Genomic DNA, 114,089 nt, shown 5'->3' with positions numbered 1-114,089 from the left:
TATGTCGACCGGGACCTGCGGGGGCTGCTGACGGGGCAGCCCGAGGTGACCCCGGACGGGGACGCCTACCGCTGCGGGGGCTGGACGGCCTCCGTCCGCGGGGACACGCTGGCCCTGGAAGGGGCAGGCGACGCACTCGACGGGCTGCGGGCGCTCTGCGCGGCTGCCTGGGCGTCCGCCGGTGCGGGTGTGTGCGGGCTGGACGCGGGGAAGGCCCTCGCGGCCCTCCAGCTCTGAACCGGCCTCCAGCTCTGAACCGGACGCCCCTTGTCCGTCAGGGCGTTGAGGGTGTGGGGCGACCGCCGGGACCCGTGGCGCGAAGAGGAAGATAGGTTAACCTAACCTGGTGCAGCTCGGTGGTCCGCCCGTGCCCCGCGCCGTACCGCTTCACCTCACCGACTCCGGGAGTACGACCATGCAGCGCCTCACCGCAGAATCGGTGACCCTCGGCTACGACCAGCGGGTCATCACCGAGAACCTCTCGGTCGCGATCCCCGACAACTCCTTCACCGTGATCGTCGGGCCCAACGCCTGCGGCAAGTCGACCCTGCTGCGGGCCCTCGCCCGGATGCTGAAGCCGAGCCGGGGGCAGGTGCTGCTGGACGGGCAGACCATCCACCAGCTGCCCGCGAAGAAGGTCGCCCGGACGCTGGGGCTGCTGCCGCAGTCCTCCATAGCCCCCGACGGGATCACCGTCGCCGACCTCGTCGCCCGCGGCCGCTACCCCCACCAGGGGCTGCTGCGGCAGTGGTCGCCGGAGGACGAGCGGGTGGTCAACGAGTCCATGGAGTCCACCGGCGTCGCCGAGCTGGCCGAGCGCTATGTCGACGAGCTGTCCGGCGGCCAGCGCCAGCGGGTCTGGATCGCCATGGCGCTGGCCCAGCAGACGCCGCTGCTGCTGCTCGACGAGCCGACGACGTATCTCGACATCCAGCACCAGATCGACGTACTCGACCTCTGCGCCGAGCTGCACGAGACCCAGGGGCGCACCCTGGTCGCCGTGCTCCACGACCTGAACCACGCCGCCCGGTACGCCACGCATCTCATCGCGATGCGGGACGGCGCGATCGTCGCGGAGGGGGCGCCTTCGGACGTCGTCGACGCGGAGCTGGTGGAGCGGGTGTTCGGCATGCGGTGCCAGGTGATCGACGATCCGGAGACGGGGACGCCGCTGGTCGTGCCGGCCGCGCGCAAGGCGCGGAAGGTTGCCGCCTGAGGGCTCGGTGAGCGCGGGGTCGGGCGCGCCCCGGTGGGCGCTTTGTCCTCAATCGCCGGACGGGCTGGATTTGGCGCCCGGACGGGCTCGAATGGCCCGCCCGGACGGGCTTGATCTTCTTACAGCAGCGATCTCAGTTTCAGCAGGTCCCTGAAGCCCGCCTCCAGGCGTACGCGGCCCGCTGCCCACGCCTTCGCGAAGTTCAGGTCGCCGTCCACCAGGGCCACCAGGTCGTCGCCCGTCATCGCGAGTCTGATCTCGGCCTTCTCCCGGGGCGGTCCCTCGACCGTGTCCGTCACCCGGATCCGGCCATCGGCCAACCGGCCGGTGAACGTGATGTCGAGATCCCTGATGTGACAGCTCAGCGAGCGGTCGAGGGCAGCCGCGCTGCGCACGTCGCCCTCGGCGGCTGCGAGGTTGTCCGAAAGTCTGTCGAGTGCGCTGCGGCACTCCGCCATGGTCGCCATCGGGCTCGACGGTACACCGGCCGGTCGCGGTAGCGTTTCGGCATGAGCGACTGGACGCCGGAGGCGGGGACACCGCCCGTGAGCACGCCCGACGAGCCGGTGGACGGCGAGCCGGCCCCCGAGGCGCCCTCCCACGAGCCCGCCGGGCCCGCGCCCCTCGGGGTCGTGCGCGCCCCCACCGGCCATGCGGCCGTGGACGCCCGGCTGGAGCGTCTCGCCGACGCCGACCACCTCCCGGCGGACGGGCACATCGAGGTGTACGAGGATGTACACCGTGGGCTGCGGGCCGAGCTGACCTCGCTGGACGCCCGTCCGGCCGCCGTACCCGGGCCGCCCGGGACCGCGGCCGCACCCGGAACCCCATCCGCGTACGACAACACGCACGACCACAGGAGCTGAACCGAACGTGGCAGGAGTGGCACGTCGCCGCCTCGACGCCGAGCTGGTACGCCGCAAGCTCGCCCGCTCGCGCGAGCACGCGAGCCAGCTGATCGCCGCGGGGCGCGTCACCGTCGGCCGGACCACCGCGACCAAACCCGCCACCCAGGTCGAGACGGCCGCCGCGATCGTCGTCACCCAGGACGACGACGATCCGGACTACGTCTCGCGCGGCGGGCACAAGCTGGCCGGGGCGCTCGCCGCCTTCGTGCCGCTCGGGCTGTCCGTGGAAGGGCGGCGGGCGCTGGACGCCGGGGCGTCGACCGGTGGGTTCACCGACGTGCTGCTGCGGGCCGGGGCCCGGCAGGTCGTCGCCGTGGACGTCGGCTACGGGCAGCTCGCCTGGTCGCTGCGGTCCGATGAACGGGTCGTCGTCAAGGACCGTACCAACGTACGGGAGTTGACCCTGGAGGACATCGACGGGGAGGCGGTCGACCTGGTCGTGGGGGATCTGTCCTTCATTCCGCTGGGCCTCGTGCTGCCCGCCCTCGCGCGCTGCGCCGCGCCCGACGCGGACCTGGTCCTCATGGTCAAGCCGCAGTTCGAGGTGGGCAAGGAACGGCTCGGCAGCGGCGGTGTGGTGCGGAGCCCAGAGCTGCGCGCCGAAGCGGTACGGGAGGTGGCGCGGCGGGCCGGGGAGCTCGGGCTCGGCGTGCGCGGGGTGACGGCCAGTCCGCTGCCCGGGCCCTCGGGCAACGTCGAGTACTTTCTGTGGCTGCGGGCCGGCGCACCCGAGCTGGATCCCGCTGATGTCGACCGTGCAGTGGCGGAGGGGCCCCGTTGACGACGAATGTGACGACGCAGGTGACGACCGACACGGCACGAACCGTCTTCCTTCTGGCGCACACCGGCCGCCCGGCCGCGATCCGCAGCGCGGAACTCGTCGTACAGGGGTTGCTGCGCAACGGGCTCGGCGTACGGGTCTCGGCGGCCGAGGCGGCCGATCTGCCGCTGCCGGACGCCGTGGAGACGGTCACCGACACCAGCCCCTCCGCAGTCGACGGCTGCGAACTGCTCGTCGTCCTCGGCGGCGACGGCACGCTGCTGCGCGGCGCGGAGTTCTCCCGCGCCTCCGGGGTGCCGATGCTCGGCGTCAACCTCGGACGCGTCGGCTTCCTCGCCGAGGCCGAGCGCGACGACCTCGACAAGGTGGTCTCCCGGGTCGTCACCCGCGACTACGAGGTCGAGGAGCGCATGACGATCGACGTTCTCGTGCACAGCAACGGCGACGTCGTGCACAGCGACTGGGCGCTCAACGAGGCGGCCGTGCAGAAGGTGTCGCCCGAGCGGATGCTCGAAGTCGTCCTGGAGATCGACGGCCGTCCCGTCACCGGGTTCGGCTGCGACGGGATCGTCTGCGCGACCCCGACCGGTTCGACGGCGTACGCCTTCTCGGCGGGCGGGCCCGTCGTCTGGCCCGAGGTCGAGGCGCTGCTGATGGTCCCGATCAGCGCCCACGCGCTGTTCGCCAAGCCCCTGGTGACCTCGCCCACCTCCGTGCTCGCCGTGGAGGTGCAGCCGCACACCCCGCACGGGGTGCTGTGGTGCGACGGCCGGCGGACCGTGGAACTGCCCGCCGGCGCCCGGGTCGAGGTGCGGCGCGGCGCGGTGCCCGTACGGCTGGCGCGGCTGCACCAGGCCTCGTTCACCGACCGGCTCGTGGCGAAGTTCGCCCTGCCCGTCTCGGGGTGGCGGGGCGCGCCCCACTGACGGTCGCCGGGAGCGCCCGTGGCCCCCGTCCTACCCGGGAGAGTGAATCCGGGAGCGGGGGCCGTCGCGCGTCCGGCCCGGGACCTCGTAAGGTCATGTCCGTGTTGGAGGAGATGCGGATACGGTCGCTCGGAGTCATCGACGACGCGGTGGTGGAGCTGTCACCCGGTTTCACCGCGGTCACGGGTGAGACCGGCGCGGGCAAGACCATGGTCGTCACGAGCCTCGGGCTGCTGCTCGGCGGGCGCGCGGACCCCGCTCTCGTACGGGTCGGGGCCAAGGCCGCGGTCGTCGAGGGCCGGATCACCGTGTCCGAGGGCGACGCGGCGGCGCTGCGGGCCGAGGAGGCCGGGGCGGAACTCGACGACGGTGCGCTGCTCATCAGCCGTACCGTTTCGGCCGAAGGGCGCTCACGGGCCCACCTCGGCGGCAGATCCGTGCCGGTGGGGGTCCTGACCGAGCTGGCGGACGAACTCGTCGCCGTGCACGGCCAGACCGACCAGCAGGGCCTGCTCAAGCCCGCCCGGCAGCGGGGCGCCCTGGACCGGTACGCCGGGGACGGGGTGGAGGTCCCGCACGCCAAGTACGCGGCGGCCTACCGGCGGCTGCGCGCCGTTGCCACGGAGCTCGACGAGCTGACCACCCGGGCCCGGGAGCGGGCTCAGGAGGCGGATCTGCTGCGCTTCGGGCTGAACGAGGTCGCCGCGGTCGAGCCGTTGCCGGGGGAGGACGTCGAGCTGGCCGCCGAGGCGGAACGGCTCGGGCACGCCGAGGCCCTCGCCTCCGCCGCCTCCCTCGCGCACACCGCGCTGGCGGGGAACCCGGAGGACCCGGAGAGCGTCGACGCCACCACCGTGGTGGCCGCGGCCGGGCAGGCGCTGGACGGGGTCCGGGCCCACGACCCGGCGCTGGCCGCGCTGGCGGACCGGGTGGGGGAGATCTCCATCCTGCTCGCCGACGTCTCCGGAGAGCTGGCGGGGTACGCGGACCAGCTCGACGCCGATCCGCTGCGGCTGGCCGCCGTGGAGGAGCGCCGGGCGGCCCTGACCGCCCTGACCCGTAAGTACGGCGAGGACATCGCGGCCGTGCTGGCCTGGGCCCAGGAGGGCGCCGGCCGGCTCACCGAGCTGGAGGGCGACGACGAGCGGATCGGCGAGCTGACCGCCGAGCGCGACGCTCTGCGGGCCGAACTCTCCGTGCTCGGGCAGGCCTTGACCGACGCGCGTACGGAGGCCGCCGCGCGGTTCGCCGATGCGGTGACCGAGGAGCTCGCCTCGCTCGCCATGCCGCACGCCCGGGTCTCCTTCGCCATCCGGCAGACCGAGGCGGCGGACGAGGCGTCCGGCATCGACATCGGCGGGCGGAGCGTCGTCTACGGCCCTTCCGGCGCCGACGAGGTGGAGCTGCTCCTCGCCCCGCACCCGGGCGCCCAGCCCCGGCCGATCGCCAAGGGCGCGTCGGGCGGTGAGCTGTCCCGGGTGATGCTCGCGGTCGAGGTCGTCTTCGCGGGCTCCGACCCCGTACCGACGTATCTCTTCGACGAGGTCGACGCGGGCGTCGGCGGCAAGGCGGCGGTCGAGGTCGGCCGCCGGCTCGCCAAGCTCGCCAGGTCCGCGCAGGTGGTCGTCGTGACCCACCTGCCGCAGGTCGCGGCCTTCGCCGACCGGCAGTTGCTGGTCGAGAAGACCGTGGACGGCTCGGTGACCCGCAGCGGGGTCACCGTCCTGGAGGGTGAGGACCGGGTCCGGGAGCTGTCCCGGATGCTGGCGGGCCAGGAAGACTCCGAGACGGCCCGCGCCCATGCCGAGGAACTGCTCGCCACGGCGCGCGCCGACGGGTGAGGGGCGGGGGCGCGGCGCGGTCCGGCGCGGCGCGCCCCCGTGTGGCGTGCTCCGGTGATTCACCCGTGAGGGTGATGCGGTGTGGTCGGTTGTCGCCGTGGGTGCGGCAGCAACGTTACGGCGGTGCCGGAACGTGCGTACGGGCTGGCATCCTTGGCGCTGTCCTTGTTCCGCCGACTCCGGACCCCCGGGGAGCCATTCAACGTGTCACAGCTGCGTACGGTCCAAGTCCTGGGCGGCGGCAGTGCGGGCAGCAGCGCGCACGTCGGTTCGCTGGCCGCCGGGCTGGTGGCGCGCGGGGTGCAGGTGACCGTCTGCGCGCCGGCCGCCGTGGACCGCGCCTACGACTTCACGGCGACCGGAGCCCGCTTCCTGCCGGTGCCCCGGCGCAGCGACCCGGCCGCCGTCGCCGCGTTGCGGGCCGCCTGCACGGGGGCGGACGTCGTCCACGCCCACGGGCTCCACGCGGCCGCCCGCACCGCCCTCGCGCTGAGCGGACGGACCGTGCCGCTCGTGACGACCTGGCACACCCGGCGGTACGCGGAAGGCGCCCGCCGCCAGATCCTGCACCTGCTGGAACGGCGCGCCGCACGGGCGGCGGCCGTGGTCCTCGCCCCCTCCTCCGACCTGGTGGACCGGGCCCGGGAGCGGGGCGCCCGCGATGCCCGGCTCGCCCCCACAGCCGCCCCGCCCGCGCACCCGGACGGAGCGGTCGACGCGGGCAAGGTGCGGGCCGAACTGGGGGCGGTCGAAAGGCCGTTGCTGATGGCCGTCGGCAGTCTCGTACCGCATCACGGTTTCGGCACCCTGCTGGACGCGGCCCGCGCCTGGCGGCGGCTGGACCCCGTGCCGCTGCTCGTCATCGCGGGGGAGGGGCGCGACCGGGAGGCCCTGCAACGACGGATCAGGGACGAGGAGTTGCCCGTCTCGCTCATCGGATCCCGCGAGGGTGTGGGGGAGTTGGTCGCCGCCGCTGATCTCGTCCTGCTGCCGAGCCGGTGGGAGGGCCGCTCCCTGCTGGCGCAGGAGGCGCTGCGGTCCGGGGTGCCGCTGGTGGCCACGGCGGTCGGTGGTGTGCCCGAACTGGTCGGCGAAGCAGCTGAGCTGGTGCCGTACGGCAACGCCGTGGCCCTCGCCCGTGCGGTCGTGGGGCTGCTGGGGGACCCGGCGGCGCGGACCCGGCTCGCCGAGGCCGGGCGGGTGCAGGCGGCGGGCTGGCCCACCGAGGACGACACGATCGCCCATGTGCTGAGCGTCTACGACGAGTTGGCGCAGCCGCTGGCGACGGGGCGCGGTCGCTGACCGGACCGGCGAGGGGGCCGGGGCGGGCGCGCTGAGCCGTTGCGTGACCCGGCCGGTCAGGTCGTGTGGCGGCGGGCCCGCAGCGCCAGGCTCAGTGCCAGCACCGTCTGCGGGTCGTCCAGGTCCGTGCCCAGCAGTTCGCCGATCCGGGCCAGCCGGTTGTAGAGGGTCTGGCGGTTGAGGTGCAGCTCGCGGGCGGTCTCCGCCTTGCGGCCCGCGTGCGCCAGATAGGCCTGGAGCGTCGGCAGCAACGGCGGGCGCGAGGTGCGGTCGTGCTCGCGCAGCGGACCGATCGCCCGGTTCACGAACGCCGCCAGGTCCGGATGGTCCCGCAGCCGCCACAGCAGCAGATCGATGTCGAGCCGCCGGGCGTCGTACCAGGGCCGGTCGTCCAGGCCCTGCGCGGCCGTCGCCGTCTCCGCCGCGTGCCGCAGCCCGGCACCCGCCGCCGCCCAGCCGCCCGCGACGCCGACCACGACCACCGGCTGCTGCGATCCGGCCCGGTCGAGTCCGGCCCGCTCCACGCCCGCCCGCAGCGCCGCCGCCACCCGGTCCGCGACCGCCGTGCGCTCGCCCTCCGAACGCAGCCCCAGCAGCAGCGGAACCCGCCCCTCCACGGGCCGTACGCCGAGCAGCACCGGCACCCCGACCGAGGCCAGCTCCTCCAGGACCGCACGGGCCAGCAGCGCCCAGTTGCCCGAGGGGGACAGCTCGGGGGCCAGCCGCATCACCACCGGCAGGAGGGGTGTCTCGCCGGGCCGGAAGCCGAGCACCCGGGCCTGGGCCGGGGCGTCCTCCGGGGCGATCCGGCCCTCCGCCAGATCGGTCAGGAAGTCGCCCCGGCCCCGGGCGGCCAGCTCCTCCTCCTGCCGGGCCTGCATCAGCACGACCGCCAGCAGGCCCGCCGCACGCTCCGCCGCCATCCGGTGCACGGTCGCCAGCGGCCCGGCCACCGCGAGGAGCACCAGCCGTGCCCGTACCGAACCGGTCTCGGGCCCGCCGCCGGGCACGTCCACCAGCAGCGCACCGGTCGGCGGGGACTCCCGGGCCGCCCGGTCGCCGCGCATGCCCTCCCAGACCTGGAGCGGGTCCGCGCCGACCGGTCCTGTCCCGGTGGACGCCGCGTACAGGAGCTGGCCGTCGGGCGTCTCCAGGAAGACCGGGTTGGCGGTGAAGTCGGCGAGGATCCCGAGGACCTGCGGCACCCCGCCCCCGTCGAGCAGCGCCCGGGTGGCGCGCCGGTGCACCTCCTCCGCCTGCTGGAGCAGCGCGTAGTGCCCGTTGACGATCTCGGTGTGCACCTCCTCGGTCACCGCGACGAACGGCACCTCGCGGTGCAGCTGGACCAGCGGCAGACCGGCAGCGCGGGCGGCGTCCACGATGGAGGCGGGCAGCCGGCCGAAGCGCGGGCCCAGCTCCACCACCAGGGCCGCGATGCCCCGGTCGGCGAGACGGCGGACGAAGGCGCGCTGTTCGGCCGGGCGGGCGCCCAGTCCGAGCCCCGTCGTCAGGAGCAGCTCGCCGCCCTTGAGGAGCGAGGCGATGTTCGGGACCTCGCCCGCGTGCACCCAGCGCACCGTACGGTTCAGCCGGTCGGCGCCGGCCACCACCTCCGGGAGCCCGGCGCGCAGCCCCGGCAGCTCCAGCGCCCGCTGCACGGTGATTCCGCTGTGGCTCTCCACGTACCCGGCCCGCTTTCCCCTGGTGCCCTGCCCGCTTCCCGGGCGGTCGTCCTGATCCGGACTGTCCTGTTCAGGACGCTACCGCCCGGGAGGCCGGGTGCGCATGGCTGGGGAGGGGTGGCGACCGCGATCAGGCCGCCGCAGACGCTCCGGAGGCGATGCCGAACGCCGGGTCCGGCACCTCCTCGGGCGAGATCAGCGTGGAGGAGCGGCCGTCGACGCCGACGGGCACGTCCCCGTCGATGGTGACGCGGCGGAGCTTGCGCTCATGGGCGTCGGAGTCGTCGACGCCGTAGTGCTGGGTGGCGCGGTTGTCCCAGATCGCCACGTCGCCGACCTGCCACTGCCAGCGCACGGTGTTCTCCGGGCGCTCGATGTGCGACTGGAACAGATCCAGGAGCGTACGGGAGTCCCTGCCGGTCAGTCCGGCGATCCGCTGCACGAAGTTGCCCAGCAGCAGGACGCGTTCGCCGGTCTCCGGGTGCACCCGCACCACCGGGTGCTCGGTGAGGAACTTCGTCGAGGTGAACACCTCCTTGTACTGCTTCAGCGCCTCGGGCAGGGCCTGCGGGCGCAGCGCCGCGTAGTCGTAGTCGTTGGAGTGGACGGCCCGCAGGGAGTCGGCCAGCACGCGCAGCGGCTCGGGAAGACCGTCGTAGGCCGTGGCGGTGTTGGCCCACAGGGTGTTGCCGCCGTAGGGCGGGACGATCACGGCGCGCAGGATGGAGAACGCCGGGTAGGCGGGGACGAAGGTGACGTCGGTGTGCCACTGGTTGGCCCGGCCGCCGTGGTCGGAGTCGATGCCGAGGGAGTAACGGCCGTCGGCGGACGGGACGGTGGGGTGTGCGACCGGGGTGCCGAGCAGCCGGCCGAACGCCTCATGGCTCTCCTCGTCCAGGTGGTCCTGGCCACGGAAGAAGACGACCTTGTCGGCCAGCAGGGCGGACCGGATCTCCGCGACGGTCGGGGCGTCGAGATCGCCGCCGAGCCGCACTCCTGAGATGACGGCGCCGAGACGGCCGCCGAGTTTCTGAACGGTGACGGTGGAAGGGGCGGTGGTGGCGGTGGTTGCCGAGGACATGGCGGATTCCTTTCGGGAGCCAAGACCATCCGTGGATTAATCTTGGAGCGGAATTAATTGAGACAGGGAGCGTGCAGAGGGCGGCAGGGAGTGGTCCGGTGGGACGGACGAAGGAGAGGGGGCGGCGTGGCGTGACGCCGGCGAAGGTGCGGCAGTGCGGCAGGTCAGCCGGCGGTACAACCGCGCGGACACGCCACCGCTGCTGCGGTGCGGCCGGCGGGAGCGGGCCGCGCGTCGGGAACGGCCGTCGCGAACATGCCCCGGAGAATTCCAGCGCCCCGCGGCGGGCGTCAAGCACGGACCCGCGCCCCGGGCTCCGTCCGGCGGTGGTTGAATCGGCGCTTGCGCGGGGCCCGGGATCCGTCCGGCCACGCACTGCCGGAGCGCCTCTGACCAGCGGTTATCTCCATGATTTCGGACAGGGCTCCGGACGGGGCAGCCGCTCCGCCCGGTGACCGGGCGCGGCCCCCGCGCGAATTCACGCCGCCGTAACGTTGCGAGCGCCCCCGTGGCGCAGGACCGAAGGAAGGCCTCATGACCGCCGCCCCCCAGCTCATCCGCACCGCCGGCGACGGCCGCCGCGAGGCCAACGCCGCGACCGTCCTGCGCACGGTGCTCGACCACGGGCCCGTCGCCCGCAGGTCCATCGCCGCCCTCTCCGGCCTCAGCCCGGCCGCCGTCTCGCGTCAGTGCACCGACCTCGTCCGCCTCGGCCTGGTCCGTGAACTGCCCGAGCTGGTGGAGAGCAGCGGCGTCGGCAGACCGCAGATCCCGGTCGACCTCAACACCGGGGAGAGCGAAGGGCCGGTGGCGGGCGGCGTCCACATCGGGGTGCCGGGATCGTCGTTCGGCCTGCTGGACCTGCGCGGCCGGCTGCTCGCCCGGCGCACCTTCCCGCACGAGGACATCGACCCCGGTGAACTGCCGGGCCGCGTCCTCGCCGGGCTGCGGACCTTCCTCGACGACACGGTCCGGGGCCGCCGGCTGCTGGGGGTCGGCGCGGCGCTCGGCGGCTGGGTCGACCCCGCGCTCGGCACGGCCGTACGGCACGACGCGCTGGGCTGGCACCAACGGCCGCTCGCCGCCGAACTCTCCCGCGGCCTGGGGGGAATCGACGTCCGCATCGACAACCACGCCCGCGCCATCGCCCAGTCCGAGATCCTCTTCGGGCACCCCGCCGCGCGCCGCAGCCTGGTCCACCTCTTCATCGGCAACGTCGTCGACGCGGCCCTGGGCATCGCCGGGGTGGTCCACCAGGGGCCGGGCTCCGGAGCCGGGGACGTCGCCCATCTGCCGGTGCCGGACTCCACGGTCGCCTGCCCCTGCGGACGCACCGGCTGCCTGGAGACGACGGCCTCCAACGTGGCGGTCGGGCGGACCGCCGTGCGGCGCGGGATCGTGCCCGAAGCCGATGTGTTCCTGCTGGTGGACGCGGCGGCGGCCGGTGACCGGCGGGCCGACCGGCTGCTGCGCGAGCGGGCCCGCGCGGTGGGCCGGGCCGCCGCGCTGCTGCTCGACGTCCTCAACCCCGACCTGGTCGTGGTCACCGAGCACTCCAGCCTGCTCAACCCCGAGTACCTGGAGGAGATCCGGGGCGCCGCGGTCGACCTGTCCCATGTCTGCCGGGACCCCGAGCGGATCGTGAGTCCGCATGCCGGGATGGCCGCCCTGCCCGTCGCCGGGGGCACGATTGCGCTGAACCCGCTGTTCAGGAGCCCGTTGGCGGCCTTCGAGCGGTAGGCGTGCGTAACGGATCAGGAGGGGGTTTCGTACCAGGATCCGGACAGACCGGGTTGACCGCTCGCCGAAGCCACTGTCATATTGCTCCCGTGAACCCGGACATGCGCCTCATCTCCCGCAGGCACGTCGACCTCTGTCGACAGGCCAGCGCGGTCTGTGCCGTCCGCATCTGACACCGGATCTCCCGCACACCACCCGCGCCTCCGGGGCCCCGTGTACCCGTGACCTCGCGCACCCGTGACCATGCGCTTCGGCGTCCGCTGAGATCCGAGAGCTTCCCGTACGTCCGTCGCTGATCCGCAGGCGATCGGCCTGTCACTCGTCGGTCGTCCGATCCCGTGCCGCCCCCGTGCTGCTCCACGCCGTCCCCGTACCCCTGCGCATCGCCGGGCATCAATTGCTCCCGCAGCGGAATTAATTACTCACAGGCAGGCTTCCCATGACCGAGCTGTTCCCCGCCTCGCCCCCGCTCTCGCCCCTGCCCGCCGGGGGCCCCTCCCGTCGCACCGCTCTGCGTGCCGCGGGTGGCGGCTCCCTGCTGCTCGGACTGGGCCTGGCGGGCTGCCGCTCGGCGGTCTCCGAGGCCTCGTCCGACCCGAAGAAGGCTGCGGCAGGCGCCGCTCCGAAGCGCGGAGGTGTCCTCAGCGTCGCCATCAACGCCGACTTCACCCCCGCCCTGCTCTTCGCCCAGAGCGGCCAGTCCCTCCAGCAGCGGCTGATCTACAACACCCTCACCCGCTACGACGGCGACCTCACCCCGAAGCCGGAGCTCGCCACCTCCTGGACGTACGCGAAGGACGGGCGCAGCATCACGCTGAACCTCCGCGACGACGTGACCTTCCACGACGGCCGGGCCTTCACCGCCGACGACGTGATCTTCGCCGTGAAGAACCTCCAGAACCCCGTCCGGGCAGCCCAGTTGCGCAGCACGGCCGCCGCGGTCACCGGGTTCGAAAAGCGCGGCGACCACGAACTGGTCCTCAAGCTCGCCCACCCCGTGAACAACCTCTTCGACCTCTTCGAATTCATGATCATCACGGATGAGAAGACCGTCGAGGACGCCGTCACCGGAAAGAAGCTCATCGGCACCGGACCGTTCCGGCTGAAGAAGTGGAGCCCCGGCTCCGGCCTGACCCTGACCCGTAACGACCGCTACTGGCAGCCGGACCGCCCCTACCTCGACGGCGTCGAACTGCGCGTCATACCCCAGGCCGACGCGCTGATCTCGTCCCTGCGCTCCGGCCAGTCCCAGCTCTCCTTCCACGTACCCGGCAAGAGCCTCGGCACCGTCAAGAGCGACCCCCGGCTGAAGATCACCGACTACGACACCGGGGCCGGCGCCGTCTACCTCGGCGTCAACACCACCGTCGCCCCGCTGAACGACCGGGCCGTCCGCCAGGCCCTCGCCTGGGCCATCGACCGGGAGCGGCTCCTCGCCCAGACCCTCGGCGGCTACGGCATCGCCTCGGCCGCACCGTGGCCCAAGTCCTCGCCCGCCTTCAGCGAGGCGCACCGCACCCACTACACCCACAACCCCGGCAAGGCCCGGGAGCTGCTGAGGTCCGCAGGACACCGGAAGCTCGAACTGCCGCTGCTCCACATCGCGTTGCCCGGCGACACCGCCATCGCCGAGTCCATCCAGTACGACCTCAAGCAGATCGGCGTCCACGTCACGCTGGAGCCGACCGACGGGGCCGCCGCGCAGAAGAAGCTGATCGCGCAGCAGATGCCCGCGCTCTGGTCCATGGGCCACGGCTTCGCCCAGGTCCAGCCGTCCACCCTCGCGGTGAGCGCGTACCCGTTCAACGAGGCCAAGAACACCTCCGAGTACCGCTCCGCGGCGTACACGAAGGTCGTCCGGGAGGCATGGACGAAGCCGGAGTCGGGCGTCGCCGGGGCCAACACCCTGCACGAGAAGATCTCCGGCATCCTGCTGGAGGAGGCGTTCATCATCGACCTCGTCGTCCGCGGCCAGGTCCAGGTCAACGCCGACCGGCTGCACGGCGTCACCCAGAACAAGTTCTCCTATCTCAACCTCGACGACGCCTACCTGGTGTGACATGCGCAGCTACTTGCTGAGGCGGCTGCCGTCCGCCCTCCTCGTCCTGTTCGCCGCCTCCTTCCTCATCTTCGCGATCCTGCGGCTCGTCCCCGGCGACCCCGCGACCTCCCTCGCCGGGCCCGACGCCTCCCCGGCCACCGTCGCCGCGATCCGCGACCGGCTCGGCCTCGACGCACCTCTCCTCTCCCAGTACGCCCACTGGATCGGGTCCCTGCTCACCGGCGACCTCGGACCCTCGTACGCGATCGGCGGCGATGTCTCCGACCTGATCGGCGACGGGCTCGGCGCCACCACCGAACTGACCCTGGCCGCGCTGCTGTTCGTCATCCTGCTCGGTACGGCCTTCGGTATCCTCGGGGCCACCTCCCGCAGCCGCTGGATCCGCAGCGCGATCCGGGTCACCACGACCGCCGCGCTCGCCGCGCCGCCGTTCGTCAGCGGAGTGCTCCTCGTGGTGCTGTTCGCCGTGGTCCTCGGCGTCCTGCCGCCGGGCGGCCGGGTGGCCTTTTTCGACGCCCCCGACCTCGCGGCGCAGTACCTGCTGCTGCCCGCGCTCTGCCTCGCCCTGCCCAGTGCCGCCGTCCTCGGCCGCTACCTCAAGGACGGGATCGAACGCGCGCTCGCCGAGGACTGCATCCGCACTGCCACGGCCGCCGGTATCGCCCCGCGCCGGCTGCTGTGGCGGCACGCGCTGCCGGGCGCCCTCCCGCCCGTCGTCACCCTGCTCGGCATGCAGACCGGGCACCTGCTCGGCGGAGCCGTCCTGGTCGAGGCGATCTTCGCCTGGCCGGGCCTCGGCCAGCTCGCCGAACAGGGCCTCCAGCGCCGCGACTACCCCGTCGTCCAGGACCTGCTGCTCCTCCTGGTCGCCGCCTTCGTCGTCGTCCAACTGCTCACCGACCTCGTCCACGCCTGGCTCGACCCCCGGATCAGGTGGGAGTGACCGCCATGACCCCGACCCCCGACCTCGCCCCGGCGTCCCCGGAGGCCCTGCCCGACAGCCTGCGGAAACCCGTGGGCGCGCGCAAGGCCGTACGCCCCCGCCACCCCTACCGCGCCGCCCTCTCCACCGCCCGCGCCCGCACCGGCCTCGTCCTCGTCGGCGTGGTGGTCCTCGCCGGGCTGCTCGCCCCGGTCCTGGCCGGGCACGGGCCCACCGACCAGAGCGGCCAGAGCCTCGCCGCCCTCGGTACGCCCGGCCACCCGCTCGGCACCGACGACCTCGGCCGCGACCTGCTCAGCCGGGTGCTGTACGGCATCCGCGCCGACCTCGGGATCATCGCGATCGCCGTTCCCCTCGGCGCGGCCCTCGGCTGCCTGTTCGCCCTGGCAGCGGCGGCCCACCCGGTCGCCGACACCCTCGTGCAGCGGGTCTTCGACCTCATCCTGGCCTTCCCGGGCCTGATCCTCGCGCTCGCCGTCACCGCGATCCTCGGCCCCGGCCGGCTGCCCGTCGTCCTGGTCATCGCGCTCGCCGAGATCCCGGCGTTCGGACGGCTGCTGCGCGGCGGGATCCTCGTGCAGCGGGAGCGGGAGTACGTCACCGCCGCCCGGGTCGGCGGCAGTTCGGGCCCCCGGGTGCTCGTCCGGCACATCCTGCCCAACGCCGCCGACCCGCTGATCGTCCAGATCGCCGTGTCGCTGACCGTCGCCGTCTTCATCGAGGGCGCCATGAGCTTCCTCGGCGTCGGCGTCCGGCCGCCCGAGCCGACGCTCGGCTCCGTCCTGAGCCAGTCGATGCCCTACCTCGACCAGGCCCCGCACTTCGCCGCCGGGCCGCTGATCACCGTGACCGCGCTCGTCCTCGGACTCTCGCTCATCGCCGAGGCGCTCAACCGGGAGACACGCCGATGACCGCACCGGACCCCGCCTCCCCGCGGCCGCCCCGCCCCCTCCTCGAAGTCCGCGGCCTCGGCGTCGACTTCACCGGTCCCGACGGCTCGCCCCTGCACGCCGTGCGCGGCCTCTCCTTCACCCTGCGCCGGGGCGAGACGCTCGCCGTCGTCGGCGAGTCCGGCTCGGGCAAGTCCACCACCGCGCTCGCCCTGACCCGGATGCTCCCGGGCACCGGCCGCATCACCACCGGCTCCGTCCTCCTGGACGGCCAGGACCTCGCCGCCGCCACCGACGAGGAGCTGCGTGCGGTGCGCGGCGCGCGCATCGGCATGATCTTCCAGGACCCGATGACGGCGCTGAACCCGGTGCTCAGCGTCGGCCGCCACCTGGACGAGGTGCTGCGAGCCCATGGGGAACGCGACCGAGCCGCCCGCCGGGCCCGCGCCGTCGACCTCCTCGACCGGGTCGGCATCCCCGAACCCCACCGGCGTATCGACGACCACCCGCACCAGTTCTCCGGCGGCCAGCGCCAGCGCATCCTCATCGCCATGGCCCTCGCCGGCGAACCCGACATCCTGCTCGCCGACGAACCCACCACCGCACTCGACGCCACCGTCCAGGAGCAGATCCTCACCCTCCTCGCCGACCTCAACCGCGAGACCGGCACCGCACTCGTCCTCATCACCCACAACATGGGCGTCGTCGCCCGCTCCTGCGCACGCGTCCTCGTCATGTACGGCGGCACCGTCGTGGAGGACGGGCCCACCGCCGAAGTGCTCACCCGACCCCGCCACCCGTACACCGCAGGCCTCCTCGCCGCCGTGCCCCGGCTCTCCGCCCCCTCCGGCACCCGGCTCACCGGCATCCCCGGCAGCCCGCCCGACCTCGCGCTGCTCGGCGACGGCTGCGCGTTCGCGGCGCGCTGCACGCTCGCCGAGGACCGCTGCCGTACGGGGACGCCGCCGCTCGTCGAGCTGACCGACGGGGTGCGGGCCGCCTGCCTGCCCGCCGCCGGGCGCACCGAACCACTGCCCGCGCCCCCGCCGCCCGCCCGGATCGACCGGCCCGCGCCCGGGGCCGTGGTCCTGGAGGCGGAGGGGCTCGTCAAGACGTACCGGCGGCGCGGCGTCCGTGGGGCCGGGTTCACCGCGCTGGACCGGGTGTCGCTGACCCTGGCCGAGGGGGAGACCCTGGGCATCGTCGGGGAGTCGGGCTCCGGCAAGTCGACCCTCGCCCGGGTCCTCGCCCACGCCCACCCCTCGGACGGCGGCACGCTGCGGCTGCGCGGCGAGGACGTCACCCGGCCCTCGCGGCGGGCGCTGCACGCGGTGCGCCGGCAGGTCCAGATGGTGTTCCAGGACCCCTACGCCTCCCTCAACCCCCGCATGACCGTCGGGCAGATCGTCGCCGAGCCGCTCATCGCCTTCGGCCTCGGCGACCGGGACGAGCGGGCGGCCCGGGTCGCCGAGCTGCTCACCCTCGCCGGTCTCGACCCGGCCGTGGCCGACCGGCACCCGCGCGCGTTCTCCGGCGGCCAGCGCCAGCGGATCGGGATCGCCCGGGCGCTCGCCCCCGGCCCGTCCGTCCTCATCTGCGACGAACCGGTCTCCGCGCTCGACGTCTCGGTCCAGGCGCAGATCGTCGGCCTGCTCACCGACCTCCAGCGGGACCTGGGCCTCGCCCTCGTCTTCATCGCCCACGACCTCGCCGTCGTCCGCCAGGTCAGCCACCGCATCGCGGTCATGCACCGGGGCCGGATCGTGGAGAGCGGCAGCGCCGACGAGGTCTGCGAACACCCCCAGGACCCGTACACCCGGGCCCTGCTGGCGGCGGCACCCGAGCCCGTACCCGTACAGCACACACCCCGGAAGGCCGAGGCACTCGCATGAGCGCGTGCTGCGCGCCCGGACGCGCCTGCACGGGAGGGGCGTCCGCGACGGCCGTCCTGCCGATCCCGGCGGTACGCCGACCGGCCGCCACCACCACGAGAGGCGTGATGGCCGAACTCCCGGGCGGCACCTTCCGGATGGGCGACGCCTTCGGCGAGGGCTGCCACGCCGACCGGGAAGGGCCCGTACGGGACGTCATCGTCGCCCCCTTCGCCATCGACACCACCGCCGTCACCAACACCGACTGGGCTGCCTTCGCCGCCGCCACCGGCTACCGCACCGACGCCGAACGCCACGGCAGCAGTTACGTCTTCCACCTGCTGGTCCACCCGAAGGCCGCCGAGCGCCACATCCTCGGGCGGGTGCCCGGCGCGCCCTGGTGGCTCGGTGTCGCGGGCGCGACCTGGGACGCGCCGGAGGGGCCCGGCTCCGACCTCGCGGACCGGGCCGACCACCCCGTCGTGCACATCTCGTACGACGACGCCCTCGCCTACTGCGACTGGACCGGGACCCGGCTGCCCACCGAGGCGGAATGGGAGTACGCGGCGCGCGGCGGCCTGGCCGGGGCGCGCTATCCGTGGGGCGACGACTTCACGCCCGGCGGCCGCGAGATGTGCAACACCTGGCTCGGCCGCTTCCCGCACCGCTCGGCCCGGCCCGGCGGCCGCACCGGCACCGTGCCCGTCACCGCGTACGAACCCAACGGCTACGGGCTCCACAACACCTCCGGCAACGTCTGGGAGTGGTGCGCGGACGCCTTCGGGCCCGGCGAACGCGTCATCCGGGGCGGCTCCTACCTCTGCCACGCCTCCTACTGCAACCGCTACCGGGTCGCAGCCCGCTCCCACAACTCTCCCGACTCCTCGACCGGACACGGCGGCTTCCGCCGCGCCCGCGAGCTGCTACCGGGCCACACGACAGCTGAAGGGGCCACCGCGTGAAGGCCGTCATGGTGATGTTCGACAGCCTCAACCGGCAGCGGCCGACGCCGTCCGCCGGATCGTCCCCGGCCTTCTCGACACCGAGCTGCCCACGATCCGGGGCGACTCCACCCTCCTCCAGATCGCCGCCTTCACCGGCCACCCCGGGGCGCGCACAGCTCACCGCCGTCGCCGACGAACTCGCCCGCCTCTTCCCCGTACCGGATGACCACCCCAGCAACGACGGAGAGCCCAGCCGATGACCGCCACCCCGACCCGCCGCGACCCCTACGACGGCTTCCCCGGCCGGATCGGCCGCACCTTCGCCGAGTCCGAACCCTCCTGGCCGCAGCGCCCCACCCCGGACGCCAAAGCCCCCAACATCGTCGTCGTCCTCGTCGACGACATGGGCTACAGCGACATCGGCCCCTTCGGCTCCGAGATCGCCACCCCCACCCTCGACGCGCTCGCCGAGGCCGGCGTACGGCTCAGCAACTACCACACCATGCCGCTCTGCTCCCCGGCCCGCGCCGCCCTGCTCACCGGCCTCAACCCGCACCGCGTCGGCTACTCCATGGTCGCCAACTCCGACCCGGGCTTCCCCGGTTACGGCATGGAGATCGCCGACGACATCCCCACCCTCGCCGAACTGCTCCACGACAACGGCTACGCCACCTACGCCGTCGGCAAATGGCACCTGGTCCGCGACTCCGCCTCCAACGCCGCCGACGACCGGGCCAACTGGCCCCTGAACAAGGGCTTCGACCAGTACTACGGCGTCCTCGAAGGCCTCACCAGCCTCTTCCACCCGCACCAACTGGTCCGCGACAACAGCCCGCTGGACATCGACGACTTCGCCGACGACTACTACTACACCGACGACATCACCGACCAGGCGATCTCCATGGTGAAGTCGCTCCGCGCCCACGACCCCGACAAGCCGTTCCTCCTCTACCTCGCCCACAACGCCGTCCACGGCCCGCTCCAGGCCAAGCCCGAGGACATCGCCCGCCACCGGGGCCGCTACGACGAGGGCTGGGACGTCCTGCGGGAACGCCGCTTCGCCGCCCAGCTCGCCGCCGGACTCCTCCCGCCCGGCACCGAACTGCCCGACCGCAACAGCGAGGCCGGACTCGACGTCCCCGCCTGGGACAGCCTCACCCCGGAGCAACAGAAGCTCTACGCCCGCTACATGGAGGTGTACGCGGCGCTCGTCGACAACATCGACCAGAACCTCGCCCGGCTCACCGACACCCTCGAAGCGCTCGGCGAACTCGACAACACCATCATCGTCTTCACCTCCGACAACGGCGGCACCGGCGAAGGCGGCCCGGAAGGCACCCGCTCCTACTTCAGCCGCTTCGTCCACCACCCCGCCCTCCCCGGCGACTGGACCCCCGACGTCGACCGCGACCCCGAACTCATCGGCGGCCCGCGCAGCCTCGTCCACTACCCGCGCGGCTGGGGCATGGCCTCCAACACCCCCTTCCGGCTCTACAAGGGCCACACCTACGCCGGCGGGGTCCGCGTCCCGTTCGTCCTGTCCTGGCCCCGGGGGGCCCGCGAGGGCCTGCTCGACCCGGGGGTCCGGCCCCAGTACCAGTACGTCACCGACATCATGCCCACCCTGCTGCGGCTCGCCGGCCTCGACCGCCCGGCCCAGCGGCGCGGCGTCACCCTCCAGGAACCGGACGGCGTCAGCTTCGCCCCCGTACTCGCCGACACCGGCCACGCCTCCACCCACCCCGAGCAGTACTGCGAGATGACCGGCAACCGCAGCTACTACCGGGGCGGCCACAAACTCGTCACCCTCCACCGCCCCGGCGCGCCCTACGACGACTCCGAGTGGGCGCTGTACGACATCCGCACCGACCCCACCGAGATCCACGACCTCGCCGCCGAACGCCCCGACCTGGTCAAGGAGTTGTCCGAGGCCTGGGAGGCGGCCGCCTGGCGCAACGGCGTCTTCCCGCTCCCCGACGGCAGCGGAGCCCTCGACCGCCGCAACCCCACCGAACAACGCCTCGCCCGCCCACTGACCCTGCTGTCCGGCACCCCGGAGCTGGAGCGCTACCGCTCCTCCCGGCTCATCGCGCTGCGCTCCTTCGAGATCACCGTCGTCATCGACGAGACGGGGGAGGGGGTCCTCGTCTCGCACGGCGACCAGGGCGGCGGCTACAGCCTGTACGTCGAGGGCGGACGGCTCCACCTCGCGTACAACGAATACGGCGTCCTGCACGAGACCGACGCCGGACCCCTCACACCGGGCGCACATGTCATCGCCCTTACCGCCACGGCCGAGAAGGGCCTGCGCTGGTCGTTCACGGTCGGCGTCGACGGCGAGGTGAGGGCCACGCCCCCCAGCGTCCACCAGCTCATCGGCATGGCCCCGTTCCAGGGCATCAGCATCGGGGCCGACCGCAAGTCCCCGGTCTCCTGGCCCCTGTTCGAGCGCCACCGGACCTTCCGCTACGGGGGCGTCCTGCGCTCGGTCACCTACACCCCCGGCGAGCCCGGCCCCGACGCACCGGAGGCGGTGGCCGCCGCGCTCAAGGAGGCGGCAGCGGCCTTCGAGTGAGCGCGACCACCCGGCCCCGGACGCCCCGGGGCCGGGACGGGGCTCACCGCTCGGCCAGCAGCCCCACCAGCGCGCCCCGGCTCCGCCGCAACGCCTCGATCTGCTCGTCCAGGTCCGCCAGCTCGCCGTCCAGGATCGCCCGCAGCTCCGCACACCAGTCGAAGCCCGCCTGCTCGCCCCGGGCACACGGCAGCACCTGACGGATCACCCCGGTGGAGAGCCCGGCCCGCAGCAGCGCCCGGATCTTCCGCACGGAGGCGACCGCGTCCTCGTCGTACGCGCGATAGCCGTTCGTCCCCCGCCGCGCCTCCAGCAGCCCCTGCGCCTCGTAGTACCGCAACGACCGCGCGCTGACGCCCGTCCGCCGGGACAACTCCCCGATCAGCATGGATCCCCACCCTCGACGCTTGACCTTGACACCGGTGTCAGGCTCTAACGTCCCGGCCATGAACGAAGATTCCCCGCACATCCCGTACACCGCGCACCTCGATGGCCGGCCGGCGACCACCGACGACTTGGCGCCGCTCGCCTTCTCGGGCCATGCCCACTTCACCGCCGCGCAGATCCGCGACGGGCGGATCCGGGGCCTGGACCTCCATCTGGAGCGGCTGCGGTCCGCGTCGGTGGAACTGTTCGGCCGGGCCCTGCCCGAGGACGTGGTGCGCGGCCACCTCCGTGCAGCACTTCAGGACGGACCGGCCGACATGTCGCTGACGGCCACGGTGTTCTCCACGGCGGGCGAGTTCGCCGCGCCCGACGGCGACCCGACCCTCCTGGTGCGGACCGGACCGCCGTCGTCCGGCCCCGACGGCCCGCTCGCCCTGGCGGCCGTGGAACACGAACGGTTCCTGCCGCACATCAAGCACGTCGGCGAGGTGGCCAAGACACACCTGCTCCGGCAGGCCGTCGCCGACGGATTCGACGACGCCGCCTTCCTGGACCGGGAGGGCCGCTTCAGCGAGGCGACCATCTGGAACCTGGTGTTCTGGGACGGCGAAGCGGTGGTGTGGCCCGCGGCCCGGATCCTGACCGGTACGACGCTGGGTATCGTCCGCAGGCAACTGGAGGCGCTCGGCATCGGCCAGCGGGTCGCCCCGGTCACCCCGGCCGACCTGCCCGCACTCGCCGGCGCGGCCGTCATGAACTCCTGGACCCCGGGCATCCCCGTCCACCGCATCGGCTCCACCGAGCTGCCCGCCGCGCCGCACTTCCTCCGGACGCTCCACCGGGCCTACACAGCCGAACCGCCCACCGCACCGTGAGGGGCGCGACGGGCGGTTCGGTCACGCCGCAGCCTCAGCCCACGTACGCGCCGCTGGCCGTCAGCCGCAGGGCCGTGTCGATCAGCGGGACGTGGCTGAACGCCTGCGGGAAGTTCCCCACCTGGCGCTGGAGGTTCGAGTCCCACTCCTCGGCCAGCAGACCCAGGTCGTTGCGGAGCGACAGCAGCTTCTCGAACAGCTGGCGCGCCTCGTCGACCCGGCCGATCATCGCCAGGTCGTCCGCCATCCAGAACGAGCAGGCCAGGAACGCGCCCTCGTCGCCCTCCAGACCGTCGACGCCCGCGTCCTCGCCCTCGGTGGGATAGCGCAGGATGAAGCCGTCCTCCGTGGACAGCTCCCGCTGGATCGCCTCGATCGTGCCGATGACCCGCTTGTCGTCCGGCGGCAGGAAGCCCATCTGCGGGATGAGCAGCAGGGAGGCGTCCAGCTCCTTCGACCCGTAGGACTGGGTGAAGGTGTTGCGCTCCCTGTCGTAGCCGCGCTCGCAGACGTCCCGGTGGATGTCGTCGCGGAGCTCGTACCACCGCTCCAGCGGGCCCTCCACGTCACCGGACTCGACCAGCTTGATCGTCCGGTCGACCGCGACCCACGCCATCACCTTGGAGTGCACGAAGTGGCGGCGCGGCCCGCGCACCTCCCAGATGCCCTCGTCGGGCTCCTCCCAGTGCTTCTCCAGATACTCGATCAGCTTCAGCTGGAGGCCCATGGCGTAGTCGTTGCGGGTCAGGCCCGTCATGTGCGCCAGGTGCAGCGCCTCGGTGACCTCGCCGTACACATCCAGCTGGAGCTGGTTGGCGGCGCCGTTGCCGACCCGGACCGGGGTGGAGTTCTCGTAACCGGGCAGCCAGTCCAGCTCCGCCTCGCCCAGCTCGCGCTCACCGGCGATGCCGTACATGATCTGGAGGTTCTCCGGGTCGCCCGCCACCGCCCGCAGCAGCCACTCGCGCCACGCCCTGGCCTCTTCCCGGTAGCCGGTGCGCAGCAGCGAGGAGAGGGTGATCGCGGCGTCCCGCAGCCAGGTGTAGCGGTAGTCCCAGTTCCGTACGCCCCCGATCTCCTCGGGCAGCGACGTCGTCGGCGCGGCGACGATGCCGCCGGTCGGCGCGTACGTGAGGGCCTTGAGCGTGATCAGGGAGCGGACGACCGCCTCCCGGTAGGGCCCGTGGTACGTGCACTGCTCGACCCATTCGCGCCAGAAGTTCTCCGTCGCCTCAAGCGAGTTCTCCGGCTCGGGGAGGGCGGGCGGCTCGTGGTGCGAGGGCTGCCAGCTGATCGTGAACGCCACCCGGTCGCCGGGGCCCACCGTGAAGTCGGAGTACGTCGTCAGATTCTGGCCATACGTTTCCGCTTCGGTGTCCAGCCAGACCGAATCCGGGCCGGCGACCGCGACCGTACGGTTGTCGACCTTGTGCACCCACGGCGTCACCCGGCCGTAGCTGAACCGCATCCGCAGCTCCGAGCGCATCGGCACCCGGCCGCTGACACCCTCCACGATCCGGATGAGCTGGGGCGCGCCGTCACGCGGGGGCATGAAATCGGTCACCCGTACGGTGCCGCGCGGTGTGTCCCACTCCGATTCAAGGATGAGGGAGTCGCCGCGGTATCGCCGCCGGTCGGCGGAGGCTGGTTCTGTTCCCTCCGCTCTCGCGGGGCCCAGGCGCCAGAAGCCGTGCTCCTCGGTGCCCAGCAGCCCCGCGAAGGCGGCGTGCGAGTCGAAGCGGGGGAGGCACAGCCAGTCCGCTGTGCCGTCCCGGCAGACCAGGGCGGCGGTCTGCATGTCTCCGATGAGTGCGTAATCCTCGATGCGCCCGGCCACGTGCGTCTCCAGTCGAACGGCCATGTCGCCCCGTCAAAGGGCGCTTACTGCGGGTCAAGGGGGTCGTAGGGTCTTTCACCCGGGAAGATCCGACGAGTTCCTGTACCGGTGGGCGGCCTGGGTGGTGCCGCCGCCCCGGCCGTCTCGGCAGCGAGTGTTTGAGCAGGATACGACGCACGATGAAGATCCGCGCGACGGTGTCCGCAAGATCTCTGAGCTGATCGGGTGGGACGTGAAATGCCTGAGGTGATGGTGTGACGCCCTTGTGCAGGGTGTGGCCGGAAGCAGCCTCCCGCCGTCGCTGTTACCCTGGTAGCCCGTGGACGGTGGTCGTCTCTGACAGCGGACGAGGCCCCCGAACCGCAGCGTCGGCACCCCCGGAATCCCCGGTTCGGCTGCCGTACGCACCTCAGAATCGCGACCACGGGAGCCCCCTTTGGCTATGCAGCCCACATCCACGACGACCAAGCACATCTTCGTCACCGGGGGTGTCGCCTCCTCCCTCGGCAAGGGTCTGACTGCCTCCAGCCTGGGTGCCCTGCTCAAGGCACGGGGCCTGCGGGTCACCATGCAGAAGCTCGACCCCTACCTCAACGTCGACCCCGGCACGATGAACCCGTTCCAGCACGGTGAGGTGTTCGTCACCAACGACGGCGCCGAGACCGACCTGGACATCGGCCACTACGAGCGCTTCCTCGACGTCGACCTCGACGGCTCCGCCAACGTGACGACCGGCCAGGTCTACTCCCAGGTCATCGCCAAGGAGCGGCGCGGCGAGTACCTCGGCGACACCGTCCAGGTCATCCCGCACATCACCAACGAGATCAAGCACCGCATCCGCCGCATGGCCACCGACGACGTGGACGTCGTCATCACCGAGGTCGGCGGCACGGTCGGCGACATCGAGTCGCTGCCGTTCCTGGAGACCGTCCGCCAGGTCCGCCACGAGGTCGGCCGCGACAACGTCTTCGTCGTGCACATCTCGCTGCTGCCCTACATCGGCCCCTCCGGCGAGCTGAAGACCAAGCCCACCCAGCACTCGGTCGCCGCCCTCCGCAACATCGGTATCCAGCCGGACGCCATCGTGCTGCGCGCCGACCGCGAGGTCCCCACCGCCATCAAGCGCAAGATCTCGCTGATGTGCGACGTCGACGAGGCCGCCGTGGTCGCCGCCATCGACGCCAAGTCGATCTACGACATCCCCAAGGTGCTGCACACCGAGGGCCTGGACGCCTACGTCGTGCGCAAGCTCGACCTGCCGTTCCGCGACGTCGACTGGACCACCTGGGACGACCTGCTGGACCGGGTCCACAACCCCGACCACGAGGTCACCGTCGCTCTGGTCGGCAAGTACATCGACCTGCCCGACGCGTATCTGTCGGTCACCGAGGCGATCCGCGCCGGCGGCTTCGCCAACAAGGCCCGCGTCAAGGTCAAGTGGGTCACCTCCGACGACTGCCGCACCGCAGCCGGAGCGGCCGAGCACCTCGGCGACGTGGACGCGATCTGCATCCCGGGCGGCTTCGGCGAGCGCGGTGTCGACGGCAAGGTCGGCGCCATCCGCTTCGCCCGCGAGAACAAGGTCCCGCTGCTCGGCCTCTGCCTCGGCCTCCAGTGCATCGTGATCGAGGCGGCGCGCAACCTCGCCGAGATCCCCGACGCCAACTCCACCGAGTTCGACGCCGCCACCTCCCACCCCGTCATCTCGACGATGGAGGAGCAGCTCGCGTACGTCGAGGGCGCGGGCGACCTCGGCGGCACCATGCGGCTCGGCCTCTACCCGGCCAAGCTCGCCGAGGGCTCCGTCGTGCGGGAGGCCTACGCGGGCGAGCCGTACGTCGAGGAGCGCCACCGTCACCGCTACGAGGTCAACAACGGCTACCGCGCCGAGCTGGAGAAGAAGGCCGGACTGGTCTTCTCCGGCACCTCCCCGGACAACAAGCTCGTCGAGTACGTCGAGTACCCGCGCGAGGTCCACCCCTACCTGGTCGCCACCCAGGCGCACCCGGAGCTGCGCTCGCGCCCGACCCGCCCGCACCCGCTCTTCGCGGGTCTGGTGAAGGCCGCCGTCGCGCGCCAGGTCGCCGCCGCGGAGGGCGCGGACGCGTAACACCGAGGCATTACGGTTGACCGGGGTACGGATCCGAATCGGATCGGTGCCCCGGTTTCCTTTTGGTTCGTGGGAGGACGTAGGTACATGGGTATCCAGGACACGCCCGAGGAGTGGCAGGTCACCGCGACGGTGACGCCCTTCACCGGCAACAAGACCAGCGTCCGCACCGACCAGGTGGTGATGCCCGACGGCTCCGTCCACGGCCGTGACTACCAGGTCCACCCGGGCTCCGTCGCCGTGCTCGCGATCGACGACGAGGACCGGGTCCTCGTACTGCGCCAGTACCGCCACCCGGTACGCCACCGGCTCTGGGAGATCCCGGCCGGACTGCTCGACATCCCCGGCGAGAACCCCCTGCACGCCGCCCAGCGCGAGCTGTACGAGGAGGCGCACGTCAAGGCCGAGGACTGGCGGGTGCTGACCGACGTCTACACCACGCCCGGCGGCTGCGACGAGGCCGTGCGGATCTTCCTGGCCCGGGATCTCTCCGAGGCGGAGGGCGAGCGGTACGCGGTCGCGGAGGAGGAGGCCGACATGGAGCAGGCCCGGGTGCCGCTGGACGAGCTGGTCCGCTCGGTCGTCGCGGGGGACCTGCACAACAACTGCCTCGTCGTCGGGGTGCTCGCGCTCACCGCCGTCCGCGCGGGCGACGGCGTCGGCTCGCTGCGCCCGGCCGAAGCACCGTGGCCGGCCCGGCCCTTCGAGGCCTGACGGTCCGTCCGCCGCCCCGGCCCTCCCGGTCGTACGAAATGAAGAAAAGCTGATCCGATCGAGGGATATCGGGGTCGGCCCCGCCTCGCTCCGCAGTGATCGTCCCCGCTGCTGAACTACGCTCGAACCGCGCCCGACCGGAGTTCCGGCGGGCATCGCGCGCAGCGAAGTGGAGCGTGGCTCGTGACCGATCAGGCGGTGGACACCAGCGGCCCGGCGAAGGCCCCGGGGGCCCCGGGGGCCGAGGAGCCGTCCGGCGCCGCCCCACCCCGATTCTTCGGACGCGAACGGGAGTTGAAGGATCTCCGGGCGGACATCGAGCGCGCCGGCCTGGACACCCTGGCCGGCCGCAAGGCCCCCCGCGCCCGGGTCCTGCTCATCGCGGGCCGCCCCGGCTCCGGCCGCAGCGCACTCGCCGAGGAGCTGGCCGGGGCGCTCGCCGGCACCGACACCGCCCAGGCCGCCCGGGCCGCCACGGGCGCCCTGCCCTGGGCCGTCGCGGGCACGGGCTCCGGCGACTACCCCGACGGGGTGCTGCGGGTCGGTCTCACCGACCCCGACGGCGAGCGGGTCCCCACCGAACGCACCGCCGGCGAGATCCTCGGCCTCCTCGGGATCGCGGTCCCGCCCGGCGCCGACCAGGACGAGCTGTCCGAGCTGGTCCGCGAGGCCCTGGCCGGGCGCCGCCTCGTCCTGGTCCTCGACGACGCGGCCGACGCCGAACAGGTCGACCCGCTGCTCCCGGAGAACCCCGACTGCCTGGTCCTCGCCACCGCGACCGGGCCGCTGACCGGCATCCCCGACGTCCGGCCCTGCACCCTCGGAGGGCTGGAGAAGGGCGCGGCGGTGCGGCTGCTGGCCCGCGCCATCGGCCAGGTCCGCATCACCGTCGACCCCCGCACCGCGGAGCGGCTGGCCGAGGAGTGCGGGGGACAGCCCGCGGCGCTCGCCCTGGTGGGCGGCCTGCTCGCCGCCCACCCCATGACCTCCGTCGCCGATGTCACGGGGCAGTTGCGCGAGCTGCCCGACCCCGACGAACAGCAGCCCGTCGGCGCCCGCCCGCTTGCGCGCGCCTTCCGGCTCGTCCACGACTCCCTGCCGCAGACCGCCGCCCGGATACTGCGCCTGCTGGCCCTCGCCCCCGCCGGACTCGCCGACGCCCACACCGCCTCCGCGCTGGCCGGCTGCTCGGTCTCCGCCGCCCGCGCCACCCTCGACGACTTCGTGAAGCTCGGGCTGCTGCGGACGGACGGCGCGGCCCACCCCCAGTACGCGGTGCCCGGCTGCCTCTCCCCGATGCTGCGGGCCCTCCTGGAGGACCGGGACCGCCCGGCCGAGATCCAGCTCGCCCGCGCCCGGATGCTGGAGCGGACCGTGCGCCGCCTCCAGGCCTGCCGCGCGATCGCCGAGCCCGAGGGGTCGACCGCCCGCGGCAAGGTCGCCGGACTGCCCCGCTCGCTGCGCTTCCCGAACGCCGAGGAGGCGGGCGCCTGGCTGCGGGTCCGGCAGCCCGCCCTGCTCGCCTCGGCCCGGCTCGCCGTGGCCGACGGCGAGCTGGACACCCTGGCGCGCCGCCTGGTCGCGGCCCTGGTGCGGGCGCTGGCCGCGCACCGGGGCACCGAGGAGGCCGCCCCCGAGCTGTACGGGCTGCACGGTCTCGTGCTGGACGTGGCGCGCCGCCGCGAGCTGCCCCGTGAACAGGCCGCCGCCCTGCTGAACCTGGCCGACCTGGACGCCCGCACCGGCCGCACCCGGGAGGCGCTGACCCGCTACCGGGCCGCGCTGGACGCCGGAAAGGCCGCGAAGGACCTGTACGCCACCGGCCGCGCGATGGAATCCGTAGGCGGCGCGTACGAGGAGCTGGGGGACTACCACCGGGCCGCCGACTGGTACGGCCGGGCGCTCGCCCAGCGCCTCACCCAGGGGGAGCGGGCCGACGAGGCCCGGCTCTACGGACGGCTCGGGGCGGTCCACACGTACGCCGGGCGCTACGGCGAGGCCCTGCGGAACTGGCGCGCCGCCGCCTCCGGCCACCGCAGGCTCGGCGACCCGGCGGCCCAGGCGCGCTCGCTCAGTGAAGCCGCCCGGGTCCAGGAGTACGCGGGCCGGCCGCACGACTCGCTCCAGACCTGCCGGGAGGCCGTCGAGCTGGCCCGGAGCGCCGGTGACGTGCGGCTTCAGGCCGCGCTCCAGCTGCGGCTGGCGGACACGCTGGACCGGCTCGGGGATCCCGCGGCGGCCCGGTTGCACCGGAGCGCAGCCGATAGATTGCTGGGCGAGGAGGCCTCAGCCTACGAAATCCGTAGTGCTTCGACAGAAAATTAATGCTTTGTAAGGCTAGACAGCGCGAAGTCCTTCATTAGACTGGCTCTGCCGCGTTCCTCCGTGGCGTCTCCATTTATGCTGTATATGTCCGGGTGTGCACCGTTGTGCCCGGGTGACCCTCCGAGCCAAGGACCGTGATCGACGTGAAGGTCGGCATCCCCCGCGAAGTCAAGAACAACGAGTTCCGGGTGGCGATCACCCCCGCCGGAGTGCATGAGCTCGTCCGCCACGGCCACCAGGTCGTCATCGAGCACGACGCCGGCGTCGGCTCGTCCATCCCCGACGCCGAGTACGTCGCCGCCGGCGCCCAGATCCTGGCCACCGCCGACGAGGTCTGGGCCGCCGCCGACCTGCTGCTGAAGGTCAAGGAGCCGGTCGCCGAGGAGTACCACCGCCTCCGCAAGGACCAGACGCTCTTCACCTACCTGCACCTCGCGGCCTCCCGCGAGTGCACCGACGCGCTGCTGGCCTCCGGCACCACCGCCATCGCCTACGAGACGGTCGAGACCGCGAACCGCGCGCTCCCGCTGCTCGCCCCGATGTCCGAGGTCGCGGGCCGCCTCGCCCCGCAGGTCGGCGCGTACCACCTGATGCGCTCGGTCGGCGGCCGGGGCGTGCTGCCCGGCGGCGTCCCCGGCACCCACGCCGGTGAGGCCGTCGTCATCGGCGGCGGCGTCTCCGGCTGGAACGCCACGCAGATCGCCGTGGGCCTCGGCTTCCACGTCACGCTGCTCGACCGCGACATCAACAAGCTCCGCGAGGCCGACAAGATCTTCGGCACCAAGGTGAAGACCGTCGTCTCCAACGCCTTCGAGCTGGAGAAGGCCGTCGTCGAGGCCGACCTCGTCATCGGCGCCGTGCTGATCCCCGGAGCCAAGGCCCCGAAGCTGGTGACCAACGAGCTCGTCGCCAAGATGAAGCCCGGAAGTGTACTTGTCGACATTGCAATCGATCAGGGCGGTTGCTTCGAGGACTCGCGTCCGACGACCCACGCGGAGCCGACCTTCCCGGTCCACGACTCGGTCTTCTACTGCGTCGCCAACATGCCCGGCGCGGTCCCGAACACCTCCACCTACGCGCTCACCAACGCGACGCTTCCCTACATCGTGGAGCTCGCCAACCGTGGCTGGGCGGACGCCCTGCGCCGCGACGCCGCGCTGGCCAAGGGCCTCAACACCCATGAGGGACAGGTGGTTTACCGCGAGGTGGCCGAGGCGCACGGTCTCCCGCACGTCGAGCTGAGCACGCTCCTCGGCTGACGGGTCAACCGACTTCGTCAACATCGGGACTCCGGCCGGACCTTGCCGCGCAAGGTCCGGCCGCAGGCGTATCGGGCCCCGTGAGGCCCTTGCGCAACTCGCGCCGAACATAACCCTTTACCCGTTTCGTACGGCGGCGAAATGTGCGGCTTGGTCGCTGTGCACCCTTGACAGCGAGGCGTTCGATTGCCGACACATCGGGCCGGGTCCGGCGGATTGTGTTGCTGCGGACCGGTGACACGCCATAGAGTCGCCAATCGTCGGCATGGTGCCACGCTGACCTATCGATAAGTTGCCTGGTCACGTCCAAGGAGGTAAGACGACTTGTGAATGAGTCGACAATTACTCCTGGGGGTGGTCAACCAGGGATGCCTGTACGGGGTCTGAGCCCGATCGGGCTCGAAGCTGTCGGCTCCGTCGCGGTCCGCACCTTCGCCACCCAACAGCACATGACGACAGCCCCCCAGATGATGGACGGCCCACACGTGAACGCCACGGCCGGCAACGAGAGCAGCCGGGACACCGACCGCTTCGCCGACTTCGCCGAGGTGCCCGAGGGGCACTTCTACGACCCCGACGCCGAGTACGAACCCGATCCGGAGTACGCGGCCACCCTCGCGCCCGACGCCGCGCGTCAGCGCCGCGAGCGCATCGGCCCGACCGGACGGCCCCTGCCGTACTTCCCGATCCCGGGTCCCCTGACCGACCACGGCCCCGCGAAGATCATCGCGATGTGCAACCAGAAGGGCGGCGTCGGCAAGACCACGTCGACCATCAACCTGGGCGCCGCGCTCGCGGAGTACGGACGCCGGGTCCTGCTCGTCGACTTCGACCCGCAGGGCGCGCTCTCCGTCGGCCTCGGGGTCAACCCGATGGAGCTGGACCTCACCGTCTACAACCTGCTCATGGAGCGGGGCATGGCGGCCGACGACGTCCTGCTCAAGACCGCGGTCCCCAACATGGACCTGCTGCCCAGCAACATCGACCTCTCCGCGGCCGAGGTGCAGCTCGTCAGCGAGGTGGCCCGCGAGTCCACGCTCCAGCGCGCCCTGAAGCCGCTGATGGCCGACTACGACTACATCGTGATCGACTGTCAGCCCTCGCTCGGTCTGCTCACCGTGAACGCCCTGACGGCCGCTCACAAGGTCATAGTGCCGCTGGAGTGCGAGTTCTTCGCGCTGCGCGGGGTGGCGCTGCTCACCGAGACCATCGAGAAGGTCCAGGAGCGGCTCAACCCGGAGCTGGAGCTCGACGGCATCCTCGCCACCATGTACGACTCCCGTACGGTGCACAGCCGCGAGGTCCTGGCGCGCGTCGTCGAGGCCTTCGACGAGCACGTCTACCACACGGTCATCGGGCGCACGGTCCGCTTCCCGGAGACCACGGTCGCCGGTGAGCCCATCACCACCTACGCCTCCAACTCGGTCGGCGCCGCCGCCTATCGCCAGCTCGCCAGGGAGGTGCTCGCCCGGTGTCACGCCGAGTGAGTCTGCCGGGGGCCGACGAACTGTTCCGTACCACCGGAGGCGGGATGGGCCTCCAGCCGTCCTCCCCCGCGGAGCGGCGGCGCAAGGCGAACGGCGAGCCACGGGTGCCCGCGCCCGCCGGGGAGAGCGATCCCTCCGGCCAGGCCCCGTCGTCCGCCGACCGTGAGGAGCACGCCGCGGCCGACGCCGACGGCGGCGACGCACGCGGCCGTGGCGGCGAGGGCGAGCGAGCCCCCTCCGCCAAGGCCGGTGAGCGTCCCGCCCCCTCCGCCGCCCCGGCCGAGCAGCAACCGGCGGTCCAGCCCCAGCGCAGGCGCGGCGCACGCGGCGCGAACCGCCGCCCCAGCGGCCGGGAACGCCACGACGAGAAGATCACGGTCTACGTCTCCGCCGAGGAGCTGATGGACCTCGAACACGCCCGGCTCGTCCTGCGCGGCGAACACGGCCTCGCCGTCGACCGGGGCCGTATCGTCCGCGAGGCGGTGGCGGTGGTCCTCGCCGACCTGGAGTCCCGGGGCGACGCGAGCATCCTCGTACGGCGGCTGCGCGGCCGCTGACCGGCACGGCGCGGGTAGCCTGCCCCGCAGGGCCCCCGACCGCGGGGACCCGCCACCGCCGCCGCCCCACCCCTGGACCCCCATGCCCACGCCCGACGATCCCGCCGCCCCGCGCCGCCGCGCCCTGGGCCGGGGACCGGGCGTGGCGGCGTTTCCGGAGCCGGAGCCCGTACCGGTAGCCGAGCCGGAATCCGTACCGGAGCCCGTCAGGGAGTCCGCGGCCGGGCCGGAGGCCGTACCGGAGCCGGAAGCCGTTCCCGTACCGGCAGGGCCGGAGCGCGCGCCCGAGCCCGAGCCCGACGACAAGCGGTTCACCGTCCGCCTCGTGAACTTCGAGGGCCCCTTCGACCTCCTTCTCCAGCTGATCTCCAAGCACAAGCTGGACGTGACCGAGGTCGCGCTCTCCAAGGTCACCGACGAGTTCATGGCGTACATCCGCGCCATGGGCCCCGACTGGGACCTCGACCAGACCACCGAGTTCCTTGTCGTCGCCGCCACCCTCCTCGACCTGAAGGCCGCCCGGCTGCTGCCCGCTGCCGAGGTCGAGGACGAGGCGGACCTGGCGCTGCTGGAGGCGCGGGACCTGCTCTTCGCGCGGCTGCTCCAGTACCGCGCGTACAAGCAGATCGCCGAGATCTTCCAGGGCCGCCTGGAGTCGGAGGCCCGCCGCCACCCGCGTACGGTCGGCCTGGAGGACCAGCACGCCGAGCTGCTGCCCGAGGTGGTCATCAGCATCGGGCCCGAGGGCTTCGCGAAGCTCGCGGTGAAGGCGATGCAGCCGAAGCCGAAGCCCCAGGTGTACGTGGACCACATCCACGCCCCCCTGGTCAGCGTCCGGGAACAGGCGGGCCTGGTGGTGGAGCGGCTGCGCGCGGCCGGGGAGGCGGTCAGCTTCCGGACGCTGACCGAGGACGCCCCGGACACCCTGACCGTGGTGGCCCGGTTCCTGGCCCTGCTGGAGCTGTACCGCGAGAAGGCCGTCACGCTGGACCAGGACGAGGCGCTGGGCGACCTGCTGGTGGCCTGGTGCGGCGGGGAGGGCGCGGAGCCGGTGGTGACGGACGAGTTCGACCAGGAGCTGAACGGCGGCACGGACGAGGAGGGCGTACGGGAATGAGCGAGCAGCCGGATCAGGAGCGGGACGAGGGCGCGGTCGCCTCGCTCGACCTCAAGCCCGCCCTGGAGGCGGTCCTCATGGTCGTCGACGAGCCCGCGACCGTCGACCACCTCGCCAAGGTGCTCCAGCGGCCCCGCAGAGCCGTGGCGGACGCGCTGCGGGAGCTGGCCGACGAGTACACCGTGCAGCGCCGGGGCTTCGACCTGCGGCTCGTCGCGGGCGGCTGGCGGTTCTACACCCGGCCCGAGTACGCGGCGGCCGTGGAGGGCTTCGTCCTGGACGGCCAGCACGCCCGGCTCACCCAGGCCGCGCTGGAGACCCTGGCGGTCGTCGCGTACCGGCAGCCGGTGAGCCGCTCGCGGGTCTCGGCGGTCCGCGGAGTCAACTGCGACGGGGTCATGCGGACCCTCCTCCAGAGGGGCCTGGTGGCCGAGGCGGGCGCGGAACCCGAAACAGGTGCGATCCTGTACAGGACGACGAACTACTTTCTGGAGCGAATGGGCCTGCGCGGCCTGGACGAGCTCCCGGAGCTCGCGCCCTTCCTCCCGGAGGCGGACGCGATCGAGGCTGAGACGCTAGAGGGTGTGCCGTCGTTCGATCCGGACGCACCGGACACCCCGGATACTCACGCAGACGACAAGACGGAATTTTGATGCGAAGCAGTGGCAGGAACAGCGGAAGCGGCGGCGGCAGCGGCCGGAGCGGCGGCCAGGGCGGTCGTCCCGGCGGTCAGGGCGGCGGCGGGCGCGGTCAGGGTGGCCGCGGCGGCGGGTCCTTCCGCCAGGGCCAGGGCGGCGGCCAGGGCGGACGCTCCGGTGGCCAGGGCGGCGGCGGACGCGGCGGCAGCGGCCAGGGCGGTCGTTCCGGCGGCCAGGGCGGCCGCCAGGGCTTCCAGGGCGGGCGCGACGAGCAGGACCAGCGCCCCCGCCGTCCCCGCCCCGAGGAGCGCCGCTACGACGTCGGCAACGACGCCCCCGGCGCCCGCGGCGGCCAGGACGGCCCCCGCAAGGGCCGTGGCACGGCGGCCCGTGGCGGCGCCAAGGGCGGCCCGAAGTCCGCGCAGGGCGGCAGCGGCGGCGGCTTCCGGCGCGGCGGCTCCCCCTCGCGCCCCCGGGAGCTGGACGCCAAGATCGAGCAGCGCAACCGCGACCGGTACGCGAACAAGCCCGACATCAAGCTGCCCAAGACCCACCCGGGCGCCGAGCAGGAGGGCGAGCGGCTGCAGAAGGTCCTCGCCCGGGCCGGCATGGGCTCGCGCCGCGCGTGCGAGGAGCTGATCGAGCAGGCCCGCGTCGAGGTCAACGGCGAGATCGTCGTCGAGCAGGGCATGCGCGTCGACGTGCACAAGGACGAGATCAAGGTCGACGGCCTCACCGTCGCCGCCCAGTCGTATCTCTTCTTCGCGCTGAACAAGCCCGCGGGTGTCGTCTCCTCGATGGAGGACCCGGACGGCCGCCAGTGCCTCGGCGACTACGTGAACAACCGCGAGACGCGGCTGTTCCACGTCGGCCGGCTCGACACCGAGACCGAGGGCATCATCATGCTCACCAACCACGGTGAGCTGGCCCACCGCCTCACGCACCCGAAGTACGGCGTGAAGAAGACCTACCTGGCCGCCATCCAGGGCCCGCTGCCGCGCGACCTCGGCAAGCGGCTCAAGGACGGCATCCAGCTGGAGGACGGCTACGCCCGCGCCGACCACTTCCGCGTCGTCGAGAACACCGGCAAGAACTACCTGGTCGAGGTGACACTCCACGAGGGCCGCAAGCACATCGTCCGCCGGATGCTGGCCGAGGCCGGCTTCCCGGTCGAGCGGCTCGTGCGGACGTCCTTCGGGCCGATCCCGCTGGGCGACCAGAAGTCCGGCTGGCTGCGCCGCCTCACCAACACCGAGGTCGGCATGCTGATGCGCGAGGTCGGCCTCTAAGAGCTTCACCAAGGCCCGCGGCCGGTATCCCGTTCGGAAAGTTCGAACAGAACCGGCCGCGGGCCTTTTGCTGCCCCCGCCCACCCTTTATAGTCAGAGTGACTATTAAGAAGGAGGCGGGCCCGTGAGCCTCGCGGACATACTCGATCCCCTGCAACAGCCCCTGGTGACGGTCCTGGACACCCCGGTCAGCTGGACCGAGGTGCTGGGCTTCGGCAGCGGGGCGCTCTGCGTCTGGCTCGTGGCCCGCCAGCACATCGCCAACTGGCCGATCGGCATCGCCAACAACCTCTTCTTCATCCTGCTGTTCACCCAGGCCGGTCTGTACGCCGACGCCGGTCTCCAGATCGTCTTCATCACCCTCGCCGCGTACGGCTGGTGGACCTGGACCCACGGGGGTGGACCAGGGACCTCGGTCCTGCCGGTGCGCAGGACGACCCGCACCGAATGGGCCTGGCTGCTCGCGGCGGGGGTGGTGGGGACCGCCGCGATCACGCTGCTGCTGTCCCGGGCCACCGACTCCACCGTCCCGTTCTGGGACGCCCTGACGACGTCCCTGTCGCTGATGGCGACGTACGGGCAGTGCCGGAAGCGGCTGGAGTCCTGGTGGCTGTGGATCGCCGCCGACGTGGTCTACATCCCGCTCTACGCCCACAAGGGGCTGTATCTGACCTCGCTGCTGTACGCCGGGTTCCTCGCGCTCTGCGTCGTCGGCCTGCGCAACTGGCACCGCGACGTGACCGCACGCGAGGCCCGGACCCCGGAGGTGGCCGCCGTATGACGCGCTACGGACACGGCCTGGTCCTCGGCAAGTTCTACCCGCCGCACGCCGGGCACCACCACCTCGTCCGGACCGCCCGGGACCGCTGCGAACGGCTGACCGTGCTGGTCTGCGCGGCCTCCGTGGAGTCCGTCCCGCTCGCGGACCGGGTCGCCTGGATGCGCGAGATCCACCCGGATGTCACGGTGGTCGGCGCGGTCGACGACACGCACATGGACGTCAACGACCCGGCGGTCTGGGACGCGCACATGGCCGTCTTCAGGGCCGCCGTGCCCGAGCGCGTGGACGCGGTCTTCACCTCGGAGGCGTACGGGGAGGAACTGGGCCGCCGCTTCGGTGCCGCGTCCGTGCTCGTCGACCCCGACCGCACCCTCTTCCCGGTCTCCGGCACCGCCGTCCGCAAGGACCCCGTCGGCTGCTGGGACTTCCTCCAGCCGCCCGTACGGGCCGGCCTCGCCCGCCGCGTCGTCGTCCTCGGCGCGGAGTCCACCGGCACCACCACCCTCGCCCGGGCGCTCGCCGCCCACTACCGGGCGCGCGGCGGGGTGTGGGCGCGTACGGGGTACGTCGCCGAGTACGGGCGCGAGTACAGCGAGGACAAGCTCGCCGGCCTGCGCGGACGGTGGCCCGGGGCCGCCTGGGAGGACGTCACCTTCACCACCGACGACTTCCCGCTCATCGCACGGACCCAGAACGAGCGCGAGGAGGCCGCCGCCCGGGCCGGATCCCCGGTGCTGTTCTGCGACACCGACTCCTTCGCCACCACCGTCTGGCACGAGCGGTACGTCGGCGGCCGCAACCCCCTCGTCGAGGAGATCGCCGACCGGGCCGACCACCACCTGTGGCTGCTCACCGACCACGAGGGCGTCGCCTTCGAGGACGACGGGCTGCGCGACGGCGAGGAGCTGCGCCCCTGGATGACCGACCGCTTCCGCGCCGAACTCACCCGCACCGGACGCCGGTTCATCGAGATGACCGGCCCGCCCGAGACGCGGCTCGCCGCCGCCGTCGCCGCCGTCGACGGACTCCTCGCCACCGGCTGGGACTTCGCCGCGCCCCTCCCGGAGAAACGATGACCACCCCCGCCCCCGAGGGCTACGACCCGCACGCCTACGCCCCGTTCGCGGTCACCGTCGACCTCGCGGTCTTCACCGTCCGCGAGGCCCGGCTGCACGTGCTGCTCGTCGAACGCGGCCAGGAGCCCTTCCGGGGGCGGTGGGCGCTGCCGGGCGGCTTCCTGCTGCCCCGTGAGTCCGCGGACGACGCCGCCCGCCGCGAACTGGCCGAGGAGACCGGCCTCGGCCCCGGCACTGTCGGCGCCCTCCACCTGGAGCAGCTGCGCACCTACACCGGCCCGGACCGCGACCCGAGGATGCGGGTCGTCTCCGTCGCCTACGCCGCCCTCCTGCCGGACCTGCCCGAACCGCGCGGCGGCGGCGACGCGGCGAGCGCCCGGTGGTGGGACGCGGACGCCGTGGGCCCCCTCGCCTTCGACCACGACACGATCCTCGCCGACGCCCGCGACCGGATCGGCGCCAAGCTCGAATACAGCTGCCTGGCCACCGCGTTCTGCCCCGCCGAGTTCACCCTCGGCGAGCTCCAGCAGGTCTACGAGACCGTCTGGGGCGTCGAGCTGGACCGGCCCAACTTCCGGCGCAAGGTGCTGAGCGCGCCGGGCTTCGTCCAGCCGGTCGGCGGCCCGCCGCGCCGCACCGGAGGCCGGGGCAAACCCGCCGCCCTCTACCGGGCGGGCGACGCCACCGCCCTGCACCCGCCGCTCCTGCGCCCGCCGCGCACGGATGCCTCCCCCTCCTCTTCCTCCTCCGCAACGGAAGGACACGACCGATGACTCTCGCCATCCCGCCCCTCACCAAGCAGGCCGCGACCGGCGTCCTGACCGGGCTCGCCCTCGGAGACGCGCTCGGCTTCCCCACCGAGTTCAACGACGTGCCCTCCATCCTCGCCAAGTTCGGCCCCTGGCGGCGGATGCCGCTGCTGGAGCCCGCCGTCGTCTCCGACGACACCCAGATGACGATCGCGCTGGGCCGCGGCATCCGTACCGCCATGGACAGCGGGCTGCTCACCCCGGAACGGATGGTGGGCCCGGTCAGCGCCGAGTTCATCGCCTGGTACCACGCACCGGACAACAACCGGGCCCCCGGCAACACCTGCCTCACCGCCTGCCGTCTGCTGGAGAGCACCCGGATCTGGCAGCAGGCCAGCCAGACGCACTCCAAAGGCTGCGGCGCCAACATGCGGGTCGCCCCCGTCGGCCTGGTCCCCGGCCTCAGCGAGGAGCAGCGGGCCGGCGCCGCCCAGCTCCAGGCCGCCCTCACCCACGGCCACCCCACCGCCCTGGCCGCCTCCGACCTGCTGGCCCGCGCGGTGTTCCTGCTCGCCCAGGGTGCCGAACCCCTGGGCCTGATCGGTCAGCTGCGCAGCTACGCCCTGGACAACCGGGGCCGCTACCACACCCGCTGGCTCGGCGACCTCTGGCGCCACGCGGGCGACGCCACCCCGCAGGCGTACATCCAGCGCGGCTGGGACGAGTGCCTGACGGCCCTGGAGACCGTCCGGGACGCGCTGCGCGACCCGTCGCCGGAGACCGACCCGTGCGAGCGGACCGGCGACGGCTGGATCGCCGAGGAAGCCCTCGCCACCGCCCTGCACTGCTTCCTGCTCTTCCCCGAGGAGCCCGTCACCGCCCTGCGCCGGGCCGCCTGCACCCGGGGCGACTCCGACTCCATCGCCTGCCTGACCGGAGCGCTGGCCGGGGCTCACCTGGGCGCGGCGGCCTGGCCCAAGGAGTGGTCCGAGCGCATCGAGTACCGCAGCGACCTGCTGTCCCTCGCGGCGCTCTGGGATGCCTGACCGGCGGGGGAGGGGGTACGAGAGGGCGGAACCCGTTCCCGTACGAAGGCCTGGTGGTATCCGTGTCCTCCTCACTCGTCGAGACCGTCGACATCAAGGCCCCGGTGGCCGTCACCTGGTCCCTGTGGAGCGACGTCACCCAGTGGCCTCGGTTCCTGAGCCACGTCCAGCGCGTCGATCCGATCGACGAGCGGCGTTTCGCCTGGCAGCTCTCGCTGCCCGGCGCGGACAAGAACTTCGTCGCCGAACTCACCGAGGTGATCCTCGAGGACCGCATCGCCTGGAAGACGGTCGAAGGCGTCCACCACGCGGGGGTGGTCACCTTCCACCGGCTCGACGACACGTCGAGCCGCGTCGCCCTGCAGATCGAGTACGACCCCCAGGGCTTCATCGAGCGCCTCGGGGCGCTGACCAACCTCGACTCCACGCTGGCCAACTACGACCTCGGCGAGTTCCAGAAGCTGGCCGAGCTCACGGCCGGGGCGGGCGGTCCCCGGACGCTCTGAGCCCCTCAGGGGCCTCGGCGCGCCGAGGCCCGCCGGGTCCGCACGAGGAAGTCCTCCACCGCCGCCCGGTCCGGACCGGGCGGCAGCGGCGAGCGGGCCACCGCCTCGTCGTTCTCCTCGCCGAGCCGGTCCATCCGCCGCTCCACCTCCGCCCACGGCACCTCGCCCCGCTTCACCGCCAGCAGCTCGTCCCGGGCACCGCCCACGTCGATGCGCAGCTCACCCGTACGCAGCAGGTCCCGGCTGCTCGCCAGCAGCCGCAGCAGATGCATCGCGTGCTTCCAGCGCGGCGCGCCGTGCACCCGCACGTCCGCCTCCAGCTTTCGCCGCTGTCCCCGCGCGTACCGGACGAACGTGCCGTGGGCGAGCCGCGACAGGAACGCCCCGCGCAGCGCCAGCAGCTCCCGCCCGGTGTCGTCCACGGACTCCACCAGCGGGGAGTGCAGGCACTCCAGCACATTCGGGTTGGCCCGGAGCGCCAGCTCGCAGAAGCGCTCCAGCTCCCAGGAGAACTGCTCCGGCGCGGGTCCTTCGACATGCGTCGGCGGCTTCTCGAACCGCCAGAACAGCTCCGTGGGCGCGAGGAACACACCCCGCCGGTCCGTGTCGCTGTCCTGCGTGGCCAGTCCGAAGGCGCGCGAGCCCATCACACAGGCGTAGACCGTGTGGTCGCGTACGAGTGCTTCGCCGGGGGCGCTGATCATGGCCGCGAGCGTACGGGGGAGCGGGCGGTGGCGCCCCGGGATTTCCGGTCCGTCCTCAGCCCAGCCGGATCGCCCCGCCCGAGACGCTGATCTGCTCGGCGGGCAGCGGCCGGGTCGCCGGGCCGGCCTCGACCGCCGCGTCCGTGACGCTGAACCTGCTGCCGTGGCACGGGCAGTTGATGGTGCCGTCGCTCACCGTCGAGACGAGACAGTTCTGATGGGTGCAGACGGCGGAGAACGCCTTGAACTCGCCCTCCGTCGGCTGCGTCACCACCACCTTCTGCTCCTTGAAGACGGTGCCGCCGCCGACCGGGATGTCCCCGGTCCGGGCCAGCTCCGCCCCGCCCGTGGCGTCCCCCGGCGCGCTCGGCGCCGGGCTCGCGTCCTCGCCGCCGTCCCCGTCGGAGGATCCGCAGCCGGTTGCCAGGGCGGCGGCGCCCGCCGCACCCGCGGCCAGCACCGTCCTTCGCCGTGCGTTCAGCCGTGCGTTCATGGGGTGCTCTCCTTCGGTGACGGCGGGTGGGGCCATCGTGGCGGCGGCGGGCCCCCGGGCGAAGCAACCGGGCGGACCGTGCCCCCGACCGAGTGGCGGACGGGACTCCGACGGACGTGGGCCCGCCCGTCTCAGGGACGGAACACCGTGATCACGTCCGGCGCGGCCGATCTAGGCTGAGGGGAGCAGCGGGCCGCGCCGGAAGGCGCCGGGCCCGGGCACCGAAGAGCAGCGAAGAACGAGGAGTGCGACGTGGCGGTACGAGCGGTCCGGGGCGCCGTCCAGCTGGAGCGGGACGAGGCCGGGCACATGGACGAGCGGGTCGGTGAGCTGCTGACCGCCGTCCTGGAACGCAACGAGCTCGTCGCCGACGACCTGATCAGCATCTGGTTCACCGCCACCCCGGACCTGCACAGCGACTTCCCGGCCGCCGCCGCGCGCGGCCTCGGCATCGTCGACGTACCCCTGATCTGCGCCCAGGAGCTGGACGTCGACGGGGCGATGCCCCGGGTCGTCCGTATCCTCGTGCATGTCGAGACCTACCTCGCGCGCGCCGAGATCAGCCACGTCTACCTCGGCGCCACCGCCACCCTGCGCAAGGACATCGCCCAGTGAGAACCGCCCTCGTCATCGGAACCGGGCTCGTCGGCACCTCTGCCGCCCTCGCACTGGCCGGCCGGGGCGTCCACGTGCACCTCGTCGACCACGACCCCGAGTCGGCCCGCACCGCCGCCGCGCTCGGCGCCGGAACCGAGGAGCCGCCCGCCGGCCCGGTCGACCTCGCCGTCGTCGCCGTGCCGCCCGCGCACACCGCCGCCGTCCTCGCCACCGCCATGCGCGACGGGGTGGCCCGCGGCTACCTGGACGTCGCCAGCGTCAAGGGCGGCCCGCGCCGCGAGCTGGAGGCGCTCGGCCTCGACCTCACCCCGTACATCGGTACGCATCCGATGGCCGGCAAGGAGCGGTCCGGCCCGCTGGCCGCCACCGCCGACCTCTTCGAGGGGCGGCCCTGGGTGCTCACCCCGACCCGGGACACCGACACCGAGGTGCTCAACCTCGCGCTGGAGCTGGTCGCCCTGTGCCGGGCCGTCCCCGTCGTCATGGACGCCGACGCCCACGACCGGGCCGTCGCCCTCGTCTCGCACACCCCGCAGCTGATCTCGTCGATGGTCGCCGCCCGGCTGGAGGAGGCCGACGAGACCGCCGTACGGCTGTGCGGCCAGGGCATCCGGGACGTCACCCGGATCGCTGCCTCCGACCCCCGGATGTGGGTGGAGATCCTCTCCGCCAACCCCGGCCCGGTCGCCGACGTCCTCGCCGGGGTCGCCGCCGACCTGGAGGAGACCGTGACCGCGCTGCGCGGCCTCGACTCCGCCGACGCCGGGAAGCGGAGCGCCGGCACCCACGCCATCGAGGACGTCCTGCGGCGCGGCAACGCCGGCCGCGTCCGGGTCCCCGGCAAGCACGGCGCCGCCCCCACCGCGTACGAGACCGTCGCCGTCCTCATCGGCGACAAGCCGGGCGAGCTGGCCGCGATCTTCGCCGACGCCGGGCGGGCCGGGGTCAACATCGAGGACGTCCGCATCGAGCACGCCACCGGCCAGCAGGCGGGCCTCGTCCAGATCATGGTCGAGCCCAGCGCCGCCCCGGTCCTCGGCGCGGCCCTCCAGGAACGGGGCTGGTCGATCCGCGGCTGAGCCCGGCGCCCGCGACCCGTGCGAGGGTGGCGGGCGCCTCCCCCGTACGGGGTACAAGGGCACCTCCCGCACTCGGTAACCTGGTACGAGGCCGTTCCCTGGCCCGTCCGTCCCCACCCCGTGTACCAGGAAGGTGTCCACCACCGTGGAAACCGCACGCTCCTCCGTGATCGTCGCCATCGACGGGCCCTCGGGCACCGGCAAGTCGAGCACCTCCAAGGCCGTCGCCGCCGCGCTCGGCCTGAGCTACCTGGACACGGGCGCGCAGTACCGGGCCATCACCTGGTGGATGCTGACCAACGGCATCGACGTGAGCAACCCGGAGGAGATCGCCACCGCCGCCGCCAAGCCCGTGATCGTCTCCGGCACCGACCCCGCCGCCCCGACGATCACCGTCGACGGCGAGGACGCCTCGGGCCCGATCCGCACCCAGGAGGTCACCTCCAAGGTCAGCGCCGTCAGCGCGGTCCCCGAGGTGCGCACGCTCATCACCGCGCTCCAGCGCTCCATCGCCGCGGCCGCCACCGGCGGCATCGTCGTCGAGGGCCGGGACATCGGCACCACCGTGCTGCCCGACGCCGACCTCAAGATCTTCCTCACCGCCTCCCCGGAGGCCCGCGCCGCCCGCCGCAGCGGCGAGGTCAAGGGCTCCGACCTGACCGCCACGCGGGAGGCCCTGATCAAGCGGGACGCCGCCGACTCCGGCCGCAAGACCTCCCCGCTCGCCAAGGCGGACGACGCCGTCGAGGTCGACACCACCGAGCTGACCCTCCAGCAGGTCATCGAGTGCGTCGTCACCCTCGTCGAGGGGAAGCGGGTCGCCGCGTGAGCGATGCCACCGGCGCGCCCACGCTGCGCGGAGCGGCCGTCGGGCGCACCATCGGCATCGGCCTGATGTACGGGCTGTGGAAGCCCCGGGTCCTCGGCGCCTGGCGGGTGCCCGCCGCCGGACCCGTCATCCTCGCGGTGAACCACTCCCACAACATCGACGGACCGATGCTGATGGGCACCGCACCCCGGCCGGTGCACTTCCTGATCAAGAAGGAGGCGTTCGTCGGCCCCCTCGACCCGTTCCTGCACGGAATCGGGCAGATCGAGGTGGACCGTACGACCGTCGACCGCACCGCCATCGGCCACGCCCTCGGCGTGCTGGCGGACGGCGGAGCCCTGGGGATCTTCCCGGAGGGCACCCGGGGCGAAGGAGACTTCGCCTCGCTGCGCGCCGGCCTCGCCTACTTCGCGGTACGGGGCGGGGCCCCGATCGTCCCCGTGGCCGTCCTGGGAAGCACCGAGCGCCGCGGACGGTTGATACGGGGGCTGCCCCCGCTGCGCAGCCGGGTCGACGTCGTCTTCGGTGACGCGTTCGACGCGAGCGCCGGCGACGGGCGGCGTACGCGCAAGGCGCTGGACGAGGCGACCCTGCGGATCCAGGCGAAGCTGACCGCCCACCTGGAAAGCGCCAAGCGCCTCACGGGGCGATAGGCGAGACTTGACCTGACTTGAGTAGTGGACCGCGCTGATCGTGGTCCATCGATGATGATGCAAAGAGGAACGGACTTCATGAACGACCAGATTCACTCCGACGGCTCGGGCCACGAGCACGGAGAACTTGGCGATGCCGAGTACGCGGAGTTCATGGAGCTCGCCGCGCAGGAGGGCTTCGACCCCGAGGAGGTCGAGGGCGCCCTCGGCGAGGCCGGTCACGGCCCGCTCCCCGTGCTCGCCGTCGTCGGCCGCCCCAATGTCGGCAAGTCGACCCTGGTGAACCGGATCATCGGCCGCCGCGAGGCCGTCGTGCAGGACAAGCCCGGCGTTACCCGCGACCGCGTCAGCTACGAGGCCGAATGGGCCGGCCGCCGCTTCAAGGTCGTCGACACCGGCGGCTGGGAGCAGGACGTGCTGGGCCTCGACGCCTCCGTCGCCGCCCAGGCGGAGTACGCCATCGAGACGGCCGACGCGGTCGTCTTCGTCGTCGACTCCACCGTCGGCGCCACCGACACCGACGAGGCCGTCGTCAAGCTGCTGCGCCGGGCGGGCAAGCCCGTCGTCCTCTGCGCCAACAAGGTCGACGGCCAGAGCGGCGAGGCCGACGCCACCGCCCTGTGGTCCCTCGGCCTCGGCGAGCCCTACCCGGTCTCCTCGCTGCACGGCCGCGGCACCGGCGACATGCTCGACGCGGTCCTGGAGGCCCTGCCGGACGCCCCGGCCCAGAAGTTCGGCACCGCGCTCGGCGGGCCCCGCCGGATCGCCCTGATCGGCCGCCCGAACGTCGGCAAGTCCTCCCTGCTGAACAAGGTCGCGGGCGAGGACCGGGTCGTCGTCAACGAGCTGGCGGGCACCACCCGCGACCCGGTCGACGAGCTGATCAACCTCGGCGGCATCACCTGGAAGTTCATCGACACGGCCGGTATCCGCCGCCGCGTCCACCTCCAGGAGGGCGCGGACTACTACGCCTCGCTGCGTACGGCCGCCGCCGTCGAGAAGGCCGAGGTCGCCGTCGTCCTGATCGACTCCAGCGAGTCCATCAGCGTCCAGGACCAGCGCATCATCACCATGGCCGTGGAGGCCGGGCGCGCCGTCGTCGTCGCCTTCAACAAGTGGGACACCCTCGACGAGGAGCGCCGCTACTACCTGGAGCGCGAGATCGAGACCGAGCTCGCGCAGATCTCCTGGGCCCCGCGCGTCAACGTCTCCGCCGTCACCGGCCGCCACATGGAGAAGCTGGTCCCGGCCATCGAGACCGCCCTGGAGGGCTGGGAGACCCGCGTCCCCACCGGCCGGCTCAACGCCTTCCTCGGCGAGATCGTCGCCTCCAACCCGCACCCGATCCGCGGTGGCAAGCAGCCGCGCATCCTCTTCGGCACCCAGGCGGGCACCAAGCCCCCGCGCTTCGTGCTCTTCGCCTCCGGCTTCCTGGAGCACGGCTACCGCCGCTTCGTCGAGCGCCGGCTGCGCGAGGAGTTCGGCTTCGAGGGCACCCCGATCCACATCTCCGTCCGGGTCCGCGAGAAGCGCGGCCGCAACAAGTAGCACCGGCGTACGACGAAGCCCTGGGCCGCTCTCGCGAGAGCGGCCCAGGGCTTCGTCGTACGCCGGTTTCAGGAGTCCCGTGACCCCGGAGGCAGCGCCGCGGGACGGGGCCGCCCCGCATGCCGCCCGACCCGCTGCCAGGAACCGAGGCTGCCCGTCGTGCGCTGGCTCTGCCCGCCGCTCCCGCCCGGGCCGCCGTGTCCGCCGTGCGAGGCGGCGGCGGAGTGACCGCTCAGCGGGGCCCGGGAAGCGAAGAGACCGGCGCCGAAGGCCGAGAAGCCGAGATTCTCCTCACCGCTCCGGTCGCCCGGCAACGCCCGGAACGAGCGCCGGTACTCGGAGTACAGCGCGTCGTAGATCGGGGTGGGGGACACGCCCCCCGGCGGATCCTGCGCAGGACGCATGGCGGGGATCTGACTCTGATGCTGGCGGGGGGAGTCGTATGAGTGCACGTAGGTGCCAACGACCTCACGGCCCGTCGGATGCGGCCCCGCCGGAGAAATCGCTGTTCGGCGGGGGTGGCCGAGTCGGCCCGACATGATCAGGTTCCGGCCAGCGGCATCGAGGCGGCGACCAGGACCCCGTTGGCCGCGGCCTTCTCCAGGGCGTCCCGGAGCAGGTCCTCGCGCGGCTGCTGGCCGATCGTGCCGGCCGGGGCCGCGAAGACGAGGACCGTCTGCGACTTGTTGACCGCAGCCCGCCAGCCCTCGGTGACCTGGAGCGGCTGGTGGGCCTGCCACCAGGCGACCGGGTTGCCGCCGCCGGCGCTCGGCTGCAGCACGGCGTGCAGCTGACCCACCGCCAGCAGCACGGACCAGCCGGGGAGGACCTCCGGCAGCCGGTTCATGTCGGGGGCGGGACGGAAGCCCTGCTCCAGCAGCAGCTGGAGGAACTCGTCGCCCCCGCTGCCGTCGGTGCCGGGCCTGGCGACCGGGCCGGTCGGTTCGACGACCAGGGCCGGGCGCAGATCGTCCTCGATGAGGACGAGTCCGCTGGTGATGCCGAGGACGGCCTGTTCGGGCATGAGCCCCTCCGTGTCCTTCTGCTCGCTGCCGGTGATACTGCGCACCGCGCCCTGGAGCTGGTCCTCCGCGACCCTGACGACCTGCGAGGGGATGCACGTCGCGTGGGCGAACGCGAGCACGGCGGTCTCGTCGCCGATGAACAGCACCGTGCTGGTGCGTTCCTGGTCGGAGTCGCCGGGGGTGCGGCAGGAGGTGCAGTCGTAACTGCCCGGGGTGTTGTCGCCGACGAGCAGCCGGTCGGCTTCGTCGTCGCCGATCTCGGCGCGTACGTCCTGGCTGACGTCGAGCATGCGCGGCACGGGGGCTCCTCGAACTCGGTGCGTGGGCCGGGTGGTTCCCGGCTCATGAAGAGACAACGCGGGATCCGTGGCCGGGGTCACGCACCAGAGCGGACGGAAGTGCGGCCAGGTCGACACATCGGTACATCGACTGTCCGGCGGACGGCTTCCGCGCGCTCGCCGGACGGCTCCCGCGTGTCCGGCGGACGGCTTCCGCGCGCTCGCCGGACGGCTCCCGCGTGTCCGGCGGACGGCTTCCGCGCGCTCGCCGGACGGCTCCCGCGTCCCGCTCGGAAATTCCTCCGGGGCGCAGGCAACTTCCCGGCCTTTTCCTTCGTCAAGCTCGAAGGAAAGCATTGGCGAACGGGTGGCGGGTAGGCGCCGGTTTACCGCACCGGTGGGCCCGCGGGAGCGGACCCGGCACTTCCGGACTCGCAGGAAAACGGATGGACAGCCTCCGGAACCCGCAGGTCAGCGTGCGTCCGGCGGCGGAACCGGGGATCCCGTGCGCCATCTCGCGGATGCTCCGGGATTTCCCGGCGTATTTCGGGCACGAATCCGCGGGGAAGTGGCAGTCTTGACCAGGCCGGGTCGACAGGGGAAACAGCGACACCATGCATATTTCTTTTCTTCTGCACAATGCCTACGGAATCGGAGGAACGATCCGGACGACGTTCACGCTCGCCCGTACGCTCGCCGAGCAGCACGACGTCGAGATCGTGTCCGTCTTCCGGCACCGTGACGTCCCCGTCCTCGGCGCCCCCGAGGGCGTGACCCTGCGCCACCTCGTCGACCTGCGGAAGAAGAGCGCGACCTACGACGGCGAGCGTGCCGAACACGCCCGGCCCGCCACCGTGTTCCCGCGCGGCGACAGCAGGCACAAGCAGTACAGCCGGCTCACCGACGCCCGGATCGCCGCCCACCTCCAGGGCATCGAGGCGGACGTCGTCGTCGGCACCCGCCCCGGACTCAACGTGCACCTCAGCCGGCAGACCCGACGCGGACCGGTGCGCGTCGGGCAGGAGCACCTGACGCTGGACAGCCACGGCTACCGGCTGCGCCGCGAGATCGCCCACCGCTACACGCTCCTCGACGCGCTCACCACCGTCACCCGCGCCGACGCGGACGACTACCGCAGCCGGCTGAAGCTCCCGGGCGTACGGATCGAGGCCATCCCCAACGCCGTCCCCGAGCCCGCCTGCCCGCCCGCGGACGGCGACCTGAAATGGGTCGTCGCGGCGGGCCGGCTGCACCGCGTCAAGCGCTACGACCTCCTCGTGCGGGCCTTCGCCCAGGTGTCCGCGGCCCGCCCCGACTGGCGGCTGCGCATCTACGGCGGCGGGGACGCGACCGGGAACGAACAGGCGGCGCTGCGCTCCCTCGTCGACGAACTCGGCCTGCACAACCATGTGTTCCTGATGGGCTCGGCCAACCCCATGGAGGCCGAGTGGCCCAAGGGGTCGATCGCCGCCGTCACCTCCGAGCGCGAGTCCTTCGGGATGACGATCGTCGAGGCGATGCGCGGCGGACTGCCCGTCGTCGCCACCGACTGCCCGCACGGACCGGCCGAGATCATCGAGGACGGCGTCGACGGCCGCCTGGTGCCGGTCGGCGACCCGGACGCGATCGCCGCAGCCCTGCTCCAGCTGATCGAGGACGACGGACTGCGCCACCGGATGGGCGGGGCCGCGCTGAAGGCCTCGGCCCGCTTCGACCCGGCCCGGATCGCCGAGCAGCACGAGAGCCTGTTCACCGAGCTCGTCGCGCGCGGCAGCCAGGGGCACGGGCACGGAGCCCTGCGCACCGCGCTGCACCGCACCCGGGGCAGCGTCCTCGACGGGGCCTACGCCCTGCGCTACAAGGCCGCCGACGTGCTCCGCAAGGGAAGGTCCTCATGAACTCCACCGTTGTACGGGCCGACTGCGCCGCCGACCGCGCCGGAACGCTCACCTTCGACCTGACCGCCCCGGCTCCCGTCCCCGATTCCGTGCTGCTCCTGCGGCGCCGGGGTGCGGCGGGCAGGAAGCCCGGCGGCACGCTGCGCATACCGCTCAGCAGGCCGGCCCCCGGACGGCTGCGGGGAGTGCTCCCGGCCTCCACCGAACTGGCCGAGGGGCGTTGGGACGCGTATGTCGAGGAGCCCGGGGACGAGCCCGCCGAGGCGGTTGTCGAACCGGGGCTGCGCGACCTGCGGGCCCTCGTCGACCGCTGCCCGGACACCGGAACAGCGAGCGTCAGCGCCCGGGTCCCGTACCCGACCCTGGACGGCCGGCTCGCCGTGCGTTCCTGGGTCCGCGCCCCGCACGCCGAGGCGGGCGCCGTCCTCGCGGGCCCGGCCGGCATGACGGTCCGGGGTGTGCTGTACGGCGTCGAGGCGGGGGAGGGTGCCGTGGTGGAGGCCCGGCTGCCGGGGGAGCCCGACCGGGTGCACCGCGTCCCGCTCACCGCCCCGGACCCGGACGGACCGGCCGGGTCCTTCACCTTCACCCTGCCCTACGCCCCGCCGGCCGCCGGACCCGTCCCCGAGGCGCAGCGCTGGCAGCTGTGGCTGGTCCCGGCGACAGGCGCGGCCGGGGTCAGGATCTCCCGGATACTCGACGACGTCTGGTCCCGCGACAAGTCCTTCGTCTACCCGGGCCACCCGGCGGCCCCGGGAGTGCGCGCCACCCCCTGCTACACCACCGACAACGACCTGTGCCTGCGCCTGGAGCCCGTACCCGCGGACCGCTGACGCCGAGGAAGGGGGCTTGCGGACGGGGTCTGTCCGCAAGCCCTGGCAGACTCGCCCCCATGTTGGAGACCTCGGCACGACTGCTGCGCCTGCTCTCGCTGCTCCAGACCCACCGTGACTGGTCCGGCGCCGATCTGGCCGACCGGCTGGGCGTCACCCCGCGCACGGTCCGCCGGGACGTCGACAAGCTGCGCGAACTCGGCTACCCGGTGAACGCCGCCCGCGGCACCGGTGGCGGCTACCAGCTCGGGGCGGGCGCCGAGCTGCCGCCGCTGCTGCTGGACGACGAGGAGGCCGTCGCGGTCGCCGTCGGCCTGCGCACGGCCGCCGGGCACGGTATCGAGGGCATCGGCGAGTCCTCCGTAGGCGCGCTGGCCAAGCTGGAACAGGTGCTGCCGAACCGGCTGCGCAGCAGGGTGGGCGCGCTCGGCGCGTTCACCGTGCCGATGCTGCACGGCCAGGACGCCTCCTTGGTCGACCCCGGCCTGCTCACCGAGCTGGCCGCGGCCTGCCGGGACGCCGAACGCCTCCGGTTCGCCTACCGGACCCACGGCGGGGAGTCCTCACGCCGGACGGTCGAGCCGCACCGGCTGGTCTGCACCGAGCGCCGCTGGTATCTGGTGGCCTGGGACCTGGAGCGGGAGGACTGGCGCACCTTCCGGGCGGACCGGATCACCCCGACCCCGCCCCACGGCCCCCGCTTCGTCCCGCGCCCTCCGCCCGCCGAGGACCTGGCGGCGTACGTCTCGCAGGGCGTCGCGGTCTCCGCCTACGCGGCCCGCGCCGTGATCCTGCTGAGAGCCCCGCTGGCGGAGGCCGCCCAGCGGATCTCGCCGTCCGCCGGGGTCCTGGAGGCCGTGGACGCGGACACCTGCCGGCTGACCACGGGCGCCCCGGACCTCACCGTCCTGGTGATCCATGTCCTGATGATGGGGATCGATTTCGAGGTGATCGAACCTCCCGAGCTCACCGATCTGATGCGGGACGCGCGGGAGAGACTCACCCGGGCGCTCGACGGACCGTGAGTCCACGGGAGGGAAAGGAGAGTTTACGGGGGAGAGAAATTCCGGTGCGCCGGGCAGGGTGAAAATCTGCCGCTCCGATCGTAAAAGAAGCAGGTCACCCTATGATTTCGCAAAGCTTCCCGCCGGTCCGTCCGGGTGAATAGAACCGCGTATAAGCGTGTGGGGATCCTGTGACACAAGCGTGACCGCCACGGCACATGGAGATGCAACGGAACGCCCTGACGGCCCCGCCTTCCGTCACGGTCCCGGGCCGCCTACGGTGAGGGCATGGCATCTCTACCGACCCCTCCAGCACAGCCGGACGACGACGCCGACGCGTACGTCGGCCTCGCCGCCGACACCGCCGAGCGGCAGGCCAGAAGCCGTGGCTGGGACACGGTCCGGTCCGTCCCCCCGGGCGCCTTCCTGACCATGGAGTTCCGCCACGGCCGCATCAACTTCCAGGTCGAGGACGACACCGTGACGCGCTGCTGGGTGGGCTGACCCGCCGGCTCCCCGCCCGACACGCCGCAACGCCGAAGGCCCCGACCGCGGTCGGGGCCTTCGGCGTCTCCACGGGCTCGTGTCAGCCGCCGGTCATCGGGCGGGCCGGGCTGCCCGCGCGCGGGCCCCGCTCGGTGTGCGGCGGCGGTCGGCGGACGCCCGCCGGGGCCACCGGCATGGAGCCCGGGCGCGCCGGGTGCCCGGTGTGGGCCCGCGCCCGGACGCCCGTCGCCGCGTGCCCGGCGGGGAGCGCCGGTTCGGCCGGGGCGGTGACGGCCTCGGCGGTGAGGCCGTCGGTGGCCATCGACTGCGGCAGCAGCACCGGCTGCGGTCCGGTGTCGGCCACGGGCGCCGGACGGGCCCCGCCGCGACGCTCCCGCCACCGCTCGCGCATCGCGAAGATCCAGGCCTCGGTCCGGGCGATCAGCGGCTCGAACCAGGGGAGCGCCAGCAGGATGAGCAGACCGGCCGCCCACCCCAGCAGGACATCGCTGAGCCAGTGCGTACCGATGTAGACGGTGGTGAGGCCGACACCCAGCGAGACCGTCGCGGAGACCGCCGACAGATAGCGCCTGGCCCGTGGCGTGGTGGCCAGGTAGGCGAGGATTCCCCAGGTCACGACGGCGTTCGCGGTGTGCCCGGAAGGAAATATATCGCCGCCGGCGAACATCTCGGCCGAGCCGATCTGCGTCGCGTAGTGCGGGCCGAGCCGCCCGAGCCCCAGCTTGACCGCGCCCACCGTCACATTGAGCAGGAGCAAGGACGTGCCGAGGACCAGCAGCGGCCGGAGCGTGTGCTGACGCCAGGAGCGCCAGCCCAGCCAGCAGGCGACCATCACCGCCGTGGGGCCGCGCTGGCCGAGCACGACGTAGTAGTCCAGGAAGGGGTGCAGCTCGGGCCACTGCTGGTAGGGCCGGAACAGCATGACCTTCCAGTCCAGGGCCACCAGCCAGGACGTGATCAGCACCGCCCAGACGATGGCGAGATAGAACGCCAACGTCCCGCCGAAGAGGGCGATGCGGTGACGGCTCATCCGCGGTGCCTCTATCTTCGGCGGTTCCGGCTCCCGGTCCAGCCGGGCAAAGATGTCGGTACGCACCCAATCGACGTTACAGCGAGTGAGTGTGCGAGCAGGCCAATCCGGCCGCTTTGTGATGACGATGTGATGTGGACTTTGTCTCGGAACGGCGTCTTTTCCGGGCGTCGAGAAGAATCCTCGTGATCTTGGCCCCAATAGCGCGCGGGTTCCGTTCGTAAGCGTGTTTGATCTCTCGGAAAATGAGGCGCACCGAAATCCGCGGCAATTGATCCCGCCATTCGGGGGAGCCGCACACCGCCCCGCCGCCCCCCGCGCCGGCCGCCCGCGGCCCCGCCGCCACGGGCCTCCGGCCCCCCGACGGGAGCCCCACCGGCCGGGCCCGGGATGGCGTACGCCACACTGTGCGGCGGACCGGGGTATGACGTGGACCACGTGTGACCACCCCGAACTCGCGTACGCTGACGAATCACTCGCCCGCCGATGCCGGGCCCGAGGGACGCGCACCCCACACGTCACCGTCGGTCCGCCGAGCGCGAGGGACCCATCGGGAGGTACGTAGATGTCCGGGACGACCACGGCCGGAGTCCGGCTGCGCAAAGCCGACGACGCCAACCGCTGGGTCGTCCTCGTGGTCCTCTGTCTCAGTCTTCTCGTCGTCGCACTCGACGCGACCGTGCTCCATGTCGCGGTGCCGTCCCTCACCGAGGATCTGCGTCCGAGCGGCACGGCCCTCCTGTGGATCGTCGACGCCTACCCCCTCGTCTGCGCCTCGCTGCTCATCCTCTTCGGCACGCTGGGTGACCGGATCGGCAGACGGCGTGTGCTCCTGATCGGTTACGCGCTGTTCGGCCTGGCCTCCGTGCTCGCCGCGACGGCCGACACCTCCGGCGTCCTGATAGCGGCCCGCGCCCTCCTCGGCGTCGGCGGCGCGATGATCATGCCCGCCACGCTGTCGATCCTGCGCCAGGTCTTCCCCGACCGCCGGGAGCGGGCGCTCGCCATCGGGGTGTGGACCGCGGTCGCCGCGGTCGGCGCCGCCACCGGGCCGGTCGTCGGCGGCTTCCTGGTCGAGCACTTCTGGTGGGGCTCGGTCTTCCTGATCAACATCCCGCTGATGGCCGTGATCCTGCCGCTCGGCCGCTGGCTGCTGCCCGAGTCGCGCGGCGGCGACGACGGCCCGTGGGACGTGCTGGGCGCGCTGATGGCCGCGGCCGGGGTGCTCGGCCTGGTCCTGGGCGTCAAGCGCCTGGGCGGCGGGGCGGGGCTCCTGGATCCGGTCGCGCTCGGCCCGCTGACCCTCGGTCTCGCGCTCCTGATCCTCTTCGTCCGCCGGCAGAAGCGCCGCAGGCATCCGCTGATCGACGTGTCGATGTTCGCCCGCCCGGCCTTCTCCACCGCCGTCGGCTGCATCGTGCTCGCCATGCTGGCGCTGGTCGGCCTCCAACTGATCGCCGTCCAGTACCTCCAGCTGGTGCTGGGGCTCACCCCGCTGGAGACCGGACTGCGCCTCCTGCCGCTGACCTTCGCGGCGATGGCCGCGGGCGCCACCGGCTCGTACACCCTGCGCCGCTTCGGCCCCCGGCGCATGGTCGGCTGGGGCTTCGTCCTCACCGCGTCCTCCGTCCTGGTGCTCACGGCGATGGGGCAGCACGACCGGCCCGCCCTGCTGACCACCGCGTTCGTGCTGCTCGGCTTCGGGCTGCAGACCACGCTCTTCGGGGCGTACGAGTCGATGCTCAGCGACGCCCCGCCGGAGCGGGCGGGCGGCGCGGCGGCGATCGGCGAGACCTCCTACCAGCTCGGCGCGGGCCTCGGCATCGCCCTGCTCGGCAGCGTCATGAACGCCGCCTACGCCCCCGGCCTCGCCTCCCTCGGCGACAAGGGCGTCCCGGCCCGTGCCGGGGCCGAGGCCTCCCACTCACTGGGCGAGGCCTACCAGGTCGCCGCGCAGCTCGGCGGCCCGATGGGCGATCTGCTGCGCACCACGGCCCGGCACGCCTTCATCGACGGACTCCACATCACGCTCTTCGTCAGCGCCGGGCTCCTGCTGCTCGGGGCGCTGGCCGCCCTGCGGCTGCCGAAGGTCATGGAGTGCCCGCCGAAGGAGCCCTGCCGCCGGAGCGAAGCCGAGCCGGCCGAACGGCCCGAACCGGCCGGCACGGCCCAGGCGAACCAGGCGACCGAGGCCGTCCGTCCCGCCACGCGGAACCGCCCGGCCCCGCGCCCGATGCTGCCCGCGCGCCGCGAGCCGGCCGAGGCGGCGGGCTCTGGACGAGCGGCACACTGACCCGTAACGTCAGCACAACGCCCTGACTACCACTGCTAGTTTTCGGAGGGCGGGCGTCTCCCGGTCCCTCCGAGCACCGTGCGAGCCGCCGGAGGCACCCTCATGTCCAGCACCGAGTCCGCGAAGCCGTCGAAGCTCCCGCCGTTCGACGCCGCCGATCCCCTCGGTATCGACGACCTGCTCGGCCCGGACGACCTCGCGATCCGCGACACCGTCCGCACCTGGGCCACCGACCGGGTCCTGCCGCACATCGCCGAGTGGTACGAGAAGGGCGAGCTGCCCGGTATCCGGGAGCTGGCCCGCGAACTCGGCGCCCTGGGCGCGCTCGGCATGTCCCTGGACGGCTACGGCTGCGCCGGTGCGAGCGCCGTCCAGTACGGGCTGGCCTGCCTGGAGCTGGAGGCCGCCGACTCCGGGATCCGCTCGCTCGTCTCCGTACAGGGGTCGCTCGCCATGTACGCGATCCACCGCTTCGGGTCCGAGGAGCAGAAGCAGCGGTGGCTGCCCGGCATGGCGGCCGGCGAGATCATCGGCTGCTTCGGCCTGACCGAGCCCGACCACGGCTCGGACCCGGCGGGGATGCGGACGTACGCCAAGCGCGACGGCGAGGACTGGATCCTCACCGGCCGCAAGATGTGGATCACCAATGGCTCGGTCGCCGGGGTCGCCGTCGTCTGGGCGCAGACCGACGAGGGCGAGGACGGCCGGGGCATCCGGGGCTTCGTCGTGCCGACCGACGCCCCCGGCTTCTCGGCCCCGGAGATCCACCACAAGTGGTCGCTGCGCGCCTCGGTCACCAGTGAGCTGGTCATGGACGAGGTGCGGCTGCCGGCCGACGCCGTGCTGCCGGACGCGAAGGGGCTGCGCGGCCCGCTCAGCTGTCTGAGCCATGCGCGCTACGGCATCGTCTGGGGGTCCATGGGCGCGGCGCGGGCCAGCTTCGAGTCGGCCCTCGACTACGCGAGGAGCCGGGAGCAGTTCGGCCGCCCGATCGGCGGTTTCCAGCTCACCCAGGCCAAGCTGGCGGACATGGCCCTGGAGCTGCACAAGGGCATCCTGCTCGCCCACCACCTGGGCCGCCGGATGGACGCGGGCGGTCTCCGGCCGGAGCAGGTCAGTTTCGGCAAGCTCAACAACGTGCGGGAGGCGATCGAGATCTGCCGCACCTCGCGCACGATCCTCGGGGCCAACGGAATCTCGCTGGAGTATCCGGTCATGCGGCACGCGACGAACCTGGAGTCGGTGCTCACCTACGAGGGCACCGTGGAGATGCACCAGCTGGTACTGGGCAAGGCGCTCACCGGTCTCGACGCCTTCCGGTGACGGAGGTGCGCCGTGACGCGCACGCCGGCCGGCGGCGTTGACCGGATCTTTCCGGCGAGCGCCCTGCTCAGCTCTGGTTGAAGAAGCCGTCGGCCTTGCGGCCGGCGGCTTCGCCCGCCACCACCTGGGTGTCGGCGGGGGACAGCAGGAAGACCCGGGTGGCCACCCGGTCGATCGAGCCGCGCAGACCGAAGATCAGCCCGGCGGCGAAGTCCACCACGCGCTTGGCGTCGGCGGGGTCCATGGCCGTGAGGTTGACGATCACCGGGACGCCGTCCCGGAAGAGCTCACCGATGGCCCGCGCGTCCCGGAAGCTGTCCGGGGTCACCGTCGCGATCCGGCGGTCCCGCTCCTCGGCGGCCTCGGCGGCCACCTGCACCCGCGGGTCGGTGACCCAGGCCTGGTTGCCCGTACCGGTCTCCGTGCCCTCGTTGTACTCGTCGTCGTAGTACCGCTCGTCGTTGTCCTCCACGAGGCCCAGCCAGGCACTCGCCTTGCGCACCGATCCCATGGACGCCTCCTCTCACCGCGGTTCTGTGGCGTTCCGCATCTCTTTCGTATCCCTATGGTCGTCCATGATGCGGATAGCGCGCCAAGTAGATAGTCGGCTCGCAGGCGATTCGTGACGCTACTGGTGCAGAGGATGTGGCGATTCGTCAGGGTTCGTCCCGCATAAGGGGGGTTGCGAAAAGAAAATATGATGCGTCGAGCCGTACGGGTGATGCTGCCGACGGACGGGTGAACGGATGGCTGGATACGATGCACGACGCCCCGGTGCGCGAGCGTCGCGCACCGGCTGAACGGCTCTCGGGGGATCGTCGTGTTCGGAATCGTCAGGCCCTGCACCCACCGCCTCTCCGAAGGTCTCAGGGTCGAGTGGATGGCCCATCTCTGCGGTCTCTGCCTGGCTCTGAGGGCGGATCACGGACAGTTCGCCCGTATCGTGACGAACTACGACGGCCTCATCGTCTCTGTCCTGACGGAGGCTCAGACGGGCCTCGCGCCCGGCGGGCGTCGCACCGCGGGCCCCTGCCCGCTGCGCGCCATGCGCACCGCGCCGGTCGCCCAGGGCGAAGGGGCCCGGCTCGCCGCCGCAGTCTCGCTCGTCCTCGCCTCGGCCAAGGTCCGCGACCACGTCGCCGACCGCGACGGGCTGTTGGCCCGCCGCCCGGTCGCCGCCGCCGCGCGCCGGGTGGCCGCCGGATGGGACCGGGCGGGTGCGCGGACCGGCGCGGCCCTCGGCTTCGACACCGCCCTCCTGGTCGACGCGGTCGACCGGCAGACCGGGATCGAGACGCTCGCCGGACTCGGCACCCCGCTGCTGACGGTCACCGAACCCACCGAGACCGCCACCGCCGCCGCCTTCGCCCACACCGCCCACCTCGCCGGGAAGCCGCAGAACGCCGCGCCCCTCGCGGAGGCCGGCCGGCTCTTCGGGCGGCTCGCCCATCTGCTGGACGCGGTCGAGGACCGGGAGGCGGACGCCGCGTCGGGCGCCTGGAACCCGCTGACGGCCACCGGCACCCCGCTCGCCGAGGCGCGGCGGCTCTGTGACGACGCGCTGCACGGCGTACGGCTCGCGCTGCGCGAGGTGGAGTTCACCGACGGCAAGCTCGTCCACGTCCTGCTCGCCCACGAGCTGCGGCGCTCCGTCGACCGGGCGTTCGGCACCTCCTCCTGCTCGCACCAGGAGGGCACGGGGCCGCTGACCCCGGACGGCTCCTTCGGGCCCCCGCCGGGCAATCCGTACGGTGCGCCGCCCGGCAACCCGTACGCCCCCGGCGGCCCCGGCTCCCCGCCCCCTCCACCGCAGCCGCCCCGCGACCGGCGCGGCCTCATCGCAGGATGCCTGGTCTGGGTCGGACTCGCCTGCACCTGCCAGATGTGCTGCGGGAGCTTCGAGGACCCCTGGAGCCGGGAGCGGCGGCAGGCGCCGTGCCAGAGCTGCGGCGACTGCTGCGAGGCGTGCAGCTGCTGCGGCGACTGCGGGGAGGGCTGCTGCTGTTGCGGGGAGTCCTGCGGCTGCGACTGCTGAGGCCGCCTGCCGTCCCGTCCGGGCTGACGCCGGGTCACTTCAGCTCGGGCGGGGAGATCTCGGAGGTCTCGATCGCGGACTCGGTCGTGCCCCACTTCCTCAGGATGCGGTCGTAGGTCCCGTCCGCCTTGAGCCGGTTGACGGCGGCCTGGAAGGCGGGGGTCAGCGGGCTGCCCTTCTTGAAGGCGAAGCCCACGTCGAGCCGCTTGAACTCGTTGAGGAAGCGCAGCCCCTCCTGCTGGGTCACCGCGTAGCGCAGTCCGTTGATGGTCGACATGACGACATCGGAGCGGTTCTGCTGGAGCGAGATCCAGACCGCCGCCTGGTCGGCGTAGGTCCTGACCTTGTACGGCTTCTTTCCCGCTTCCGCGCACCGGGGCAGATTCTCCTGGAGTGTCACCTCGAAGGTGGTGCCCGCCCCGGTCGCCACGTCCAGGCCGCACAGCTGGGTGAGGTCGGTGACCTTCTTCAGCTCGCTGTCCTCGCGGACCGCGAAGCCCTGCCCGTCGTTGATGTAGGTCACGAAGTCGATGGTTTTGCGGCGTTCGTCGGTGACGCCGAAGTTCCCCGTGCCCAGGTCGTACTTCCCGCTGCCGAGCGCCGGCAGGATCGCCTCGAAGGACGCCACCTCCCGCTTCAGCTCCAGCCCCAGGGTACGGGCCGCCGCGTCCGCGAAGTCGATGTCGGCGCCGGCCGGCGTGGAGCCGTCCTCCTCGTAGAAGGCGCCGGGCGGCGTGCCGACGGACGAGGCGATCCGCAGCGTGCCCGCCTCGCGCACCCCGGTGGGCAGCAGCTTCGCGGCGGCCTCGTCCTTGCCTACCTTCGAGACGACGTCGCTCGTCGGGGCCTTCCCCCGGGCGGCGGCCCCGCCGGATCCTCCACCCGCAGGGTCCGCCGGCTCCGCGCAGCCGGCGAGCGTCAGGGCGGTCACGGTGACCAGGGCGAACAGGGCGGTATGCCGGGATCGGGACATGGGGGTGCTTCTCCGGGTTCGTCGGGGGACGCCGACCGCCCCGGGCCGCGGCGGCACGGAGCCGGGGCGGCACGGGGGAGCGGCGAAAGGCTTCAGCGGTGCGGAAGAGCGTTCAGCAAGGCGAGGGGAGGGCGGAGCGGTGTGGCGAAGGTGAGGGTGAAGTCACGCGGGGAACTGGGCTCGAACGCCGGAAAAGTGGCGTGAGCAGGGAAAACCGGACAGCAGAGGGTCGGCTCAACAGGAAGAGGACCACACACGACCGAAGTCGATGTGGGAGCGGGTGACCAGCCACTGCTGCGGATGCATGGGCCAAGTTGAACAGGCATCCGAGGGCGCGTCAACCGAGGTGAGATCTGCGGCTCACAGTGTGGACAGGCTTGACAACTCCCCGCGCACGCCGCTTATCTCGGAGCAGGACCGGCGCTGAGGGGCCCGGTCCACGTGTGGTTCTACCGGTGTGAAGGCACGCCCCGTGTTCGATCTGAGTATCCACGGAGCTCCCGCATGCCCCCGCAGACCGTCTCGCTGCCCTCGTCCTCGCCTCCCCCCGCCTCGCCGTCGCTCACCAAGGACGCTGCCGATGCGGTGCCGCGCATCGTTCCCGTACGCCGAACAGGTCGCTGGGCGGCGGCTGTTGCCGTGCTCGTGCTGCTCGCGCTCGCGATGGACTCCGTGATCCGCAACGACGCCTTCCAGTGGGACGTCGTGCTCGCGTACTTCGCCACCGCGTCCGTCCTGCGCGGGCTCTGGCTCACCCTCTGGCTCACCGCGGTGGTCATGGTGCTCGGATTCGCCCTGGGCGCCCTGCTCGCCGTCCTGCGGCTTTCGGGCAACCCGGTTCTCCGGGCGGTCAGTTGGGGGTACGTCTGGCTCTTCCGGTCCACCCCGATCCTGGTCCAGCTGCTGTTCTGGTTCAACATCGGCGCCCTGTACCCGCAGATCCTCGGCGTCTCCACGGTCAGTCTCCTCGGCCCCGTCACCATCGCCGTCATCGGGCTCACCCTGCACGAGGCCGCGTACGCCGCCGAGGTGGTGCGCGGCGGGATCCTCTCCGTCGAGCGCGGACAGATCGAGGCCGCCCAGTCCCTCGGCCTCGGCCCGTGGCGGCGGTTCCGGCGCATCGTGCTGCCGCAGGCCATGCGCTCCATCGTGCCGCCGGCCGGGAACATGCTGATCGGCACCCTCAAGGGCACCTCCATCGTCAGCATCATCGCCGTGCAGGACCTGCTGTACTCCGTCCAGCTCGTCTACCACCGCACCTACCAGGTCATTCCGCTGCTCCTCGTCGCCACCATCTGGTACGCGGCCGTCACCACACTGCTGAGCATCGGCCAGCGCTACGTCGAGCGGTACTACGCCCGGGGCACGGCGGGTGCGCGATGACCGCCGCACCCGGCATCGTGGTGATCGGCGGCGGCCCCCGGGGCACGGGCGTGATCGAGCGCATCGCCGCCAACGCCGTTGAGCTGTACGGGGATCTGCCCCTGGACCTCCACGTCGTCGACCCCCACCCGGCGGGCGGCGGCCGGATCTGGCGCCCCGACCAGTCGCCGCTGCTGTGGATGAACTCCATGGCCGAGGACGTCACCATGTTCACCGACGAGACGGTGGAGCTCGCCGGCCCCGTCGTGGCAGGTCCGGCCCTGGACGCCTGGGCCGAGGACGTCCGCGCGGGGCGCGTCACCCCGGACGCGGACCCCGCCGTGCTGGCCGAGATCCACGGCCTCGCCGGGGCGGACTTCCCCACCCGGCGCCTCCAGAGCGCCTATCTGCGCTGGACCTACGAGCGCGCGCTGGCCGCCCTGCCACCCGGCATCACCGTGCACGAGCACCGCACCACCGCCCTCGCCGTCACCGGACCGCGCGGCGGCCGGCAGCGCGTCCGGCTCCAGGACCGCCCCGAACCCCTGCTCGCCGACCTCGTCGTCCTCACCGTCGGCCACCTCGACGCCGAACAGGACCCCGAGCAGAAGGGACTGGCGGATTTCGCCCGGCGGCACGCCCTGGTCCACCTGCCGCCCGACTTCACCGCCGACAGCGGCCTAGACGCCCTGCGCCCCGGGGAGCCCGTCATCGTCCGGGGCTTCGGCCTCGCCTTCGTCGACCTGATGGTCCTGCTCACCGAAGGACGCGGCGGGCGGTACGAGAACGGGGTGTACCTGCCGTCCGGCCGCGAACCGGTGCTGTACGTCGGATCACGGCGCGGCGTCCCGTACCACGCGAAGATCGGCTACCCCTGGACCGGTGAACGGCCGCCCCTGCCACAGCACTTGGGACCCGAGTGGACCGAGGAGCTGCTTGAGCGGACCGGGCCGCTCGACTTCCGGCGCGACATCTGGCCGGCGGTCGCGAAGGAGCTGGGCCACGCCCACTACCACCGGCTGTTCACCGCCCACCCCGAACGCACCGCCCTGGCCCACGAGGTCTTCGCCGAGAAGTACGCCGCCGCCGACCCGGGCAGCCCCGAACTGGCCGGGCTGATCGCCGAGGCCGTGCCCGACCCCGCCGACCGGCTCGACCTGGACGCCCTGGACCGGCCCCTGGAAGGCGTCCGCCACGATTCGCCCGAAGCCCTCCAGGAAGCCCTGCGCGCCCACATCGCCGCCGACCTGGCCCGCCGTCACGACCCGGAGCACAGCGAGGACCTCGCGGTCTTCCTCGGCCTGCTCTCCGCCTACGCCCAGCTCGTCCGGCTCGGCGACATCGGCTCCTGGTGGCACGGCTTCTTCAGCTATCTGGCCTCCGGACCGCCGGGCCCCCGCCTCCAGCAGCTCCTGGCCCTCTCCCGGGCCGGGGTGGTCCGCTTCCTCGGCGCCGGCCTCACCGTGGAGACCGACGAGGAGCAGGGTCTCTTCCGGGCCCGCAGCGCCACCGTCCCCGGTGCGCACACCGAGGCCCGCGCACTGGTCGAGGCCCGGCTCCCCGACCCCTCGCTCCGGCACACCGCGAGCCCGCTGCTGCGCGCCCTGCGCGACGGCGGGTCGGCCGTCACCGACGGCGGGCTGCTCGCGGTGGACCCGGGCGACAGCCGGGTCCTGGACGACGAGGGCCGCCCGCACCCGCGCCGCTTCGCGCTGGGCCCGTTCACCACCGCCCGTTCCAGTGGGGCCTTCACCCGGCCCCGTACCGGCGGGCCCGCGTTCCGGCAGAACGACGCCGCCGCCCGCGCCGCGCTCACCTTCCTGCGCGACCACTCCTGTCGCGGCCGGCTCGCCTCCTGAGCGGCCCGCCCGGCCCGCTTCCGTACCGACGGATCTCCGCACCCTCCTCCCGCACCACGGCTTCAGCGCCCAAGGACTCCTCTCATGCCACTGACCAGCGACCCACCCATCGATCCGCCCGTCGTCAAGGAGGCCCGATGAGCACACCCAGCGATGCCATGGTCGAAATCCGCTCCGTGCACAAGAAGTTCGGCTCCCTGGAGGTGCTGCGCGGCATCGACCTGTCGGTCCGCCCCGGCGAGGTCACCGTCGTCCTCGGCCCGTCCGGCTCCGGGAAGTCCACCCTGCTGCGCACCATCAACCACCTGGAGAAGGTCGACCGGGGCTGGATCAGCGTGGACGGCACCCTGGTCGGCTACCGCAGGGACGGCAGCAAGCTCTACGAGCTGCGCGAACGCGAGGTGCTGCGCCAGCGCACCAAGATCGGCTTCGTCTTCCAGAACTTCCATCTCTTCCCGCACCTCACCGTCCTGGAGAACATCATCGAGGCCCCGGTCTCGGCGCTGGGCCACCCCCGCAAGGCGGCCGTGGCTGCGGCGGAGAAGCTGCTCGAACGGGTCGGCCTCGCCGACAAGGCGACGGCCTACCCCGCCCAGCTCTCCGGCGGCCAGCAGCAGCGCGTCGCCATCGCCCGCGCCCTGGCCCCGGAACCCCGCCTGCTCCTCTTCGACGAGCCGACCTCCGCGCTCGACCCCGAACTCGTCGGCGAGGTCCTCGACGTCATGAAGGACCTGGCCCTCGGCGGCACCACGATGATCGTCGTCACCCATGAGATCGGCTTCGCCCGCGAGGTCGCCGACACCGTCGTGTTCATGGACGAGGGCCGCATCGTCGAACAGGGCCCGCCCGCCGACGTACTCGACCACCCCACCCAGGAGCGCACCCGCGCGTTCCTCTCCAAGGTCCTCTGAAACCCGCCTCTCCTTCACGCAAGGAGCACATGACGCCCGGGCCGTGCGGGTGCCGTCGTGGCGACGACCCTCGCGAGGCCCCCGACCGACCGCAGACCCGAGAGGTCCCCGATATGTCCGCCCGTACATCCCTCCATCTGGCCGCCGAGATCGGCGGCCCGCCGCACTACGACGCCGGGCACTACCTCCGCCTTGCGGGGCTCGCCGAGGACGGCGCGCTCGACTACGTCACCCTCGGCGACTCCTTCGCCCGCCCCGGGCTCGACGCGCTCGCCGTCCTCGCCCGCGTCGCACCCGCCACCGACCGCATCGGCCTCGTCCCGACCGTGACCACCACCCACACCGAGCCCTTCCACGTCTCCTCGGCCGTCGCCACCCTGGACTGGGTGAGCCGGGGCCGCGCGGGCTGGCAGGCCGACGTCTCCACCACCGAGGCGGAGGCCCGGCTCTTCGGCAGACGACCCGCCGCACCGCCCGACGCGCTCTGGCAGGAGGCCGGGGAGGTCGCCGACGTCTCCGGGCGGCTCTGGGACAGCTGGGAGGACGACGCCGAGATCCGGGACGCCGCCACCGGCCGCTTCATCGACCGGGACAAGCTGCACTACGTCGACTTCGAGGGCTCCACCTTCACGGTGAAGGGCCCCGCGATCGTGCCGCGTCCGCCGCAGGGCCGCCCGGTCACCGTCATCGACGCCACCACCGCCCCGGCCCGCGCGGCGGCCGCCCGGCACGCCGACGTCGTCCACGTCCGGGCCACCACCCCCGAGCAGGCGGCAGCCGTCCGCGACGAGGTGCGCGCCAAGGCCGCCGCCCACGGGCGCGACCCCGGGGCCCTGCGCGTCCTGGTCGCGCTCACCGTCGACCTCGGGGACGTGGAGACCGCGCCGGAACCCGGTCTGGAGTTCGGACCGCAGCTCGCCGGGCGCGGCACCTACTTCCGGGGCGGCCCGGTCGACCTCGCCGACCTCATCGCCCAGTGGCACCGTGCGGGCGCGGCCGACGGCTTCCACCTCACGCCCATCACCCCCGAACGCGACCTCGAAAGGATCGTCAACGGCACAGTGGCCCTCCTCCAGCACCGCAGCCTCTTCCGTACCTTCCACCCCGGCGGCACCCTGCGCGAACACCTGGGCCTCGGGCGCCCCGCGAGCCGCTACGCCGCCGCCAGGACCGCCGCGAAGGAGGCCTGACCGTGCCCCGTCCGATGCATCTCGCCGCCCACTTCCCGGGCGTCAACAACACCACGGTGTGGGCCGATCCCCGCTCCCGCAGCCAGATCGACTTCTCCTCCTTCGAGCAGCTGGCGAGGACGGCGGAGCGCGGGAAGTTCGACTTCTTCTTCCTCGCCGAGGGGCTGCGGCTGCGCGAGCACAACGGCCGCATCCACGACCTCGACGTGGTCGGCCGGCCCGAGTCGCTGACCGTGCTGAACGCGCTGGCCGCCGTCACCGAACGGCTCGGCCTCGCCGCCACCGTGAACGCCACCTTCAACGAGCCCTACGAACTGGCCCGCCGCCTGGCCACCCTCGACCACCTCAGCGGGGGCCGCGCCGCCTGGAACGTGGTGACCTCGTCCGACGCCTTCACCGGGGAGAACTTCCGCCGGGGCGGCTATCTGGACCGGGCCGAGAGGTACACCCGGGCCGCCGAGTTCGTCGCCACCGCCCGGGAACTGTGGGACACCTGGACGCCCGAGGGCGTCTCGCGGCCGTTCGCCCACGAGGGGCCGCAGTTCACGGTCTCCGGGGAGTTCACCGTCCCGCGCTCGCCGCAGGGCCACCCGGTCGTCATCCAGGCCGGGGACTCCTCCGAGGGCCGGGAGTTCGCCGCGTCCGCCGCCGACATCATCTTCACCCGGCACGGCACCCTGGAGGCGGGCCGGGACTTCTACGCCGACGTCAAGGGCCGGCTCGCGGCGTACGGCCGGGAGGCCGACAGCCTCAAGATCATGCCCGGGGTCACCGTGGTCGTCGGCGACAACGATGCCGAGGCGCAGGAGAAGGCCGCGGAGATCCGCCGTCAGCAGGTCTCCCCGCAGAACGCGATCCTCGCCGCCGAGCAGATCTGGGGCACCGACCTCTCCGCGTACGACCCCGACGGGCCGCTCCCCGACATCGACCCGGTCCCCGAATCCGGGATCACCCGGGGCCGGGTCCTGCACGGTGACCCCTCCGCGGTCGTCGCCCGCTGGCGCGCGCTCGCCGAGGCCAAGGGGCTCTCCCTGCGGGGGACCGTCATCGAGACGACCACCCGGCAGTCGTTCATCGGCTCGCCCAGCACCGTCGCGGCGGACCTGACGGCCTTCGTCGACCAACGGGCCGCCGACGGGTTCATCCTCGTCCCCCATCTCACCCCCGGCGGCCTGGACGACGTCGTCGACCGGGTCGTCCCGCTCCTCCAGGAGAGCGGCGCGTTCCGCTCCGAATACACCGGCTCCACGCTGCGGTCGCACCTCGGTCTGCCGGAGCCGGTATGGAAAGGTTGACCGCATGAGCACGGACGCACAGCAGCAGGAGCAGGGCGGCGGCGGGCCGGACGCCGTGCGGGACTGGCAGCGGTGGCACGAGGGGCGCGTCGTCGCCGTCGCCGCCCCGTACGGCCCGCTCTCCCTGACCGGAACCCACTGGCTCTCCGACCACCCGGAAGGGCGAATTCCGGCCGTCCCCGGTCTCTGGCGCGAGGACGGCGACGAGGTGGTCCTCACGGCCGCCCCCGAGGACGGCATCGTCGTCGACGGCAAGCCCCTGACCGGCGAGGTCCGGCTCGGCGCGGACCGCGGACCCATCGACGACTCCCGGGTCGCGCAGGGGGAGCGGCGTCTGGTGGTCCTCCGTCGCGAAGGGCTGTGGGCGGTACGGGACTTCGACCCGGGATCACCGGCCCGGCACGCCTTCTCGACCATCGAGGCCACCCCGTACGACCCCCGCTGGACACTGTCCGGGACCTTCCGCCCGTACGCCGACCGGACCGTACGGGTGGCCAACGCGGACGGGGTCGAGCGCGGTCTCGGGCTCGGCGGGGAGCTCGCCTTCACGGTGGAAGGACAGGAGCACACGCTCCAGGTCGCGGTCGAGCCCGACGGGTCGCTGTGGGCCGTCTTCGCCGATGTGACCAGCGGGAACAGCAGCTACCGCTTCCGTTTCCTGCGGCCCGGGGCGCCCGCCGCCGACGGCAGCGTGAGCGTCGACTTCAACCGCGCGCTGCTCCCGCCGTGCGCCTTCGCCGATCACTTCATCTGCCCCTTCCCACCCCCGGGCAACACGCTCACCGTGGCGGTCGGGGCGGGGGAGCGGAACCGGATCGACGCCTGACCCCGCGCGACACCTCTCCGGCCCCGGCAGCCCTACGGTTTTCGGGGCCGGATGCGGGTGGGGCCCGCGTGGCCGAAAGGCATTCTTGCGCCTCCCGTCCGGGCCCCTCGATACTCCGGTCAGCGATTGTCAGGGGCACGGCAATTCCGGAATCCGGACAGGCCCCCGACTGCGCCTCACGGGCCCGCCACCCCACAGGAGGGCCCCCGATTCCCCTCGGAGGAACCCGACGTGAGGATCAAGCGCACCAACAACCGCTCCATCGCGGCGAGACGCGTCCGTACCACGGCCGTCCTCGCGGGGCTCGCCGCCGTCGCGGCGATGGCCATCCCCACCGCGAACGCCGAAACCCCCCGGACGTTCAGCGCCAACCAGCTGACCGCGGCGAGCGACGCCGTGCTCGGCGCCGACATCGCGGGCACCGCCTGGAACATCGACCCGCAGACCAAACGCCTCGTCGTCACCGTCGACAGCACGGTCACGCAGGCGGAGATCAACCAGATCAAGAAGTCGGCGGGCGCCAACGCCGACGCGCTGCGCATCGAACGCACCCCCGGCAAGTTCACCAAGCTGATCTCCGGCGGCGACGCGATCTACTCCGCCACCGGACGCTGCTCGCTGGGCTTCAACGTCCGCAGCGGCAGCACCTATTACTTCCTGACCGCCGGCCACTGCACCAACGGCACGGGCACCTGGTACGCCAACTCCGCCCGCACCACCGTGCTCGGGACGACCTCCGGGTCCAGTTTCCCGAACAACGACTACGGCATCGTGCGTTACACCAACAGCAGCATCACCAAGAGCGGCACCGTCGGCAGCCAGGACATCACCAGCGCCGCCAACGCCTCCGTCGGCATGTCCGTCACCCGCCGCGGCTCCACCACCGGCACGCACAGCGGTTCGGTCACCGGACTCAACGCCACCGTCAACTACGGAGGCGGCGACGTCGTCTACGGCATGATCCGCACCAACGTCTGCGCCGAGCCCGGCGACTCCGGCGGCCCGCTCTACTCCGGCACCCGGGCGATCGGTCTCACCTCCGGCGGCAGCGGCAACTGCTCCTCCGGCGGTACGACCTTCTTCCAGCCGGTCGTGGAAGCCCTGAACGCGTACGGCGTCAGCGTGTACTGACCGGCCCCGCCGATCGGGTACGGAGCTGTCCGTACATACGTGCCCCCGTCCGGAATTCCGGACGGGGGCTCCCGCTCGCCGGGGGGCTCTTGAGAGGATGTCGCCACGACGGATCGTCGTGACGGGGCGGCGGGGGCGGGGGCGCTCCCGGGGTGCGCCCCGCTGGCATCAGGGGGTAGCAGATCCGTGTACCGCATCGGAGTGACCGGTCACCGCTCCATCCCCGCCGAGGCGGAAGCCCATGTGCTCGCCGGAATCCGGGCCGCCCTGTGCGGCCCCGACCGAGCCGTCCAGGCGCTCTCCAGCCTGGCGGTCGGCGCCGACCAGCTCTTCGCCGACCTCGCCCTCACCTGCGGCGCCGAACTGACCGCCGTGATCCCCAGCGGCGACTACGAGGCCTGTTTCGACAACGCCGCCGACCTCGCCCGCTACCGGACGCTCAAGGCGCGCGCGGCGCGGGAGGTCCGGCTCGACTTCCCGCACTCCACCGACGAGGCGTACTACGCGGCGGGCGCCTACATCGCCGACCACTGCGACCGGCTGCTCGCGGTCTGGGACGGCCTCCCCGCCCGGGGTCTCGGCGGCACGGGCGACATCGTGACGTACGCCCGCACGCTCGGCCGCCCGGTCACCGTCATCTGGCGCGACGGGGTGCTGCGCGGCTGACCGGAGCCGGGGCCGCGCCCAAGGGACTCACACGCGGTGTCTGACCAGCCAGTCGGTGTGCTCGGGCGACACGATCCGCTCGGTCTCGAACACCGCCGCCGGCCAGTGCCGTTCGGTGAGGGTGGTCTCCATGGCGGCCTGCATCGACTCCAGGTCCTGCTCCACCAGCGAGTGCGCCGAGATCAGCGGATGGTGCCGGCGCATCTCGTTCCAGGCGAGACAGGCCGCCGCCGCCGCGGACAGCGCCCCCGTCAGACCGAACGACCGGCCCACCCCGAAGGTCTGGAGCACACTCAGCGCCAGCGCCGGGAGCGTCAGCGCGACAATCGCGCCCGACCACATGAGCGCCCCGCGCCGGGAGGCCTGCTGACGCCGGCGGTACCAACGGCGCTGTTCGATGAGCCGGTCCCGTACATACGTCTCCTTGCGGACCGTGTAGGCCTTGTTCCGCAACGCGCGCATGGAATCCGTGATGAGCCCGCCGGAATCCGGCAGTTCCTCGCGGGGATCGGCCCAGCCCACCTTCCGCAGCTCCTGGAGACCGTCCTCCAGCCGGTTCGCGAACAGCGCCTCCGGATGCTCGGACGCGCTGTCGAACGGAGCGCCGTGCACCGCGTACCGCCAGCAGTTCGATTTGATGAACTCGGCTGCGGAGCGGTTGAGTTGCCAATGCGACTTTGCTTTGCGCTGGGAGGCGAGGAAGGTCGTGAAGAGCACGCCCAGATAGGCCAGCACCGCCGCGCCGTACAGCGCCCGGGCCGCGGGCCCGTCCTCGGCGTGCCAGGGCAGCGCCGCGGGCACGGTGCCGGCCACGAGCAGCGCAAGCTGCGCCCGGGTGGTGTTCACGGCCTCGCGCTGGCGGGCCACGGCGACCGCGTCCGTGTGATGGAACAGCTCGGGCAGGTCGTCGTTCCTGAAGACCATGGATCTCAGCGGCTCGGGCAACGCCGTCACGGTCGCCTCCGTCTGCAGTTGTCGTATGACCCGGCCGGCCGTCACGCCTGACCCGTCCGGGGCCACGAGAGTAGGTGGGAGGGCAGGGCCGGGCAAGAGCGCCTCGGCCCCCCGGACGGCCGCCACGACGGGGTTCGGCCACGTCCGCGCGGGGTGCGCCGGGAAGGCCGGGCCGCGCCCTGCCCGTGCCCGGGGCCGGGGCGCGGACGGCGCGACCGCCGTGCGGCGGTCGACCGCCCCGGAGCGGAGCCGGTGAACGAGTGAATTACGGCCCCCGCCAGGGCGTCCCGGCGACCCGTCGAGGCCGCGGCGGGCGCCTCGCGGTTCGCGCGACCGCGCCCGGTCCGGGCGGGCTCCGAAGCTGTCCGCAAGCCTCCCACCTGCGAAAGCCGGCGGCGGATCGGCCGGCTCTCCCGTCCGAAGGTCCCGCCGCTCGTGCCCCGATCACCCAAGAGGCCGAACGGAAGGCGTGTTTCGACTTTCGAAACACCGGAGTGAAGGCTGTTCCGCCGACATGTGGAGGGGCCTCCGCGGTAGTAAAGTGCGCGTGCCGGGCCGTGTGATGACACGGAATCCGGCAGCGTTTCAATGTCCGGAAACAGACCCCCTCAGGATCCCCCTAGGACGGCCGTGAAGACCTACGGAACCACCCCCGACTTCGCCCCTGCGAAGACCCGCGCAACCCTCGCGGCGACCGACGTCCGCAGCGCCGACGCCGTCACGAAGATCAACCGCGTATGCGGTGCCACCACGGCCCGGTCCACCCGGATCTCCACGTTCAATTCCGCTCTCTGAGCAGGCGTCAGAACTGGCTAGAATGGCGGAATGACAGGACCCCTGGTCCCCTTCCGCGAATTCGTTCTCAAAGTGCACAGCAGGTGCGATCTTGCCTGCGACCACTGCTACGTCTACGAACATGCAGATCAGAGCTGGCTGACTCGACCGAAAGTCATCTCCGACGAGGCAATTTCCTGGACAGCCCGGCGTCTGGCCGAGCATGCGACCACTCATGCGCTTCCCTCCGTCACAGTGATCCTGCACGGCGGGGAACCGCTCCTGGCAGGGCCCGCGCGACTGCGCCGGGTCTGCGAGGAGCTCGGCTCGGCCCTGAACGGCATCGCTGAGCTGGACCTCAGGATCCACACCAACGGCGTCCAGCTCAGCCCCCGTTACCTCGACCTCTTCGACGAGTTCCACGTCCGGGTCGGGATCTCCCTCGACGGCGACCGCGCCGCCAACGACCGCCACCGCCGGTTCGCCGACGGACGCAGCAGCCACCCGATGGTGCTGCGAGCGGTCGAACTGCTCCGCGAGGAGCGCTACCGCCACCTGGACCTCGGCCTGCTCTGCACGGTCGACATCCACAACGACCCGGTGGCCGTGCACGACGCCCTCGCCGAACTCGAACCCCCGCTCGTCGACTTCCTGCTGCCGCACGCCACCTGGGACGAGCCGCCGCCGCGCCCGGACGGATCGCCCACCGCGTACGCCGCATGGCTCCTGACCGTCTTCGACCGCTGGACGGAACGGGGCCGCCCCATGCCCGTCCGGATGTTCTCATCAGTGCTCTCCAGCCTGAGCGGCGGCCCCAGTCTCACCGAGTCCCTGGGCCTCGCCCCCACCGACCTCGTCGTCATCGAGACCGACGGGACGCTGGAACAGGTCGACTCGCTCAAGAGCGCCTACGAAGGCGCTGCCGCCACCGGGTTCGACGTCTTCAGCAACACCTTCGACGAGGTCGCCGCCCACCCCGGCGTCCGGGCCCGGCAGCTCGGTCTGGCCGGCGTCAGCGAGACCTGCCGCCGCTGCCCGGTCGTACGCTCGTGCGGCGGCGGGCTCTACACCCACCGCTACCGCTCCGACGGCGCCTCCGGCGGCGGCTTCGACAACCCCTCCGTGTACTGCGCCGACCTGGCCGCCCTGATCCGGGGCATCGAGGAACGGACCGTCGCCGCCACCGAATCACCCGCCGTCCGCTCGCCCGCCGCCCTGCTCGCCGCCCACCAGGACCTGACCCGGACCCTGCTCGCCGTGGTTCACGACACCCTCGGCGGGCGGGGCGGAGCGCTCTGGGACGACGCCTGGCGGCTCGCGGCGGCGGTCGAGGCGGACACCGCCGGCGCCGACGCGCTCGACGCGGTCCTCGCGCACCCCTACACCCGCACCTGGCTGGTCGACGCCCTCACGGACCTCGACGCCGGCCGGGGACTCGCGGAACCCGCCGCCGAACGGCTCGCCGCCACCGTGGCCGCCGCAGCCGTCCGCGCCCGGCTCGACCTGCCCGTCCCCGTGGCGTACCGCGACGGAGGCCTGCACCTGCCCACCCTCGGCACCGTGGTCCTCGGCGGGCCGGGGGAGCGGGGAGCGGCGGTGGTGCACCCTGCGGACGGCGGATTCCTCGTCCGGGAGACGGAAGCCGCGCCCGGCACCGGACGGCGCATCGCCCCCGACGAGCCCGAAGGGCCGCACTGGCTGCCGGTCCGCGTCCTGCGGCAGGCACCGGCCCCCGCCCTCCTGCTGGACGACCTCGACCCCCTCCGCGACTGCTTCGACGCCCCCGCGGTCGACCGCCTCGCAGCCGAGGACGCCGAGGCCTGGGCGCACCGGATCGCGGGGGCCTGGGCGCTGCTGGCCGACGCCGTACCGGACCAGGCCGCCGAGGCCGCCCGTACGCTCACCACGCTGACCCCGCTCTCCACCGGGGCGGCCGCGCCGGGCCGCCACGGACCCGGAGCGCTCGGCTCCGGGCCGGTGACCGGCGCGATGGAGCCGGCACTCGGTCTGCTCAGCGGATTCCGCCGGGCGAAACTGCGGGCGCTCGGTGAAGTGACGGATCTTTACGCCCTGGACGGTACCTGGGAACATCGAACGCCCTGGGGGAACGAACACGTGACGTTCTCCCGACTGCTGGCCGAGACATACGAACGGGCGGGGCTCGGACTTTACGATCCGCGCTTCCTCACGGGTGTTCCGGAAGCACTCGACATGATCGAAAACGCGGCGGAGGTGACGGTCGACGGAAAACAGCTGATCGCCGCTGTCCGCAAGGAGATCAGCGGAACGCGGAGTGCGGCCGGTAGGAATCGCGGCAGGAGCCTCTCGCCGTCCGGTGATGGAGCGATCGTCCTGGTGTCTGACCGGAAAGTGACGTTCGAATGACCGAACGGGAGGGGCTGGAACGCGGCCCGCTCCGGAATGATGAGTTCGCTTGCACTCCCTTCCTCCTTCCGGGATGCGAGTGCTCATACAGGACGGGGGTCGTGTGCACGCATCGACGCAACAGCGAGCGGTGGGCCATCGGCCGTATTTCTTTCTGAGTTACGCCCACACGCCCGGGTACGGCGCCGGCACGGACCCCGATATGTGGGTCGAACGGCTTTTCCAGGATCTCTGCGGCCATGTGATGGCCATGACCGACTTACCCGCCGGCGCACCCGCGGGATTCATGGACCGGGAGATACGCTCCGGGGAGGGCTGGTCGGAACGGCTCGGCGACGTCCTCGCCACCTGCCGGGTCTTCGTTCCGCTGTTCTCGCCGCGCTACTTCGCCAGCGAGATGTGCGGCAAGGAGTGGTACGCCTTCGAACAGCGGGCCATCCACCACCGGGCCCGCTCCAACCAGCCGGCCGAGGCCATCGTCCCCGCACTCTGGGTGCCGGTGCCCCCGAGCCAACTGCCCGGTTCCGCCGAGCGGTTGCAGTTCAACCACCGCGACTTCGGCGAACGGTACGTCAGCGACGGCCTCTACGGTCTGATCAAACTCAGACTCTTCGCCGAGGAGTACGAACGGGCCGTCTACGAACTGGCCAAACGCATCGTCAGCGTCGCCGACTCGGTCCGCATCGACACCGGCCGGCCCGTCGACTACCGCCTCGCCCCCAGCGCCTTCGGTTCCCCCAGCAGCGGAGTCGGCGCACCCCGGCCGATGCAGATCACCATCGCGGCGCCCACCCGCCATGATCTGCCCGAGGGACGCAACAGCGACCACTACGGCGACCACCCCCAGGACTGGAACCCGTACTACCCCACCTCCGCCCGGCCGTTGGCCTATGTGGCCGAGGAACTGGTCCGCTCGCTCAACTACCAGGCCGTCATCACCTCGTTCGACGAGGACCGGCACGACGGCAAGGCCCCGCCCAGCACCCCGGAGATCCTGCTCGTCGACCGCTGGGCCCTGCGGGACGAGGACCACTGCCGCCGGCTCGCCGCCTTCGACGCGGAGAACCGGCCCTGGGTGACCATGGTCGTCCCGTGGAGCCGCGACGACCACCAGAGCCGGGCCGCGGAGACCGAGCTCACCGAGAAACTCGAAGCGGTCATGCCGGTGAAGATGGGCCAGGGCCGGGCCCTCTGCCGGGCCGCCGCGAAAGGAGTGCCCACCATGGAGGCCTTCGGCCAACTCCTGCCCCAGGTGGTCGAGGTGGCCGCCCAGCAGTATCTGAAGCACGCCAAGGCCTACCCGCCCGGATCCGGCGGCGGATCCGGCGAGCGGACCCGGCTCACCGGACCCATGGGCAACACGAGCTACATACCCGACCCGCACGACCCTGCGACGGAAGCGGAGGACCTATGAGTGCCGGTCGTGACGGGCGCATCGTCACCTTCTACTCGTACAAGGGCGGCACCGGGCGCACCATGGCGCTCGCCAACGTCGCCTGGATCCTCGCGGCCAACGGCAAGCGGGTCCTGGCCGTCGACTGGGACCTGGAGGCCCCCGGACTCCACCGGTTCTTCCACCCCTTCCTCGACCCGGCCACCCTCGGGGCCACCACCGGGGTGATCGACCTGATCACCGAGTACGCCTGGGCCGCGACCAGCCCCGCCCAGCGCGCCGAGGACTGGCACCGCGACTACGCCCGCATCCAGCCGCACGCCGTGTCGCTGACCCCGGAGTCGCTCGGCTGGGAGTTCCCGCAGGGCGGGACGCTCGACTTCGTCTCCGCCGGACGGCAGAACCGCGAGTACAGCGCCACCGTCTCCACCTTCGACTGGGACAACTTCTACGACCGGTTCGGCGGCGGCCACTTCTTCGACGCCCTGCGCGACGACATGAAGGCCAACTACGACTACGTCCTCATCGACAGCCGGACCGGCCTCAGCGACATCGCCGACATCTGCACCGTCCACCTCCCCGACGTGCTCGTCGACTGCTTCACCCTCAGCGACCAGTCCATCGACGGCGCGGCCTCCGTCGCCCGCCAGATCGCCGAGCGCAACACCGGCCGCCCCATCGCCCTCTACCCCGTACCGATGCGCATCGACGAGGGCGAGAAGGAGAAGGCGGACGCCGGACGGGCGCTGGCCCGGCTCAAGTTCGACCGGCTGCCGCGCGATCTGTCCGGCGACGAACTCACCGCCTACTGGGGGGCGGTGGAGATCCCGTACCGGCCCTACTACGCCTACGAGGAGACGCTCTCCACCTTCGGCGACGAGGCCGGGCTCACCAACTCGCTGCTCTCCGCCTTCGAACGCCTCACCGCGGTCATCACCGACCGGGAGATCACCTCGATGCCCCCGGTCGGCGAAGAGGTCCGGCTGCGGATCCGCGACGCCTTCACCCGGCGAAGGCCCGCCCTGCCCGCCGATCTCCACCTCAGCTATGTGGCGGAGAACCGGATGTGGGCCGACTGGCTCGAATCGATTCTCACCCGGGCCGGTTTCCGGGTCGTGCCGCGCGACGTCTCCGCCGAACGCCCGCCCGAGGAGCCCGCCGACACCACCGCCGAGAACGCCGCCCGCACCGTGGTCCTGCTCTCCAGCGCGTATCTGAAGTCCCAGCGCGCGGTCGAGCTGTGGGAACGGACCGCCGCCGAGGCCGTCGGCAGCGGCCGCCGCCGACTGGTCCCGCTGCGCATCGGGGACGTACGCCTCACCTCCCCGTACATCGACCGCAACCCGGTCGACCTCTTCCGGCTGGACGAGGTGCACGCCACCACCGCCGTGATGCGGGCCCTGGACCGCCCGGTCCAGGTCACCGACGGGGTCTCGCCCGGGCCCCGCTTCCCCGGCACCGTACCGAGGATCTGGAACGCGCCGCCCCGCAACCCCGGCTTCACCGGCCGCTCGCTCGTCCTGGAGCGGATGCGCGACCAGCTCGGCGGCGGCCTGGCCGTCGTCCTGCCGCAGCCGCAGACCCTGTACGGACTCGGCGGCGTCGGCAAGACCCAGGTGGCCCTGGAGTACGTGCACCGCTTCATGGCCGACTACGACCTGGTGTGGTGGATATCGTCCGAGCAGCCCGACGACGTCGTCGCCTCGCTCGCCGAACTCGCCGCCCGGCTCGGCGCCCAGGGCGGCGACGACATCGCGGCCGCCTCCCAGGAGGCCGTCGACCTGCTGCGGCGCGGGGTGCCCTCCGACCGCTGGCTGCTGGTCTTCGACAACGCGGACGACCCCGAGCAGCTGCGCCGCTACTTCCCGCAGGGCGGTTCCGGCCACATCCTGGTGACCTCCCGCAACCAGAGCTGGTCCCAGCACGGGGACGCGCTGCCCGTGGACGTCTTCCTGCGCGAGGAGTCCATCGAGCACCTCCAGCGCCGGGCCCCCGGGCTCAGCGACGAGGACGCCGCACAGGTGGCGACCGCGGTCGGCGACCTGCCGCTCGCCGTGGAGCAGGCGGCCGCCTGGATCGCGGAGACCGCCACCCCCATCGGCACCTATCTCGAACAGCTCGCCCAGCAGGCGCCCCAGGTCCTCGCGCTCAACCAGCCGGCCGGCTACCCGGAACCGGTCGCCGCGACCTGGAACATCTCCATCGCCCGGCTCCAGGAGCGCTCGCCCGCCGCCGTACGGCTGCTCCAGCTCTGCGCCTTCTTCGCGCCCGAACCGATCTCTGCGAACCTCCTCTACAGCAAGGAGATGATCGACGCGCTGAAGCCGTACGACTCCTCGCTCCAGGAGAAGCTGGTGCTGGGCCGCGTCATCCGGGAGATCGGCCGCTTCGCCCTGGCCAAGGTCGACCAGGTATCCAACTCCATCCAGGTGCACCGCCTCGTCCAGGCCGTGATCAAGGCACAGCTCAGCGAGGAGGAGCAGCGTGAGGCCCGGCACGTCGTCCACCGCATCCTCGCCGGGGCCCGCCCCGACGACGACGAGCCGATAGACAACCCGGAGACCTGGCCGCGCTTCGCCACGATCTGGCCGCACCTCGGCCCGTCCGACGCCCGCAACTGCAAGGAGCCGGAGACCCGCAGGCTGCTGATCGACCGCGTCCGCTACCTGTGGAAGCGCGGCGACATCAGGACCGCCTGGGCGCTGGGCGAGGACCTGCGCGAGCTCTGGCGCGACAAGCTGGGCGAGCGCGACCTCCAGTACCTGTACCTCCGCTTCCACCTCTCCAACATCCTCCGCACGCGCGGCCGTTACGTGGAGGCGAAGGAGCTGGACGAGGTCACCCTGGAGCGGCAGCGGGAGGTGCTGGGACCCGAGCACCCGCACACGTACATGACCACCAGCAGCCTGGCCATCGACCTCGGGCTGCTCGGCGACTACGCGCGGGCGATCGAGATGGCGACCGAGGCCCACGAGGGGTTCGGGCAGATCTTCCACGACTCCCACCCCCGGACCCTGGCCGCCGCCAACAACCTGGCCCTGAACCTGCGCAGCGTCGGCCAGTACGCCCGGGCCCGGGAGATCGACCAGGACGTCTACGACCTGCGCACCCAGGTGCTCGGACCGGACCACCCCTACAGCCTGTCCTCCGCCATGAACCTGGCGCGCGACCTGCGGGAGGTCGGCCGGTACGAGGACTCGGTGGGGCTGCTCAGCACGACGTACAACAGCCTCAAGGAGACGATGGGCCGTACCTTCCCCACCACGCTCAGTGCCGCGAAGAGCCTCGCGGTGTCGCTGCGCAGGGCGGGCCGGCTGGAGGACGCCCGCCGGCTCACGGTGGCGACCCGCGCCCGCTACCGGGCGAAGTACACCATCGCCAACCCCGAGTCGCTGGCCTGTGACCTCAACCTCGCGGCGGACCTGTTCGCGGCGGGCGAGAGCGCCGAGGCGCTGGAGACCGCGCAGGAGGTCGTCGACCAGTACATGAAGGTGCCGGGGGAGAAGCACCCGTACACCCTGGCGGCACAGAACAACCTCGGCGTCTATCTGACGGGCGCCGGGGAGCCGGAGGCGGCGGAGCGGGTGCTGACACAGGTCGTCGCCGCCATGCGGGAGGCGTTCGGCCGGGAGCACCCCAACACCCTGTTCTGTGTGATGAACCTGGCCAGCGCGACGGCCGACCGGGGCGATCTGGACATCGCGCTGGAGACCGAGCAGAGGCTGTCGGGGCAGTTCCGCGAAGCACTCGGGACGCACCATCCGGAGACCCTGGCGATGACCTCGAACATGGCGGTCACGCTCGACACGATGGGCCGGGAGGACGAGGCGGCGCAGTTGCGGTCGGAGCTCGTCGTGGAGCTGGCCCGCCAGCTCGGCGACGACCATCCGCTGGTACGGATCGCCCGCACCGAGCAACGGTTCCGGCGGGAGCTGGAGCCGATGATGGTGTGACGCGCCGCGCCGGGAGGCTCGGGGTGCCCTGCGGATCAGGGCCGGACACCCCCCTTGTCCTCCCGGCGCGAGGCGGCCGGGTCAGTTCCCGCCGCGGTGCTCCGGCTCTTCCAGCAGCCAGTCGAGGATGCGGGGGAGCATGGGGAACGCGTCGAAGTGCGCCGCTCTCGGCTCCAGTACGGTGGTGGCGCCCGGGATCTGCCCGGCCAGCCAGCGGGAGTGGCCGACCGGGGAGAAGACGTCCTGCACCCCGTGCCAGAGCAGCACCTCGCCGGTGATCCGGGACGGGTCGAACCCCCAGGGGCGGCAGAACGCGATGGCGTCGTCGATCCAGCCGTACGCCGAATGACGCAGCCCCTCGCTGAAGTTGCGCAGCAGCATGGACCGGATGCCCGCGTCGTTGACCACCAGCCGGTCGGAGTCGGTCAGCTCCCGGCGCAGATCGTCCAGCAGCCGCACCGGGTCCTGCCGGATCTGCGCCGAGCGGACGATGAAGGACCGCGCCAGGGACTCCGGGTCGTCGGCCGCCGTGGAGTACGCCAGCACGTTGGACGCGGACATCCCTTCGAACCAGTCGAGACCGGCCGCGTCCCGGGGTGCGAGACTGACCAGGGCCGCGGTCCGGGTGACCCGTTCCGGCATCAGCGCCGCGCAGGCCAGGGCGTGCGGGGCCCCGCCGGAGCGGCCCACCACGGCGAACCGCTCCAGCCCCAGCGCGTCGGCGATGGCGCGGACGTCCCCGACGACGTCGCTGATCCGCCGGCCCTCGTGGCGGTCGCTGTCGCCGTAGCCCGGGCGGTCGTAGGCGATGAGCTGCGTATGGCGCTGATAGAGGACCATGCCGCGGGGAGCGGGGCCGAGTCTGCTGCCCGGGGTGCCGTGCAGGAGGAAGACCGGTCTCCCCCGCGGGTCGCCCATCCGCTCGACCATCAGATGCCGCCCGTCCGCCGCGAGCACCCGATTGCGCACCCGTGCCTCCCCCGCTCGGTCACCCGGTCACCCGGCGGGCCCGGACCCGAGGTGCTTCCGGTGCCTGCCGCCGTTTCGATGATGACCCATCAGGGGCGTTACGGGCACCGTTCGTCGACGAGGAACTGTGAAGGTCCTGGGAGGCAGCCGACGGAGGACTTCCGTCGCCATCCGGACGGACCGCACCACCATCCGGACCGAGGGGGCGAATATCGGACAGGACTAGTCCTCACTCTGGGGCCGCCGATGATTGCACCGGGTGTTTGCGAAGGGAACCGACATGGCGTGACCGGGGGTAAGTGAACGACCCGAGGGTGAAGCGTCGGTGTCGTGTGCACGTCCGGAAGTCGGCCTTGTGTGCGTTTCCCGGCCTCGGAATAGTGGGCGCCCCATCCTCCGTGTACGGGCACCCCACATGCTCCGTCCACGGCCCCACAGGAGGTCGAACTTGAAGCATCGACGCATATCCAGGAAGCGCGCGACGCTGGCCGGCTCGGCCGTCGTCGCCCTCGTCGCAGCGGGATTCACGTTCCAGTCTGCGAACGCCAGTGACGATGTGCCGCAGTTCGCGGCCAAGACCCTCAGCGCGGGCGCGGCCGGAAAGCTGGCCGACACCCTGAACCGTGACCTGGGTGCGGACGCGGCGGGCTCGTACTACGACACCACGGCGAAGGCCCTCGTCGTGAACGTCGTCGACGAGGCCGGCGCCGAGCAGGTCCGCCAGGCGGGCGCCAAGGCCAGAATCGTGGAGAACTCCCTGACCGAGCTGAAGTCGGCCCGGCAGACCCTCACCGACAGGGCGACGATCCCGGGTACCTCCTGGGCGGTCGACCCGGTCACCAACAAGGTGAAGGTCACCGCGGACAGCACGGTCGACGGCGCGGCCTGGAAGAAGCTCTCGGCCGTGGTCGACGGCCTCGGCGGCAAGGCCGAACTCGTCAAGACCAAGGGTGAGTTCAAGCCGCTGATCGCGGGCGGCGACGCGATCTTCGGCTCCGGCTCCCGCTGCTCGCTCGGCTTCAACGTGGTCAAGGACGGCGAGCCGTACTTCCTGACCGCCGGCCACTGCACCGAGTCGGTCACCAGCTGGTCGGACTCCCAGGGCGGCGCGGAGATCGGGGCGAACGAGGGCTCCAGCTTCCCGGAGAACGACTACGGCCTGGTCAAGTACACCTCGGACACCGAGCACCCGAGCGAGGTGAACCTCTACGACGGCTCCACCCAGGCGATCACCCAGGCGGGCGACGCGACGGTCGGCCAGGCGGTCACCCGCAGCGGCTCCACCACCCAGGTGCACGACGGCGAGGTCACCGGCCTGGACGCCACGGTCAACTACGGCAACGGCGACATCGTCAACGGCCTCATCGAGACGACGGTCTGCGCCGAGCCGGGCGACAGCGGCGGCGCCCTCTTCGCGGGCGACACCGCGCTCGGCCTGACCTCGGGCGGCAGCGGCGACTGCTCCTCGGGCGGTACGACCTTCTTCCAGCCGGTCCCGGAGGCGCTGGCCGCCTACGGCGCCGAGATCGGCTGACGCACCACCGTACGACGGCAGCGAGGAAGGGCCCCCGGTTCGCCGGGGGCCCTTCTTCTTCGCCCGGCGCGGCCGGGCTCAGGCGGCCTGGGGCAGATTGCGGGCGCCCGCGTCCGCCGGGGAGACGCCGAAGATCTTCACGGCCTGGTAGTAGGTCCAGGCGGTGCTGTTGCAGGAGGTCTTCGTCGCGCCCGAGTAGCGGGCGCACACGCGCTTGAGGTCCTCGTAGAAGGCGGAGTCGATCCGGGCCTTGTTGGCGGAGAACGTGCCCGCGGCCTTGTAGTTCCGGTACCCGAAGTCGTGGCGGGCACAGGAGTTCTGGAAGGGGAAGCCGAAGGGGTTGTCGGGGGAGCTGCTGCAGTAGTCCGTCGACCAGTTGAAGCCGTACGCCGCCCAGGCGCCCTGGTTGTTGCGGGCCGCGTTCCAGGCGTTGTAGCTGGAGGCGCTCGTCTGGGTCCAGGAGCTGAGCACCTGGGGCTTGTCGGCGGGAGCGGCCGAGGCGGAACCGGCGGTGCCCAGGGCGAGGGGGAGTGACAGGGCGACCGTGGCGAGCGGAACCGTGAAGCGACGGCGCATGGACGACCTCCGTGGGGGTGAATGGAGTTGCTCCTGAGGTGCTCCTCGTCGGGTGGTGCGAGGGAGCAGGAGCAGCATGTCGTCATGAACGCGTCATGCCTAGGGGTCGCACCGAGTGGACATCGGGAATTGTTCGTACGGCACCGGGAGTTGGGGCGTTCGTCGGGCGGGGTGGTCGGCGGGGCTCTGGTCGCGGCCGGCCTCATTACGTGATCTCGCGCGAGGCCGCCCCAGTTTTTACCGACGCGTAACTTCCCTCGCCCGCTTACTCGTGCGTAATTTGGCATGAGCACGTACAGCTTGTGGTCCGGGCCACAGGGCGCACCGCCATCGCACCTCCCTTGAGCCGCAAGGAGATCCCACGATGCTGCCCTGGATCCGTGCTGCGCACACTCCCCGCACGCGCAGTCTGCTCGCCGCCCTGCTTCTCGCCCTCACCGTTCTCGTCGCCCCCACGGCGACCGCGAGCGCGGCCCCGGCCGCCGAGACGGCCACATCGCGAGGCTGGAACGACTACTCCTGCAAGCCCTCCGCCGTCCATCCCCGACCCGTCGTCCTGGTCCACGGAACCTTCGGGAACTCGATCGACAACTGGCTGGTCCTCGCCCCCTACTTGGTCAACCGGGGCTACTGCGTCTTCTCCCTCGACTACGGTCAGCTCCCCGGCGTGCCCTTCTTCCACGGCCTCGGACCCATCGACAAGTCCGCCGAACAGCTCGCCGTGTTCGTCGACAAGGTGCTCGACGCCACCGGAGCCCCGGAGGCCGACATCGTCGGCCACTCCCAGGGCGGCATGATGCCGAACTACTACCTGAAGTTCCTCGGCGGCGCCGACAAGGTCAACGCCCTCGTCGGCATCGCGCCGGACAACCACGGCACCACGCTGCTCGGCCTCACCAAACTGCTGCCGTTCTTCCCCGGCGTGGAGAAGTTCATCAGTGACAAGACCCCCGGACTCGCCGACCAGATCGCGGGATCGCCCTTCATCACCAAGCTCACGGCGGGCGGCGACACCGTTCCCGGCGTCCGCTACACCGTCATCGCGACCAAGTACGACCAGGTCGTGACCCCGTACCGCACGCAGTACCTGGACGGGCCGAACGTACGCAACGTGCTGCTCCAGGACCTGTGCCCGCTCGACCTCTCCGAGCACGTCGCGATCGGCACCATCGACCGCATCGCCTTCCACGAGGTGGCCAACGCCCTCGACCCGGCCCGCGCCACCCCGACCACCTGCGCCTCGGTCATCGGCTGACCCACCGCACGACAGCAACAGGCCGGGGCCCGGCGTCCGGGAGTACGGACGGCGGACCCCGGCCCGTCACATCCTGCCGCGCCCGACGTCCCGGAGGGACGCGGCAGGGGTACGGAGAGGGGCGCTGCGGTCAGCGGCTGTGGCGCCCCGTCGCGGCGGCGGCCCGCCGGCGCTGCGAGGCGAACAGCACGGCCGCACCGGCGGCGAGCACCCCGGCGCCGCCGATCGCCAGGTAGGTGCTGCTGCTGGAACCACCGGTCTCGGCCAGCACCTCGTCCTTGCTCGCGGCGTTGACCTCGGGCGCGTTGCCCTCGGTCTTCTTCTCCGGAGCGGCCGGGGCGGCGGCGGTGACCTTCGCCCCGGTGTTCGCGTCGTCGTCACCGTGGCCGTTGTGCTCGACGGACGACTTCTCGGCGCCCTCGGTGATCGCCTCCTCGGACGGGGCGGAGGCGGCCGGAGCCGGAGCCTCGGCACCGGCGTCACCACCGGAACCCTGCTCCCCCTTCTCCTCTTCCTTCTCCGCCGAACCCCCGCCCGCCGAACCGCCGCCGAACGTCACGTCGGAGCAGGCGTAGAACGCCTCGGGGGAGTCGGAACGCTGCCAGATCGTGTAGACCAGCTGCCGCCCGGAACGCTCGGGAATCGTCCCGTCGAAGACGTACGAACCGTCCACCAGCGCCGGGTCGGTGACCTCGGCGAAGGGCTTCGCCTCCAGGTCCGACCAGGCCAGAGGCTTCGTCGCGTCATAGCCGGGCTTGGTCATGTACAGCTCGAACGAGCCCTTGTGCGGGGCCGTCGCCCGGAACCGGAAGGTGTGCTTGCCCGCCGACAGGGCGGTGGCCGGCCAGTCGGCGCGCGGCAGGTCGAGCCCCTTGAACTTGTCGTTGGCCGCGCTGCAGAGCTTGCCGTCCGGGATCAGCTCACGGTGCTTGCCCGCCGCGTTGGCGATGTTCACCCCGTTCCAGTCGTACAGCGCCTGCGTGCCCCCCGCCGCGACGGCTGCCTGGCACGCCGCCGACTTCGGGCTCTCCGGCCCCTCCGCGAAGCAGGCCGACACCCGGCTCACCGGGTCGGTCAGCGAACCGTGCGCGACGGCCGGCGTGGCGGTCAGCCCGGCCAGGGCGAGCGGTGCGAGTCCGAGGGCGAGAACTCCGGCGGCCTTGCGACGAGCGGTCATGGGTGGATCTCCTTCGATACGGCACTGCTGTCGGGGGTGGCGATCAGCAAGCTAGCCGTTCGGGAGGGCGAAAAACCCTGCTGGGAGGGGGTGAGGGTGATCCTTATGGTGCGGTTAAGGAAGGGCTAAGAGGGCGCTCAGGCAGAGGGTGCCGTCATCGTCGCGGACCGGGGTACGAGATGATCCGAGCGTCCGGTTCGCCCACTCGTCCCATGAGGTGTCGTGATCGACGGCGTACATGCTGCGGAGCTTTTCCGATTCGCTGACCGCGTGCAGAGCGTGACTCTCCGGGTCGCGTGCGATGCCCCGATGGCCCCCGGGGAAGAGAGGTACTACGCGGCCGAGATCGTGCTGGAGAGCGGCTTCGTCAACGGCACTGTGGGACTGTGCGTTTCGGGCGGGGACCTGGATGAATGGGGTCGTTGTCTCGATGCGCTCGCGGCGGAGGAGGGGGCCGAGTGGCCGCCCGGCGATCGCAGTGCGTGGCTCTGCGTGGTCCCCGATGATCCGCTGGAGGTGACGGTGCACGACTCGCCGTCGACGCAGATCGCCGTGCGGGTTCCCGTGGACGTGGCGACCGGGTGGCTGGAGGAGAACCGGCTGCGGCTTGAGCGCGTACGCGAGGCGATCGCGCGGACACGGCCTGATGGTCCGGCGTGTTGAGATGACCCCGGTTCACGACGCGGGCGAATGAACGTGACCCCGCGTCAGCCCACTCCGGCGTAGCCCTCAGCCCTTCCAGCGGTACCGCCGCTCCGGCCGACCCGTCCCCCCGTACCGCAGCGTCACCTCCGCGCGGCCCGTTCCGGCGAACCACTCCAGGTAGCGGCGAGCGCTCACCCGGGACAGGGATCCCGCCTCGGCGCACTCCGAGGCGGACAGGCCCCCGGGGTGGTCGCGCAGGGTGCGTTCCACCAGGTCGGCCGTGGGGGCGGCCAGGCCCTTCGGCAGCTCGCGGGAGCCGGGCGGGCGGGTGCCGAAGATCTGGTCGACGTCCTCCTGGCGGGCCTCGCCCAGCTCGTCCAGGCGGGTACGCAGGGCGGCGACGTGGCGCAACTGCTCCTGGAGGGCGGAGCGGTTGAACGGCTTGATCAGGTAATGGAGCGCACCCGCCCGCAGCGCCGCCCTGATCACCCCGGCGTCCTTGGCCGCTGTGATGAACAGGGCGTCCGTGCTGGGGCGCGATGCGTCCCGCTCCTCCGCCGTGCGCAGGGCGCGCAGGACGTCGATCCCGTCCATGTCGGGCAGATAGATGTCGAGCAGCACCAGATCGGGGCGCAGCCGCTCGGCGGCCCGCAGGGCGTCCGCGCCGTTGTGCGCCACCCCGACCACCGTAAAACCGTCCATCGCGGACACATAGCGGCCGTGCAGCTTCGCGACCATGAAGTCGTCGTCCACCACCAGCACCGTCGTCACGCCGCCACGGTAGGCCGCGACCTCAATGACCACAACGTCCGTTGATACCGGAAGAGAGACAGCTTCTTAACGCGCAGGCAACATGTGGGCCACTTCACAGCGAAAGGCGGAACCTGTGCGACTGCGCACTCTCCTCGCCCTGTTCGGGGCCGCGTTGCTCGTGGTGGTGGGGCCACCCCTGCTCTCCACGGGCGACGGCTCCGACACCGGCACTCAGATTCCCGGGCTCCGCTTCATGGTCCCCAACACCCCCGGCGGCGGTTACGACATCACCGCCCGCACCATGGCCAAGAACGCCGAGGACGCAGGCCTCACCCACAACATCGAGGTGTTCAACCTGCCGGGCGCCGGCGGAACGGTCGGCCTGACCCGGCTCGTCGGCGAACACGGCAACGGCAAGCTCGCGCTCTCCATGGGCCTCGGCGTCGTCGGGGCCGTCCATACCAACAAGTCCCCGAGCACCCTGGCCGACACCACCCCGATCGCCCGGCTCACCGAGGAGCCCGACATCGTGGTGGTCGCCAAGAACTCCCCGTACCGCACCATCGCCGACCTCCTCGCCGCCTGGAAGAAGGACCCGGCCCGGGTCCCGGTAGGCGGCGGCTCCTCGCCCGGCGGCCCGGACCACCTCGCCCCGATGCTCATGGCGCAGGCCGCCGGAATCGCGCCGAAGACGGTCAACTACGTGCCGTTCGACGGCGGCGGTGAACTCCTCGCCTCCATCCTCGGCGACAAGGTCGGCTTCGGGGTCTCCGGCCTCGGCGAGTACCGCGACCAGATCGAGGCGGGCGAGCTGCGGCTGCTCGCCGTCACCGGCCCGAAGCGGGTGCCGGGTCTCGACGCCCCCACCCTGCGCGAAGCCGGACTCGACACCGAGTTCACCAACTGGCGCGGCATCGTCGCCCCGCCCGGCATCTCGGACGCCGAACGCGACAAGCTCACCGGCCTCATCCGCGAGCTGCACGCCTCGAAGCAGTGGAAGGAGTCGATGAAGAAGAACGGCTGGGACGACGCCTTCCTCGCCGGTGAACCCTTCGGCGACTTCCTCGACGAGCAGGACCGGCGCGTCGCCACCGTCCTCAAGGAGCTGGGACTGTGACCTCCGAATCGACCGAACCCGCCGGGCCCACCGGACCGGCCGAGCCCGTGCCGGCGAGCGGTGGCGGTGCCCGCGCCTGGCTGCGCGAGCACTCCGAGCTCGGCGTCTGCGTCCTGCTGTTCGCACTCGGCGTGCTCGTCCTCACCGACGCCCTCACCATGAGCGTGGACATCGCCCAGCGCGGCCCCGTCGGCCCCCGTACCGTGCCCTTCGTCATCGGCGGCATGTTCCTGCTCATCGCCGTCCTGCTCGCCGTCGACGTCCTGCGCGGCGGCCGCGGCGAGGCCGAGGGCGGCGAGGACGTCGACCTCGACGAGCCCGCCGACTGGCGCACCGTCCTCCTGCTCACCGGGGTCTTCCTCGGTGCCGCCGTCCTGATCGGCCCGCTCGGCTTCCCGATCGCCGGGGCGCTCCTCTTCTGGGGGGCCGCCTACGCGCTGGGCAGCCGCCGCCACGACCGCGATCCGCTCATCGCGGCCGGGCTCTCCCTCTTCACCTACTTCGTCTTCGACAACCTGCTCGGTGTCCCCCTTCCGGGCGGCCCGCTGATGGGGGTGCTCTGACCGATGGATTCCCTCAACTCCCTCATCGACGGCTTCGGTACCGCGCTCACCCCGATGAACCTGCTGTGGGCCGCGATAGGCGTCCTGCTCGGCACGGCGATCGGCGTGCTTCCCGGCATCGGACCCGCGATGGCCGTGGCGCTGCTGCTCCCGGTGACGTACGGACTGGACCCGACCGGCGCGTTCATCATGTTCGCGGGCATCTACTACGGGGCGATGTTCGGCGGCTCCACCACCTCGATCCTCCTCAACACCCCCGGTGAGAGCGCCGCCGTGGTCGCCGCGATCGAGGGCAACCCGATGGCGAAGAGCGGACGCGGCGCCCAGGCGCTCGCCGCCGCCGCGATCGGTCACTTCGCGGGCGGGATGATCGGCACGATCCTGCTGGTCGTCCTCGCCCCGACCGTCGCGTCGCTCGCCATCGGCATCGGCGCACCCGACTACTTCGCCATCATGGTGCTGGCCTTCATCGCCGTCACCTCGGTCCTCGGCGCCTCCCGCATCCGCGGTATCGCCTCCCTCCTCATCGGCCTCACCATCGGACTGGTCGGCCTCGACCAGATGACCGGCCAGCAGCGCCTGACCTTCGGCTCGCTCCAACTCGCCGACGGCGTCGACGTGGTGATCGTCGCGGTCGGGCTCTTCGCCATCGGCGAGGCCCTCTGGGTCGCCGCCCACCTGCGCCGCTCCACCGGAAAGCCGATCCCCGTCGGCCGGCCCTGGCTCGGCCGCACCGACCTGAAGCGCACCTGGAAGCCCTGGCTGCGCGGGCCCGCCATCGGCTTCCCGTTCGGGGCGATCCCGGCGGGCGGCGCCGAGATCCCCACCTTCCTCAGCTACGTCACCGAGAAGCGGCTCTCCAAGCACCGCGACCAGTTCGGCAAGGGCGCCATCGAAGGCGTCGCCGGACCCGAGGCCGCCGCCTCCGCCTCCGCCGCCGGAACCCTCGTCTCGATGCTCACCCTCGGACTGCCCACCACCGCCGTCGCCGCCGTGATGCTGGCCGCCTTCCAGCAGTACGGGATCCAGCCCGGCCCGCTGTTGTTCGAGCGCGAACCGGAGCTGGTCTGGGGCCTCATCGCCTCGCTGTTCGTCGGCATGGTGCTGCTGCTCGCCCTCAACCTGCCGCTCGCGCCCGTCTGGGCGAAGCTCCTGAGGATCCCGCGCCCCTATCTGTACGCGGGCATCCTCTTCTTCGCCGCCGTCGGCGCGTACGCGGTCGGCGGCGAGTCACTCGACCTGGTGATCCTCCTGGTCATCGGGCTGATCGGGTTCGGGATGCGACGGTACGGGCTGCCGGTGCTGCCGGCCGTCATCGGCGTGATCCTCGGCCCGGCCGCCGAACAGCAGCTGCGCCGTGCCCTCCAGATCAGCGACGGCAGTGTGACCGGCCTGGTCAACACCCCGTTCTCCGTCACGGTCTACGTGATCGTGGTGCTGATCGTGGCCTGGCCGCTGATCGGCCGGCTGATCGGGCGGGTGCGCGGTGGCCGGAATGCGGCAGAGGAGTCCCGCACTGTCAGCGGCGGCTGAGAGCATCGGAGCCATGACCACGATCGACTGGGACGCGGCGGCCGGATCCTTCGACGAGGAGCCCGACCACGGGCTCCTCGACCCCGCGGTGCGCGACGCCTGGGCCGGGCGGCTGGAGAGCTGGCTGCCCGGCACCCGCGGTGACGTGCTGGACCTGGGGTGCGGCACCGGCAGCCTCTCGCTGCTCGCCGCGGGCCAGGGCCACCGCGTCACCGCCGTCGACCGCTCGCCCCGCATGGCCGAAAAGGCCCGGGCCAAGCTCGTCGGGACCGGTGCGGAGGTCCTCGTCGGGGACGCCGCCCGGCCCCCGGTCGGCGAGCGGGCGTTCGACGTGGTCGTGGCCCGGCATGTCGTCTGGCTGCTGCCCGACCCGGCGGCGGCCCTGGAGCACTGGTTCGGCCTGCTGAAGCCGGGCGGCCGGCTCGTCCTGGTCGAAGGGGTGTGGAACGGCACCGGTCTGTCCGCCACCACGCTCACCGCCCTGCTCTCCGCGCACACCGAGCGCATCCACCACGAGGACCTGGCCTCCGACAGCCGGCTCTGGGGCAAGAAGGTCGACGACGAACGCTATGCGCTGGTCGCCCGCGTGATGCCGCCCCACCGGCACACCGAGGTCGTCGACGTCCATCTGATCCTGCGGCGCGGCCCCGACGTCCTGCTGGCCCGCCGCTCCAACACCGGCTATGCGGACGGCCTGCTCCACATGCCCTCCGGCCACGCGGAGGACGGCGAGGACGTCCGCGAGGCGATGATCCGGGAGGCCGCCGAGGAGATCGGCCTCGAACTGGACCCCGACGAACTGCGGGTGGCCCTCGTGATGCAGCACCGGGGCCCCGGCGGCGGGGCGCGCATGGGCTGGTTCTTCGTCGCGGAGTACGACCCGGAGCGCCCGCCGCGCAACGCCGAGCCGGAGAAGTGCTCGGAGCTGGCGTGGTTCCCGCTGGCCGCGCTGCCGGACGACATGGTGGCGTACTGCCGTGCGGGCCTCGACGGTTACCGGGCGGGCGAGCACTTCATGATCCACTGGCATCGGGACGGGGAGCCGATCGCGTACGTCCCGGGCGGTGCCGGACGGGCCGTCCCGCTGCCCGCCGCCGGGGAGACCACCGGCCGGGTGCACCACATCGAGCTGTGGGTGGCGGACCTGGCGGCGGCGGAGCGCAGTTGGGGCTGGCTGCTGGGCCGCCTCGGCCATGTCCCGTACCAGCACTGGGCCCACGGCCGCAGCTGGCGGCGCGGCGACGCGTATGTCGTGCTGGAGCAGTCCCCGGACCTGGTCGCGGGTGATCACGACCGCCGCCGCCCCGGGCTCAACCACCTGGCGTTCCACGTCGCGGACCGGGCCGCCCTGGACGCCCTGACGGCCGAGGCCCCGGCGTACGGCTGGCGCCTGCTGTTCCCCGACCGCCATCCGTACGCGGGCGGCGACGGCCACCACGCCGCCTATCTGGAGGACCCGGCGGGGTACGAGGTGGAGCTGGTCGCCGCGTCGCGGCCGCGCCCCTGAGCCGGGTGCCGTACATGGTGCTCGGGGCGGGGCCGGTCAGGAGAGAAGACCGGCCAGCCCCTCGGACCTCGCCAGGCGTTCCAGCTCGTCCAGGGCCGAGGCCGCCGCGCCGGCCGCCGTCGGGTCGCGCTCCGCCAGGCCGCTCTCCTCGAACTCGTCCTCGTCCAGCCGCAGTACGCACGAGCCGTCGGCCGAGACCCACAGATCCAGGTCCAGGTCCTCGACCGCCAGCACCCCGTCCGCCAGCACGGCGGGCCGGGTGATGTCGCAGTACCAGCCCTTGAGCCCGCCGTCGCCGGTGCGGACCTCCTTCACCGCGAACCACCGGTCCCGCCAGTAGTGCTCGGTGAACACATCGCCCGGCTCGAACCGGGCGAAGCCGAAGTCCCGTACCCCGGGTGCGGCCCACGGCGCCCGGACGGTGACGCGGACGCCGTCGTCCCGGACCAGCTCCGCCGGATAGCGGATCTTGGTGCGGCCCGCCTTGGTCAGGGCGACGACCAGCTCGTCCGGGCCGCCCGCGCGGAGCTCAGAGGGGGCGGACATGGCGGACCTCCGTCGCGCAGACCTGGTAGCCGAACCACTGGTTGACGGCGAGCATCGGGCCGTTGCCGGTGTCGTTGGAGGTGTAGGCGTCCGTGTAGCCGGCCGCCCGCGCCCGGTGCAGCGAGTCGTTCTTCGCCAGCTTCGCCAGGCCTCGCCCCCGGAACTCCCGCAGGGTGCCCGTCATGGAGCTCAGATACGTGCGTTCGCCGTCGGTGGTCGCCGCGCTGAACGCCGCCACCTTCCCGTCCACCAGCGCCACCGACGTGAGCCCCTGGTCGAAGGCCGGGTGCCGCCAGACGTTCGTCAGCCAGTCCTCGTAGTCGTCCAGCTCGGCGGCGATGTCGCCCGGTTCGTCCGCCGTCACCTCGGCGTCCGCCTCGAACAGCGCCCGGGGATCGTCGGCGAAGTCCGTCCCGGTCCGCAGCTCGACGCCCGGCGGGAGCTCCTGACGCGGCGGCAGGGTGCCGCCCGCGAGGTCCAGCCGCTGGAAGTGGGCCGAGCGCTTGGGCTCGTAGCCCCGCTTACGGGCGAACTCCAGGCTCTCCGGGTCGTCCAGCACCCACGCGTACAGCACCGTGGCCCCGACCCCGGCCAGGTGCTCCTCGGCCGTGCGCAGCAGCAGTGAGCCCGCGCCCCGGTTGGTGCGGCCGGGGAGCGTCTGCGGGGTGAAGTACCCCTGCCCCGGCTCGGGGCTCTCATGGGCGATGCCCGCCTGGGCCGTGGCGATGATCTCGCCGTCCTCCTCGGCGATCAGCAGCCGGTAGTGCTTGTCCGGATGGGCGTGCGTCAGGTCGTGGACGATCTGTTCGGGGGTGGCGACCATCCACGGGACCGAGGCCCGGCGGGCCCGGGTCCAGGCCTCCGCGTCGGACGGGCGGAAATCACGCACGATCACAGTCATGCGGTGGACCGTATGCGCAGCCGCGTCCCGAACGCCTCCCCTTTTTCCGTGGGTGGGGGACAATCGGCCCGTGACTGAGAAGATCGTCCTCGACCCGGACTCCGGCATCGCCCCGTACGAGCAACTGCGCAACCGGATCTCCGAACTGGCCCGTTCCGGTGCGCTGCCCGTCGGCCACCGGCTCCCGACCGTACGCGGCTTCGCCGAGGAGCTGGGCCTCGCCGCCAACACCGTCGCCAAGGCCTACCGGGCCCTGGAGGCGGACGGAGTGATCGAGACCCGGGGGCGCAACGGAACGTTCGTCGCGGCCGCCGGGGGAGCGGCCGAGCAGCGGGCCGCGACCGCCGCGCAGCAGTACGCCGAGACCGCCGAGCGGCTCGGCCTCACCCGGCAGCAGGCCCTGTCGCTGGCCGAGGACGCGGTGCGGGCCGCGTACGGGGACTGACCCCCGGAGCCGTGGACCCGTGACCCGTGAAGCCGTAGACGCGTAACCCGTAGAGCTGTGGCCCCGGCGTCGGAGGGCGTAACCCGTGGCACGGCGTCAGAGATAGAGCCCCGCGTCCGCCCCCGTGTCCTGCTTCGGCACCGACGCGGGGCCGATGCCCCGGCGCAGCGCGTACAGCTCGGCCAGGGAGTTCCCCTCCCGGCCCACTCCCTCGTCCGTGCCCAGCCAGGCCACCGACTCCTGACGGGTCAGCGGGCCGACCTCGATCCTGGCCAGGCAGCGGCCGGGACGGACGACGGCCGGGTGCAGCCGTTCCAGGTCCTCGTTGGTGGTGACCCCCACCAGCACGTTGCGGCCCTGGCCCAGCAGACCGTCCGTCAGGTTCAGCAGCCGGGACAGTGCCTGGCCCGCCGTGTGCTTGGCCTCGCCGCGGATCAGCTCGTCGCAGTCCTCCAGGAGCAGCAGCCGCCACCGGCCCTTCTCCGTGCCGTCGTCCTCGCCGATCGCGATGTCCATCAGATAGCCGACGTCGCTGAAGAGCCGCTCGGGGTCCAGCACACAGTCGACCTGGCACCAGTCCCGCCAGGAACGGGCCAGGGTGCGCAGCGCGGACGTCTTGCCGGTGCCGGGCGGGCCGTGCAGCAGGAGCAGCCGGCCCGCGATGTCGTCCGGTGTCACCTTCATCAGCCGGCCCATGGCGTCGGCCACCGGTGCGGTGTAGTTGGGGCGGACCTCGTCCCAGGCCCCGGCGGCGATCCGGCGGGTGGTGCGGTGCGGGCCGCGGGTCGGCGAGACGTACCAGAAGCCCATGGTCACGTTGTCGGGCTGGGGTTCCGGCTCGTCCCGCGCCCCGTCCGTGGCCTGCCCGAGGACCTTCTCCGCCAGCTCCGCGCTGGTCGCGGTCACGGTGACGTCCGCACCCCGGTTCCACCGGGAGGCCAGCAGGGTCCAGCCCTCGCCCTCGGCCAGCGTCGAGCTCCGGTTGTCGTCGCGGGTGGTCCGCAGCACCCGGGCGTCCGGCGGCAGCAGCGTCGCCCCGGCCTTGATCCGGTCGAGGGAGGAGCTGTGCGAGTAGGGCTGCTCGCCCGTCGCGAAGCGGCCGAGGAAGAGCGCGTCGAGGACGTCGGACGGGGAATCGCCGTCGTCGAGGGTGAGCCGGATCGGCAGAGCGGATTCGGGGGAGTCGGGCATGGCGCTCATGATCCGGCACGGGGGCACCCCGCGCACCCGGTTTCCCGGCGCGTGCCGGGCGCGGGCGGAGGCAACCGACGGGGCGGCAGCCGACGGGGCGACAGCGGGGCTCCGGTGAGCGCCCGTTGAACCGCCGGGGGCGGACGGAAGCACTCCACCCCTATTTTTGGCATGAACACTTCCGATCGGGCGAGGGCGCTGCTACTACGGAGTAGGCAGATACCCCCTGCTCAAGGAGGTTCCATGAAAATGTCCAGACTCGTGGCGTTCTCGTCCTCTCTCCTGCTCGGCGCCGCACTCGCCCTGACCGGTGCGGGGGTCGCGAACGCCGACTCGTCCGCCGCGGCCGTCGACTACGTCGCCCTCGGCGACTCCTACTCCTCCGGTGTCGGAGCCGGCAGCTACGACGGCTCCAGCTGCAAGCGCAGCAGCCGCGCCTACCCCGCGCTCTGGGCCGCCGCCAACTCCCCCTCGTCCTTCGACTTCGCCGCCTGCTCCGGCGCCAGGACCAACGACGTCACGGGCGGTCAGCTCGGGAAGCTGAACGCCTCGACCGACCTCGTCTCGATCTCGATCGGCGGCAACGACGCGGGCTTCGCCGACGTCATGACGACCTGTGTCCTCCAGTCCGAGGCCACCTGTCTCAACCGGATCGCCACCGCCCGCGCCTACGTCGACTCCACCCTCCCGGGCAGGCTCGACTCCGTGTACTCGGCCATCCGCTCCAAGGCGCCCTCCGCGCAGGTCGTCGTCCTCGGCTACCCCCGCTTCTACCAGCTCGGCGGCAGCTGCATCGCCGGCCTCAGCGAGAAGGAGCGCGCCGCCATCAACGGGGCGTCCGACCACCTGAACACGGCCACCGCCAAGCGGGCGGCGGACCACGGCTTCACCTTCGGGGACGTCAGGACGACCTTCACCGGGCATGAGATCTGCTCCGGCAGCTCCTGGCTGCACAGTGTGAACTGGCTCAACATCGGCGAGTCCTACCACCCCACCGCCGCCGGGCAGTCGGGCGGCTATCTCCCGGTCTTCAAGTCCGCTCTCTGACAGGCGCGTTCCTTCGGGGGGCGCGTCCTTCCGCCGACCGCCTCGTGCGGGAGTCCTCGCCGGTCGAGGCCTCCCGCTTCGGGGCCGAACAGCGGGCGACCTAAGGGGCAAACCTGCCGAACTGCCCCAAGTCGCCCTGGAATCGCGCGGATTCGGTAACGGGCCGTCAACCTCCGTATATGTGTGCGCAATCGTGTGGCCGGGATACACGGGTGTCACCGCGGGGCGATAGGGTTAACCTGCCCGGACCGGGTGCCCTCGTACGGGTGGGGAGTGACATGGAACAGATAACGGTGCGAAGCAGGCCGCGTGTGCCTGCCATCACATGCGGGAGCGGTGCGACCAGTACGCGCCTCGACCGCCATCTCGCGGTGCTCGGCGGCCCCGTCGTCCCGCAGCGCGAAGCGGCCGAAGCGACGCTGCTCATGCGTGAGCTGACCTCGCGTGACGCCGCGCACACCCGCCGGAGCAGGAGCGCCCGCGTGTCGCTCTTCGCCCCGCTGCGGCGACTGCGGCGCTCGCTCTTCGGCAGCCGCCGCTGACCCACGGCCCGGCTCGCCCGGCCCCAGGGCCTTCCGCCCCAGCCGTCCCGCCGCTCGGGACGGACCAGGTCAGGCGATCACCCTGTCCCGGCGCAGCACCGATGTCTGCTCGTCCGTCATCCCCAGGGCTCGCAGCAGCGCATCGGTGTGCTCGCCCAGCGCCGGTACGGCACCCATCCGTGGATCCGCGCCGCCCGGCAGTGTGATCGGCGGCAGCAGCGCCCGCAACGGCCCCACCGGTGAACCCACTTCCCGCCACCGGTCGCGTGCCGCGAGCTGCGGATGCGCCGCCACATCGGCCACCGTGTTCAGCCGGGCGCAGGCGATGCCCGCCGCCTCCAGACCGGCCAGCGCCTCCTCGCCCGTCAGGCCCGCCAGCGCCCGGCCCACCGCGTCGTCGGTCCGCTCCCGGTTCGCGGTCCGCGCCGCGTTCGTCGCGAAGTCCGGGTCCTCGGCCAGCTCGGGCCGCCCCAGCACCTGCTCCGCCAGCCGCCGCCACTCCCGGTCGTTCTGCACGGAGAGCAGCACCTGCTCGCCGTCGGCCGTGGCGAAGGCGTCGTACGGGGCGATCACCGAGTGCGCGAGACCGGTGCGCGGCGGGGGTGTGGCCCCGTGCATCCCCTGGTGCAGCGGGTGGCCCATCCACTCGGCCAGCGCGTCCAGCATGGAGACCTCCACCGGTCCGCCCCGCCCGGTGGCCGACCGCCGCAGCAGCGCCGCGAGCACCCCGGAGAACGCGTACATCGCAGCCGCGATGTCGGCCGCCGGAACGCCCGCCTTCACCGGTTGCTCCGCCGTCCCCGTCACCGAGACGAGCCCGGCCTCGCACTGCACGAGCATGTCGTAGGCCCGCTTGTGCGCGTACGGCCCCTCCGCCCCGTACCCGGAGATGTCGACGGCCACCAGCCGCGGGTGCGCGGCGCAGAGCGAGGCGGCGTCGAGCCCGAGCCGGGCCGCCGCCCCCTGGGCCAGATTCTGGACGAACACATCGGCCCCGGCGACGAGTTCACGGACGACCGCGAGGCCGCGCGGGTCCTTCAGATCGACGGCCAGGGACTCCTTGCCCCGGTTGCACCAGACGAAGTGCGAGGCGAGGCCGCGCGCCGCCGTGTCGTAGCCGCGCGCGAAGTCGCCGCCGTCCGGGCGCTCCACCTTGATGACCCGGGCTCCGAGGTCGGCGAGCTGCCGGGTGGCGAAGGGGGCGGCGACCGCCTGCTCGACGGCCACCACCGTGATGCCGTCGAGGGGGAGGGGCAATGTGTTCATGACCCCGTGCATACCCGCTGACCGGCGCTTTCGCCACCCTCCGCCGCCCCGAGCCCTCAGGGCCTGTCGCTACAGCAGGGCGAACTGCCCCTCCGGGCCCTCCTCCTGGTGGCCGAGGACGGATGCCGGGCGCCGCGCCGAGGCCGGGACCGGCAGCACCCCGGCGGCCCGCAGCTCGGCGGGACCGATCAGCGGCCCCTTCTCCAGCGCTCCCCGCAACTCCTTCCGGGGGCCCGCCGTGCCGTCCAGCAGAGCGAGTACGGTGATGAGTTCGAGCAGCTCCGAGGTCCACTCCCGGGGCCAGCCGCGCGCCCCGACCGCGTCCAGGCCGTCCGCGGCCGCGCCGTCCGGCCCCCGGCCCGCCGCAGCCGCCGCCCGGCGGCCGAACCAGAGCTCCAGCACCCGCACCCCGCCCACCGCGAACTCCCAGGCCTCAGCGGGCACCGGCGAGATCCGCCCGTCGCCGACGATCAGCGCCTCGTCCCCGGCGTCGTACGACAGCTCCGTGGGACGGGCGGGGAGCGCCGCCCGCACATAGGGCCTGCGCCCGCCCGGCAGCCGGGGCCGCTCCCCGCCCCGGGCCCCGCGCGACTGGAGCCGCAGCAGCTCCCGGCCGAGCGCCACCCCCTGCGACCACACCGCCCCGTCGGCCGGCAACGGGACCCGGGGCCCGGTCGCGGAGGGCCGGGCGGCGGCCAGGATCCAGGCCAGCACCGCTTCCGGGGTGAACGCGTCCGGCTCCGCGCCGCCGCTGCCGCCGAGCCGCCCCCGCAGCAGGTCCAGGAGGCCCGGCGCGAGGTTGGGTTCCGTGCCCCCGGGCCTGCGGTGGAGCGGCCTGATCCGGCCGGGCCGACCGGCGGGGGAGTGCCCGTCGGGCAGCAGCGCGGTCACGGACAGGGCGGGCCCGGCGTCCTCGGGGGCGGAGCTGTGTTCGACGGCGAAGAGCTGCTGCCCGTCGGCGACCCGCCACAGCTCCGGACGGGCCGCGTCGATCAGCCGGTGGTCGGGGAGCAGCCACTGTTCGTCGTAGGGGCCGTGCAGGATCCGTACGGGGTCGGGGCAGGGGCCGGGCTCCCGGGCGAAGCGGGCCGTGCCGGTCGACTGGCCGGGCAGAGCCGCGACCGAGGTGTGCGGCGTACGGGAACGAGTGGGCGCGAACAGCCGTTCCTGCTCCGCGGCCTCGGCACCGGCCAGCCGCTCCCAGCGGGCCCGGAGCGCCACGGGGTCGGGGCCGCTCACCCAGGCGCGGCCGGTTCGGAGCGGGCGTACGGACCACGGCATCAGCTCGTCCAGGGAGACGAACGCGTCCAGCGGCGAGGACTCCGTGTCCCCGCCGGATCCGGCCGCCGCCGTCCTGCGCGCTGCCACCGAGCCGTCCCTCCCCTGTCCGCCACTGACCTGACCGCGGTGACCTGTCGGCCGTGACCTGTCGGCCGTGGCCCTTCGCATCGTAACGGCGGGCGGAGTCCGCGTGGGGCGGGGTCAGTGCGCCTCCACCGTCACGGAGAAGGAGAACCGGTCGCCCCGGTAGCGGATCCGGGCCACGTCCACCACGCGCCCCTCCTCGTCGTACGTCACGCCCGTGTAGTGCAGGATCGGGCTGAGCAGCGGGACCTGGAGCAGTTCGGCGGTGACGGGGTCGGCGAGGCGGGCCTCCACGGTGTCGGTGATCCGGGAGATCCTGACCCCGACGACATCGCGCAGGACCTTGGTCATCGGCCAGCGTTCGAGGTCGGCCACGTCGATCCGGGCGGCGATGTCCGGGCGCACCGCGTTCTCCGCCCAGTTGGTGGGCTCGTCGCTCTCGCCGTCGCGGCGCAGCCGCCGGTAGCAGGTCACCTCGTCGCAGTCCGGGAAGTACTCCGCGAGATCGCCGGGGAGCGGGACCGGGCCGTGGCCGAGCACGGTCGTCGCCTCGCCGGACTGCTGGGCCACGATCGCGTCGACCGAACCCAGCAGCCGGACCGGGGAGACCCGCCGGGCGCGCGGCTCGATGAACGTGCCGCGCCGCCGGTGCCGGCTGATCAGCCCCTCCGTCTCCAGCTCCTTGAGCGCCTGGCGCATCGTGAGCACGCTGACCCCGTAGTGCGCGGCCAGCTGTTCCTCGGTGGGCAGCCGGGCGGAGGCGTCCTGCGGGCGGCCCAGTATGGAGGCCCGCAGGGACTGGGAGACCTGGTACCAGAGCGGCAGCTTCCGGTTCAGGACGAGGGAGTCGGGGGCGAAGGCGGGCGGATGGCGCGGCTGTTCCGCCGTACCGCTGTCCGCCCCGGCCCGCTCATGGCTCTCGGTCATGTCGTCCCCGTCCCCGTCCCGTCCCGTTTCCGCTCCTGCGGGCCTCCCGCGCCCGTCGGCTACGGACGGAAGTTGCGGCTCAGACCCTGCCACACGTCGTCGTAGCCGCGCTGCAGATGACCGGCGGACGCCGCCTGCTCCGTCGCCGTGACCGGCCAGCGGGTCTCGAACATGAAGGCCAGACCGTCGTCGATCTTCTGCGGCTTCAGCTCCGCCGCGCTCGCCCGGTCGAAGGTCTCCCGGTCCGGGCCGTGCGCCGACATCATGTTGTGCAGGGAGCCGCCGCCGGGGACGAAGCCGTCGGCCTTCGCGTCGTACGCCCCGTCGATCAGGCCCATGTACTCGCTCATCACATTGCGGTGGAAGTACGGCGGGCGGAAGGTGTCCTCGCCCACCAGCCAGCGCGGGGCGAAGACGACGAAGTCCACCCCGGCCAGCCCCGGGGTGTCCGACGGCGAGGTCAGCACAGTGAAGATCGACGGGTCGGGGTGGTCGTAGCTGATCGTGCCGATCACGTTGAACCGGCGCAGGTCGTAGACGTACGGGGTGTGGTTGCCGTGCCAGGCCACCACATCGAGCGGCGAGTGGTCGTACGTCGCCGACCAGAGGTTCCCGCAGAACTTGTTGACCACCTCCACCGGGCCCTCGTGATCCTCGTACGCGGCGACGGGGGCCAGGAAATCCCGGGCGTTGGCCAGGCCGTTGGCGCCGATCGGGCCGAGGTCGGGCAGGGCGAACGGGCGGCCGTAGTTCTCGCAGACGTAACCGCGCGCGGTCTCCTCCAGCAGCTCCACCCGGAAGCGGACCCCGCGCGGGATCAGCGCCACGTGGCCCGGTTCGGCGCGGAGCAGGCCCAGCTCGGTACGGAGCAGCAGCCCGCCGCGCTCCGGGACGATCAGCAGCTCGCCGTCGGAGTCGCTGAACACGCGGTCCGTCATCGAGGAGTTGGCGTGGTAGAGGTGGATCGCCATCCCGGCGCGCTGCGCGGCGTCGCCGTTGCCGCCGAGCGTCCACAGTCCGCCCAGGAAGTCCGTGCCGGGCGCGGGGTCGGGCAGCGGGTTCCAGCGGAGCCGGTTCGGGTCCGGCACGGTCTCGGTGAACGGGGCCGACCGCAGGGCGCCGTTGTCGATACGGGTGAACGCCGGGTGGGCGGCCGAGGGGCGGATCCGGTAGAGCCAGGAACGGCGGTTGTCCGCGCGCGGCTCGGTGAACGCGGAGCCGCTCAGCTGCTCCGCGTACAGCCCGAGGGGAGCGCGCTGGGGAGAGTTGCGGCCGTGCGGGAGCGCCCCCGGCACCGCCTCCGAGCTGTGCTCGTTGCCGAAGCCGGAGGAATACGTCAGCCCCTCGGCCGCCTTCCTCGCCTGGTCGATCGCGCTCATCCCGCACTCCCGGTGCCCAAGAAAGCCCTCGGATCCGCCGGACGACGAATCCTATGCACCACCGTAGGAATAGGAGCGGGGCGCGTCAACGGCACACATCGGGCCATTCGGTGCGTGTGCCTGTGCCTGTGCCTGTGCCTTGCGTGTGCGTGTGTCTGTGCCTGCGGCTGCGCCTGTGGTCTCAGTCCTTGCCGTCCTTGATGTCCGCCCGCTGCCTCTGGTGTCCGGCCCGTGCGCGGGGCACGGGGTGTCCGGCCCGTGTGCGGGGACGGCATCATGGGCCCGTGCCTCCTCAGCCCCATGTCACCCCGAACCTCCGCCGCGCCCCCGTGCAGCAGCGCAGCGCCGACCGGCTGGCCCGGATACTCGACTCCTGCGCCGGCCTCCTCGACGAGACCGGTTACGAGCAGCTCACCACCCGGGCCGTCGCCGAGCGCGCCGAGGTGCCGATCGGCTCCGTCTACCGGTTCTTCTCCAACAAGCGCGCGCTCGTCGACGCCCTCGCGCTGCGCAATCTGGACGCCTACGCCGACCGCATCGCCGCCCGGCTCGCCGACCTCCCCGCCTCCGACTGGCGCGCCGCCATCGACGCGGTGCTCGACGAGTACCTGGCGATGAAGCGGAGCGTCCCCGGCTTCGCGCTCGTCGACTTCGGGCCGCCGTTCCCGGTCGAGAGTGCGTCGGACGACGCCAACCGGCGGCTGGCGGACCGGCTCGCCGTCCTGCTCGCCGGGCACCTCGGCCGGCGGCCCGACGAGGGGCTGTCCCGGGCGATCCTGGTGAGCGTCGAGGCCGCCGACGCCCTGCTGCAGCTCGCCTTCCGTACGGATCCCTCGGGGGACGCGGACATCATCGCCGAGACCCGGACGCTGGTCACGTCCTATCTCGCCCACACGCTCGACTGAGCGGCGGCCCTCCGCTCTCCCCTTCTCCTTCGCCCTCCTCCGTACGACACCTCCTCCTTTCGCTCTCCTCCGCACGACACCTCCCCCCCATGCGTACCGGTCGGTATGCTCACCAGTGCCGGGGATCCCGGGCTCCCACGCCCCGCCCGGCCCATGTCCGCGTGCCGTCGCCGCAGCTGCCCCGGGGAGGGCCCATGTCCCACGACTCCCGCACCGCACCGCGTATCTGCCCCCTCTGCGAGGCCACCTGCGGCCTCACCCTCACCATCGAGGGGACCACCGTCACCGGTGCGCGCGGCGACCGCGACGACATCTTCAGCCGGGGCTTCATCTGCCCCAAGGGGGCCTCCTTCGGAGGGCTCGACGCCGACCCCGACCGGCTGCGCGTCCCCCTCGTGCGCGGCGAGGACGGGGAACTGCGCGAGGCGGCCTGGGGCGAGGCGTTCGACCTGATCGCCGCGCGGATACCGGAGCTGGTGAAAGCCCACGGCCCGCAGGCCGTCGGCGTGGTCCTCGGCAACCCCAACGTGCACACGATGGCGGGCTTCCTCTATCCGCCCCTCCTGCTCGGGGCCCTGCGCACCCGCAACGTGTTCACCGCGAGCACCCTGGACCAGATGCCCAAGCACGTCTCCAGCGGCCTGCTCTTCGGTGACGCGCACGCCATCCCCGTTCCGGATCTCGACCGCACCGGCCATCTCCTGCTGATCGGCGCCAACCCGCTGGAGTCCAACGGCAGCCTCTGTACCGCCCCCGACTTCCCCGGCCGGCTCAAGGCCCTTCGCCGGCGCGGCGGCACCCTCACCGTCATCGACCCGCGCCGCACCCGCACCGCCCGCCTCGCCGACCGGCACGTGGCGATCCGGCCCGGCGCGGACGCGCTGCTGCTGGCAGCCGTCGCGCACACGCTCATCGACGAGAAGCTCGCCGACCCCGGGCCGCTCGCCGAGCACCTGGACGGCCTCGACGAACTCGACGCCGCCCTCGCGGACTTCACCCCGGACGCGGTCGCCGCCGCCTGTGACGTGGACGCGGACACCATCACCGCCATCGCCCGCGAACTCGCCGCCGCCCCCACCGCGGCCGTCTACGGGCGCATCGGCAGCTGCACCGTCGAGCACGGCACCCTGGCCAGCTGGCTGGTGGACGTCCTCAACATCCTCACCGGCAACCTCGACCGGCCCGGCGGCGCGCTCTTCCCGCTCTCCGCGACCGCCCGCGCACCGCGCGCCGCCGGGCCCGGAACGCGTAACACCGAACCCGGGACCCGTAACGCCGCCCCCGGCAAGGGCTTCGCGCTCGGCCGCTGGTCGAGCCGGGTCTCCGGGCACCCCGAGGCCAAGGGCGAACTGCCCATCGCCGCCCTCGCCGAGGAGATCGACTCCCCGGGCGAGGGCCGTATCCGCGCCCTGGTGGTCATCGCGGCCAACCCCGTGCTCTCCGCGCCGGACGGCGACCGGCTCGACGCGGCCCTCGCCGACGGGCTCGACTTCATGGTCAGCGTCGACCCGTACCTCAACGAGACCTCCCGCCGCGCCGACGTCGTCCTGCCCCCGCCGCCGCCCTCGCAGAGCGCCCACTTCGACTTCGCGTTCAACAACTTCGCCGTCCACAACCAGGTCCGCTACACCCGCGCCGCCGTCCCCCTGGAGGACGGGCGGATGGACGAGAGCGAGATCCACGCCCGGCTGATCCTCGCGGTGAGCGGCATGCACGGCGCACCGCCCTCCGCCGTCGACGACCTGGCCGTCGACACCGCCCTCACCCGGGCCGGAGCCCCCAAGGAGCTGGCCGCCGAACTCACCGGCGAGAGCGGCCCCGAACGGCGACTGGACCTGCTGCTGCGCCTCGGCCCGTACGGGCTGACGCTTCAGCAACTCCTCGCGAACCCGCACGGCATCGACCTCGGCCCGCTGAAACCCCGCCTCCCGGAGGTCCTGCGCACCCGCTCCGGCCGCGTCGAACTGCTCCCGGAGCCGATCGCCGCCGATCTGCCGCGCCTGCGCCGGGCGCTGGGCGACCGGCCCGCCCCGCTCGTCCTCGTCGGCCGCCGCCATCTGCGCTCCAACAACAGCTGGATGCACAACGTCGGCTCGCTCGCCGGCGGGTCCAACGTCTGCACCCTCCAGATCCACCCCGACGACGCGGCCCGCCTCGGTCTTGCCGACGGGGACACCGCCCGCATCGAGTCCTCGGGCGGCGGCATCGAGGCGCCCGCCGAGATCACCGACACCGTGCGCAGCGGGGTGGTGAGCCTCCCGCACGGCTGGGGCCACAGCCGCCCCGGCACCCGGATGTCGGTCGCCGCCGCCCACCCCGGCGCGAACGTGAACCAGCTCCTCGACGGCACGCTCCTGGATCCGCTGTCCGGCACCGCCGTGCTGAACGCCATCCCGGTCTCCGTCACCCCAGCTCAGTAGCACTACCCCGTTGACCTGGGGTTTTGCTCGTATTGCTCACGCGTCAACGTCTTGTTAACTCTTCGAGGGGGCCCCTAACGTCATCCGGACCGACCGCCGAGACCGGTGGGAGTTCAAGGATGAACGTTAGGTATCCCCCATGCTGACAATCCTCGGCTTCGCCATGATCGCGACCTTCCTGGTCCTGATCATGACGAAGAAGATGTCGCCGATCGCGGCGCTGGTACTGATCCCCGCACTCTTCTGTGTCGCCGTCGGGCAAGGAGCCCAGCTCGGCGACTACGTGATCGAAGGCGTCGGCAACCTCGCCCCCACCGCCGCCATGCTGATGTTCGCCATCGTCTACTTCGGCGTGATGATCGACGTCGGCCTGTTCGACCCGATCGTCCGGGGCATCCTGAAGTTCTGCCAGGCCGACCCGATGCGCATCGTGGTCGGTACGGCGGTGCTCGCCGCGATCGTCTCGCTGGACGGCGACGGCTCCACCACCTTCATGATCACCGTCTCGGCGATGTATCCCCTCTACAAACGCCTGAAGATGAGCCTGGTCGTGATGACCGGCGTCGCGGCCACCGCCAACGGCGTGATGAACACCCTGCCGTGGGGCGGCCCCACCGCCCGCGCGGCCACCGCCCTCAAGCTGGACGCCTCCGAGATCTTCGTACCCATGATCCCGGCGCTCGCCATGGGCCTGCTCTCCGTGTTCGTGCTGGCGTACGTGCTCGGTATCCGGGAGCGCAAGCGCCTCGGCATGCTCACCCTCGACGAGGCCCTCGCCCGGGAGCCGCAGCCGGAGCCGGAGACCGTGTCGGCCGGCACCGGCACCGGCACCGGCGGCAAGGACCGCCTCCGCAAGGGCACCGGAGCCTCCGCGAGCGGTACGGGAGATGTGCCCGGGACTTCCACCGGCGGTACGGAGAACGAGGACGGGGACGACGAGGAGTTCCAGGGCCTCGACCCCGACCGGTCCACGCTCCGCCCCAAGCTCTACTGGTTCAACGCCGGACTCACCGCCGCACTGCTCACGGCAATGATCATGGAGCTCATGCCGATCCCGGTGCTCTTCCTCCTCGGTGCGGCCCTCGCGCTCACCGTCAACTTCCCCCACATGCCCGACCAGCGGGCCCGGATCGCCGCGCACGCCGACAACGTGCTCAACGTCTCCGGCATGGTCTTCGCCGCCGCCGTCTTCACCGGGGTCCTCACCGGCACCGGCATGGTCGAGCACATGGCCGACTGGGTCGTCGGCGCGGTCCCCGAGGCGATGGGCCCGCACATGGCCATCGTCACCGGTCTGCTCAGCCTGCCGCTCACCTACTTCATGTCCAACGACGGCTTCTACTTCGGCGTCCTGCCCGTCCTCGCCGAGGCGGGCGCGGCCCACGGGGTCTCGCCGCTGGAGATCGCCCGCGCCTCCCTGGCCGGTCAGGCCCTGCACATGTCCTCGCCCCTCGTCCCCGCCGTGTACGTCCTCGTCGGCATGGCGAAGGTCGAGTTCGGCGACCACACCCGCTTCACCGTCAAGTGGGCCGTGCTCACCTCCCTCGTGGTGCTCGCGGCGGGCGTCCTCTTCGGCATCATGTGATGGCCCGACGACCGCGATCCGGGCCCGGCAGGGGCTGGCTGCTGCGCCTCGTCATCGCCTTCGCCTTCGCGCAGGGGGCGGTGTCGATGGCGCGGCCCGCCGTCTCCTACCGGGCCCTCGCGCTGGGCGCGGACGAGACGGCCGTCGGCGTCATCGCCGGGGTGTACGCCCTGCTCCCGCTGTTCGTCGCCGTACCGCTCGGCCGCCGCACCGACCACGGCCGCTGCGCGCCCCTGCTGCCGCTCGGCGTCCTCCTGATCTCCGGCGGTTGCGCGCTCAGCGGCCTCGTCTCCTCGCTGCCCGCGATGGCCGCCTGGAGCGGGGTGATGGGCCTCGGCCACCTGTGCTTCGTGATCGGCGCCCAGTCGATCGTGGCCCGGCAGTCGGCACCCCACGAACAGGACCGCAACTTCGGGCACTTCACCATCGGTGCCTCGCTCGGCCAGCTCATCGGCCCGATCGCGGCGGGCGCGCTCATCTCCGGACAGGGCGGAGCCCTCGGCCGTACGAGCGCGCTGGCCCTCCTCGTCTCGGCCGGGGTCTGCGCGGTCGCCCTCACCTCGCTCTGGCGCATCGAGCACCGCCGCACGACCGGCACCCGGCCGCGGGCCGAGGGCAAGGTCCCCGTCCGGACGATCCTCGGCGCGCGGGGCGTCCCCGCGGGCATCCTCATCAGCATGGCGGTGCTGTCCGCCACCGACATCCTCACCGCCTACCTGCCGGTCGTCGGCGAGCACCGCTCCATCGCGCCGGCCACCGTCGGCCTGCTGCTGAGCCTGCGGGCCGCCGCCACGATCGCCTGCCGACTCGTGATGACACCGCTGCTGCGGCTGCTGGGCCGCCGGGCCCTGCTGACCACGAGCTGCCTGCTCGCCGGACTCCTCTGCGCGGGTGTGGCACTGCCCGTCTCCGTCCCGGTCCTCGCCGTGATGCTGGCGGTCCTCGGCTTCTGCCTCGGTGTCGGCCAGCCGCTGTCCATGACCACGGTCGTCCGCGCCGCCCCCGACGGGGCCCGCTCCACCGCACTCGCCCTCCGCCTCACCGGCAACCGGCTCGGCCAGGTCGCCGCCCCCGCCGCCGCGGGGCTGATCGCGGGTGCGGTGGGGGTGGCGGCCCCGTTCGTGCTGCTGGGCGTGGGGCTGATGGGCGCGGCGGGCCTCGGCCTGCGCGGCGAGGGCGGTAAGGAACAGGTGTCCGCCGACGAGGCGGTCAGCGACCGGTCGAACCGTCGATCAGCTCCCGGAGGATGTCCGCGTGACCGGCGTGCCGCCCGGTCTCCTCGATCAGGTGGGTGAGGGCCCACCGCACGCTGGGGGCGGGCTTGTCCGGCTGCGTCCGGGGCAGCGGTGCGCCGAGGTCGGCGCACCCGTCGAGTACGGCGTTCGCCTCCGCGACCGCCTCCCGGTAGCGGGCCACGACCTCGGCCACCCCGTCCTCGGGGGCGGCGTGGAACGTCGACGGCCAGTAGGTGACACGGTCCCCGAGGAAGGTGGCCCGCTCGACGAAGGCCAGATGGTGGAGCAGGCCCAGCAGGTTCGTGCCCGACGGCACCCCGGCGGCCCGGGCCGCCGGATCGGGTGCGCCCTCGACCTTCGCGGCGACCGACGCGCGCAGGTAGTCGAGGAAGCCGCGCAGCACCTCCGCCTCGCTGTCGCCGGTCCGGGGCGGCGGGGTGTCCCGGCGCCGGGAGAGGGGGCGGGAACGGGGTGCGGCGGTCATGGCGCCTCCTCGGGTCAGGGCGGTGCGGGTGCGGGTCCGTCGGGCTCGCCGGTCTAGTCCCAGTCTTGTCCGGTCGGCCGCCGCCGGGGCAAGGGATCATGCCGTTCCGGCAAGTCGCCCCGGTGGCGATACGGTGCGACGGCGTGACCGGTGTCTCGGAAGGCTCCCTGGCGCCGGAAAACTAACGGCGCTAGTTTGGGCGGGTGCGACGTGCGCCCCGCGCCCGCCGCACGGCTTCGGCGCTCCGCACAGCATGTCCGGGAGGAAACAGCCATGCAGGCCCATGACCAGATGTACATCGACGGCGCGTGGCGGCCCGCCGTCGGCCGGGACACGATCGCGGTCGTGAACCCGGCGGACGAGCAGGTCATCGCCCACGTACCGGCAGGGACGGCGGAGGACGTCGACGCGGCGGTGCGGGCCGCGCGCGCCGCCTTCCCCGCCTGGGCCGCGACGCCGCCCGCCGAGCGCGCCGCCCGGCTCACCGCGCTGGCCGACGCGCTGGCCGCCCGCAAGGACCTGCTGGCTGAGACGATCACGGCCGAGCTGGGCTCGCCGCTGCCGCTGTCGCAGATGGTCCACGCGGGCGTGCCCGTGCTGGTGGCCGCCTCGTACGCCGAACTGGCCGCCCGCCACGCCTTCGAGGAGCGGATCGGCAACTCCACCGTGCTGCTGGAGCCGGTCGGCGTGGTCGGCGCGATCACCCCCTGGAACTACCCGCTCCACCAGATCGTCGCCAAGGTCGCCCCCGCCCTCGCCGCCGGCTGCACCGTCGTCCTCAAGCCCGCCGAGGACACCCCGCTCACCGCCCAGCTCTTCGCCGAGGCCACCGAGGCAGCGGGCCTTCCCCCGGGGGTCTTCAACCTCGTCACCGGCCTCGGACCGGTGGCCGGGCAGGCGCTCGCCGCCCACGAGGGCGTCGACCTGGTGTCGTTCACCGGCTCCACCGCCGTCGGCAGGCAGATCGGTGCCACCGCCGGGGCCGCGGTCAAGCGCGTCGCCCTGGAGCTGGGCGGCAAGTCCGCCAATGTGATCCTGCCCGGCGCGGACCTCGCCAAGGCGGTCAACGTCGGCATCGCCAACGTGATGACCAACTCCGGCCAGACGTGCAGCGCCTGGACCCGGATGCTGGTGGACGCCGAACGGTACGACGAGGCCGTGGAGCTGGCGGCGAACGCCGTCACCAAGTACGTGGCCGGGGAGCGGGTCGGCCCGCTCGTCAACGCCAAGCAGCAGGCCCGGGTGCGGGGTTACATCGAGAAGGGCGTCGAGGAGGGGGCCCGGCTGATCGCGGGCGGCCCGGACGCGCCGCTGGAGACCGGCTACTACGTCAGCCCGACCGTCTTCGCCGACGTCACCCCGGACATGACGATCGCCCAGGAGGAGATCTTCGGCCCGGTGGTCTCGATCCTGCGGTACGAGGACGTGGACGACGCCCTCCGGATCGCCAACGACACCGTGTACGGGCTCGCCGGAGCCGTGTGGGCCGCGGACGACGAGGAGGCGGTGGCCTTCGCCCGCCGGATGGACACCGGGCAGGTCGACATCAACGGCGGGCGCTTCAACCCGCTGGCCCCGTTCGGTGGTTACAAGCAGTCGGGGGTCGGCCGCGAGCTGGGCCCGCACGGTCTGGCGGAGTACCTCCAGACGAAGTCGCTCCAGTTCTGACCCCCGTATCCCATTCCTCGTCACGCGCAACTCGTAACTCCTAAGGAGCCTGTTCGTGGTCCGCGCCGCCGTACTGCCCGCCGTCGGAGCTCCGCTGGAGATCGCCGACATCGTCCTGCCGGAGCCCGGCCCCGGCCAGGTGCGGATCGGTCTCGCCGCCGCCGGGGTCTGCCACTCCGACCTGTCCCTGTCCAACGGCACCATGCGCGTCCCCGTGCCGGCGGTCCTCGGCCACGAGGGAGCGGGCACCGTCCTGGCCGTCGGCGAGGGCGTCACGCACGTCGCGCCCGGCGACGGCGTCGTCCTCAACTGGGCGCCCTCCTGCGGGGTCTGCTTCCACTGCGGGATCGGCGAGGTGTGGCTCTGCGCCGACGCCCTCAAGGGAGTCTCGCGGCTCCACGCCCGTACGGCGGACGGCACCGACCTCCACCCCGGCCTCAACGTCGCGGCCTTCGCCCAGGAGACCGTCGTCGCCGCGAACTGCGTCCTCCCCGCCCCCGACGGCATCCCGCTGACCGACGCCGCCCTCCTCGGCTGCGCGGTCCTGACCGGCTACGGGGCGGTCCACCACAGCGCCCGGGTCCGCGAGGGCGAGAGCGTCGTCGTCTTCGGCATCGGCGGCGTCGGCCTCGCCGTGCTCCAGGCCGCCCGGATCGCGGGCGCCTCCAAGGTCATCGCGGTCGACGTCTCCCCGGCCAAGGAGGAGCTGGCCCGGCGGGCGGGGGCCACCGACTACGTCATCGCCTCCGACACCGCCCCGCGCGAGATCCGCAAGCTGACCGGCGGCCAGGGCGCGGACGTCGCGGTGGAGTGCGTCGGACGGCCCGCGACCATCCGGGCCGCCTGGGAGTCCACCCGCCGAGGCGGCCGTACGACGGTCGTCGGAATCGGCGGCAAGGACCAGGAAGTCACCTTCAACGCCCTGGAGATCTTCCACTGGGGCCGGTCCCTGACGGGCTGCGTCTACGGCAACAGCAACCCGGCCCAGGACCTGCCCGTCCTCGCCGACCACATCCGCGCGGGCCGCTTCGACCTGTCGATGATGGTCACCGAGCACATCGGCCTGGACGGCATCCCCGCCGCCTTCGACAACATGATCGCGGGCAAGGGCGGCCGGGCGCTCGTCGTCTTCTAGTACTCAGTTGTCCGGGAGGTCGAGGCGACCGGCCCCAGCAGCCGGGCGTCCATCTCGCCCTCCTCGAACAGCCGGGAGGCCGGGCCCACGATCAGCGGGTCCGGCTTCCCCACCGCCTCCGGGTCCTTGCCGGGATAGTCGAAGCGGTCCAGCACATGCCGCATCGCCTCCAGCCGGGCCCGCTTCTTGTCGTTGCTCTTCACCACCGTCCAGGGCGCGTCGGCCGTGTCGGTGTGGAAGAGCATCAGCTCCTTCGCCTCCGTGTACTCGTCCCACTTGTCGAGCGAGGCCAGGTCGACGGGGCTCAGCTTCCACCGCCGTACGGGGTCGATCTGCCGGATCATGAACCGGTTGCGCTGCTCGTTGCGGGAGACGGAGAACCAGAACTTCACCAGGTGGATGCCGTCCCGGGCGAGCATCCGCTCGAACCCCGGCGCCTGGTGCATGAACTCCAGGTACTCGCGGGTCGTGCAGAACCCCATCACCCGTTCCACGCCCGCCCGGTTGTACCAGGAGCGGTCGAACAGGACGATCTCCCCGGCGCTCGGCAGATGCGCCGCGTACCGCTGGAAATACCACTGGGTGCGTTCGCGCTCGGTCGGCTTCTCCAGCGCCACCACCCGCGCGCCACGCGGATTCAGGTGCTCGGTGAACCGCTTGATCGTGCCGCCCTTGCCCGCCGCGTCCCGGCCCTCGAAGAGGATCACCAGCCGCTCGTCGCGCTCCTTCACCCAGTGCTGGAGCTTCAGCAGCTCGATCTGGAGCGCCCGCTTGGCCTTGTCGTAGTCGCGGCGGCGCAGCTTGCGGTCGTACGGGTAGTCCTCGCGCCAGGCGTCGCGGGCGTGGCCCTCCGGCGTCACGAGGACCGGATCGTCGTCCCCGCTGTCGACCACGCCGAAGCCGTCCAGACAGGCCCCGCCGTGACGCGCGGCCTCGGAGCCGTCGGGATCCGCGGGGGCGGTCGCCCCGGAGCCGCCGGGGGCCGCGGGCGGCTTGGCGCGGCCCGCTCCGCCCTTGGCTCCGTTACGTCCGTTCCGCTTGGCGCTCCTGGTCATGACGGGATCCCTCCACCGGCCGGGCCGGATTTCCGCGTGTGGGCCCAGTCTGCTGACGGCTCCGGGAGACCGCCACCCCGGCCAGGCACAGCACCCCGCCGACGATGCCGAGCGGCGTCGGCACCTCGTCCAGGAGCACCCACGCCATCCCCACGACCAGCGCCGGGACAGCGTACGTGGTCGCGCCCATCTTCCCCGCGGTGGTCCGGGCCAGCGCGTAGCCCCAGGTGGTGAAGGCCAGCGCGGTCGGGAAGACGCCCAGGTAGACCATGTTCAGGGTGGCGGACAGCGGGGCGTCGGCGGCCTCGGAGACCAGCACCCCGGTGAACGGCAGACAGGCGACGGCCCCGATCAGGCAGCCGAAGGTGTTGATCTGGAGCGAGGAGCCGTGCGCGAGGGCCGGCTTCTGGCTCACCACGCCCGCCGCGTACGCCACGGCCGCCAGCAGGCACAGGGCCACGCCCAGCACGGAGGAGCCGCCGTGCCCGGACATCGCGAGCCCCACCACGACCGCGCCCGCGAACGAGACGCCCATCCCCAGCAGCAGCCGGCGCGGCAGCCCCTCGCCGAGCATCCGGGCGCCGAGCAGGGCGATCAGGATGGGCCCGATGTTCACGAGCATCGCGGCCGTTCCGGCGTCGACCTCCTGCTCGCCCCAGTTCAGGGCGACCATGTACAGCCCGAACCACAGCACTCCCGAGGTGATGATCCCGGGCCAGGCGCCGCGCCCCGGGAGGCCTTCCCGGCGGACGATCAGGATCGCCCCGAGCACCAGCGTGCCCGCCAGCAGCCGGCCCAGGGCCAGCGCGCCGGGGGAGTAGGCCTCGCCCGCACTGCGGATGGAGACGAAGGCGGAGGCCCACAGCACGACGGTGGTGCAGGCGGCGGCGGGGGCGCGCCAGGGGTGGGTGGTCGTGGTCATGGCCACGACCGTAAAGCCGAAACGCTTCGGCCCCCACCGAATTGTCGATCCCCGTCAATCGACGCCCCCTTCCCGCTCGTCCGGCTTCTGAGGACGGAGCCCCGCCACGCTCAGCCCGTCGGGCTGGAAGAGCTCGGGGCCGTCCGCAATCGGCCGGGCGTCAGTCCGGGAGCGGGTCGGGCGCCAGGCCCAGGCGGTCCGACAGGGCTCGGGCTCCCGCCGAAGTCACCCGCACCGCCCGCCCCGACCCGAACCGCTCGCACCACCCCGCCTCCAGCACATGCGCGCACAGCGCCGCCCCCGCCGCTCCCGCCAGATGTGGCCGCCGCTCCGTCCAGTCCAGGCAGCCCCGCACCAGGGGGCGCCGCCCGGACCGGTCCAGGGGGATGCCGAGCGCGTCGAACCACTCCAGGCCCGCCTCGGTCAGCGCGAACCCGGTGTCCTGCCGCAGCAGCCCCCGTACGGTCATCGCCTCGGTGATCCGGATGCCGAGCCGCCCGGCGAGATGGTCGTAGCAGGTACGCCCCCGGGCCAGCGCACTGCCGACGCTCGCCGCCCGCAGGGACCGGGGCGCCTCCGGCCCGCCGGGCATCGCCTGCGACGCCAGCTCCTCCACCAGGTGCGCCGCCCGCTCGCCGGCCAGCCGGACATAGCGGTGGCGGCCCTGCCGTTCCTCGGCGAGCAGCCCGCCCGCGACCAGCCGTCCCAGATGCTCACTGGCGGTGGACGGGGCGACACCGGCGTACCGGGCCAGCTCACCGGCGGTCCAGGCCCGCCCGTCCAGCAGCGCCAGGCAGAAGGACGCGCGGGTCTCGTCCGCGAGGAGGGCTGCCAGCGCGGCGAGGCGCCCGGCGGTGGAGTCGTGCGGCCGCGGCCGGGGAGAACGGTCCATACGTCCAGGGTGCGTCACGGACGGTTCGGCGCCGGCCGAACCGTCGCCGTGGCGTCGCCGTCGCCGCCCACCGGCCGCGCGTACTGCTCGTACTGGATCGCCAGCCCGTCCAGCAGCGCCCGCAGCCCCGTCTCGAAGGCCCCTTCGTCGACCTGGCGGCGGTGGTCGGCCAGCAGATGGGCCTGGCCGAGGTGCGGGTAGTCGGCGGGGTCGTAGGCGGTCTCGTCGTCGACGAAACCCCCGGCGAATGAGCCCAGTGCCGAGCCGGTGATGAAGTACCGCATCAGCGCCCCGATCCGGGTCGCCTGCGCGGGCGGCCACCCCGCCCCCACCATCGCCCCGAACACCGCGTCGGCCACCCGCAGTCCCGCCGGGCGGCGGCCGGGCCCCCGGGCGAGCACCGGCACGATGTGCGGGTGCGCTGCGAGGGCGGCCCGGTAGGACAGCGCCCAGTCGTGCAGGGCCGCACGCCAGTCGCGCGGGTCCGACTCCTCGAACATCGACAGATCGACCTGTACGGAGACCGCGTCGGCGACGGCGTCGAGGATCTCCTCCTTGTTGCGGAAGTGGTTGTAGAGCGAGGGCCCGCTGACCCCCAGCACGGCCGCCAGCCGACGGGTGGAGACGGCGTCGAGCCCCTCGGCGTCCACGAGCGCGCTCGCCGCCCCGACGATGCGGTCTCTGCTGAGGAGGGGCTTGCGCGGTCGGGCCATGCGGCTCATAGTAGGCCCTGCGAACCGGAAACTAGCAGTGCTAATTAAGCGATCGTGGGAAGCGGGGTGGCGCACGATGGACCTGGCGCTCAGCGAGGAGCAGGAAGCCGTCCGGAAACTGGCCGAGGACTTCGTCGCCCGCGAGGTCACCCCGCACGTCGTCGCCTGGGACCGGGCCGAGAATGTCGACAGGTCGATCGTCGGCAAGCTCGGGGAGCTCGGCTTCCTCGGGCTGACCGTCCCCGAGGAGTACGGCGGCTCCGGCGGAGACCACCTCTCCTACTGCCTGGTCACCGAGGAGCTGGGACGCGGCGACTCCTCGGTGCGCGGCATCGTCTCCGTATCGCTCGGCCTCGTCGCCAAGACCATCGCGTCCAGGGGCAGCGAGGAGCAGAAGCGGCAGTGGCTGCCCCGGCTCACCTCCGGCGAGGCGATCGGCTGCTTCGGCCTCACCGAGCCCGGCACCGGATCGGACGCCGGGAACCTCCTCACCAGGGCCGTCCGCGACGGCGGTGACTACGTGGTCAACGGCACCAAGATGTTCATCACCAACGGCACCTGGGCCGATGTCGTCCTGCTCTTCGCGCGGACGAACGACAGCCCCGGCCACCGGGGCGTCTCCGCCTTCCTCGTTCCCACCGACACCCCCGGCCTCACTCGCCGCACCGTCCACGGCAAGCTGGGCCTGCGCGGCCAGGCCACCGCCGAACTGGTCCTCGAGGACGTCCGCATACCCGCCTCCTGCCTCCTCGGCCCCGAGGGCAAGGGCTTCTCCCTCGCCATGTCCGCCCTCGCCAAGGGGCGCATGTCGGTCGCGGCGGGCTGTGTCGGCATCGCCCAGGCCGCCCAGGACGCGGCCGTGCGCTACGCCGGTGAGCGCGAGCAGTTCGGCAAGGCCATCGCCCGCCACCAGCTCGTCCAGGAACTGCTGAGCGACATCGCCGTGGACGTGGACGCCGCCCGGCTGCTGACCTGGCGGGTCGCCGATCTGATCGACCGGGGCCAGGACTTCGCCACCGCCGCCTCGAAGGCCAAGCTGTACGCCTCCGAGGCCGCCGTCCGCTGCGCCAACAACGCCCTCCAGGTCTTCGGCGGCTACGGCTACATCGACGAGTACCCGGTCGGCAAGCTGCTGCGGGACGCCCGCGTGATGACGCTCTACGAAGGCACCAGCCAGATCCAGAAGCTGATCATCGGCCGCGCGCTCACCGGCGTCTCCGCTTTCTGACCGGTGGCAGAGCTCGTACGGGTGTCTGAGTACGGGCCTGGGCCGGCCTGAGTAGGGGCGCGGATGTGGCGTGCGCCACCTCGGCCGATGCTGGGCCCATGAGTGACACGACATCGGTCAAGCAGCAGAGCACCGCAGCCTTCTACGTCCAGGCCGTGGCCTCCTTCATGGTGGCCATCGGCGCGGTCGCCTTCGGTATCTTCTTCCTCGACGCCGACGCCTGGGTGCGCGGATTCCTCGCCATCGGCGTGCTCTACCTGGTGACGTCCTGCTTCACGCTCGCCAAGGTGATCAGGGACCGCCAGGAGGCCGGCCAGATCCACAGCCGCGTCGACCAGGCCCGGCTGGAGAAGATCCTCGCCGAGCACGACCCGTTCCAGAAGCTCTGACCCCGTGACGCCGGCCGGACAGCCCCTAAGCGCTTGCTCAGGTTCGGGGTATGGTGTTCGTCCTGTTGACGGAGAGTCCTGTTGACGGAGAGGGGTCCTGGGCGATGAGTGCGGCGGAGGAGACGACCGGCGAGGACACGCCGTGGGGCGAGGTCACTCCCGAGGCGGCCAGGCGGCTCCTCGTCGCCGCCGTGGACGCCTTCGCCGAGCGCGGGTACCACGCGACCACCACCCGTGACATCGCCGGCCGGTCCGGGATGAGCCCGGCCGCGCTCTACATCCACTTCAAGACCAAGGAAGAGCTGCTCCACCGGATCAGCAAGATCGGCCACGAGCGGGCGCTGCACGTCCTCGACACCGAGGCGGACCGGGACGGCACGGCCGCCGAACGGCTCGCCGGAGCCGTCCGCTCCTTCGTCCGCTGGCACGCGGAGCGCCACACCACCGCCCGGGTCGTGCAGTACGAGCTGGACGCGCTGGGCGAGGAGCACCGCACCGAGATCGTCGCGCTGCGGCGCAGGAGCGACGCGGTGGTGCGCCGGATCATCAACGAGGGGGTGCGTGACGGCGAGTTCGACGTCCCCGACGTGGCCGGCACCACCCTCGCGGTGCTGTCCCTCTGCATCGACGTGGCCCGCTGGTTCAACGCCCAGGGCAGCCGTACGCCCGACGAGGTCGGCGAGCTGTACGCCGACCTCGTCCTGCGGATGGTCGGGGCCCGTACGGCTTCGGGGCGGAAGCAGTAGGTCAGAAGTAGTAGCGGGACACCGACTCCGCGACACAGGCCGGCTTCTCGCCGCCCTCGCGCTCGACGGTGACGACCGCCGTGACCTGCACGCCGCCGCCCACCTCCGTGACGTCCCGGAGCACCGCCGTGGCCCGC

General features: G+C 72.5%; 103 protein-coding genes (2 of these 103 only partly in view). 73 read left to right on the top strand and 30 right to left on the bottom strand.

The features are described from left to right. Positions 1-237, top strand: the 3' end of a protein-coding gene (locus tag IE140_RS21325; protein WP_150196938.1) for an HAD-IIA family hydrolase. It extends 795 nt beyond the left edge of the window; the window shows 237 of its 1,032 coding nt (coding positions 796-1,032); its start codon lies off the left edge, out of view; it ends in the stop codon at positions 235-237. A 178-nt stretch (positions 238-415) separates the two neighbouring features. Next, positions 416-1,216, top strand: coding sequence for an ABC transporter ATP-binding protein (locus tag IE140_RS21320; protein ID WP_032767587.1), 801 nt, complete (start codon positions 416-418; stop codon positions 1,214-1,216). Positions 1,217-1,335: 119 nt separating this feature from the next. Here IE140_RS21320 and IE140_RS21315 read toward each other — a convergent pair whose 3' ends face one another. Next, complete coding sequence (locus IE140_RS21315; RefSeq protein WP_150196937.1) at positions 1,336-1,683, bottom strand: SCP2 sterol-binding domain-containing protein; 348 nt, start codon at positions 1,681-1,683, stop codon at positions 1,336-1,338. Positions 1,684-1,725: 42 nt separating this feature from the next. Here IE140_RS21315 and IE140_RS21310 point away from each other — a divergent pair, with 42 nt between their 5' ends. From IE140_RS21310 to IE140_RS21290, 5 genes are all read left to right on the top strand, one after another. After that, positions 1,726-2,082 (top strand): hypothetical protein, encoded by a 357-nt coding sequence (locus IE140_RS21310; protein WP_150196936.1) that lies wholly within the window; start codon positions 1,726-1,728, stop codon positions 2,080-2,082. A 7-nt stretch (positions 2,083-2,089) separates the two neighbouring features. After that, positions 2,090-2,905, top strand: a complete 816-nt coding sequence (locus tag IE140_RS21305) for a TlyA family RNA methyltransferase (protein ID WP_032775805.1) — start codon at positions 2,090-2,092, stop codon at positions 2,903-2,905. A gap of 20 nt (positions 2,906-2,925) precedes the next feature. Then, positions 2,926-3,831: an NAD kinase gene (locus IE140_RS21300; RefSeq protein ID WP_032775803.1), complete on the top strand. Its 906-nt coding sequence runs from the start codon at positions 2,926-2,928 to the stop codon at positions 3,829-3,831. A gap of 95 nt (positions 3,832-3,926) precedes the next feature. Beyond that, positions 3,927-5,672, top strand: coding sequence for a DNA repair protein RecN (gene recN, locus IE140_RS21295; protein ID WP_032767558.1), 1,746 nt, complete (start codon positions 3,927-3,929; stop codon positions 5,670-5,672). Positions 5,673-5,876: 204 nt separating this feature from the next. Then, positions 5,877-6,974: a glycosyltransferase family 4 protein gene (locus IE140_RS21290; protein ID WP_150196935.1), complete on the top strand. Its 1,098-nt coding sequence runs from the start codon at positions 5,877-5,879 to the stop codon at positions 6,972-6,974. 56 nt (positions 6,975-7,030) lie between these two features. Here IE140_RS21290 and IE140_RS21285 read toward each other — a convergent pair whose 3' ends face one another. Beyond that, a complete protein-coding gene (locus IE140_RS21285) occupies positions 7,031-8,656 on the bottom strand; it encodes a PucR family transcriptional regulator (protein ID WP_093441589.1) in 1,626 nt (541 codons plus the stop codon). Positions 8,657-8,786: 130 nt separating this feature from the next. Then, positions 8,787-9,737 carry a TauD/TfdA dioxygenase family protein gene (locus IE140_RS21280; RefSeq protein ID WP_150196934.1) on the bottom strand — a complete coding sequence of 317 codons (951 nt, stop codon included), beginning with the start codon at positions 9,735-9,737 and terminating at the stop codon, positions 8,787-8,789. 534 nt (positions 9,738-10,271) lie between these two features. Between IE140_RS21280 and IE140_RS21275 the strand changes: the two genes are divergently transcribed. The 8 genes from IE140_RS21275 (at position 10,272) to IE140_RS21245 (ending at position 20,762) form a co-directional block, all read left to right on the top strand. Further along, positions 10,272-11,477: an ROK family transcriptional regulator gene (locus IE140_RS21275; RefSeq protein WP_150196933.1), complete on the top strand. Its 1,206-nt coding sequence runs from the start codon at positions 10,272-10,274 to the stop codon at positions 11,475-11,477. Positions 11,478-11,578: 101 nt separating this feature from the next. After that, a complete protein-coding gene (locus IE140_RS36630) occupies positions 11,579-11,650 on the top strand; it encodes a putative leader peptide (RefSeq protein WP_351768172.1) in 72 nt (23 codons plus the stop codon). Between the two features lie 266 nt (positions 11,651-11,916). Continuing rightward, on the top strand, positions 11,917-13,536 hold the full coding sequence (locus tag IE140_RS21270) for an ABC transporter substrate-binding protein (protein WP_150196932.1): 1,620 nt from the start codon (positions 11,917-11,919) through the stop codon (positions 13,534-13,536). 1 nt (position 13,537) lies between these two features. After that, positions 13,538-14,482 carry an ABC transporter permease gene (locus IE140_RS21265; RefSeq protein WP_150196931.1) on the top strand — a complete coding sequence of 315 codons (945 nt, stop codon included), beginning with the start codon at positions 13,538-13,540 and terminating at the stop codon, positions 14,480-14,482. 5 nt (positions 14,483-14,487) lie between these two features. Next, positions 14,488-15,393, top strand: a complete 906-nt coding sequence (locus IE140_RS21260) for an ABC transporter permease (protein ID WP_189460620.1) — start codon at positions 14,488-14,490, stop codon at positions 15,391-15,393. Then, positions 15,390-17,264: an ABC transporter ATP-binding protein gene (locus IE140_RS21255; protein WP_189460617.1), complete on the top strand. Its 1,875-nt coding sequence runs from the start codon at positions 15,390-15,392 to the stop codon at positions 17,262-17,264. Before IE140_RS21260 ends, IE140_RS21255 begins: the two co-directional genes overlap by 4 nt. Beyond that, positions 17,261-18,205, top strand: coding sequence for a formylglycine-generating enzyme family protein (locus IE140_RS21250; protein WP_229826858.1), 945 nt, complete (start codon positions 17,261-17,263; stop codon positions 18,203-18,205). Before IE140_RS21255 ends, IE140_RS21250 begins: the two co-directional genes overlap by 4 nt. Before the next feature lie 238 nt (positions 18,206-18,443). Next, positions 18,444-20,762 carry an arylsulfatase gene (locus IE140_RS21245; protein ID WP_150197040.1) on the top strand — a complete coding sequence of 773 codons (2,319 nt, stop codon included), beginning with the start codon at positions 18,444-18,446 and terminating at the stop codon, positions 20,760-20,762. 43 nt (positions 20,763-20,805) lie between these two features. Here IE140_RS21245 and IE140_RS21240 read toward each other — a convergent pair whose 3' ends face one another. Continuing rightward, positions 20,806-21,150 (bottom strand): MerR family transcriptional regulator, encoded by a 345-nt coding sequence (locus IE140_RS21240; RefSeq protein WP_032775780.1) that lies wholly within the window; start codon positions 21,148-21,150, stop codon positions 20,806-20,808. 58 nt (positions 21,151-21,208) lie between these two features. Here IE140_RS21240 and IE140_RS21235 point away from each other — a divergent pair, with 58 nt between their 5' ends. After that, positions 21,209-22,024: an aminotransferase class IV family protein gene (locus IE140_RS21235; RefSeq protein WP_150197039.1), complete on the top strand. Its 816-nt coding sequence runs from the start codon at positions 21,209-21,211 to the stop codon at positions 22,022-22,024. A gap of 34 nt (positions 22,025-22,058) precedes the next feature. Here IE140_RS21235 and IE140_RS21230 read toward each other — a convergent pair whose 3' ends face one another. Next, positions 22,059-23,885 carry a glycoside hydrolase family 15 protein gene (locus tag IE140_RS21230; RefSeq protein ID WP_150197038.1) on the bottom strand — a complete coding sequence of 609 codons (1,827 nt, stop codon included), beginning with the start codon at positions 23,883-23,885 and terminating at the stop codon, positions 22,059-22,061. 418 nt (positions 23,886-24,303) lie between these two features. Between IE140_RS21230 and pyrG the strand changes: the two genes are divergently transcribed. The 14 genes from pyrG (at position 24,304) to IE140_RS21160 (ending at position 39,515) form a co-directional block, all read left to right on the top strand. After that, on the top strand, positions 24,304-25,971 hold the full coding sequence (gene pyrG, locus IE140_RS21225; RefSeq protein ID WP_109178068.1) for a CTP synthase: 1,668 nt from the start codon (positions 24,304-24,306) through the stop codon (positions 25,969-25,971). Between the two features lie 87 nt (positions 25,972-26,058). Further along, a complete protein-coding gene (locus tag IE140_RS21220) occupies positions 26,059-26,685 on the top strand; it encodes an NUDIX domain-containing protein (protein ID WP_032775774.1) in 627 nt (208 codons plus the stop codon). Between the two features lie 183 nt (positions 26,686-26,868). Continuing rightward, a complete protein-coding gene (locus IE140_RS21215; RefSeq protein WP_150197037.1) occupies positions 26,869-29,010 on the top strand; it encodes an ATP-binding protein in 2,142 nt (713 codons plus the stop codon). 143 nt (positions 29,011-29,153) lie between these two features. Continuing rightward, the gene (ald, locus tag IE140_RS21210; protein WP_032767585.1) at positions 29,154-30,269 is read left to right on the top strand and encodes an alanine dehydrogenase; all 1,116 of its coding nucleotides are present in this window, start codon (positions 29,154-29,156) and stop codon (positions 30,267-30,269) included. Positions 30,270-30,637: 368 nt separating this feature from the next. Further along, positions 30,638-31,756, top strand: coding sequence for a ParA family protein (locus tag IE140_RS21205; protein ID WP_010070292.1), 1,119 nt, complete (start codon positions 30,638-30,640; stop codon positions 31,754-31,756). Continuing rightward, positions 31,753-32,313: a hypothetical protein gene (locus tag IE140_RS21200; protein ID WP_189460624.1), complete on the top strand. Its 561-nt coding sequence runs from the start codon at positions 31,753-31,755 to the stop codon at positions 32,311-32,313. The genes IE140_RS21205 and IE140_RS21200 overlap by 4 nt, the downstream gene beginning before the upstream one ends. 82 nt (positions 32,314-32,395) lie before the next feature. After that, positions 32,396-33,430 (top strand): segregation/condensation protein A, encoded by a 1,035-nt coding sequence (locus IE140_RS21195; protein WP_150196858.1) that lies wholly within the window; start codon positions 32,396-32,398, stop codon positions 33,428-33,430. Beyond that, positions 33,427-34,083 (top strand): SMC-Scp complex subunit ScpB, encoded by a 657-nt coding sequence (gene scpB, locus IE140_RS21190; protein ID WP_030590389.1) that lies wholly within the window; start codon positions 33,427-33,429, stop codon positions 34,081-34,083. The genes IE140_RS21195 and scpB overlap by 4 nt, the downstream gene beginning before the upstream one ends. Beyond that, positions 34,083-35,357: a pseudouridine synthase gene (locus IE140_RS21185; protein ID WP_109178065.1), complete on the top strand. Its 1,275-nt coding sequence runs from the start codon at positions 34,083-34,085 to the stop codon at positions 35,355-35,357. The genes scpB and IE140_RS21185 overlap by 1 nt, the downstream gene beginning before the upstream one ends. 124 nt (positions 35,358-35,481) lie before the next feature. Then, positions 35,482-36,138, top strand: a complete 657-nt coding sequence (pnuC, locus tag IE140_RS21180; RefSeq protein ID WP_150196857.1) for a nicotinamide riboside transporter PnuC — start codon at positions 35,482-35,484, stop codon at positions 36,136-36,138. Beyond that, positions 36,135-37,214 (top strand): AAA family ATPase, encoded by a 1,080-nt coding sequence (locus IE140_RS21175; protein ID WP_150196856.1) that lies wholly within the window; start codon positions 36,135-36,137, stop codon positions 37,212-37,214. Before pnuC ends, IE140_RS21175 begins: the two co-directional genes overlap by 4 nt. Then, the gene (locus IE140_RS21170; protein WP_032767541.1) at positions 37,211-37,987 is read left to right on the top strand and encodes an NUDIX hydrolase; all 777 of its coding nucleotides are present in this window, start codon (positions 37,211-37,213) and stop codon (positions 37,985-37,987) included. The genes IE140_RS21175 and IE140_RS21170 overlap by 4 nt, the downstream gene beginning before the upstream one ends. Beyond that, the gene (locus IE140_RS21165; RefSeq protein WP_150196855.1) at positions 37,984-39,009 is read left to right on the top strand and encodes an ADP-ribosylglycohydrolase family protein; all 1,026 of its coding nucleotides are present in this window, start codon (positions 37,984-37,986) and stop codon (positions 39,007-39,009) included. Before IE140_RS21170 ends, IE140_RS21165 begins: the two co-directional genes overlap by 4 nt. A 62-nt stretch (positions 39,010-39,071) precedes the next feature. After that, positions 39,072-39,515, top strand: coding sequence for an SRPBCC family protein (locus tag IE140_RS21160; RefSeq protein WP_150196854.1), 444 nt, complete (start codon positions 39,072-39,074; stop codon positions 39,513-39,515). 5 nt (positions 39,516-39,520) lie between these two features. Here the strand turns inward: IE140_RS21160 and IE140_RS21155 are convergent, their stop codons facing one another. Together IE140_RS21155 and IE140_RS21150 are read right to left on the bottom strand one after the other, a co-directional pair. Continuing rightward, complete coding sequence (locus IE140_RS21155) at positions 39,521-40,219, bottom strand: nucleotidyltransferase domain-containing protein (protein WP_128808322.1); 699 nt, start codon at positions 40,217-40,219, stop codon at positions 39,521-39,523. A 55-nt stretch (positions 40,220-40,274) separates the two neighbouring features. Then, positions 40,275-40,712: a Rieske (2Fe-2S) protein gene (locus tag IE140_RS21150; RefSeq protein ID WP_032775759.1), complete on the bottom strand. Its 438-nt coding sequence runs from the start codon at positions 40,710-40,712 to the stop codon at positions 40,275-40,277. A 252-nt stretch (positions 40,713-40,964) separates the two neighbouring features. Here IE140_RS21150 and aroH point away from each other — a divergent pair, with 252 nt between their 5' ends. From aroH to der, 5 genes are all read left to right on the top strand, one after another. Then, entirely contained in the window at positions 40,965-41,327 is a 363-nt protein-coding gene (gene aroH, locus IE140_RS21145; RefSeq protein WP_093442883.1) for a chorismate mutase, read from the top strand. Then, a complete protein-coding gene (locus IE140_RS21140) occupies positions 41,324-42,409 on the top strand; it encodes a prephenate dehydrogenase (RefSeq protein WP_150196853.1) in 1,086 nt (361 codons plus the stop codon). The genes aroH and IE140_RS21140 overlap by 4 nt, the downstream gene beginning before the upstream one ends. A gap of 133 nt (positions 42,410-42,542) precedes the next feature. Continuing rightward, entirely contained in the window at positions 42,543-43,238 is a 696-nt protein-coding gene (gene cmk, locus IE140_RS21135) for a (d)CMP kinase (protein WP_029181954.1), read from the top strand. Beyond that, a complete protein-coding gene (locus IE140_RS21130; protein WP_030721491.1) occupies positions 43,235-43,891 on the top strand; it encodes a lysophospholipid acyltransferase family protein in 657 nt (218 codons plus the stop codon). Before cmk ends, IE140_RS21130 begins: the two co-directional genes overlap by 4 nt. A 78-nt stretch (positions 43,892-43,969) precedes the next feature. Next, the gene (gene der / locus IE140_RS21125; RefSeq protein ID WP_032767530.1) at positions 43,970-45,439 is read left to right on the top strand and encodes a ribosome biogenesis GTPase Der; all 1,470 of its coding nucleotides are present in this window, start codon (positions 43,970-43,972) and stop codon (positions 45,437-45,439) included. A 68-nt stretch (positions 45,440-45,507) separates the two neighbouring features. Here the strand turns inward: der and IE140_RS21120 are convergent, their stop codons facing one another. Further along, positions 45,508-45,843 (bottom strand): hypothetical protein, encoded by a 336-nt coding sequence (locus tag IE140_RS21120; protein ID WP_093442879.1) that lies wholly within the window; start codon positions 45,841-45,843, stop codon positions 45,508-45,510. Positions 45,844-45,980: 137 nt separating this feature from the next. Next, positions 45,981-46,763 (bottom strand): DUF8842 C-terminal domain-containing protein, encoded by a 783-nt coding sequence (locus IE140_RS21115; protein ID WP_150196852.1) that lies wholly within the window; start codon positions 46,761-46,763, stop codon positions 45,981-45,983. A 593-nt stretch (positions 46,764-47,356) separates the two neighbouring features. On the opposite strand from IE140_RS21115, the gene IE140_RS21110 reads away from it, so the two are divergent. From IE140_RS21110 to IE140_RS21095, 4 genes are all read left to right on the top strand, one after another. Further along, positions 47,357-48,640, top strand: a complete 1,284-nt coding sequence (locus IE140_RS21110) for a glycosyltransferase family 4 protein (protein WP_150196851.1) — start codon at positions 47,357-47,359, stop codon at positions 48,638-48,640. Beyond that, a complete protein-coding gene (locus IE140_RS21105; protein ID WP_093442875.1) occupies positions 48,637-49,473 on the top strand; it encodes a transferase in 837 nt (278 codons plus the stop codon). The genes IE140_RS21110 and IE140_RS21105 overlap by 4 nt, the downstream gene beginning before the upstream one ends. 59 nt (positions 49,474-49,532) lie before the next feature. Further along, positions 49,533-50,498, top strand: coding sequence for a helix-turn-helix transcriptional regulator (locus IE140_RS21100; RefSeq protein ID WP_150196850.1), 966 nt, complete (start codon positions 49,533-49,535; stop codon positions 50,496-50,498). A 267-nt stretch (positions 50,499-50,765) separates the two neighbouring features. Continuing rightward, complete coding sequence (locus IE140_RS21095; RefSeq protein ID WP_109178056.1) at positions 50,766-50,981, top strand: I78 family peptidase inhibitor; 216 nt, start codon at positions 50,766-50,768, stop codon at positions 50,979-50,981. 82 nt (positions 50,982-51,063) lie between these two features. Here the strand turns inward: IE140_RS21095 and IE140_RS21090 are convergent, their stop codons facing one another. Beyond that, positions 51,064-52,080, bottom strand: coding sequence for a phosphatase PAP2 family protein (locus IE140_RS21090; RefSeq protein WP_093442873.1), 1,017 nt, complete (start codon positions 52,078-52,080; stop codon positions 51,064-51,066). A 499-nt stretch (positions 52,081-52,579) separates the two neighbouring features. Between IE140_RS21090 and IE140_RS21085 the strand changes: the two genes are divergently transcribed. Next, entirely contained in the window at positions 52,580-54,307 is a 1,728-nt protein-coding gene (locus tag IE140_RS21085) for an MFS transporter (RefSeq protein WP_150198377.1), read from the top strand. 102 nt (positions 54,308-54,409) lie between these two features. Beyond that, complete coding sequence (locus IE140_RS21080) at positions 54,410-55,630, top strand: acyl-CoA dehydrogenase family protein (RefSeq protein ID WP_032767522.1); 1,221 nt, start codon at positions 54,410-54,412, stop codon at positions 55,628-55,630. 67 nt (positions 55,631-55,697) lie between these two features. Here IE140_RS21080 and IE140_RS21075 read toward each other — a convergent pair whose 3' ends face one another. Then, positions 55,698-56,141, bottom strand: a complete 444-nt coding sequence (locus IE140_RS21075; RefSeq protein ID WP_006123495.1) for a cell division protein SepF — start codon at positions 56,139-56,141, stop codon at positions 55,698-55,700. Between the two features lie 309 nt (positions 56,142-56,450). On the opposite strand from IE140_RS21075, the gene IE140_RS21070 reads away from it, so the two are divergent. Further along, on the top strand, positions 56,451-57,665 hold the full coding sequence (locus tag IE140_RS21070) for a DUF5685 family protein (RefSeq protein ID WP_189460615.1): 1,215 nt from the start codon (positions 56,451-56,453) through the stop codon (positions 57,663-57,665). Positions 57,666-57,699: 34 nt separating this feature from the next. Here IE140_RS21070 and IE140_RS21065 read toward each other — a convergent pair whose 3' ends face one another. After that, complete coding sequence (locus tag IE140_RS21065; protein WP_150193154.1) at positions 57,700-58,638, bottom strand: ABC transporter substrate-binding protein; 939 nt, start codon at positions 58,636-58,638, stop codon at positions 57,700-57,702. Between the two features lie 504 nt (positions 58,639-59,142). Here IE140_RS21065 and IE140_RS21060 point away from each other — a divergent pair. From IE140_RS21060 to IE140_RS21025, 8 genes are all read left to right on the top strand, one after another. Further along, complete coding sequence (locus IE140_RS21060) at positions 59,143-60,021, top strand: amino acid ABC transporter permease (protein ID WP_093442851.1); 879 nt, start codon at positions 59,143-59,145, stop codon at positions 60,019-60,021. Continuing rightward, positions 60,018-61,859: an FAD/NAD(P)-binding protein gene (locus IE140_RS21055; RefSeq protein WP_150193155.1), complete on the top strand. Its 1,842-nt coding sequence runs from the start codon at positions 60,018-60,020 to the stop codon at positions 61,857-61,859. The genes IE140_RS21060 and IE140_RS21055 overlap by 4 nt, the downstream gene beginning before the upstream one ends. Positions 61,860-62,017: 158 nt before the next feature. Next, positions 62,018-62,770, top strand: a complete 753-nt coding sequence (locus IE140_RS21050) for an amino acid ABC transporter ATP-binding protein (RefSeq protein ID WP_093442847.1) — start codon at positions 62,018-62,020, stop codon at positions 62,768-62,770. Positions 62,771-62,883: 113 nt separating this feature from the next. After that, complete coding sequence (locus IE140_RS21045; RefSeq protein WP_150193156.1) at positions 62,884-63,960, top strand: LLM class flavin-dependent oxidoreductase; 1,077 nt, start codon at positions 62,884-62,886, stop codon at positions 63,958-63,960. Between the two features lie 14 nt (positions 63,961-63,974). Further along, positions 63,975-65,255, top strand: a complete 1,281-nt coding sequence (locus IE140_RS21040; RefSeq protein WP_150193185.1) for an NtaA/DmoA family FMN-dependent monooxygenase — start codon at positions 63,975-63,977, stop codon at positions 65,253-65,255. Between the two features lie 4 nt (positions 65,256-65,259). Next, positions 65,260-66,081, top strand: a complete 822-nt coding sequence (locus IE140_RS21035; RefSeq protein WP_150193157.1) for a DUF1684 domain-containing protein — start codon at positions 65,260-65,262, stop codon at positions 66,079-66,081. Between the two features lie 231 nt (positions 66,082-66,312). Further along, the gene (locus tag IE140_RS21030) at positions 66,313-67,212 is read left to right on the top strand and encodes a S1 family peptidase (RefSeq protein WP_093442841.1); all 900 of its coding nucleotides are present in this window, start codon (positions 66,313-66,315) and stop codon (positions 67,210-67,212) included. 186 nt (positions 67,213-67,398) lie between these two features. After that, positions 67,399-67,878: a hypothetical protein gene (locus IE140_RS21025; protein WP_010070273.1), complete on the top strand. Its 480-nt coding sequence runs from the start codon at positions 67,399-67,401 to the stop codon at positions 67,876-67,878. 27 nt (positions 67,879-67,905) lie between these two features. Here IE140_RS21025 and IE140_RS21020 read toward each other — a convergent pair whose 3' ends face one another. Next, entirely contained in the window at positions 67,906-68,802 is an 897-nt protein-coding gene (locus IE140_RS21020) for a DUF4231 domain-containing protein (protein WP_167533420.1), read from the bottom strand. 660 nt (positions 68,803-69,462) lie between these two features. Here IE140_RS21020 and fxsA point away from each other — a divergent pair. From fxsA to fxsT, 4 genes are all read left to right on the top strand, one after another. Further along, positions 69,463-69,627, top strand: a complete 165-nt coding sequence (gene fxsA, locus IE140_RS21015; RefSeq protein WP_010056998.1) for an FxSxx-COOH cyclophane-containing RiPP peptide — start codon at positions 69,463-69,465, stop codon at positions 69,625-69,627. A gap of 30 nt (positions 69,628-69,657) precedes the next feature. Continuing rightward, the gene (gene fxsBH / locus IE140_RS21010; RefSeq protein ID WP_150193158.1) at positions 69,658-71,991 is read left to right on the top strand and encodes a radical SAM/SPASM protein FxsBH, inactivated beta-hydroxylase extension form; all 2,334 of its coding nucleotides are present in this window, start codon (positions 69,658-69,660) and stop codon (positions 71,989-71,991) included. Positions 71,992-72,064: 73 nt separating this feature from the next. Further along, positions 72,065-73,405, top strand: coding sequence for an FxsC protein (gene fsxC, locus IE140_RS21005; RefSeq protein WP_158690776.1), 1,341 nt, complete (start codon positions 72,065-72,067; stop codon positions 73,403-73,405). Continuing rightward, a complete protein-coding gene (gene fxsT, locus IE140_RS21000; RefSeq protein ID WP_093442835.1) occupies positions 73,402-77,337 on the top strand; it encodes an FxSxx-COOH system tetratricopeptide repeat protein in 3,936 nt (1,311 codons plus the stop codon). The genes fsxC and fxsT overlap by 4 nt, the downstream gene beginning before the upstream one ends. Before the next feature lie 81 nt (positions 77,338-77,418). On the opposite strand, the gene IE140_RS20995 is transcribed toward fxsT, so the two are convergent. After that, entirely contained in the window at positions 77,419-78,306 is an 888-nt protein-coding gene (locus tag IE140_RS20995) for an alpha/beta fold hydrolase (protein ID WP_093442833.1), read from the bottom strand. 448 nt (positions 78,307-78,754) lie between these two features. On the opposite strand from IE140_RS20995, the gene IE140_RS20990 reads away from it, so the two are divergent. Continuing rightward, entirely contained in the window at positions 78,755-79,840 is a 1,086-nt protein-coding gene (locus IE140_RS20990) for a S1 family peptidase (RefSeq protein WP_093442831.1), read from the top strand. Positions 79,841-79,918: 78 nt separating this feature from the next. Here the strand turns inward: IE140_RS20990 and IE140_RS20985 are convergent, their stop codons facing one another. Next, the gene (locus tag IE140_RS20985) at positions 79,919-80,416 is read right to left on the bottom strand and encodes a phospholipase (protein WP_150193159.1); all 498 of its coding nucleotides are present in this window, start codon (positions 80,414-80,416) and stop codon (positions 79,919-79,921) included. 364 nt (positions 80,417-80,780) lie between these two features. Between IE140_RS20985 and IE140_RS20980 the strand changes: the two genes are divergently transcribed. Then, positions 80,781-81,671, top strand: a complete 891-nt coding sequence (locus tag IE140_RS20980) for an esterase/lipase family protein (RefSeq protein ID WP_150193160.1) — start codon at positions 80,781-80,783, stop codon at positions 81,669-81,671. 130 nt (positions 81,672-81,801) lie between these two features. Here IE140_RS20980 and IE140_RS20975 read toward each other — a convergent pair whose 3' ends face one another. After that, a complete protein-coding gene (locus tag IE140_RS20975; RefSeq protein WP_150193161.1) occupies positions 81,802-82,848 on the bottom strand; it encodes a lytic polysaccharide monooxygenase auxiliary activity family 9 protein in 1,047 nt (348 codons plus the stop codon). A gap of 222 nt (positions 82,849-83,070) precedes the next feature. Here IE140_RS20975 and IE140_RS20970 point away from each other — a divergent pair, with 222 nt between their 5' ends. Next, entirely contained in the window at positions 83,071-83,511 is a 441-nt protein-coding gene (locus tag IE140_RS20970) for a DUF5959 family protein (protein ID WP_150193162.1), read from the top strand. 66 nt (positions 83,512-83,577) lie between these two features. Here IE140_RS20970 and IE140_RS20965 read toward each other — a convergent pair whose 3' ends face one another. Continuing rightward, positions 83,578-84,264: a response regulator gene (locus IE140_RS20965; protein WP_176725731.1), complete on the bottom strand. Its 687-nt coding sequence runs from the start codon at positions 84,262-84,264 to the stop codon at positions 83,578-83,580. A gap of 115 nt (positions 84,265-84,379) precedes the next feature. On the opposite strand from IE140_RS20965, the gene IE140_RS20960 reads away from it, so the two are divergent. The 4 genes from IE140_RS20960 to IE140_RS20945 are packed head-to-tail and all read left to right on the top strand — an operon-like array spanning position 84,380 to position 88,966. Then, positions 84,380-85,363 carry a Bug family tripartite tricarboxylate transporter substrate binding protein gene (locus IE140_RS20960; RefSeq protein WP_032775718.1) on the top strand — a complete coding sequence of 328 codons (984 nt, stop codon included), beginning with the start codon at positions 84,380-84,382 and terminating at the stop codon, positions 85,361-85,363. Beyond that, positions 85,360-85,926, top strand: a complete 567-nt coding sequence (locus IE140_RS20955; protein WP_150193163.1) for a tripartite tricarboxylate transporter TctB family protein — start codon at positions 85,360-85,362, stop codon at positions 85,924-85,926. Before IE140_RS20960 ends, IE140_RS20955 begins: the two co-directional genes overlap by 4 nt. A 3-nt stretch (positions 85,927-85,929) precedes the next feature. After that, positions 85,930-87,459: a tripartite tricarboxylate transporter permease gene (locus IE140_RS20950; RefSeq protein WP_150193164.1), complete on the top strand. Its 1,530-nt coding sequence runs from the start codon at positions 85,930-85,932 to the stop codon at positions 87,457-87,459. 13 nt (positions 87,460-87,472) lie between these two features. Then, positions 87,473-88,966 (top strand): trifunctional class I SAM-dependent methyltransferase/NUDIX hydrolase/VOC family protein, encoded by a 1,494-nt coding sequence (locus IE140_RS20945; RefSeq protein WP_150193165.1) that lies wholly within the window; start codon positions 87,473-87,475, stop codon positions 88,964-88,966. Positions 88,967-89,002: 36 nt separating this feature from the next. Here the strand turns inward: IE140_RS20945 and IE140_RS20940 are convergent, their stop codons facing one another. Continuing rightward, entirely contained in the window at positions 89,003-89,512 is a 510-nt protein-coding gene (locus IE140_RS20940; protein ID WP_150193166.1) for a ribonuclease FAU-1 family protein, read from the bottom strand. After that, positions 89,496-90,413, bottom strand: a complete 918-nt coding sequence (locus IE140_RS20935) for a GNAT family N-acetyltransferase (RefSeq protein ID WP_150193167.1) — start codon at positions 90,411-90,413, stop codon at positions 89,496-89,498. The genes IE140_RS20940 and IE140_RS20935 overlap by 17 nt, the downstream gene beginning before the upstream one ends. A 70-nt stretch (positions 90,414-90,483) precedes the next feature. Here IE140_RS20935 and IE140_RS20930 point away from each other — a divergent pair, with 70 nt between their 5' ends. Beyond that, positions 90,484-90,858 (top strand): GntR family transcriptional regulator, encoded by a 375-nt coding sequence (locus IE140_RS20930; protein ID WP_006123461.1) that lies wholly within the window; start codon positions 90,484-90,486, stop codon positions 90,856-90,858. 96 nt (positions 90,859-90,954) lie between these two features. Here the strand turns inward: IE140_RS20930 and IE140_RS20925 are convergent, their stop codons facing one another. Beyond that, complete coding sequence (locus IE140_RS20925) at positions 90,955-92,049, bottom strand: DUF5925 domain-containing protein (RefSeq protein ID WP_150193168.1); 1,095 nt, start codon at positions 92,047-92,049, stop codon at positions 90,955-90,957. Positions 92,050-92,292: 243 nt separating this feature from the next. Between IE140_RS20925 and IE140_RS20920 the strand changes: the two genes are divergently transcribed. Then, the gene (locus IE140_RS20920; RefSeq protein WP_032775706.1) at positions 92,293-93,096 is read left to right on the top strand and encodes an SGNH/GDSL hydrolase family protein; all 804 of its coding nucleotides are present in this window, start codon (positions 92,293-92,295) and stop codon (positions 93,094-93,096) included. A gap of 278 nt (positions 93,097-93,374) precedes the next feature. Next, positions 93,375-93,638 (top strand): hypothetical protein, encoded by a 264-nt coding sequence (locus IE140_RS20915; RefSeq protein ID WP_006123458.1) that lies wholly within the window; start codon positions 93,375-93,377, stop codon positions 93,636-93,638. A gap of 69 nt (positions 93,639-93,707) precedes the next feature. Here IE140_RS20915 and IE140_RS20910 read toward each other — a convergent pair whose 3' ends face one another. From IE140_RS20910 to hmgA, 4 genes are all read right to left on the bottom strand, one after another. Beyond that, positions 93,708-94,904 (bottom strand): CaiB/BaiF CoA transferase family protein, encoded by a 1,197-nt coding sequence (locus tag IE140_RS20910; protein WP_150193169.1) that lies wholly within the window; start codon positions 94,902-94,904, stop codon positions 93,708-93,710. 69 nt (positions 94,905-94,973) lie between these two features. Beyond that, positions 94,974-96,272 carry a type ISP restriction/modification enzyme gene (locus IE140_RS20905; protein ID WP_150193170.1) on the bottom strand — a complete coding sequence of 433 codons (1,299 nt, stop codon included), beginning with the start codon at positions 96,270-96,272 and terminating at the stop codon, positions 94,974-94,976. A 114-nt stretch (positions 96,273-96,386) separates the two neighbouring features. After that, entirely contained in the window at positions 96,387-97,196 is an 810-nt protein-coding gene (locus tag IE140_RS20900) for a GntR family transcriptional regulator (protein WP_093442808.1), read from the bottom strand. A gap of 59 nt (positions 97,197-97,255) precedes the next feature. Then, on the bottom strand, positions 97,256-98,575 hold the full coding sequence (gene hmgA / locus IE140_RS20895; RefSeq protein WP_150193171.1) for a homogentisate 1,2-dioxygenase: 1,320 nt from the start codon (positions 98,573-98,575) through the stop codon (positions 97,256-97,258). Between the two features lie 329 nt (positions 98,576-98,904). Between hmgA and IE140_RS20890 the strand changes: the two genes are divergently transcribed. The 4 genes from IE140_RS20890 to IE140_RS20875 all read left to right on the top strand — a co-directional run bounded on the left by IE140_RS20890 (position 98,905) and on the right by IE140_RS20875 (position 104,780). After that, positions 98,905-99,480, top strand: coding sequence for a TetR/AcrR family transcriptional regulator (locus IE140_RS20890; RefSeq protein ID WP_150193186.1), 576 nt, complete (start codon positions 98,905-98,907; stop codon positions 99,478-99,480). 194 nt (positions 99,481-99,674) lie between these two features. Then, entirely contained in the window at positions 99,675-101,900 is a 2,226-nt protein-coding gene (locus tag IE140_RS20885) for a molybdopterin oxidoreductase family protein (protein WP_150193172.1), read from the top strand. A 139-nt stretch (positions 101,901-102,039) separates the two neighbouring features. Further along, positions 102,040-103,485, top strand: coding sequence for a CitMHS family transporter (locus IE140_RS20880; RefSeq protein WP_150193173.1), 1,446 nt, complete (start codon positions 102,040-102,042; stop codon positions 103,483-103,485). Continuing rightward, on the top strand, positions 103,485-104,780 hold the full coding sequence (locus IE140_RS20875) for an MFS transporter (protein WP_150193174.1): 1,296 nt from the start codon (positions 103,485-103,487) through the stop codon (positions 104,778-104,780). Before IE140_RS20880 ends, IE140_RS20875 begins: the two co-directional genes overlap by 1 nt. On the opposite strand, the gene IE140_RS20870 is transcribed toward IE140_RS20875, so the two are convergent. Next, positions 104,695-105,204, bottom strand: coding sequence for a DinB family protein (locus IE140_RS20870; protein ID WP_189460613.1), 510 nt, complete (start codon positions 105,202-105,204; stop codon positions 104,695-104,697). The genes IE140_RS20875 and IE140_RS20870 overlap by 86 nt on opposite strands. Positions 105,205-105,477: 273 nt before the next feature. On the opposite strand from IE140_RS20870, the gene IE140_RS20865 reads away from it, so the two are divergent. Continuing rightward, on the top strand, positions 105,478-106,872 hold the full coding sequence (locus IE140_RS20865) for an aldehyde dehydrogenase family protein (protein WP_150193176.1): 1,395 nt from the start codon (positions 105,478-105,480) through the stop codon (positions 106,870-106,872). 55 nt (positions 106,873-106,927) lie between these two features. Next, positions 106,928-108,007, top strand: a complete 1,080-nt coding sequence (locus IE140_RS20860; protein WP_093444417.1) for a Zn-dependent alcohol dehydrogenase — start codon at positions 106,928-106,930, stop codon at positions 108,005-108,007. Here IE140_RS20860 and ppk2 read toward each other — a convergent pair. The 4 genes from ppk2 to IE140_RS20840 form a co-directional block, all read right to left on the bottom strand. Then, complete coding sequence (gene ppk2 / locus IE140_RS20855) at positions 108,004-109,062, bottom strand: polyphosphate kinase 2 (protein WP_150193177.1); 1,059 nt, start codon at positions 109,060-109,062, stop codon at positions 108,004-108,006. The two genes, IE140_RS20860 and ppk2, sit on opposite strands and share 4 nt — an antisense overlap. Next, positions 109,031-109,984, bottom strand: a complete 954-nt coding sequence (locus IE140_RS20850) for a DMT family transporter (RefSeq protein WP_032767484.1) — start codon at positions 109,982-109,984, stop codon at positions 109,031-109,033. Before IE140_RS20850 ends, ppk2 begins: the two co-directional genes overlap by 32 nt. A 160-nt stretch (positions 109,985-110,144) precedes the next feature. Continuing rightward, positions 110,145-110,876: an ArsR/SmtB family transcription factor gene (locus tag IE140_RS20845; protein ID WP_150193178.1), complete on the bottom strand. Its 732-nt coding sequence runs from the start codon at positions 110,874-110,876 to the stop codon at positions 110,145-110,147. A 14-nt stretch (positions 110,877-110,890) separates the two neighbouring features. Beyond that, complete coding sequence (locus IE140_RS20840) at positions 110,891-111,589, bottom strand: TetR/AcrR family transcriptional regulator (RefSeq protein WP_032767481.1); 699 nt, start codon at positions 111,587-111,589, stop codon at positions 110,891-110,893. A 76-nt stretch (positions 111,590-111,665) separates the two neighbouring features. Between IE140_RS20840 and IE140_RS20835 the strand changes: the two genes are divergently transcribed. The 3 genes from IE140_RS20835 to IE140_RS20825 all read left to right on the top strand — a co-directional run bounded on the left by IE140_RS20835 (position 111,666) and on the right by IE140_RS20825 (position 113,952). Beyond that, positions 111,666-112,817: an acyl-CoA dehydrogenase family protein gene (locus IE140_RS20835; RefSeq protein ID WP_150193179.1), complete on the top strand. Its 1,152-nt coding sequence runs from the start codon at positions 111,666-111,668 to the stop codon at positions 112,815-112,817. Between the two features lie 98 nt (positions 112,818-112,915). Further along, complete coding sequence (locus IE140_RS20830; RefSeq protein WP_010070249.1) at positions 112,916-113,206, top strand: YiaA/YiaB family inner membrane protein; 291 nt, start codon at positions 112,916-112,918, stop codon at positions 113,204-113,206. 104 nt (positions 113,207-113,310) lie between these two features. Next, positions 113,311-113,952, top strand: coding sequence for a TetR/AcrR family transcriptional regulator (locus IE140_RS20825; RefSeq protein WP_150193180.1), 642 nt, complete (start codon positions 113,311-113,313; stop codon positions 113,950-113,952). Position 113,953: 1 nt separating this feature from the next. Here the strand turns inward: IE140_RS20825 and IE140_RS20820 are convergent, their stop codons facing one another. Then, positions 113,954-114,089, bottom strand: partial view of a MaoC family dehydratase gene (locus IE140_RS20820; protein WP_093444420.1) — the 3' end only. Its footprint extends 326 nt past the window's final position; 136 of the gene's 462 nt are visible here — the last part of the coding sequence; its start codon lies off the right edge, out of view; it ends in the stop codon at positions 113,954-113,956.

This window comes from Streptomyces parvus, assembly GCF_014648875.1.
Classification (GTDB): domain Bacteria; phylum Actinomycetota; class Actinomycetes; order Streptomycetales; family Streptomycetaceae; genus Streptomyces; species Streptomyces parvus.
Note: the sequence above shows the minus strand (reverse complement) of the source record. Positions and strands in the feature narration are given on the sequence as shown.

Excerpts from the sequence above, each read along its gene's own strand:
- IE140_RS21320 (WP_032767587.1), top strand. The coding sequence starts at position 416 with ATGCAGCGCCTCACCGCAGAATCGGTGACCCTCGGCTACGACCAGCGG.
- IE140_RS21315 (WP_150196937.1), bottom strand. The coding sequence starts at position 1,683 with ATGGCGACCATGGCGGAGTGCCGCAGCGCACTCGACAGACTTTCGGAC.
- IE140_RS21310 (WP_150196936.1), top strand. The coding sequence starts at position 1,726 with ATGAGCGACTGGACGCCGGAGGCGGGGACACCGCCCGTGAGCACGCCC.
- recN (WP_032767558.1), top strand. The coding sequence starts at position 3,927 with ATGTCCGTGTTGGAGGAGATGCGGATACGGTCGCTCGGAGTCATCGAC.
- IE140_RS21280 (WP_150196934.1), bottom strand. The coding sequence starts at position 9,737 with ATGTCCTCGGCAACCACCGCCACCACCGCCCCTTCCACCGTCACCGTT.
- IE140_RS21275 (WP_150196933.1), top strand. The coding sequence starts at position 10,272 with ATGACCGCCGCCCCCCAGCTCATCCGCACCGCCGGCGACGGCCGCCGC.
- IE140_RS21270 (WP_150196932.1), top strand. The coding sequence starts at position 11,917 with ATGACCGAGCTGTTCCCCGCCTCGCCCCCGCTCTCGCCCCTGCCCGCC.
- IE140_RS21265 (WP_150196931.1), top strand. The coding sequence starts at position 13,538 with ATGCGCAGCTACTTGCTGAGGCGGCTGCCGTCCGCCCTCCTCGTCCTG.
- IE140_RS21260 (WP_189460620.1), top strand. The coding sequence starts at position 14,488 with ATGACCCCGACCCCCGACCTCGCCCCGGCGTCCCCGGAGGCCCTGCCC.
- IE140_RS21255 (WP_189460617.1), top strand. The coding sequence starts at position 15,390 with ATGACCGCACCGGACCCCGCCTCCCCGCGGCCGCCCCGCCCCCTCCTC.
- IE140_RS21250 (WP_229826858.1), top strand. The coding sequence starts at position 17,261 with ATGAGCGCGTGCTGCGCGCCCGGACGCGCCTGCACGGGAGGGGCGTCC.
- IE140_RS21245 (WP_150197040.1), top strand. The coding sequence starts at position 18,444 with ATGACCGCCACCCCGACCCGCCGCGACCCCTACGACGGCTTCCCCGGC.
- IE140_RS21240 (WP_032775780.1), bottom strand. The coding sequence starts at position 21,150 with ATGCTGATCGGGGAGTTGTCCCGGCGGACGGGCGTCAGCGCGCGGTCG.
- IE140_RS21235 (WP_150197039.1), top strand. The coding sequence starts at position 21,209 with ATGAACGAAGATTCCCCGCACATCCCGTACACCGCGCACCTCGATGGC.
- IE140_RS21230 (WP_150197038.1), bottom strand. The coding sequence starts at position 23,885 with ATGGCCGTTCGACTGGAGACGCACGTGGCCGGGCGCATCGAGGATTAC.
- pyrG (WP_109178068.1), top strand. The coding sequence starts at position 24,304 with ATGCAGCCCACATCCACGACGACCAAGCACATCTTCGTCACCGGGGGT.
- IE140_RS21220 (WP_032775774.1), top strand. The coding sequence starts at position 26,059 with ATGGGTATCCAGGACACGCCCGAGGAGTGGCAGGTCACCGCGACGGTG.
- IE140_RS21205 (WP_010070292.1), top strand. The coding sequence starts at position 30,638 with ATGCCTGTACGGGGTCTGAGCCCGATCGGGCTCGAAGCTGTCGGCTCC.
- IE140_RS21195 (WP_150196858.1), top strand. The coding sequence starts at position 32,396 with ATGCCCACGCCCGACGATCCCGCCGCCCCGCGCCGCCGCGCCCTGGGC.
- scpB (WP_030590389.1), top strand. The coding sequence starts at position 33,427 with ATGAGCGAGCAGCCGGATCAGGAGCGGGACGAGGGCGCGGTCGCCTCG.
- IE140_RS21185 (WP_109178065.1), top strand. The coding sequence starts at position 34,083 with ATGCGAAGCAGTGGCAGGAACAGCGGAAGCGGCGGCGGCAGCGGCCGG.
- IE140_RS21175 (WP_150196856.1), top strand. The coding sequence starts at position 36,135 with ATGACGCGCTACGGACACGGCCTGGTCCTCGGCAAGTTCTACCCGCCG.
- IE140_RS21170 (WP_032767541.1), top strand. The coding sequence starts at position 37,211 with ATGACCACCCCCGCCCCCGAGGGCTACGACCCGCACGCCTACGCCCCG.
- IE140_RS21165 (WP_150196855.1), top strand. The coding sequence starts at position 37,984 with ATGACTCTCGCCATCCCGCCCCTCACCAAGCAGGCCGCGACCGGCGTC.
- IE140_RS21155 (WP_128808322.1), bottom strand. The coding sequence starts at position 40,219 with ATGATCAGCGCCCCCGGCGAAGCACTCGTACGCGACCACACGGTCTAC.
- IE140_RS21150 (WP_032775759.1), bottom strand. The coding sequence starts at position 40,712 with ATGAACGCACGGCTGAACGCACGGCGAAGGACGGTGCTGGCCGCGGGT.
- der (WP_032767530.1), top strand. The coding sequence starts at position 43,970 with ATGAACGACCAGATTCACTCCGACGGCTCGGGCCACGAGCACGGAGAA.
- IE140_RS21120 (WP_093442879.1), bottom strand. The coding sequence starts at position 45,843 with ATGCGTCCTGCGCAGGATCCGCCGGGGGGCGTGTCCCCCACCCCGATC.
- IE140_RS21110 (WP_150196851.1), top strand. The coding sequence starts at position 47,357 with ATGCATATTTCTTTTCTTCTGCACAATGCCTACGGAATCGGAGGAACG.
- IE140_RS21105 (WP_093442875.1), top strand. The coding sequence starts at position 48,637 with ATGAACTCCACCGTTGTACGGGCCGACTGCGCCGCCGACCGCGCCGGA.
- IE140_RS21100 (WP_150196850.1), top strand. The coding sequence starts at position 49,533 with ATGTTGGAGACCTCGGCACGACTGCTGCGCCTGCTCTCGCTGCTCCAG.
- IE140_RS21095 (WP_109178056.1), top strand. The coding sequence starts at position 50,766 with ATGGCATCTCTACCGACCCCTCCAGCACAGCCGGACGACGACGCCGAC.
- IE140_RS21085 (WP_150198377.1), top strand. The coding sequence starts at position 52,580 with ATGTCCGGGACGACCACGGCCGGAGTCCGGCTGCGCAAAGCCGACGAC.
- IE140_RS21080 (WP_032767522.1), top strand. The coding sequence starts at position 54,410 with ATGTCCAGCACCGAGTCCGCGAAGCCGTCGAAGCTCCCGCCGTTCGAC.
- IE140_RS21075 (WP_006123495.1), bottom strand. The coding sequence starts at position 56,141 with ATGGGATCGGTGCGCAAGGCGAGTGCCTGGCTGGGCCTCGTGGAGGAC.
- IE140_RS21065 (WP_150193154.1), bottom strand. The coding sequence starts at position 58,638 with ATGTCCCGATCCCGGCATACCGCCCTGTTCGCCCTGGTCACCGTGACC.
- IE140_RS21060 (WP_093442851.1), top strand. The coding sequence starts at position 59,143 with ATGCCCCCGCAGACCGTCTCGCTGCCCTCGTCCTCGCCTCCCCCCGCC.
- IE140_RS21055 (WP_150193155.1), top strand. The coding sequence starts at position 60,018 with ATGACCGCCGCACCCGGCATCGTGGTGATCGGCGGCGGCCCCCGGGGC.
- IE140_RS21050 (WP_093442847.1), top strand. The coding sequence starts at position 62,018 with ATGGTCGAAATCCGCTCCGTGCACAAGAAGTTCGGCTCCCTGGAGGTG.
- IE140_RS21045 (WP_150193156.1), top strand. The coding sequence starts at position 62,884 with ATGTCCGCCCGTACATCCCTCCATCTGGCCGCCGAGATCGGCGGCCCG.
- IE140_RS21040 (WP_150193185.1), top strand. The coding sequence starts at position 63,975 with ATGCATCTCGCCGCCCACTTCCCGGGCGTCAACAACACCACGGTGTGG.
- IE140_RS21035 (WP_150193157.1), top strand. The coding sequence starts at position 65,260 with ATGAGCACGGACGCACAGCAGCAGGAGCAGGGCGGCGGCGGGCCGGAC.
- IE140_RS21020 (WP_167533420.1), bottom strand. The coding sequence starts at position 68,802 with ATGGTCTTCAGGAACGACGACCTGCCCGAGCTGTTCCATCACACGGAC.
- fxsBH (WP_150193158.1), top strand. The coding sequence starts at position 69,658 with ATGACAGGACCCCTGGTCCCCTTCCGCGAATTCGTTCTCAAAGTGCAC.
- fsxC (WP_158690776.1), top strand. The coding sequence starts at position 72,065 with ATGCGAGTGCTCATACAGGACGGGGGTCGTGTGCACGCATCGACGCAA.
- fxsT (WP_093442835.1), top strand. The coding sequence starts at position 73,402 with ATGAGTGCCGGTCGTGACGGGCGCATCGTCACCTTCTACTCGTACAAG.
- IE140_RS20985 (WP_150193159.1), bottom strand. The coding sequence starts at position 80,416 with ATGCGCCGTCGCTTCACGGTTCCGCTCGCCACGGTCGCCCTGTCACTC.
- IE140_RS20980 (WP_150193160.1), top strand. The coding sequence starts at position 80,781 with ATGCTGCCCTGGATCCGTGCTGCGCACACTCCCCGCACGCGCAGTCTG.
- IE140_RS20975 (WP_150193161.1), bottom strand. The coding sequence starts at position 82,848 with ATGACCGCTCGTCGCAAGGCCGCCGGAGTTCTCGCCCTCGGACTCGCA.
- IE140_RS20950 (WP_150193164.1), top strand. The coding sequence starts at position 85,930 with ATGGATTCCCTCAACTCCCTCATCGACGGCTTCGGTACCGCGCTCACC.
- IE140_RS20945 (WP_150193165.1), top strand. The coding sequence starts at position 87,473 with ATGACCACGATCGACTGGGACGCGGCGGCCGGATCCTTCGACGAGGAG.
- IE140_RS20940 (WP_150193166.1), bottom strand. The coding sequence starts at position 89,512 with ATGTCCGCCCCCTCTGAGCTCCGCGCGGGCGGCCCGGACGAGCTGGTC.
- IE140_RS20935 (WP_150193167.1), bottom strand. The coding sequence starts at position 90,413 with ATGACTGTGATCGTGCGTGATTTCCGCCCGTCCGACGCGGAGGCCTGG.
- IE140_RS20925 (WP_150193168.1), bottom strand. The coding sequence starts at position 92,049 with ATGCCCGACTCCCCCGAATCCGCTCTGCCGATCCGGCTCACCCTCGAC.
- IE140_RS20920 (WP_032775706.1), top strand. The coding sequence starts at position 92,293 with ATGAAAATGTCCAGACTCGTGGCGTTCTCGTCCTCTCTCCTGCTCGGC.
- IE140_RS20915 (WP_006123458.1), top strand. The coding sequence starts at position 93,375 with ATGGAACAGATAACGGTGCGAAGCAGGCCGCGTGTGCCTGCCATCACA.
- IE140_RS20910 (WP_150193169.1), bottom strand. The coding sequence starts at position 94,904 with ATGAACACATTGCCCCTCCCCCTCGACGGCATCACGGTGGTGGCCGTC.
- IE140_RS20900 (WP_093442808.1), bottom strand. The coding sequence starts at position 97,196 with ATGACCGAGAGCCATGAGCGGGCCGGGGCGGACAGCGGTACGGCGGAA.
- hmgA (WP_150193171.1), bottom strand. The coding sequence starts at position 98,575 with ATGAGCGCGATCGACCAGGCGAGGAAGGCGGCCGAGGGGCTGACGTAT.
- IE140_RS20885 (WP_150193172.1), top strand. The coding sequence starts at position 99,675 with ATGTCCCACGACTCCCGCACCGCACCGCGTATCTGCCCCCTCTGCGAG.
- IE140_RS20880 (WP_150193173.1), top strand. The coding sequence starts at position 102,040 with ATGCTGACAATCCTCGGCTTCGCCATGATCGCGACCTTCCTGGTCCTG.
- IE140_RS20875 (WP_150193174.1), top strand. The coding sequence starts at position 103,485 with ATGGCCCGACGACCGCGATCCGGGCCCGGCAGGGGCTGGCTGCTGCGC.
- IE140_RS20870 (WP_189460613.1), bottom strand. The coding sequence starts at position 105,204 with ATGACCGCCGCACCCCGTTCCCGCCCCCTCTCCCGGCGCCGGGACACC.
- IE140_RS20865 (WP_150193176.1), top strand. The coding sequence starts at position 105,478 with ATGCAGGCCCATGACCAGATGTACATCGACGGCGCGTGGCGGCCCGCC.
- ppk2 (WP_150193177.1), bottom strand. The coding sequence starts at position 109,062 with ATGACCAGGAGCGCCAAGCGGAACGGACGTAACGGAGCCAAGGGCGGA.
- IE140_RS20850 (WP_032767484.1), bottom strand. The coding sequence starts at position 109,984 with ATGACCACGACCACCCACCCCTGGCGCGCCCCCGCCGCCGCCTGCACC.
- IE140_RS20845 (WP_150193178.1), bottom strand. The coding sequence starts at position 110,876 with ATGGACCGTTCTCCCCGGCCGCGGCCGCACGACTCCACCGCCGGGCGC.
- IE140_RS20840 (WP_032767481.1), bottom strand. The coding sequence starts at position 111,589 with ATGGCCCGACCGCGCAAGCCCCTCCTCAGCAGAGACCGCATCGTCGGG.
- IE140_RS20835 (WP_150193179.1), top strand. The coding sequence starts at position 111,666 with ATGGACCTGGCGCTCAGCGAGGAGCAGGAAGCCGTCCGGAAACTGGCC.
- IE140_RS20830 (WP_010070249.1), top strand. The coding sequence starts at position 112,916 with ATGAGTGACACGACATCGGTCAAGCAGCAGAGCACCGCAGCCTTCTAC.
- IE140_RS20825 (WP_150193180.1), top strand. The coding sequence starts at position 113,311 with ATGAGTGCGGCGGAGGAGACGACCGGCGAGGACACGCCGTGGGGCGAG.